We start from the raw sequence: 114,202 nt of genomic DNA on the forward strand, positions 1-114,202 counted from the left end.
CCACCGGATGTCCGGTGGGTCCCCCTTCGCGTCGGGCGGGTGCTCAGTCGAGGTAGTCGCGCAGGACCTGCGAGCGCGACGGGTGACGCAGCTTGCTCATCGTCTTGGACTCGATCTGGCGGATCCGCTCGCGGGTCACGCCGTAGACCTTGCCGATCTCGTCGAGCGTCTTGGGCTGGCCGTCGGTGAGGCCGAAGCGCATCGACACGACGCCCGCCTCGCGCTCGGAGAGCGTGTCGAGGACGCTGTGCAGCTGCTCCTGCAGGAGGGTGAAGGAGACCGCGTCGGAGGGCACGACCGCCTCGGAGTCCTCGATGAGGTCACCGAACTCGGAGTCGCCGTCCTCGCCGAGCGGGGTGTGCAGCGAGATCGGCTCGCGGCCGTACTTCTGCACCTCGACGACCTTCTCGGGGGTCATGTCGAGCTCCTTGGCCAGCTCCTCCGGGGTGGGCTCGCGGCCCAGGTCCTGGAGCATCTGGCGCTGGACGCGCGCGAGCTTGTTGATGACCTCGACCATGTGCACCGGGATGCGGATGGTGCGGGCCTGGTCGGCCATCGCGCGGGTGATCGCCTGGCGGATCCACCACGTCGCGTACGTGGAGAACTTGTAGCCCTTCGTGTAGTCGAACTTCTCGACCGCACGGATGAGGCCCAGGTTGCCCTCCTGGATGAGGTCGAGGAAGAGCATGCCGCGACCGGTGTAGCGCTTGGCGAGCGAGACGACGAGACGCAGGTTGGCCTCGAGGAGGTGGTTCTTGGCGTTCTTGCCGTCCTGCGAGATCCACCACAGCTCGTTCTTGAACTTCGTGTCGATCTTCTCGCCCGAGGCGAGCTTCTCCTCGGCGAAGAGGCCGGCCTCGATCCGCTTGGCGAGCTCGACCTCCTGCTCGGCGTTGAGGAGGGCGACCTTGCCGATCTGCTTGAGGTAGTCCTTGACCGGGTCGGCCGTGGCGCCGGCGGTGACGACCTGCTGGGCCGGGGCGTCGTCCTCGTCCTGGTTGGACAGCACGAAGCCAGCGGCCTCGCTCGTGGGAGCGGTCGTCGCGGGAGCCGGGGTGCCGACGGCGGGCTCGGTGGTCTCCTCGCCGTCCTCGCCGGCCTCCTCGGCGGCGTCGGCGATGTCGGCCGGATCGGGCTCGACGTCGTCGCCGGGACCGGTCGCACCGGCGGTGGCGGCAGCCTTCTTGGCCGTCGTCTTCTTCGCGGTGCTCTTCTTCGCGGCGGTTTTCTTCGCCGGAGCAGCGGCGCCCGCGGCGGCGGCCTTGGTCGTGCCGGCCTTCTTCGCCGCCACCTTCGTCGTCACGGCGCCGTCGGCCGCAGCCTTCTTCGTCGTCGACTTCGTCGCCGCCTTCTTGGCGGGGGACGCTGCCTTCTTGGTGGCGGTCTTCTTGGTGGTGGTCGGTGGCACGTGGACCTCGATTCCCTGTTCCTTCAGCGTCTGAAGCACAACGCGCATCCGAGGGGCGGTAATCCCGGCCTCGCTCACCGCGGCGGCGACGTCCTCTGCCGTGACGTGGCCGGTGGAGCTGCCCTTGCTGAGCAGGGTCTGCACGGCAGGGTGGGCGAAGTCGCGGGGCAGGGAGTCTGACGTGGTCGAGCGGGGCGACAAGGGTCTACCGGCACCTTCCGTGGCGTGTGAGCGGGCTGAGCCCGCGCCACCGAGGATGCATCTGGAGCAGGGTGACTGCCTCCGGAGCAGGTGGCGCCTGGGCGCTCGGCCGCGGGCTTGATCACCATTATAAGTCGAGAGCACGCGAAGGGCCCACGCGACCGTGCGCATGGGCCCTTCGGCGGTGCTGCAGAGCGTCTCGCGTCAGGCGTCGGCCTTCACCGCGAGGACGGGGCACGGGGCGTCGAGGAGCACCCGCTGGGCGTTGGAGCCGAGGATGAGCTTGCCGACGGGGGTGCGGCGGCGCAGCCCGATGACGATGAGCTCGGCATCGGTCTCCTCCGCGACGGCGATGAGGTCCTCGGCCGGCTCCTTGCCGCGCACGAGACCACGCACGTCGACGTCGACGCCGCTGCCGGCGAGGTCGTCGCGCACCCCCTGGAGGGTGGCCTCCTGGGAGGCGGCGTTGTCACCGGTGAAGCCCGAGCCGCCGCGGTCGGAGTGCACGACGACGAGGCGTCGCCCGCGCAGCTTCGCCTCCTCGACCGCACGGTCGAGGGCGGCGCGTCCCTCCTTGGTCGAGACGTAACCAACGACGATCGTCATCTGCGACTCCTTGTCCATGGCTGGTAGTTGCCGCAGACGCTACACCGCGAGCGCGGTGCCGCACGGGCAAGAGGACGGGGCGCGCCGGACGCGTCAGCGGTGCCGGTCGAGGCCGTCGTCGGCGGCTCGGCGTCAACCGTCGAGGGCCTCGCGCACGATCGTCGCGACCTGCTCGATCTCGGTGAGGAAGCCGTCGTGCCCCGACCGGCTCGTGACGAGCCGCTGGACCGTGCCCGGGCGCAGCGCGGCGACCTCGTCGGTGAGCCGTGGGGGGTAGAGCCGGTCGCTGTCGACGGCCGCCACCGTGAGCCGCCCGGGGTAGGCCCGCAGCGCCGACTCGAGACCGCCCCGGTCACGCCCGACGTCGTGGGAGTTCATCGCCTCGGTGAGCACGACGTAGGAGTTGGCGTCGAAGCGACCGGCGAGCTTGGTGCCGTGGTGCTCGAGATAGCTCTCGACGGCGAAGGGGGCGTCGGCCCCCTCGGCCTGCCCGCGCCGCCCGAAGCGGTCGTGCAGCTCGATCTCGCTGCGGTAGGTGACGTGGGCGACCTGGCGCGCGATGCTCAGACCGGCGTCGGGGCCCTCGGGCTGCCCGTAGTAGTCGCCCCCGGCGAAGTGGGGGTCGTTGCGGATCGCCATGACCTGGGCCTGCGACCACCCGATCTGCTCCGCCGTCGCGTACGGGGTGCTCGCGAGCACGACGGCCCGCTCGACCCGCTCGGGCTCCGAGAGCGCCCACTCCAGGGCGCGCATGCCGCCCATCGAGCCGCCGACGACCGCGGCCCACCGGGTGACGCCGAGGGCGTCGGCGAGCAGGACCTCCGCGGCCACCTGGTCGCGGATCGTCACCGCTGGGAAGCGCGAGCCCCACGGGGCGCCGTCCGGGGCCGGCGAGCTCGGGCCGGTGCTGCCCTGGCACCCGCCGAGCACGTTGGGCGCGACGACGAAGTAGCGGTCGGTGTCGACCGGCGCGCCGGGACCGACCATGCCCTCCCACCACCCGGGCGTCGGGTGACCGGGGCCGCTCGGCCCGACGACGTGGCTGTCGCCGGTGAGGGCGTGCTCGACGAGGACGGCGTTGGAGCCGTCCGGGGCGAGCTCGCCCCACGTCTCGTAGGCGATCCGGACCTCGGGCAGCCGTGCGCCGCGCTCGAGGTCGAGCGGTCCGAGGTCGGCGAAGACCCGGCCGCCGGGGTCGTCGCCCTCGCGCCAGGCCGCGCTCGGGCGCGCCGGGCCTGCCGCGCGGGCGGGCACCGAGGTGGGGATGGGGGTGCCCGGTCGATCTGCACCGGGTCGGACGAATGACGTCACGCTCATGACGGATGCGCTCCTGCAGCCTCGCTCTTGCACGCACCGGGTCGGTGCGGCCAGGTCATCACCCGGGGCACCCCATCGCGAGGAGGGTTGCCGCCCAGCAAGCCGGCGCTTGACGCTGGGTCTCATGACCTGCCCGAAGTGTAACGAGGCGCCGTGGGCGGGGCCACGGGCGTCTCACCCTCAGGCGGCGGGCAACCGGATGCCGTGGGTGACGAGCTGGTCGAGCAGCACGGCGAGCCGGTAGCGGGGGTCTGCTCGCAGGGCCGCCTCGAGGGCGATGCCCGCCAGGGCACCGCTGCCCGACCACCAGGCCACCTGCCCGACGACGGTGAGCAGCGGCGCGCTGCGCGGCTCGGGCACCCGGTGCACGACACCGCACAACCGGTCGAGCAGGGCCTCGACGTCGAGCGCCGCCGCGTCGTCGACCTCTCCCCCGCGGCTGCCCGTCGCATCGTGGGTCCACGTGCAGCAGCGCGCCGCCGCGGCGGCGGTGCGCAGGTCCTCGGGGTCGATGCCGGGCACCGCGTCCGGCCCGGGGGTGAGGACGGCGAGGAGGGCGTCGCGCCAGGCCCGGTCGCGCAACGACACGACGAGGTCGGCGACGACGTCGTCGTCGAGGTCGTCGACCGGCTCCCGGGCGCGCAGGACGGCCGTCCAGGCGGCCGTCGCCGCAGCCCGGCCCCGAGGCCCCGTCGGCCGGCGCGCGAGGAGCGTCTCGACGAGCGCGCTGCCCGGGTGGGTGCCAGGGGCGACCTGCTCTGCGAGGTCCGACCGCGTCCGCAGGGGCGCTCGTCCGTGGGCGACCAGCGCGGCGACACCGGGCACCCTGCTCGCCTCGGGGAGCACGACGCCGTCCTCCTCCCACCCCTCGACGTCGCGGTCCGGCGAGTGCCACCGCCCGTCGCGCACGACGACGACCGGGCTGCACCCGATGACGCCTCGGTCGACGAGACCCGCGAGGACTGCGCGCATCCGGGCGGAGGCGCCGGACCGGGTCTCGTAGGCGACGGCGACCACCGCGCGGGCACGGGTCTGCACGACCTGCCCGACCATCTGGCGCACGGCGCGCTCGGCGTGCTCGTCGGGGACGATGTCGCAGCGCTGGATCAGCCCGACGCGTCGCCCGTCGAGGGCGAGCAGGACGAGAGAGTCCTCGGGGTGGAAGCCGAGGAGATAGGGCGCCATGACGGCGATGTCGACAGGGGTGCGGGCTCGGACGGTCTCCATGACCGCACGCTGCCCTGTGGCGCGGGCTCCCGTCAGGACGTCGCGGCGCCCTGTGGACGACGGCTGCGCGGCGCGCCCACCTGTGGACGACGCACGTGGCCGTCAGTCGCGAACGACCTCGGAGGGCACGGTCGTCGACGTCGCGTAGGCGGATGCGGGGCCGGGCGTGGGGCCCGATGCGTAGGCATGGGCACCGGGAGCGGGCGAGCCGGCCTGCTCCCAGGCGATGAAGTCCTCGGTCTCGCGCACGAGCGACACGGCGAGCCAGGACAGGATGACCGCGTCGTCGACGAGGCCGACGACGAGGAGCAGCCCCTCCGGCACGACGTCGATCGGCGAGACGACGTAGCCGAGGCCGAGGAGCATGAGGGTGAGCTGCCCGCTGCTCATCCCCTGGTAGCGCCCGCTGCGCACGGCGCGGACGAGGCGGGGCAGTGCGAGCACCCGCTGGATCAGGCTGGGCGTGCCGGGACGGGTGGCGCTGCGCACGGCGCCGGCGAGGTTCGCGGCGGCGTGCATGCGGTGTCGTCGGGCCATCGGGCTCCCCTTCTCGAGGTCGGGCCGGTCTGGGGCCGGCCGCGAGGAGTAGAACGAGCGGGCGACCCGGAGGATTCCCCCGGGTCGCCCGATGGTCACGAGGCGGGCGGGAACTCCGTGCGCACGTGGTCGGCGAGCTGCTTGAGCAGCCATGTGTCCATGCCCCCTCCGACGGCCCCGCCGACGACCGGCACCGACTTGCCGAAGCGGGAGAAGGACTTGCGCCCCGCCGTCGACAGGATCCGGAAGCCGACGGCCTTGTTGACGACCATGAGGGCCGGCCCCGGGAGGCGCTGCGCGGCGAGGTTGGTCAGGCGCCCGGACGGGGCGGCCATCCCGGCCTTGGCGAGCAGGTCGTTGGCGTCGGCGCCGACGAGCGCGAGGAGGACCGCGCTGCGGATGCGCGGGTCGGCGATGTCGTGGCCGCGCAGACGGGCGGTCGCGGCGGTCATGCGGGTCGCGAGGAGGTAGAAGCCCAGGACGTTCGCCGGGAGCGCCACGGGCAGCGTGATGAAGCCGCCGAGGTTGGTGACGAAGCCGCTCGCCGCGACGAGCTTGAGGTGGTCGCGCATGACCTCGTCGACGGCCTTCTCGGCGTTGCCGCCGTGCTTGGCGAGCGCGGCGTCGGCGACCTGGGCGGCCGAGTCGAAGGGGCCGCGCCCGTCGATGCCGGTGTCGAGGAGGCTCTCGACGACCCGGGAGACGGACGCGTTGAGCGCGCCCTGGTCCTTCGGGTCCTGCGCCTGCTCGAGAGCCGTGCGCGTCTGCTGCACCTGCTCCTTCTCGTCCTTGCCGAAGCCGAGCGCGTCGGAGATGCGTCCCACGGGTCCTCCTGGTCTGTCTGCGCCGGGCCGTGTCGCCCGCCGCGTGGTCATCCTGCCCCATCGTGCGCACGCCGAGGCCCCGCAGCCGCCTACCGTGACCCGGTGAGCACGAGACCCCTCCCCGGCGCCGCGCGCGCCCTGGTCCTCTCGCCCGGCGCGGCGCTCGCCGTCGGCGCGGAGGACCACGTCGTGCTGGGCCCGGACGTCGCCGGCGGGCTCGCGACGCTGAGGCCCACCCGGTGGGTCACCTGGTCGGCTCGCGATCTCGCCCCTCTCCTGGCGGCCGGGGCCGCGCTCCCCCGCACGTGGGACGTCGCCGAGGCCCACCGGATCCTGCACGGCGGGTGGCGTGCCGATCCCGCGACGGCGTGGGCGCACGCCCGGGGCCTCGACCCCGGCGCCCTGCCGGCGCCGGTCGGCGACGACCTCTTCGCCGCTCTGTCCGAGGACGGGGACCCGGACGACCTCGTGCGACCCGACGGCTACCTGCGCGCCGACGCCGGAGCGGTGTGGGCGGGCGACTCCCTGGCCCGCGGTCTGGCCTGGGGGCGCGCGGCCCTGGAGGTGGCCCGCTGGCAGCAGGAGCGTCTCGAGCGGCTCGGCCCGCGAGCGGTCGTCACCGCTCACGCCGAGTCGGCGGCTGCCGTCCTCGCGGTCGAGCTCGAGCGCGACGGGCTGCCCGTCGACCGGGCGGCCCTCGAGGAGCTCGTCCAGCAGGCCGCCGGGCCACGCCTGCTCAGCGAGGCCGACGAGGCTCGCGCCCGTGCCGAGCGTGACGCGCCGGTCCTCGCCAGCGTGCCGGGCATCGGCCGGGTCGACCTGCGCAACCCCGCCGCCGTCCGCAGCCTGCTGGCGACGGCCGGCGTCGACGTCCCGAGCACCCGCAAGTCCGTGCTCGCCGAGCACGTGCATCGCCACCCCGTCGTGCCCGCCCTGCTCGAGTGGCGTCGGCGCGAGCGGATCGCGACGACGTACGGGTGGCGCTGGCTGGCCGAGCACGTCGGCGCGGACGACCGGCTGCGCGGGGCGTGGACGGCGTGCGACGGGGCGGCCGGGCGGATGACGGCTCAGGCCGGGCTCCACAACCTGCCCGCGGAGCTGCGGCCCGGCGTCGCGGCCGCTGCGGGGCACGTCCTCGTGCGGGCCGACCTCGGCCAGGTCGAGCCTCGCGTCCTCGCCGTCGTCTCCGGCGACGAGGCCTTCGCCGCCGCGAGCACGGCCGCGGACCTGTACGAGCCGGTGGCCCAGCGCCTCGGGGTGGAGCGCCCGGTCGCGAAGATCGCCGTGCTCGCCGCGATGTACGGCCAGCGCAGCGGGGCCGCCGGCGAGGCGCTGCGCGGTCTCGAGCGCGCCTACCCGGTCGCCATGGGCCATCTCGACCGCGCGCAGCGCGAGGGCGAAGGGGGACGACCCGTGCGCACCTTCGGCGGGCGGCTCGTGCGCACCGCCTTCGGTGCCGTCGGGCCCGGCGAGGACCCGGGGCCGCTCATCCGCTCACGGGGACGTTTCGCCCGCAACGCCGTCATCCAGGGCTCGGCCGCCGAGCTCTTCAAGGCGTGGGCGGTGACGGTGCGCGAGGCCGTGCGGCCGCTCGGCGGTCAGGTCGTCCTGTGCCTGCACGACGAGCTGCTCGTGCACGTGCCGCACGAGCACGGCGAGGAGGTCGCCCGGCTCGTCGACGAGTCGTTGCGGCTCAGCGCCCGCCGGTGGTGCGGTCACGACCGCGTGCGCTTCGTCTCCGACACCTCCGTCGTACGCCGCTGGTCCGAGGCCAAGTAGGCCCCGGACCAGCGTGGACGGCGTCGCGACGAGCGCTCAGCTGTCGCCGTCGTCGACGGTGCGCAGGAAGTCCTCGAACTCCGCACCGAGCTCGTCGGCCGAGGGCAGCTTGTCGTCCTCACCGGCCAGGAGGCTGGGGCGCTCGATGCCGCGCAGGTGCACGTCGTACTGGCGCTCGAGCCCGTGGACGGCCTCGGCGACCGCGGCGTTCTCACCGATCTCGCGCTCGATCTCGAGGCGGTTCTCGCCGGCCGCCTGGACGAGGGCGTCGTTGGGCAGGTTGAGCCCGGTCGCGTCGACGACCGCGTTGAGCGCGGTGAGCGCGCCGTCGTGGAAGGCCGAGCCCGCGAGGTAGTGCGGCACGTGGATCGCGAAGCCCATGGCGTCGAGACCGGCCTCGCCGAGACGCAGCTCGAGCAGCGAGCCGAGGCTCCCCGGCACCTGCACGGTGCCGAAGACGGGCTTGCGCTCGCCGATGAGGCGCTCGTCGGTGGCGTGCGCCGTCATGCCGATCGGACGGGTGTGCGGCACGGCCATGGGGATGCCGTGCGCCTGCACGACGAGGGTGATGCCGAGCCGGCGCACGAGGTCGGTCACCGCCAGGACGACCGCCTCCCAGCGGTAGTCGGGCTCGGGACCGGTGAGCAGGTAGTACGCCTGGCCCTCGCGGTCGGTCAGCTGGTAGAGCAGCAGGGCCGGGTCGTCGTAGGAGCCGTAGCGGGTCGCCTCGAAGACGATGACGGGTCGGCGGCCGCGGTAGTCGAGCAGGCTGTCGACGTCGAAGGACGCGACGACACGGGCCTCGCCCGCGGCGAGCAGGTGGTCGACGAGGATGCGCTGGGTGCCCCCGGCGTCGATGAAGCCGTCGAAGCCCACGATCATCGGCCCGGGCGTGAGCCGGCTCGGGTCGATGTCGACCTCGAAGCGGTAGAGCTCGGTCGGGTCGGTCACGTCGTCCTCCTGGTGATCGGTACGTACATCATCCCCAACGACACCGGGCCGCACGGGATTCCCCCGTGCGGGTGGCGCGTCGCGGTCAGCCGTGGGGGCGCAGCTCGGCGCGCACGGCGGCGATGGCCGAGCGCACCCGCTTGGCCGAGACCGGCACCGGCACGCCGACGGACTGGGCGAAGAGCGAGACCCGCAGCTCCTCGACGAGCCAGCCGATCGCCCGGACGTCCTCGCGGTCGCGCTCGAGCGGGTCGAGGACGTCGAGCAGGTCGGCGTAGGCACCCTCGACGCCGTCGACGACCTCCTGCTGCGCCTGGTCGCGGTCGGGACGCTCGCCGAGCCGGTCGATGCGCACGGAGACGCCGCGCAGGTAGCGGGCGAGGTCGCGCAGCCGGCCCAGGCCCGCCGCGGTGACGAAGCCGGGCCCGGCGATGCTCTCGACCTGCGCGCGCATGTCGGCGACGGCCGGGGCGAGGGCGGGCGCGGTGATCCGCTCGAGGGTGCCCAGGACCTCGCGGCGCTGCTGCAGGACCGGCTGGACCTCGCGCACGACGAAGAGGGTGCGCGAGCCGAGATGGGTGCGCACGGCACGCAGTGCGTCGTCGAAGGCGGCGCGGTCCCTCACCTCCCCGGGCACGTGCTCGGCGACGACGTCGTCGACGGCGGCGCCGAGGCAGTCCTCGAGCAGGGCGGGGACCGACCCGTGCGGGTTGTCGCCGAGCGCGAGCTTGTCGGCGTTGGAGAGGCCGGCGAGCACGCGCTTCCACGGGGCCGGGGTGCCGAGCACGAGCAGCCGGCGCACACCGCGTCGACGGGCCGCCTCGGCCTGCGCGGCGTCGGGCAGCACCCGGACGGCGACGGTGTCGCCCTCGTCGACGAGCGCCGGGTAGCCGACGACCTGGCGGGAGCCGCGACCGGACGTCACCGTGCGCGGCAGCTCCTCGAGCTCCCACGTCGTCATGCCCGAGCGCTCGACCGACGCACCCGCCTGGCGCACCCGCGCCTGGACGTGGCCGGCGACCTCGGTGCGCAGGGCGTCGAGATCGGTGCCCTCGGCGAGCCGGCGACCGCGCTCCCCTTCGACCCGGAAGGTCATCCGCAGGTGGGCCGGCACCGCCGAGGGGTCCCACTGCTCCAGCGGCACGGCGACCCCCGTGAGGCTGCGCAGGGCGCGCCCGAGGGCGACGACGAAGGGGGTCTGCCCCACCTCCTCGGGCGGGATGGCCCGCAGGGCGCGGGCGGCGTGGTCCGGCGCGGGCGCGAAGCTGCGGCGGGTCGCCTTCGGCAGACCGCGGATGAGCGCGGTCGCGAGCTCCTCGCGCAGCCCGGGGACCTGCCAGTCCAGGCCGGTGCCCTCGATCTGGTTGAGCAGGTGCACCGGGAGGTGGACGGTCACGCCGTCGGCCTCGGTGCCGGGCTCGAACTGGTAGGTGAGGCGCAGGTCGTGCTCGCCGTCGCGCCAGGTCGTCGGGTACTGCGCGTCGTCGACGGCCTCGGCGTCGTCGCGCACGAGGTGCTCGGGGGTGAGGGTGAGCAGGTCGGGCTGCTCGCGGCGCGCGGACTTCCACCACCGGTCGAAGTGGGTCCCGGAGACGACCTCGGCGGGGATCCGCTCGTCGTAGAAGGCGACGAGGTCCTCCTCGTCCGTGGCGATCCGTCGCCGGCTGCGCGCCTCGAGCTCCTCGACGCGGGCGATGGCCCGCGCGTTGTCCCGGAAGACCTGGTGGTGGGTCTCCCACTCCCCCGAGACGATCCCCTCGCGGATGAAGAGCTCGCGGGCGAGCACGGGGTCGACGCGCGAGAGCTGCACGGTGCGACCGGCGACGAGCGGTACCCCGTAGAGGGTCACGCGCTCGGTGGCGATCGCGCTCGCCTGACGCTTGGACCACCGCGGCTCGGAGTAGCTGCGGCGCACGAGGTGCGCCCCGGCCCGCTCGGCCCACTCGGGGTCGATCCGGGCGTTGGTGCGCGCCCACAGCCGGGTCGTCTCGACGAGCTCGCCGGCCATGACGACCGGCGGCTGGCGGCGGTGGAGCGTCGAGCCGGGCTGGATGGAGAAGCGCGCGCCACGGGCGCCGAGATAGTCGCGCTTGTCCTCGTCACGGACACCGACGTGGCTGAGCAGCCCGGCCAGCAGCGCCTGGTGCACGGTGTCCCAGTCCGGGTCGGCCCCCTTCGCCGAGGTCCGCGAGCGCGTGTCGAGACGACGGTCGGTCGCCGCCCGGCGCAGCTGCGCGTGGACGTCCTGCCACTCACGGATGCGCACGTAGTGGAGGTACTCGCGCTTGCACATCCGGCGGAAGGCGCTCGAGGACAGCTCGCGCTGCTGCTCCTTGAGGTAGACCCACAGCTGCCACCACGTCGCGAAGTCGGAGGTCTCGTGACGGAAGCGCGCGTGCTGCTGGTCGGCCTGCGCCTGGCGCTCGAGCGGACGCTCCCGCGGGTCCTGGATGGACAGCGCGGAGACGACGACGAGGACCTCGGTGAGGCAGCCGCGGCGGTCGGCCTCGATGAGCATCCGGCCCAGCCGCGGGTCGACGGGCAGCCGGGCGAGGGTCTTGCCGGTGGGGGTGAGGCGGCGGGCCGACCCCTTCGCCCCCCGCTCGGCCGGGTGGACGGCCTCGAGCTCCTCGAGCAGACGCAGGCCGTCGCTCACCTGGCGGGAGTCCGGCGGCTCGACGAAGGGGAAGCGGCTCACGTCCCCCAGGCCGAGGGCGGTCATCTGGAGGATGACCGCGGCGAGGGAGGTGCGCAGGATCTCGGGGTCGGTGAACTCCGGGCGCGCGTCGTGGTCCTCCTGCGAGTACAGGCGCACGCAGATGCCGTCGGAGAGCCGGCCGCAGCGGCCGGCGCGCTGCGACGCGCTCGCCTGGCTCACCGGCTCGACGGGGAGGCGCTGGACCTTCGTGCGCTGGCTGAAGCGGGAGATGCGCGCCATGCCGGTGTCGATGACGTAGCGGATGCCGGGCACGGTGAGCGAGGTCTCGGCGACGTTCGTGGCGAGCACGATGCGCCGGCCGGAGTGGCGACCGAAGACACGGTGCTGCTCGGCGGAGGAGAGCCGGGCGTAGAGGGGCAGGACCTCGGTGCCCGGCAGGTGTATGCCCTCGAGCGCGTCCGCGGCGTCGCGGATCTCGCGCTCGCCGGAGAGGAAGACGAGGATGTCCCGCGCCCCGCCGGGGTCGGGCTCGGTCCACAGCTCCTCGACCGCCCGGCAGATGCCGGTGATCTGGTCGACGTCCTCGCCGTCCTCGCCCTCGCCGACGAGCGGTCGGTAGCGGACCTCGACGGGGTAGGTGCGCCCGGAGACCTCGATGACCGGGGCGGGGGTGCCGTCGGCGTCGGCGAAGTGGGCGGCGAAGCGGTCGGGGTCGATCGTCGCCGAGGTGATGATGACCTTGAGGTCGGGTCGGCGCGGCAGCAGCTGCTTGAGGTAGCCGAGGATGAAGTCGATGTTGAGGCTGCGCTCGTGCGCCTCGTCGATGATGAGCGTGTCGTAGCGCCGCAGGTCGCGGTCGCGCTGCATCTCGTTGAGGAGGATGCCGTCGGTCATCACCTTGACCGCCGTCGCGTCGCTGCTGTGGTCGGAGAAGCGGACCTGGTAGCCGACGAGGCCGCCGAGCTCGACGTGCAGCTCCTCGGCGATGCGCTCGGCCACGCTGCGGGCGGCGATCCGTCGCGGCTGGGTGTGGCCGATCTGGCCGCCCATCCCCCGGCCGACCTCGAGCGCGATCTTCGGCAGCTGGGTGGTCTTGCCCGAGCCGGTCTCGCCGGCGATGACGACGACCTGGTGCTCACGGATCGCGGCCGCGATCTCGTCCTTGACGGCGACGACGGGCAGCTGCTCCGGGTAGTGCAGCTGCGCCGCCGTCATCGGCGCAGCGAGGGGTCCGGGCATGCGCGCCAGGATACGTCCGGCCCCGTGCTAGGGCGGCGTCGGCTCCTCGACCCGGCGGGCGGCGGCGGCGCGGCGGCGGTCCTCGCGTCGGGCGTCGCGGCGCTCGCGCTCGTGCGCATCGGCGTCGGTCACCGGGCGGAGGCGCTCCCGCGTCGTGCCCGCGGCGTCCGCGGTCCGCCCGACGTGCCGGGCGACCTTCGTGCTCGACGCGACGCCCTGGACGACCTTCACCGGGCGGGAGGCACCCGAGACGGCGCGCCAGTCGGCGGCGAGCTCGTCGGCGAGGGCGAGGCCGCTCCGGTCGCGGGCGAGCTGAGTCCCCTTCGCCACGGCGAGCTCTCGGCTGCGGGCGGCCAGTCGGGTCGTGCTCTGCCGGGCGGTGACGTGCCAGGGCTGGTCGAGCGCCCGTGGGGCACGGGCAGGGCTCGCCGTCCGCGTCGTGCGGGTGACGGAGGTGGCGGCGGTGCTCACGCCCCGCGTCGAGCGCAGGACCCGTCCGCTGCCCTTGATGACGCCGTCGGCGACGAGGTACCTCGAGTCCGACGCGATCCGGCGCCAGCTGCCGTGACCGTAGGCCACCCGCAGGCCGGCCTGGCCGAGCGGGTCGAGCGCGGTCCCGAGGGCGAGCGGCTTGAGCAGGCCCGCCCACGGCCCGGTGAAGAGCGCGCTGCGCCCGAGGTCCCGGGTGCCCTCGAGCGCGTCGTAGCCGGGCGGGTCGGCCAGATCGGTGCACACCTCGTCGAGGTCCGCGGCGAGCAGGGCCTCGTCGCGCCGGGCGTCCTCGCTCGCGGCGGCGTAGGCGCTCTCGTGGGCGAGGACCTCGCGGTGGGCCTCGGCGCGTCGCGCCCGCAGCGCGTCCTCGGCCGGGTGGGGTGCGTAGAGGGCGAGCTGGCGGTCGATCTCGGCGAGGGTGTCGCACGTGCGCTCGTGCGCGGCGGCCGTGCGCGCCATCTCCTCCTGGGTGGTGCGCAAGGTCCGCGAGTAGCAGGTGATCCGCTCGCCCGCGTCGCCCATGCGCGCGGCGACCTGGCGCAGGGTCACCGGGACGTCGCCCACCTCGCGGGCGAAGGTCTCGCCCGACGGCGACTCCCACACCCCGTGGGTGCTCACCTGCCCGAGGAGCTCGGCGACGAGCCTGACGTTGTCCTCGACGGTCGTGAGGTCGCTGCCGAGCGCGGCGACGACGTCGGTGGCGGCGAGGTCGACGCGGTAGGGGTCGAGCGCGAGGATGTCGCGGGCGCTCCAGTCGTAGCCGGTCACAGGGTGCCGACCTTCGTCCCGCGCTCGAAGGTCGGTGTCACCGAGCGGCGCACCATGTCGTCGGTGTCGACGTAGCAGGCACCCGCGGAGCGGGCCAGGCGGGCGAGCGAGGTGAGCTGCGCGCACAGCGTGACCCGTGCGTGCTCGAAGTCGCCGTAGACCCGGTCGACCGCCTCCTCGGCCACCCGGTCGACGAAGCCGTGGTCGACGTCGCCCGCCCCCCGCGTCTGCGCCGACCGCTCCTCCAGGTGGGTCGCGATCTCCTCGAGCCGGTCGCCGAGCGCGGCGATCGCCTCGGCGCTGATGGTCAGCCGTGTCATCCCCGAACGCTAGGTCGACCCGCCACCCCGGCCGGACGAGTTGTCCACAGGCCCTCGTCGGTCGAGGTGCGAGGGCGCCTGCGCCCGAGCCTCGAGACCACCCGAGACGTTCGCACCTGCTCGGGTTACAACCAGCGCTCGCGCCAACATCTCGGGAGACCACCCCAGACGTTCGCACCTGCTCGGGTTACAACCAGCGCTCGCGCCAACATCTTGGGAGACCACCCGAGACGTTCGCACCTGCTCGGGTTGCAACCAGCGCTCGCGTCGACATCTCGGGCGGGCCCAGCCCGCTGACGACGAAGGGGGACCCACCACCGGGTGGGTCCCCCTTCGCCAGGACGTCAGCTCGCGGCGCGCTCCTGCGCCTCGCCCGCGGCCGCGGCGAAGCCCCGCTCGAGGTCGGCGACGATGTCGTCGACGTGCTCGATGCCGACGGCCAGGCGCACGAGGCCCGGCGAGACACCGGCCGCGTAGCGACCCTCGTCGCTGCCCTGGCTGTGCGTCGTCGACCACGGGTGGATCGCCAGGCTGCGCACGTCGCCGATGTTCGCGACGTGGCTGTGCAGGGTCAGCCCCTCGACGAAGCGGCGACCCGCCTCCTCGCCGCCGACGATCTCGAAGGTAAGCACGGCGCCAGCACCCTTCGGCGCGTACTTCTGCGCGAGGGCGTGGTGCTTGTGGTCGGGCAGGGACGCCCAGGTGACGTGCTCGACCTGCGGGTGACCGACGAGGAAGTCGGCGACGGCGCGCGTGTTCTCCAGGTGCCGCTCGATGCGCAGCGAGAGCGTCTCGATGCCCTGCGCGACGAGGAAGGCGTTGAAGGGCGAGACCGCCGAACCGAGGTCGCGCAGCAGCTGCACCCGCGCCTTGAGGATGAAGGACAGGTTGGCCCCGAAGGCGCTGCCGACGCCGAGGTCCGGTCCGTAGCGCAGCCCGTGGTAGCTCTCGTCCGGCTCGTTGTAGGACGGGAAGCGCTGCGGGTGCAGCGCGTAGTCGAAGGTCCCGGCGTCGACGATCGCACCGGCGATCGTCGTGCCGTGCCCGCCGAGGTACTTCGTCGCCGAGTGCACGACGACGTCGGCGCCGTGCTCGATCGGGCGCAGGACGTAGGGCGTCGCGACGGTGTTGTCGACGACGAGCGGCAGCCCGAGCTCGTGGGCGACCCCGGCGACCCCCTCGACGTCGAGGATCTCGCCGCTGGGGTTGGAGATCGTCTCGCCGAAGAAGAGCTTGGTGTTCTCCTTCGCCGCGTCGCGCCACTGCTGGAGGTCCGCCGCGTCCTGCACGAAGGTCACCTCGATGCCGTAACGGGGCAGGGTCGAGCCGAGGAGGTTGTACGTGCCGCCGTACAGCGCCGGGCTGGCCACGACGTGGTCGCCGGCCTCGGCGACGTTGAGGATGGCGAAGGTCGTCGCGGCCTGGCCGGACGCGACGAGGAGGGCGCCGACTCCCCCTTCGAGCGCGGCGATGCGCTGCTCGACGACGTCCGTCGTCGGGTTCATCAGGCGGGTGTAGATGTTGCCGAGCTCCTTGAGCCCGAAGAGGTTCGCGGCGTGCTCGGTGGAGTCGAACTGGTAGCTCGTCGTCTGGTAGATCGGCAGCGCGCGGGCGCCGGTCGTCGGGTCGGGGCTCTGCCCGGCGTGGATCTGCTGCGTCTCGAAGTGCCACGTCGTGGGGTCGGACATGAGGGTTCTCCTGGTGTCATCGCGCTTGACCGTGGGCGGGTGCTCACGGACCAGGTCGTCTCCCGGGGCACCCCACCGCGGATGGAGGGTTGCCGACCAGCGAGCCGGGGCTTGACGCTGGTGCTCTTGACCTGCGGGCAGGCTAGCCCGCGTCCTCGCGGCGCGACAGGGCGCGTCTCAGGATGTGGTGGGCGCGCCCGCCGGGGCCGTGCGGCGCAGCCACCACAGCCCGACGAAGGGGAGGACGAGCGGCAGGAAGCCGTAGCCGGAGCCGAAGTGCGACCAGACCGTCTTGTCCGGGAAGAGGTCCGGTGCGAGGTAGGACAGCGCCCCGACGAGCAGGACGCCGACGGCCTCGACCGTGATCGTCGCGGAGGCGACAGAGCGCCGGTCGGTGAGCAGGGCCCACGTCGCGACGACGTAGACGAGCGCGGCGAGCGCGCTCAGCAGGTAGGCCAGCGGCGCGCGGTCGAAGTACTCGAGGACCTGCAGGGTCGAGCGGCCCGTGGCGGCGAGCGCGAGGGTGCCATAGGCGATGACGAGCAGCAGACCGGGGCCGCTGCGCACCGGACGGCCGGTGCGCTCCCCCGTCGCCTCACGCATGGACGGTCCAGATCTGCTGGATGCGCAGGGTCATCACCGCGACGACGAGGGCGCCCCCGAGGACGGCACCCATCGCCCAGCGCGACTTCTCCTTGATGGCGAGGTAGGCGAGCGCCGGCGGCACGAGCGGCAGGGTGACCGCGTATGCCGCCATCGTCGGCCCCTCGCCGGGGGTACGGACCTGCCCCGCGACGACGCAGGCGACGACGGCCTGGACGACGAGGAGCAGCTCGACGACGGCGGCGACGAGCAGCAGCCGGTCGTCGATGACGCGGTCGAGGGCCGTGTAGGCGCCGGCGACCACGGCGAGGACGAGGGAGGCGACCAGGACGATCGTGGTCAACGGCACAAGCACGAGAGCCAAGGGTAGGGCCTGCTCCTGGGCAGGATCGACCCATGCCCGCCGACCGCGACACCCCTGACCGCGTCGGGGGCCCCGTCACGGTCGAGACGACCCTGCGCTACGAGCCGCCGCTGGACTGGCAGGGGCTGCTCGACTGGTACCGCTACCACTCGCTCGACGGCGTCGAGGTCGTCGACGACGACCGCTACCGGCTCGCGCTGGCGCTCCCCCACGGCTCGGCGCTCGTCGAGCTGCGCGACGACCCGGGCCAGGACCGGCTCGACGCCCGGCTCGAGCTCGCCGATGCCGCCGACCACGACGCGGCCGTCGCCGTCCTGCGGCGGATGCTCGACCTCGACACCGATCCCGCCGAGGTCGACGCGCACCTGCGCACGGTCCCGGTGCTCGCTCCCCTCGTCGCGCGGCGCCCGGGCATCCGGCTGCCGGGCACCCCCACCCCCTTCGAGGCTGTGCTGCGTGCAGTCACCGGTCAGCAGGTGAGCGTGGCCGCCGGGCTGACCCAGCTGCACCGGCTCGTCGCCGAGGTCGGCACGCCGAGCGCGCAGGTCGGCGCGCTGCAGCCCTTCCCCGGGCCCGCGGCGGTGCACCCCTTCGGCACCGGGTGGTACTACGGGACGCGGTCACGACGACGGGCGCTCGAGGGGGTCCTCGACCTGGCTGCGGACGGCGGCCTCGACCCTGGTCTCGACCCCGAGGCGACCGGCGCGGCGCTGCACGCCGTGTGGGGTGTCGGGGCGTGGACGGTCGCGAGCACCCTCATGCGCGGGCACGGCGCCGCGGACGTCGACCTGCGTGGCGACCGGGCGCTCGTCGTCGCCCTCGAGCGGCTCACGCGCGAGGTCGACCTGCCGGGCGTCCTGCGCCCGGCGAGCCCGTGGCGCAGCTATGCCGCGCTGCACCTGTGGACCGCGCGACCGCTGGGCAGCCGCTAGCTCGCGAGCGCCCGCTCGTCCCACCGAGGCAGCAGGCTCACGCCGTCGCGCGTCGCGAGATAGGCGCCGAGCAGCTCGACCCCGCCCTCGCGAGCGGCGCGCAGCGCGCTCTCGTGCCAGGCCCGCACCTCGTCGTCGGGCACGCTGCCGCGCGGGCGCCCCACCGCGACGACGACAGCGGCCAGGCTCGCGCCCAGGTGGCCGAAGAAGGCGTCGAAGAGGGCACGTCGCTCCCCTTCGTCGGTCGTGGGGTCGACGCCGTCGACGGTGACCGGCTGGATCATCCGGCCGTCGGCGTCGCACAGGAGGAGGCTGATGCAGCGCCCCTCCCGCTCGTCGTCGCGGACGACGAGGTCGACGACGTCGGCAGCGAGGCGCTCGTCGCGCAGGGACAGGGCGGGCCACCCAGGTGGCAGGTCGGAGAAGGTCATGACCGCAAGACTTGCGCGGGACGGGCCGATCGCCGCGAGCTTTTCCACAGCGCCCGTTACTGTGACGCACGTGGCACTCAGCGTCTTCGACCTCTTCTCCGTCGGCATCGGGCCGTCCAGCTCGCACACGGTGGGACCGATGCGGGCGGCGGTGCTCTTCGTCGAGGGAGTGCGTGACAGCGGCGACCTGCCCCGCGTGGCGCGGGTCAAGGCCGAGCTCTTCGGCTCGCTCGGCGCGACGGGCCACGGCCACGGCTCGAACACCGCCGTCATGCTCGGCCTGTCCGGCGAGCGGCCCGAGCTGTGCCAGCCCCGCGAGGTCAAGGGCCGTCTCGCCCAGATCCGTGAGAGCGGTCGGCTGAGCCTGCTCGGCGAGCACGAGATCGACTTCGCCGAGGCCGACGACGTCGTCCTGCACCGTCGGGCCACCCTGCCGCTGCACCCCAACGGCATGACCTTCCACGCGTGGGACGCCGCGGGCGAGCTGGTCTCGCAGCGCACGTACTACTCCGTCGGCGGTGGCTTCGTCATCGGCGAGGACGCCTCCGGCTCGACGAAGGTCGTCGAGGACACCACCCCCGTCGCCCACCCCTTCACCACCGGTGACCGCCTGCTGCAGATCTGCGCCGAGACCGGGCTGTCGATCGCCCAGGTCATGCTCGAGAACGAGCTGTCGTGGCGCACCGAGGAGGAGGTGCGCTCCGAGCTGCTCGCGATCTGGCAGGTGATGTCGGAGTGCATCGACAACGGCGCGCGCACCGAGGGCGTGCTCCCCGGGGGACTGAAGGTCCGCCGCCGCGCGCCCGACCTGCACCGCCGGCTCAAGGTCGAGGGCAGCAGCGACGACCCCCTGCGCGGCATGGACTGGCTCACCCTCTACGCGCTCGCCGTCAACGAGGAGAACGCCGCCGGCGGGCGGGTCGTCACCGCCCCGACGAACGGCGCGGCCGGGATCATCCCCGCGGTGCTGCGCTACTACCTCGACTTCGTGCCCGGTGCTGACGACGACGGGGTCGTGCGATTCCTGCTCACCGCGGCCGCCATCGGTGTCATCTACAAGGAGAACGCGTCGATCTCCGGCGCCGAGGTCGGCTGCCAGGGCGAGGTCGGCTCGGCCTGCTCCATGGCGGCCGGGGCGATGGCCGCGGTCCTCGGCGGCACCCCCGCCCAGGTCGAGAACGCCGCCGAGATCGGCATGGAGCACAACCTCGGCCTCACCTGCGACCCCGTCGGCGGGCTCGTGCAGATCCCGTGCATCGAGCGCAACGCGGTCGCCTCCGTCAAGGCGATCACCGCCGCCCGCACCGCCCTGCGCGGCGACGGCAGCCACGTCGTCTCCCTCGACAAGGTCGTCAAGACGATGCGCGACACCGGGCGCGACATGAAGGTCAAGTACAAGGAGACCGCCCGCGGGGGTCTCGCGGTCAACGTCATCGAGTGCTGACCGTCAGCTGCCGGCAGCAGCACGAAGGGGGTGCCCGGACCGATCGGTCCGGGCACCCCCTTCGTCACGGCTGGGTGATCAGCGCGCGGTGATCAGCGCTTGGTGATCTCCCAGTCGCCGCCGTCGGAGTCGACGACAAGGTACTTCGTGCCGGTCTGGACCGTCGAGGTGCCCTCGTAGGTCTTCTTGTACTCGCTGACGAGACGGTCCGGGTAGTCCTCGCCACCGACGGCCTGGATGGAGATGCGGCCGCCGTAGTCGTTGCTCGAGGTGTACTTCACGCGGATGTCGGAGGACTTGCCGTCCCACTTGAAGACCGCGCCGCCGTTGCCCTTCTGCGAGGAGCCGAAGGCGGGGGCCGTCGAGATCCGCTTGAAGGTGATCTTCCACTTGCCCTCGGACTCGACCTTGATGCGGTTGGTCGAGGCGCTGGAGCCGGTGAGGTTGTACGAGCTCGTGCCCTTCGCCTTGTCGTAGTAGGAGAAGATGCTGTAGTCGCCCGAGGACGAGCCGTTCGCGTCCTCGCCCTTGACCCGGAAGCTGGAGAAGCTCGAGTTGGGGTCACCGAGGAAGTCGGCCTCGATGAGACCGGCGCCGTCCCCCGGCGGGACCTGGATGACGGCGTTGCCGCTGCCCTCGTAGGTCTTGCCGTACTCGCCCTTGGTGACGCCGCTGCCGATCTTCGTGCTGCCACCGCCGGTGGAGTCGCTCGTCGGCGAGGCGTCGGTCGTCGGGGAGTCGGTGCTCGTGTCGCTCGTCGAGGAGTCGTCGCTCGTCGGCGAGTCGCTCGAGGTGTCGCTCGAGGTCTCCGAGGTCGAGGACTCGGTGCTCGAGGAGCTCGCAGTCGTCGTCGGGTCGTCGCCACCGCTGAGGGCGCGGACGCCGAAGAAGCCGAGGACGCACAGCAGGAGCACACCGAGCACGCCGCCGCCGATGATGAGCGGGAGCTTGTTGCTCTTCTGCGGGCCGCCGGGCTGACCGGGGTAGCCGCCCTGCTGGCCGTAGCCCTGCTGGTTGTAGCCCGAAGGACCGCCGGGGCCCTGCTGGCCGTAGCCGCCCTGCTGGCCGTAGCCCGGGGCGCCCGCGCCGGCACCGGCGCCGTAGGAGCTCGTGCCGTAGCCGCTGTCGCCCGAGGACCCGTAGGAGCTCGAGCCGTAGCCGCTGTCACCGCTCGCGCCGTAGGAGCTCGACCCGTAGGAGGAGTCACCCGACCCGTAGCCCGAGCCCGCGCTCGGCATGGCCTCGGTCTCCGGCGACTTGTCGGCGCTCGGACGGATCCGGGTCGCCTCGTCGACGTCAGAGGCGTCCTGACCGGCAGCCCCCTGCTGGTCGTTGCCGAAGCCCTCGGGCGTCGGCTGACGGTGATCCGTCCAGCTGCTGCCGTCCCAGTACCGGATCTGGCCGGACTGCTCGGGGTCCGGGTACCAGCCCGCTGCCCACTCGCTCATCGTGCTCCCCTTGTCAGGTGGTGTGTCTTGTGCGGCGAAGGCTACCTGCGCCGGATGGGTGCGAGGCGCACCGATCTCGTGTCGTTTCGGCGACGACCCGCGATCTGCCCCGGTATCTCGGGGTTGTCGTCATGTCGGGGGAGCACTCCCCCGGCGCATGTCTGCGGAAAGCGCGGGGCCCCGGCCGCAGCATCGCTGCGGCCGGGGCCCGTCGTGCGCAACTCGTGATCAGCTGTCGATGTGCGTCGATGTCATCGCGCCAGGCACGCGGTGCCAGTTCTTATCGTTTTTCACTTGCGAGTGAGAAGATGAGAAACATGATCACGGGACCATCTGCTGGGGCCATTGCGCAGCTCGCCGAGGACGTCGGTCAGGCGCTCGTTCGTTTCGCGGAGAGGGTTCGTCGCGAGGAGGCTGTGCCGGTGGCTGACGATGAAGCGGCAGGTCGTCGTCTCGGCAAGACCCAGACTCGGGTGCTTGCACTGCCAGGGCTGGCGACCGAGTCCGGGATGAGCAGTGGTGAGGTCGCTGAGCAGTTGAGCCTCGCGCAGGGCAACGCGCAGAGGACCCTCTCGTCGTTGACGTCGAACGGGCTGCTTCAGCAAGTCAAAGGCGTCAGACCCACTAGGTGGCGAGCTGCGCGAAGGGACAAGGAATGATCGCTCAACCGGACACGTCATCGTTCCGGCTCCCGCGCGCGCTGACTCCCGGGTGGGAGGGTGACGCTGTGGCTCTGCTGCGGGGGTACTTCGACAAGGACGCCCTCTACTCCGGCGCGGGCTTCACGGGTGCGCTCTTCGATACGTGGGATCCCACCAGGACTCGCACCTCCTCGCCTGATCAGTTCACGCCCGACGACCTGCAGGCGGTGGCGTTCCTGTCTGCTGACATCAGCGCCCGTGCCGCGATGAGACTGCTGGACCAGCGCGCCTCGGAGTTCAACGGGCTCCTGGCGGCAGTAGGCGCCGATCGCGAACTGGTGGATGAAGGGGATGCGATCGGTGAGTCATGGCCGGCGACCGTCCTCAACCGCGCCCTGCGAACCCTGCCCGGTGTCGGCGCGACCCGCGCCAGCAAGCTCATCGCCCGCAAGCGGCCGCGGCTGGTCCCGATCTTCGATTCGGTCATCAACGACCACGTCCTTGGTGGTTCAGGAGTTCTCTGGGAGCCGATGCGCCAGGCGCTGCGTCGGGACGACGCGTGGCTGCACCACCACCTGCTTGCTCTGAGGGACGCCGCTGGCCTGGGGCCTGAGGTGTCGGCCCTGCGGGTCTTCGATGTGATCGCGTGGCGCGAGGGCCTCACTGCGGGTTCCGGCAGTTCTCACGGCCCTACCGACCCCGTCGAGCGAGCTCGGCCCTGACTGCTCGCATGAGCGGCGTGCCCTCGAGCCACTCGTCGGGGGTGAGGTCCGTGGTCGAGGGCGCTCCGGCCTCTTGCGCGAGCTCGTGGGCAGAGACCCGACCGATCGCGGCATCGGCGACGCCCTCGATGAGTTCTCGCATGATCGCGCCATGGTGATACCGGGCCGCGTACAGGGTGAGGTGACCGATGACGTTGGACAGGTACTCCGCGCTCATCGTCGTGAGCTTGTGGGGTCGCTGATCGATGTCGACCCAGTAGACGTCCTGGTCGAAGACTCGCAGGTCAACAGTTCCGGCCTTGTGCTGTCCCCATGCGGTGAACGGCAGCTCGCCCGGCCACAGGTCCGAGTCGCCGGGAACGGGACTCGGGTCTGAGGGGCCGATGGTACTCACGGCGCCGAGTGTGCCCTCAAGGCCCGACATGGCAGTCGCAGCAGTGACCGGTCTCGCCCGGGTCTCGTTGTTATAGGTTGTTATAGGTCGCGCGATTTGGCGCGATCTATAAGGGACGAGTCTCATCGGCGCTTGCTGTGCTCGAGGCTCCCTGACCAGGTGTCGTCATCTGCTGGCCCAGGCCTGGGCTCGTACCCGTTCATGCCTCCGGTGTTTCCGGAGTGTCGGTTGCCGTGACGGCGGCGGGCGTGATGGTCGCTACCGTGGAGCTGGCACGCCACTGCTCCATGAGCGGGTCGACGGGGTCGTCGAACCACAGGAAGAAGCGTCTTCCTACCGACGGCCAGATCTCCACCCGCGTGATGGGCATCTCGAGCCGGTCATAGGCCAAGGGTCCGGCGGTGGGGCCGGGGAGCCGGGTGTAGGTCATGACGTCCAGGTCCCACACATGGACCGAGTTGCCGGTGTCGACCTCCCAGTGCCCACCCATCTCAGGACTCAGCTCTGTTGGGGTCTGTGTCTTGTCCTGCGGCGACTGGTCCATGCAGGTGACCGTGCCAGGCCCTACTGACAAGTGGTCAGCGACGTTTGCCGTGCTCGAAGCTGCCCGGGACTCGCCTGTCCATGGCGTCTTCTCTTGAGCGATACAGGACTCTGCCCGACCCGTCGCACTCAACGTCCTCGTCGCCGCGGCGCTTGCTGTGCGGCTGAACCGTCCACCCGTCTTCCTCCAGGTCGACGGCGACCCGGACGAGACACACCGGGCAGGCACGCGAACGCGTTAGTGCCGTGCCCGCGAGATCCTCTGTGCCCGTCTGCCGCAAGCGGGCGTCTTCCTTCTTGTACTTGCACGCGATACAGATGCCTTGCTCGGGGTCGAACCTCCCTGCGGCCTTGGTCTCTCCGCAGGCGCGGCACACGCGGAAGTGCGGCAACTTGCCGGACCCGCGCCCGCATCGAGGTTTCTGCGTGGGCTCCTTCCCCGCCTCGAGTGCCGACAGGTGCTCCTCGCACGTGGCGTGCAGAGCCAGGTACTCCTGGCCGCGCGCAAGCTCCTCAGCGAAGCGCGGCTCGAGCGGCCGTAAGTCAGCCGCATAGGTGAGCTTGTCGACCAGAGACCGTGTGCGTCGAAGCTTCTCCTCGTGCTCGCGCGGCAGGCGGTAGTAGGCACTCACCCCCTCACCGTCCTCTCGGGGTGCGCTGCGAGCCCGGCCCACCGTCAACCGTCCTGGTCGTCGGTGTGCAGATCCTTGTAGATGAGCTCGCCGATGAGCTTGATCATGGTCTGCTCGATCGCGCCCTTCTCGGTGAACAGCTCAGCCATGCGGGACTGGGCGATGTCGGTCTCGGCGACGGCAAGGATCAGCGCGTCGTGGAGATTCTTGGAGGAGAGGAACTGGTCGGCGTTGTTGGCCTCCGCCTGGAGGCGCAGGTCCTCGTCGGCCTTCATCGCCTCGACGAGGGTCAGGACCCAGGACGCGATCTGGTCGTCGCGGAAGTTCTCCCCGGCGAACTGCTCGTTGAGACGGTCGATGAGCTGCTTGAGGAGCACCATCTTCGGGTCGTGGGTCGTCCCGGCACCGGCGGCCGTGATGGGCTGGAGCTCCTTGCCGTCGGTGACGGACAGGGAGTGCTCACCGGTGTGCTTCTGCTTGATGTTGGTCAGGGTCACCGTGGACAGGTCGATGGTGACCGAGGGCTTCTTCCCGCGGATGTGCGGTGCGAGGAGGCGGAAGAAGATGGCGTGCTTCTCCACGTCCGTGTCGCCGAAGTCGACGATCTGAGAGAGGAAGTCGTGGAGCTTGACGTAGGTGGAGATGTCCTTGCGGAAGATGTCCAGCTCGTCGAGGGCTGACTTGTCCCCATCGGCCTGAGCCTTGAGGTACCGGGTGCTGAACCGCTTGGCGACAGGGGTCAGGGCGCCCTTGATCTTGTTGTTGCCCTGCTTCTTGACGTACGCGTCGACGACGGCGTCGATCTCCTCGAAGGTGTACAGGCCGGACTGGTCGAGCTTGCCCTGCAGGTCATGCAGGAGGTTCGGGTCGGTGGTCTCGACGAGCTCGGCCTCACCGAAGTACGGCTTGAACGCCTCGAGGATGTCGTCGGCGGTGTTGACGAAGTCAAGGATCATCGTCGTGTCCTTGCCCGGGTAGGCCCGGTTCAGACGCGAGAGGGTCTGCACGGCCTGAACCCCGGAGAGCTGCCGGTCGACGTACATGGCGCACAGCAGGGGCTCGTCGAACCCGGTCTGGAACTTGTTCGCGACGATCATGACCCGGTACTGGGGCTTGCGGAACGCCATCCGCAGGTCCTTCTCGCCGGGGTTCATCGAGGACTCGGTGAACTTCCCGTCAGCGTTCGTCAACGACGACCCGGGCACCGACTCGTCGTCGGCGACCTCCCCGGAGAACGCCACCAGCGAGGTGTAGTCCTTGTAGCCCTTCTTCGTGATGTAGGCGTCCATCGCGTGCTTGTACCGGACCGCGGCCTGGCGGGAGCTGGTCACGACCATGGCCTTCGCGCGGCCTCCGAGGAGGCCCTTCACGTTGGCCTCGAAGTGCTCGACGATGATCTCGACCTTCTGGGCGATGTTCGTCGGGTGGAGCTTCACCCAGGAGATGAGTGACTTCGTCGCGGCGGCCTCGTCGACGAACTCGCCGTCCTCGTCGCGGGTGGTGATCCGCACCTGACCGTTCTTGGCGGCCTGCCCGAGCTGGTAGGCGGTCTTGTACGTCGTGTACGAGCGCAGCACGTCGAGGATGAAGCCCTCTTCTATGGCCTGAGACATCGTGTACGTGTGGAACGGGTGGGGGATGTCGTCGGCGTCGCGAGTGCCGAACATCTCCATCGTCTTGGTCTTCGGGGTGGCCGTGAACGCCAGGAACGTGATGTTCCCCGTCTCTGCCTTCGCGCGGGCCTCCGACGCCAGGAGCGCCTCGACATCGACCTCTCCCCCATCGTCGAGCGCGTCGGCCTCTTGTGCGGTGAGGACCTGCTTGAGCTTGGTCGCTGACGCGCCGGTCTGCGAGGAGTGCGCCTCGTCAGCGATGACCGCGAAGCGGCGGCCCTTGAGGGACTGGTTCTCCTGCATCGCGGCCAGGACGTACGGGAAGGTCTGCAGGGTGACGACGATGATCAGCTGACCGGAGGTCAGCGCGTCGGTCAGGTACGCCGACTTCGAGGAGAACGACTTCTTCTGCGTCTCGGTCGGGGAGATCGTGGCGACCATCCCGGACTTCGCCTCGATCTGCTTCACGGCGTCCTGGAGCTGGGCGTCCAGGACGGTGCGGTCGGTGACGATGACGACGGTGTCGAACACCTTGGTGTTGTTCTCGTCGTGCAGCGTCGCCAGGCGGTGCGCGGCCCACGCGATCGAGCGGGTCTTGCCCGACCCGGCGGAGTGCTGGACGAGGTACCGCTCCCCCGCGCCGTTGGCCTTGACGTCCTCGACGATCTTGGTGACCGCGTCGAGCTGGTGGAACCGCGGGAAGATCAGGGTGTGGCTGGTGGTGACCTGCTTGGTCTGCGGGTCGGTGGTCTTGGACGTCTCGTAGTGGACGAACTTGCCGAGGATGTCGAGGAACTGGTCGCGCTGCAGCACGTCCCGCCACAGGTACGTCGTCGGTGACCCGCCGTCCTCGTCCAGGCCGTTGCCGGCGTGACCGTCGTCGCCGCGGTTGAACGGGAGGAACACCGTCTTCGGGCCGGCGAGCTTCGTGGTCATCCACACCTCGTCGTTCGATACGGCGAAGTGGACCAGGGCGCGGGTGCCGAACCCGAGGAGAGGCTCACCGGCGGGCTGGCGGTCGTGGACGTACTGGTTCTTCGCGTCGGCGACGTTCTGAGTGAAGTCGGTCTTCAGCTCCAGCGTGGCGACGGGGATGCCGTTGACGAACAGGACCAGGTCGATGCTGTTGTTGTTCTTCGTCGAGTAGTGAACCTGCCGCATCACCCGCAACCGGTTCGCGGCATACCGCTGCGTGACAGTCGGGTTCAGGGTCTGCTCCGGACGCTTCTGCATCATCTCGAACTTCGCCGGGACGTCCTTGAACCCCGACCGAAGGACGTGCAGGGAACCGCCGGCGGGTTGGCCCTTGTCGAGAACCTTCGCCAGCCGCGTCAGGATCCCGTCACGCGACTTCGCCTGCGCCTGCTCCGACGCGCTCGCCTTGACGATCTTCGCGAGCTCGTCCGGCTGGGTTTCCTCCAACCACGCGAACACGTCCTCCGGGAACAGCGCCCGCTGCCGGTCATAGCCAGTGTCGTTCGCGCTGTACAACCACCCGTTCGCGGCCAGGTGCTGACACAGCTCTGCCTCGAACGCGCTCTCCCACGTCTGACTCACCCCCGACGCCAAGATGCCGTGCGATGCCAGCTGGTCCGCGATGGCCTGCTCCATCGGGCTCTCAGGCGAGGGTGTTGTCATTACGCCGCTCCTTTCGTGACGTCGATCTGACCGGTCACCGCGGCGGTGACCAGCGCTGACCGCCGCTCGCGGGCCAGTTCGGTGAATCGTTCGGCTTTCGCGATCAGTGCGTCGATCTTGGCGGTCTCGCGGTCGAGGTGGTCCGCGATCTCGCGCTGCTCGTCCACAGGCGGGCAAGGGATGCGAAGTGCGCCGAGCACTTCCCGCGAGAGCGAAGGGAGTGTCGCTGTCCGGTTGTTGGCCTCGAAGAACCCAGAGAGTCTGCACATCTCTAGTACCGCGCGTATGTACCGAGTGTCGACGTCATCCTTGCGTGCGCGGACTCGCGCCACGTGGTTCTGGAAGGCCCAACCGGGGATTCCCTCCGGCAGGACATGGGATCGCCCGTACCCCGCTCCCCCCTCGACAACCACCACGTCGGCGGCGCGGAGCTCGTACTTGCTGACCTCTCGGGCGGGGACGGCAAGAGTCTTGCTGTCGTCTAAAACCAAGGCATCAGGCTGGATCGAACCGGCGGCTAGGTACGGCAGCTGGACGTCGTCATCGCCGGCTGCGGCCGCGTTGATCATCCTTCCGAGGACAACGGAAGCCTTGTGAGAGAGGCGAGGTGTCGACCAGTGTTCCGGGATGCTGCCGAACCAGTAGTTCGTCGTTTCGCGCGCGGTATGGGAGCGCGCCATTACAAGGTTCCCCCGCAGCTGAGACCGCCGCTCGCGGAGCCGGTCGATCAGCTTGGTCTGCTTCTCAATGAGGGCGTCGATCTTCGCCGTCTCGCGATCCAGGTAGTCGGCGATCGCACGCTGCTCGGGGAGTGATGGGACGGGCAGGTGGATCTTGCCGAAGTCCTGATACCGAATCGACTGTCCGTCACGCAGCTGGTTCACGGTGACGCGAAGCGCCTGGACGTACCTGTCGGACTTCAACAACCAGCGGAAGAACGGCCCGTGCACGAGGGCTCGAGGAGTTAGGACGGTGTACGCAAGGCTCACCTTTCCGGCGACGGCCGATCGTTCGATCCCGCCTTGGAAAGACCGAAGATGGATGACGAAGTCCCCGGGGCGGACGCGCTTCATGGTGTCAGCGCCAGCGAGGTTCAGGACGACTCGCGTCCCGGTGATCTCCATGTACTCCGCCTGGGTCACGACCCCGTACTTCTGCGAAGGAGTGAGGTGCTCGTCTTCCGTGGCGCTCGCCTCACGACGGTCTGAGAACAGCGCCTTCGCCGGCATCATGCTCCACGAGACAGGTACAGCAGGCAACCAGTCATGGCCGGTCCCCTTGAACCCTCCCGACGGCTCCGCAGTCACGACTCGACCGCCTGGAGCAGTTCGATGATCTCGGCTGCGAGCTGGTCGAGCTCGGCGTCGATCTCCTCCAGCGGGCGAGGCGGCACGTACTTGTAGAACGAGCGCGTGAAGGGGATCTCGTAGCCGACCTTCGTCTTGGTCTCGTCGATCCACGCGTCGGGAACGTGGGGCGTCACCTCGCGCTCGAAGTATGCCTCGATGCTGTCTCGGAACGGCACCAGCTCCGTGTCTCGAAGGTCCGTGTCAGGCTCGACGTTGCCCTTGCTGTCCGTGCATGCGTCAGCTGACTCGTCACGATCACCGATCGCCTGCCATAGCGCCTTGACCAACGGGGCCCCGAGGGGCGCGCCCGCGGCCTTGAGCGCCAGCCGCAGTGCCTCGACGAACTCATCCCTGTTCGTCCACGACTTACCCTCCACCGAGGTCAGCGCGGTCCGGATAGTCGCCTGGTCGGACTCGTCCAGCTTCGCGACCGGCTTGGTTGCCATCGCCGCTTCCTCGGTAGCGGGCGTGACCTCGAAGCGGAGGCGTAGGGGCTGTTCGACGGTGATCTCCCAGTAGCCGAAGTCGGCCGGTTCGAGGATCTTGGACTCTTCGGTCTCGGCGAAGTCGTCGTAGAGCGTGACGATCGCGGCGCGGTGGGCCTCGGTGATCTCGCGGTTCTTGCTGCCAAGGTTCTTACGCAGTTTGGCCCAGCGGGCTGTGGCGTCGATGAGCTGGATCTTGCCGCGCCGCTCGATGGGCTTGTGGTTGTCGAGGATCCAGATGTAGGTCGCAATGCCCGTGTTGTAGAACATGTTCGTCGGCAGGGCAACGATGGCATCGACCAGGTCGTTCTCGATGAGGTGGCGCCTGATCTCCGACTCCCCCGACCCCGCGCCGCCGGTGAAAAGGGGCGAGCCGTTGAGGACGATCCCGGCGCGTCCGCCGGAGTTGGCGGTCCCGCTGGTGGCGGGGCGCATCTTGGCAACGAGATGCTGCAGGAAAAGCATCTGGCCATCGCTGATGCGGGGCAGGCCGGCGTCGAAACGGCCACCGCCGTCGTTGTACTCCTTGCGGACGACGGGTTCGGAGGCCTTCCAGTCACCGCCGTACGGGGGGTTGGAGACGCAGTAGTCGAAAGTGGTGCCGTCATGCTGGTCCTTGGCGAGGGTGTCGCCGAGCTTGATGGAGTCGACGTCGTGGCCCTTGCTGATCATGTCGGCCTTGCAGATGGCGTAGGACTCGGGGTTGAGCTCTTGTCCGGCGAGGGTGACCGAGGCGTGCGGATTCATCGCCAGGATGGTGTTCTCGGTGACCGAGAGCATGCCGCCGGTGCCGGCGGTGGGGTCGTAGATGGAGCGGACGGCGCCGGCGGTGGTGAGGAGGTCGCTGTCGGGAGCGAGGAGGAGGTCGACGAGGAGGTGGACGGCGTCGCGGGGGGTGAAGTGCTCGCCGGCGGTCTCGTTGCTGGCGGTGGAGAACTTGAAGATGAGGTGCTCGAAGATCTCGCCCATGTCGGCGTTGGAGACCTTGGAGGGGTGCAGGTCGGTCTTGGCGAAGGCCTCGGTGATGAGCAGGAGCCGGTCGTGCTCGTCGAGGCGGGTCAGGGTCTTGCTGAACTCGAACTTCTCGAAGATGTCGCGGACGTTCGCGCTGAACCCGGCGGCGTAGTCCCGGAGGTTCTCGCGAAGGTTCTCGGGGTCGCCCTTGAGCTTGGCGAGGGTATACGGCTTGGTGTTCCAGAAGTGCAGTCCGCACTTCTTGCGGAGCATCGCCGCGAGGACGGTCTCGTTCTTCTGGGTGGCGATGAGGTCGGTGATCTCGTCGCGGTGCTCGTCGAGGACGCACTCCATGCGCCGGAGGATGACGAACGGCAGCATGGCGGTGCCGTACTGGGCGGGCTTGTACACGCCCCGCATCTGATCGGCGATGCTCCAGATGAACCCGCCCAGCGCCTGTGCTGACATCCACTCTCCTGTGCTTGGTGCCTCCGACTGCTCAGGTCGGTGGCGTGAAGGGTGCTTCGGTGGTCACCGTAGTAGTGCTTGCCGACAACGGTTCTGGCAATGCCGGATCCGGCCAGCATCCCCGACACCACAGGGGCGTGCGGGTGACCGCGACAGCATGTGTCAGTAAGGACCGTCACGCTGCCGCCCATGACCGCACACTTCGACACATCAGACGGCCAGATCATCGCGACGAGCGACGCAGCCCCTGGGCTCCGGGCAGCTCACCCGAACTTCGCCCTGGCGCTCCAAGAGCTGGTCAACGCGATCAAGGAGCGCCACCCCGACCTCGGGGTGACCGACGCTGCGGCCCTGCCGGAGCGGCTCCTGGTCACGACGTCCAGTAGCGCCCGGCATCTCATCGCTTTCGACCGGATCGACCACCGGCACACGGTGACCCGGCTACCAGAGCGCGGCCACAAGGCGGTCGGTGACTTCGACCTCGCCTCGCTGCGGCGCGACAAGGAAGCGGTCGAGCTGGTGGCACTGGAGCACCTCGCCATCGGTGAGAGGGCCGTCCTGGTTCTGCGAGGCGTCAACCCGGACCCGCCGATCGTCACGATCCGGGAGACGACCCCCGTCCTCGACGTCCGTTCCTTGTAGGGCGCACTCCTAGGGCTTGTTGATCGACACGTCCAGGTCGAGAGCGGCGGTGATGCGGATCAGGACGAACAGGTCGACCCAGCCGGTGCCGGCCTCGAGCCGGGTGACGGTGGTCCGGCTGACACCTGCTTCGTCCGCGAGGCGCTCTTGTGACCAGTAGCGGGCGGATCGCTCGCGTCGGACCTCGGTGGCGATGAACGCGGCAGCGTGGACAGCTCGACGCGTTGCAGGGTCCTTCGCTCCGGGGAACGGGCCTTCGGGCCAGTTGTCCGCCGGTCCGAAGCTGGCGGGCCCGGGGCGTCGACTGCTCGAGGTGGACACGACAGCGAACGTAGGTAGTTCACGGAGCCCTCCCACCCTGCCTGACCCATTTAGCGCCCTGCCTGCTACTGAACTGGTCCTGCCTGCGACTGAGGGGGTATCAGGGTGGTCGGACGGTCCTTCCTCGTCAGCCCCACGCAGGGTAGGTCGCTCGGCGGCATCGGACATGTCAGTCCGGTGGTGTTCCCTTCCTGTCACAGCGTGCGGGACCACGTGATGAGTGCAGGAGAGATCGATGTCATCAACCGATAACGACACGAAGACGACGCCGTCAGCCGTACAGGCATCGGCGGCTGTGACGGCCATCAACGAGCTGTGGGAAGGGGCAGGGCCTCCGCTCCCCAGCCCGGTGCCACTTTGGGACACGGAGCAGCTGCTGGCAGCGTGCGGCGCCGCGGTTCGGCGGTACTGCCCTCAGGCTCGCGGCCGGGCTCGCACCCTTGCCACCGCGAAGGTTCTCTCCGCCGTGGTGAGCTACACCCGGGTGTTCCACCCAAGCACGCCCTGGCTGCTCGACCCCACCATCACCTGCCCGGACACGGCCCGCCTGGCCTGGCGCCGAGAGGGCCAGGCGGAAGTGCTCGTCGACCTGGTGCGCAACCCTGGACCAAGGGCCGCGCTCCTGGATGCGTCCACGGAAGCCAGCGCACGCGACGGCATCGCGGGCGGCGCGAGCGCGGTAAGGGCCGTGAACCTCTCCGCCCCGCGAACCTCCCACGTGCTGCTCGCAGGCTCCTCGTCGTGGCAGCCGTGGCAGGCCGGGATCGGTCTCAGCCTCGCCCCGACCAGCTGGGAGGTGGCCTGATGATGGGCTCGAACGAGCGGGCAGCCGCGTTGCAGATGCTTGCTGGGTGCGCGAACGAGAGGGGTGTCCTCGCGAACAGGGACGTCGCTCAGGTAGCCGCTCAGTTCGCGGTGAGCACCCGGACGGTACGCCGCATGTGGGCCGCGCATCTGGATCACTCGCCTGAGGACCTCGACGACGACACCGCTGCTGCCCGGCCGGCACGCCCGGAGAAGTGGTGGCTCGACCGTGACGTCCTGGCCGTGGTCGCCGCCTCTCCCACCTGCCGGGACGCATGGCGCACCCTGCAGGAGGACCCCACGAAGGATGTGCCCGGATACTCGGCCTTCACGCGGACGCTAAAGCGGCACACCCGTGCTGACGTGTACGCGGCGATCAGCGCTGGTGGCTCTCGCGGTGGCCGGCAGGCGTTCCTGCAGCACACCCTCTTCGTCCCCTACGTCCAGGACCGGCGCAACGCCGTCTGGCAGGCCGACGCCCAAGAGATCCCCGTCGACGTCACCACGAACACCGGGGCTCGACGCATCAAGCCCTGGCAGACAACCTTCATCGACGACGCCACCCGCGTGGTCGTCGCAACAGTCATCACCACCGGGCGACCGACGTCCGCGGACGTCCTCGCTGCCCTCGCCGCGGGCGTTCGCGGGCAGGTGCTGCCCAACGGAACACGAATCGGTGCGATCCCTGCGGCGCTCCGGTTCGACAACGGGACAGAGTTCATCAACGACGCGCTGCTGACCGCGTGCGCGCGACTGGGCATCCAGCCCCAGCCGTGCCGACCGCACTCGCCGTGGGAGAAGGGCAAGATCGAACGCTGGCACCGCACCATCCAGAACGAGTGCTACGACAAGCTGCCGGGAGCCACCCACGGTCCCCGGTCCTTCACCGGGACCCAGTACTGGCGCCAGGTCGACGGTGACGTCCTCGACCTACGCTCCCTCACCATTCAGGCCCTGACGTGGATCCAGGAGTACAACTGCGATCGGACCCACTCAGCCCTCGGTGGCACTCCCGCAGACGCCTGGGCCAACGACCCCACCGAGCTCCGCTGGGCCGAACCCGCGGCCCTCTACCAGTTTGCGCTGGCCTTGTCGAAGACCCGGAAGATTACACCTGAGGGCGTCAGCGTCGACGGGGTGAAGTATCTCTCCCCCGAGATGGGCGCCCACGTCGGCCGCACGGTCGAAGTCCGGGTCCTCCCCCACGACCACTCCGCGGTTGCTGTGTACGTCAACGGCGACTACCTCTGCGAGGCACGCCCAGCGGCGAACCTGACCAACGAAGAGCGGCGCGAGATCCTCGTGGGTCGACGCCTTGGGTACGAGCAGGCCATGGCAGCGCACCGCGAGGGCGTCCAGCGACGGTTCGCCGAGGCCGCGAACGCGGATGAGGACCTGGAGGTCGAGGCACTTCTGGCCGCTCACTCCGACGACCCCGACACGGTCTTCACCGACGAGGCCGCGGCCCTGCTGGCCACCACCTACGACGATGGAGATGAGGAGTGAGCACCACCATCCGCACCGTCCAGTTCACCAAGGCCCAGGCGATCCTTCGTGCGGTGACAGCGAGCAACGACATCGCCGCTGTGTACGGGCCGCCCGGGAGCGGTAAGAGTCGTGCCGTCGAGCACTTCCTCACACAGGATCCGTCCATGCACGGTCGTGCTTGGCGCCGGCTGCAGATGCCCTACCGGCCCTCGCCCAAAGAGCTTTCCGTCCGGTTGCTTCGTGACCTGGGGGCGCCGACGACCGGGACTGGGTACGAGCTCTCGGACCGGGTCACTGAAACGCTCAAGGGCAGCAACATGGTAATTACTGTGGACGAGGCGCACCATCTCAACGCCTCCGGGCTGCAGCAGCTGCGCTACCTTCACGACCGCTCGGAGCGGTCCTGGGCACTGGTGCTCGTCGGCTCCGACATCGACAAGGTCCTCGGCACCGCAGCCGAGCTGCGCAGCCGCGTCTCCGGGTGGGCAGACTTCACTCCTCTGACCGGCGCCGAGATGATCGCCACCGCCAAGCAGCTGCACCCGGCCTTGCATGCCCTGAGCAACGACACCATCCGACTCGTAGACAAGCGGTTCGCGCGCGGCAACCTGCGCGACTGGATCCACTTCAGCGAGCAGGTGACCAGACTCGCCGGCCAGTCGGCCATCACCCAGAGGCACATCGACGCTGCCCTCGAGATGCTCACGGTGCGCCGATGACAACCCGAACCCCTGCAGCGCCCGAGGCCAGGATGGAGCTCGCACGAGCCAGCGGCGGCATCATCGCCGTCCACGACACCGCTGGCACCTTGGCGCGCGCCACCTTCGGCGAGCTGCACGACCCCGAGGACGGTCTGGTCATGGTCCAGGTGCGCCCTGGGACACGCAGGCTTGTCACCTTCGCCGCCGACCTTCAGACCGCGCTCGGAGTCGATCAAGAGCTGACCGGCTTCGGTCGTCCCGGCGAGGGCAGCTGGGAGCTGGCCACCGTCGCCGTCCTTGCCGAGAACATCGGTCACGTCATCGTCCTCGACCCGTGGCTGCTCACGCACACCCTGCTGGGCGAGCTCATCGAACGTCTCCAGGCCACCGGAGCGGTCCTCTGGCTGGTCGGGCGAGGCGCATTCAGCGACGACCACCGCGATGTCGTCGACCGGTGGACCACGACGGTGATCGACGCCGACGCCTTCCGCGCGGCGTGGGCCGACCGGCCGAGTGGTCCACGACCGGCGACCGGGACGTCATCGCAAGGCACCGACGACTTCCCGATCCATGTTCCTGACGTGGACTTCACGCTGTTCCGCGCGGCTTGCCGAGACCAGCTCACCGCTGAGGAGTTCAGTGCAGTCGACACCCACTTCCGCACGTGCGCGGCGACCGCGCGGGAGTGGTTCCAGACACACCTCGGGCCTGAGACCCTGGTGAACGAGGAAGCGTTGGCCGCCCGGCTGCACGAGCAGTGGCACCAGTCCCCCACGACTGCGCACTTCATTGTCGCGGTCCGCGCGTTCGAGGTTGCCGCGTTCTCCATCGACTGGCAGCTGCAGGTCGACCTGCCCCAGCTCGTCGGCACTGCCCGGGTCAGCCCGCACGTTGCGGAACGTTCCCCGCAGGTCTGGGCGCGGTTGCGCGGCTACGCCAGCCCGCACCGAGGCGCCGTGTGCGCACTGACCGCAGCAGGTATCGACCTCGCCGACCAGCCGGCCCTGACCGTCGAGTCCATCACCGGACGCGGCCGGGAGGTCGTCACTCCGGATGGTCGCCGCATCGACGTCGAGGACGGCGCAGCACCCTACCTGTTCGCGCAGAAGCTGGCTCGCCTCCTGCAAGGAGCACCCGGCGATGCCCCGCTGCTGATCAACGACACGGGCGCAGCCCTTCGAGAGCGTGCCCTCGCCGACATCCTCACCACTGCCCGCATCGAGCTCGGTCTCAACCTCGTGGGTCTGCGCGCCGAACGACGTCAACCCACCGGCGACCGGTGGCTGACCCGATGGGGCCTCAGCATCCAGGAGCTCCGCCGATGACCACCGTGGCCCTCCACGCCGAGCGGATCCGCGCGCGACGCCTCGAGCTCGCTCTCTCCGAACGGGAGGTCGCCTCCCGGTGGGGCGTCAGCACCGCCGTCCTGCGCAGCGTCGAAGCCCGTCGCGTCGACGCCGACCTCACCCTCGGTCAGGTCGCCAAGCTCGCCGACATTCTCGGCCTCGGCCTCGACGAAGTCATCGGCATCCCCACGGCCCCGATCACAGATGACAGCCTCGCGGCGGACGTCGAACTCCTGGGGTCGGTCCTCGCTGACATCCGTGTGCTCGTGCCCGTGGAAGGCATCGCTGCGGCCCTGTCCTGGGACCTGGACCGGGTCCACCGGGCCCTCGATGAACTCGACCGTCGCCTTGAGCCAATCGGACTGCGCGTCCACCGCCTCGGTCACGACGTGCGCATCGCTAGACGGGTCACCGTGGCCAGCGAGGAGCAGCTTCGCGCGGTGTGGCGTCGGCACTTTGCGGTCCGTAGCCTCGCACCGGTGCAAGCCCGTCTACTCCTGCAGATCCGCGACGGCAAGGTCAAGATCAGCGGCAACAAGGACACCGAGAAGGTCCGCCTCCCCGAGCTCGCAAACGCCGGACTCATCCAGCCTGCGGACGCCAGCACCGGGACGAACGCCAAGTGGGAGCTGACCGATGATGTCCGGTTCAGCGTGCTCCTCGGTGAACTGTGACGTCTTCACGGCCAGCCGTGGGCCGTGTCCACTGGGCACGTCTACTGCGGCCCGACGTCCTTCCGCATCGCCGCCTCGATCCTGCCGCGGGCGGCGTCGCAACGGTTCCGGCGGAGCGCGGTTCCCAGGGGAATCTTGTGGTCTTGACGGATGGGCTTGGCCTTCCAGGCCCTGCTGATGTCGCGGCCTGCCTCCGCCCGTGCCGCTGCTACGTACTCTCGGTAGGCATCGGCCACCTGCGGACTTGCAGAGATGTTGAGCAGGGCTTGGTGATACGCGAGCCGGCTCTGCACATCGTTGATGTGGTTGGTGAGACGTTCCCGTGCGTCGGGACCCCTCTCACGACGGATCACTCGATAGGGCGCTTCGATGTAGTCCTCGACTGCTGACAGGGCATCCGCGTAGATCTTCGACCTTTCGACTCTGCGCTGCTCGCGCTGCTGCCGCCGGTAGCCCTCGACGGCGACGGCGGCGGCGATGAGCGCCGCAAGGATGACTGCGAGGTCCGCGTGATCGAAGCCGCGAATGAAGCAGATGACCTCGTTCATCGCTGCCGTCCGCGCGCCTGCTCGCGTGCTGCCCGGCGCCGGTCCTGGGGAAAGCCGTGACCCTCTTCATCTAGGGGCCACTCGTGACCGGCTCGGACCATGTCTTCCGCGACGACCTGGTTGGTGATGATGTGGGCGAGTGAGATCAGTCCCTTGTCGTGGGTCCACCTGCGCTCGGGGACGTCACGCGGGTACCACAGGCACATGGAGCCGTCGGGGTTTCGGTGGTTGGGCACCACTTCGCTCATGGCCAGATGCATGTGCCTGGGCAGCAATCGCGGCGTGCGGGCAGGCAGCCCGCCGAAGACCCTGGGCGAGTCCATCGCTGGAAGCCCGTAGGTTTCCAGCGTCCCGCTTGGCTCGAATATCGCTACTGCCTCGAATGGCTCAGCCCGGGCGGGCGCCTCAAGGGTCATCCAGAACGCAACCCATGACGGCGCGAGCACCGTCGACACGTCGAGCTGCGGCCAGTCACGCATGCCTGCCAGGAGAGACCTGCGCCACTCCCCATCCCATCCGTACCACGGCCGCGACGGAGTGCTACGCAGGAGCGCTGCGCCGCCCCTGATCACGACTCGAGTCGCCAAGACTTGGTCGGGACGAACGGTGCGGCTCGTCCGACTCCCAAGTTCTGGCGCGCCCTCTTGTCCGCAGCGATCTCGGCGTAGACGTCCTCGGCGAGGGGCGGGGGAAGAGTCTCCGGGTCTCCCAGCCACTTGCTGAGCTCGTCGTGGGCCTGGACCGGGTGTCCATCCTTCTCGTGAGCGATGGCCGACTGGAGGTGCGTGCAGGCTCGCTTGAGGCGCTTGACGACCTCGTCCTTGTCGAGGTTGGTCTTGATAGGTCCGGGTGCTACCCCAGTCGGATCAGGCGTCTCACGATCAACCAGCTCGGCTGCGGCGTACTCGTACCACGCTGCCAGGCCCTCAAGCTCGGTCATCGGTCCGGACAGGCAGCCCAGCGCGAGGGCCTTGATGTTCCATGAGCACAGGGGCTCCTTGTGGTGCTTGTTCCAATGCTTGACCAGACGAACTACACGGGCAAAGACCGAGTCGGTGTCCTTGATGGCACGGAGCACCAGCCGAGTGTGCTCCTCAGGGTGCGACCGGTCCCACGAGTCGTCCTTGGGGATGTACAGACCATCGCCCTGGGGGTAGTCGACCGCGACGATGACGTCAGCCGTGAAGTCCTGGGCTCCGGGAGTGACAGGGTCACGGAACCGCACGAGGATCGAGCGACGGCGGTTCTTGTACTCCACCTGCAGGTCTTCGTACTGCTCCTTGAGCCCCTCCCGGATCGCCTGGGCGGCACGCTCGATCAGTACTCCCGGCCCATCTCCTGCAGGACCGTACTGGCGGTCGGGATCGGGAACGACGACGCCGAGGTCGACGTCTGACAGCGGGCTGAGCGCGTCGCCGTGCGCGACGCTGCCGTTGACGTAGGAGCGAGATCCTGCGAACTCGGACTCCAAGCACTTGATGATGGCGCTTCGGCGTGTACGTGCCTCCACGAGCTCTTCGTCGCTGACCTCGATGGCCGCTCGGGCGTCACGGAGCAACTGCTCCAGGGTGGGCTGATCGGACATGCTCTGCTCTCTTCCTTGCTGGTGGGCCATTCGGCCGGGACTGGTTGACAACCAGAAGAGCGAGCGTGGTCTGATGGATGTGCACCATCCGCGGTTCAGGTTCCACCTGCTCTGCCCTCGTTGCGCCCGGTTGCCCCCGGGCGCTTCGTGGTTTCTGGCGTACTGACGATGTTCAGTTGTACGTCTTGCCACCGACAGCGCCCCGGTCCCCTGCAGTGGGGTCCGGGGCGCTGTGGGTTATCGGCTTGTCACTTCGTCACTGACAAAGTGATCACGAATGTCACCGCGCAACCGATGACACCTCGCGCAACTCCCCGGTGACATTCCGATGCGCGTCGACATCAGCTGCAGCCGCTGGTGGAGCCGCAGCCCTCGCAGACGTAGCAGGAGCCGGCGGGGCGCATCTTCGTCCCGCAGGTCATGCACATCGGCGCGTCGGCGGTCTTGCCCTGGAACTTCTCCAGCAGCTCGGCCGAGCTGTGGATCTGGCCGCTGACCTCACGGGCGGAGGCGGCGCCAGCGCCCGAGGTGACCTCGGCCGCGTGCTCCTCGACCGGGGCGTCGGCCTTCTTCGAGGACGGGGCGGCGGACTGGCTGTAGGTCTCCAGCTCGTCCTCGAGGTCCTCGTCGTCCTCGTTCGGCGCGGCCGCGTAGGACCCCGTCTCGAGCTGGCGGGCGCGCTCCTCGGCGGTGTGGATGCCCATGAAGGAGCGGGTCTCGAAGTCGAGGTAGTCCAGCGCGAGGCGACGGAAGACGTAGTCCATGATCGACTGCGCCATCCGCACGTCCGGGTCGTCGGTCATGCCGGCCGGCTCGAAGCGCAGGTTGGTGAACTTCTCGACGTAGGTCTCGAGCGGCACGCCGTGCTGCAGCGCGATGGAGATCGCGATGGAGAAGGCGTCCATGAGACCGGCGAGGGTCGAGCCCTGCTTGCCGAACTTGAGGAAGATCTCGCCGAGCTCGCCGTCGTCGTACGTGCCCGACGTGAGGTAGCCCTCGGCCCCGCCGACGGCGAAGGACGTGGTCTGCGAGGTGCGGCGCTTGGGCAGACGACGACGCAGCGGGCGGTACTCGACGACCTTCTCCGGCTCCGCGGCCTCGGTCTTCGCGTCCTTGGCGTCCTTCGCGTCCTTGGCGGTCGAGCCGCCGTCGGAGAGCGGCTGGCCGACCTTGCAGTTGTCGCGGTAGACCGCGAGCGCCTTGAGCCCGAGCTTCCAGCCCTGGATGTAGACGTCCTCGATCTCCTCGACGGTCGCGTCCTCCGGCAGGTTGACCGTCTTGCTGATCGCGCCGGAGAGGAAGGGCTGGGTCGCCGCCATCATCCGCACGTGACCCATCGGGCTGATCGAGCGCGCACCCATCGCGGTGTCGAAGACCTCGTAGTGCTCGGTCTTCAGCCCGGGGGCGTCGATGACGTGGCCCTTGTCGGCGATGTACTCGACGATCGCCTCGACGGTTTCCTGCGCGTAGCCGAGCTTCTTCAGCGCGCGCGGGATGGTGAGGTTGACGATCTGCATCGAGCCGCCGCCGACGAGCTTCTTGAACTTCACGAGCGAGAAGTCCGGCTCGATGCCGGTGGTGTCGCAGTCCATCATGAAGCCGATGGTGCCGGTGGGCGCGAGGACCGAGGCCTGCGCGTTGCGGTACCCGTTCTTCTCGCCGAGCGTGATGACGGCGTCCCACGCCTTCGTCGCGGCCGCGTGGATGTCCTTGTCCATCGTGTGCAGCGTGCGGACCTGGTCGTTCGCCGCCTGGTGCTTGCGCATGACGCGCTTGTGGGCGTCGGCGTTGCGGGCGTACCCGGCGTAGGGGCCGACGACCGCGGCGAGCTCGGCGGAGCGCTTGTAGGCGGCACCGGTGAGCAGCGAGGTGATCGACGCGGCGAGGGCGCGGCCGCCGTCGGAGTCGTAGCCGTGGCCGGTCGCCATGAGCAGCGCACCGAGGTTGGCGTAGCCGATGCCCAGCTGACGGTAGTCACGGGTCGTCTCGCCGATCGGCTCGGTCGGGAAGTCCGCGAAGCAGATGGAGATGTCCATCGCGGTGATGACGAGCTCGGCGACCTTCTGGAAGGTCGCGACGTCGAAGGTGTCGTCGTCGCGCAGGAACTTCAGCAGGTTGAGCGAGGCGAGGTTGCAGCTGGAGTTGTCGAGCGACATGTACTCGCTGCACGGGTTGGACGCGGTGATCCGGCCCGTCTCGGGGTTGGTGTGCCAGTCGTTGATCGTGTCGTCGTACTGGATGCCCGGGTCGGCGCACTCCCACGCGGCCTTGGCGATCTTGCCCATGAGCTCACGGGCGTCGACGGTGGAGATGACCGAGCCGTCCTTGCGGGAGGTGAGCCCGAAGTCGGTGCCGTCCTCGACCGCACGCATGAACTCGTCGCTGACGCGCACCGAGTTGTTCGCGTTCTGGTACTGGACCGAGACGATGTCGGCGCCGCCGAGGTCCATGTCGAAGCCCGCGTCGCGCAGGGCCCGGATCTTGTCCTCCTCGCGGGCCTTGGTCTCGACGAACTCCTCGATGTCCGGGTGGTCGACGTCGAGGACGACCATCTTCGCCGCGCGACGCGTGGCGCCACCGGACTTGATGGTGCCCGCCGACGCGTCGGCACCGCGCATGAAGCTCACGGGGCCGGAGGCGGTGCCGCCGGAGGAGAGCAGCTCCTTGCTGGAGCGGATGCGGGAGAGGTTGAGGCCGGCGCCGGAGCCGCCCTTGAAGATGAAGCCCTCTTCCTTGTACCAGTTGAGGATCGAGTCCATCGAGTCGTCGACGGAGAGGATGAAGCACGCCGAGACCTGCTGGGGGCTCTTCGTGCCGACGTTGAACCACACCGGGGAGTTGAAGCTGAAGACCTGGTGGAGCAGGGCGTAGGTCAGCTCGTGCTCGAAGATCTCCGCGTCGGCCGGGGTCGCGAAGTAGCCGTGGTCCTTGCCCGCCTTGACGTAGGTGAGCACGACGCGGTCGATGAGCTGCTTGAGACCCTGCTCGCGCTCGGGCGTGCCGACGGCGCCGCGGAAGTACTTCGTCGTGACGATGGTGCTCGCGTTGGCGGACCAGAAGTCGGGGAACTCGACGCCGCGCTGCTCGAAGATCGTCGCGCCGGTCTTCCAGTTCTGCTGGACGACGTCGCGCTTCTCCCAGGTCACCTCGTCGTAGGGGTGGACGCCCTCGGTGGTGTAGATGCGCTCGACCGTGATCCCGCGGTTCTTCGCGGATCGACGGGTGCTGGGCTTGCCGGCGGTCTCGGTCATGGTCCCTCTCTCGGTGGTGCGGGTCTGCAGGTGGTGCTGCTCATGTGGTGCTGTGTGGTGCGGGCGGCGTGCAAGGGAAGACCTCGCATCAAGCGTGTCACCGGGTACCGACAGCCCGATCGCGTGCCGGTACCCGGGGGTCTAGGGGGCGTCCTGCGCGAGGGCGGCGTGCTCGGCGCGCAGCAGGGTGATGGCGGCCTCGAAGTCCTCGAGCGAGTCGAAGGCCTGGTAGACGCTCGCGAAGCGCAGGTAGGCGACCTCGTCGAGCTCGCGCAGCGGGCCCAGGATCGCCATCCCGATCTCGTGGGCGTCGATCTCGGCGCTGCCCTGCGCCCGTACGGCCTCTTCGACGCGCTGGGCGAGCAGGGCCAGCTGGTCCTCGGTGACCGGTCGGCCCTGGCAGGCCTTGCGGACGCCGACGAGGACCTTGGCCCGGCTGAAGGGCTCCGCCGCGCCCGAGCGCTTCGTCACGCTCAGGCTCGCGCTCTCGAGCGTGGTGAAGCGCCGGTTGCACTCGGGGCACTGCCGACGCCGACGGATCGAGGACCCGTCGTCGGCCGTGCGCGAGTCGATGACGCGAGAGTCGGTGTGACGGCAGAAGGGGCAGTGCACGATGCTCTCCTCTCGGGCACGGTGGCACAGGTCGGGCACCGGCTGACCTGCACGAGGCGGGTCGCCGGCTGTGGACCGGGGTGTGGATCAGGGCGGTTCTGCTGTGGACATCTGTCGACAACCGGTGGACAACTCCGCCTCACATGTGCACTACATGTGGACGAATGACATCGGTGTAACCACTAGATGTAGTGCCATTTCATCACGCCCACCACCACGCACGCAAGACCCGGCGAGCCCCCGGGCGGGGAGGCCCGAGATACCGGGCGACACGCCGGTGCCAGGCCCCGCCGACGGCCGGCGGGGACAGCACGACGGCCGCACCCGGTGGAGGTGCGGCCGTCGCCGTCGCCCGGGTCGGGTCGAGGGACCCGGGTGGTCTGGTGATCCGTCGAGACGGTCAGCGCGTCGGGATGACGAGCTCCTGGCCGGCGTGGACGAAGGGGGTGCTCAGCGCGTTCTCCGAGCGGATGGCCGAGACGGCCGCGCTCGTGGGGACGCCGGGCATCTGGCTGGCGGCGACGTCGCTGAGGGTCTGCCCCTGCTCGACGGTGACGGTCGTGGCCGCAGCGGCCTCGCCGCCCGCGGTCGCGATGCCGGTGCCGAGCGCGAGCAGCGCCGCGACGGCGATCGTCGTGAGCGCGAGGCGACCCCGCCGGGTCACCCGCAGCTCGGTGGGGACGTCGGTCCCCGTCGGCACGGACACGAGGTGGCGCTCGGCCCGGCGCGGGTCGCGCAGCGCCGAGGGCCGGGCAGCGTGCTGCGGGGCCTGGACGGTGAGTGCGCTCATGGTCTCCTCCTGGTCGTCTGGTCGAACCGGTGTTCGACGAGGCGTCTGCACGATGTCTAGCACAGGTGTTCGAGCGAGAACAAGACACGCTCGAACATGTGTTTGATCTAGACCGGGCCGAGCACTACCGTCGGCCACACGGGAGAGACAACCAGCGAGCACCGACAACGCTGTCCTCCCCCGCAGGAGCAGGCCACCAGCCGCCCCCTCACGGGTCGCGGCGCGAGCGAGACAGCGAGGGGCGCGATGAGCGAGGACAACATCCGCACGTTGCCGGTGCGGGACAACGGCGAGGGGCTGACCGCCCGGCAGGTCAAGGTCCTCGAGGTGATCCGCAGCGCGGTCGCGACGCGGGGCTACCCGCCGAGCCTGCGCGAGATCGGCGACGCGGTCGGGCTGACCAGCCCGAGCTCGGTGGCCCACCAGCTGACCGCGCTCGAGCGCAAGGGCTACCTGCGCCGTGACCCCAACCGGCCCCGCGCCATCGAGGTCGTCTCGCCCGAGGCGTCCCGCTCCCCCGAGGGCGACGCGCAGACGCACGACATCGCCGGCTACCGCGGTGGCGCCAGCCCCCAGGACCCCGACGCGACGGGCAGCGGCGACGCCCACCCCGCCGCGACGTACGTGCCGGTGCTCGGCCAGATCGCCGCGGGCGTGCCAATCGTCGCCGAGGAGAGCGTCGAGGAGGTCTTCCCCCTGCCGAAGCAGGTCGTCGGCGAGGGCTCCCTCTTCCTCCTGCGCGTCGTCGGCGACTCGATGATCGAGGCCGCGATCTGCGACGGCGACTGGGTCGTCGTGCGCCAGCAGCCGACGGCCGACAACGGCGACATCGTCGCGGCGATGCTCGACGACGAGGCGACGGTCAAGACCTTCAAGCGACGTGACGGCAAGGTGTGGCTGCTCCCCCACAACCCCGCCTTCGAGCCGATCGACGGCGACCACGCGACGATCCTCGGCAAGGTCACCGCGGTCCTGCGCCGCATCTGAGCCTGGCGCGCCGCCCCGGCCGGACGGGCCCGCCCTGCACGGGGCGGGCCCGTCGCGCGTGACGGGGCCGCTCAGCCGACCTCGGTGCTCGCGCGCACCAGGGCGTCCAGGCTCGTGTCGAGCGAGCCGTCGACCCGGTGGGTCGCGAGGTCGTCACCGCGCGTGCGTCCCCTCGTGATGATGACGACCGGCGTGCCGAGCTTGGCGGCCCGCCGCACGAACCGCAGGCCGGACATCACCTGCAGGCTCGACCCGAGCACGAGCAGGCTCGGCGCCGCCTCCGTGAGCGCGAAGCAGTGCTCGACCAGGGGCTTGTCGACCGACCCGCCGAAGAAGACGACATCGGGCTTGAGCATGTCGGACCCGCACACGAGGCAGAGCGGCGCCTCGAAGGCCTCGACCTCGACCTCCTCGAGGCGCACGTCGCCGTCGGGTCGGATCTCGTCGCTGTCCGCGTCGAAGCCGGGGTTGCGCTGCGCCATCCGCTCGTCGAGCGCGGCCCGGGCCTCCCGGGCGCCGCACGCGAGGCAGACCACCTCGGCCAGGCTCCCGTGCAGCTCGACGACACCGGTGCTGCCGGCCGCCTGGTGCAGGCCGTCGACGTTCTGGGTGATGACGCCGCCCACCTGACCGCGCTCCTGCAGGTGCGTGACGAGCTCGTGGGCGCGGTTGGGCCGGGCCGCGCTGAAGCGGCGCCACCCCACATAGCTGCGCGCCCAGTAGCGCCGCCGGGCGGCGCTGCTGCCGATGAACTCCGACAGGTGCATCGGCGTCACCCGGCGCGTGCCGTCCGGACCGCGGTAGTCGGGGATCCCCGAGTCGGTCGACATCCCCGCGCCGGTGAGGGCCAGCGCCGGCCCGCGGCTCAGCACGTCGGCGATCTCGCGGAAGGTCTCGGGGGTGCTCACCGCACCAGTATCCGCCCCGCGCGGCCGCGGGCGTCGCGCGAGGACCTGACCGTCGCCTGCGGGGCGTCCGCCCAGGTCAGAGCCCCGAGATACCACCCCGAAGGCTGTAGTGCGCTCGCGGACCCGGCTCGCCGGAGGTCACTAGCGTCCACAAGGTCAGGCAGGCCGGTAGCGTCGCCAGCGCCCGGGTCTGCGCCCGTTGCACCACTCACCGAAGAGGGGACTGCAGATGACCGCAGGACCGTACGACCAGGACCGCTCGACCCCGGGCAGTGCAGGCGCCGGCACGGCGTCCGTCGCCAAGGACGAGGCCGCCTCCGTCGCCGGAGACGCCCGAGAGGGCACCCAGCAGGTCGCGGAGACCGCGAAGGACGAGGCCCAGCACGTCGCCCAGGAGACCCAGCAGCAGATCCGAGACCTCTACCACCAGGTGCGCTCCGAGCTGAGCAGCCAGGGGTCGGACCAGCAGAGCCGAGCCGCGGGCGGGCTGCGCACCCTCGCCGACGACCTCGGCGGCATGGCCGATCACGCCGACTCCGGCGTCGGCGGCGACCTCGCCCGGCAGGCGGCTCAGCGCACCCGCACCGCGGCGGACTGGCTCGAGGCCCGCGAGCCCGGTGACGTCGTCGCCGAGCTCACGAGCTACGCACGCCGCCGGCCGGGCGCCTTCCTCGCCGGCGCGGCCGTCCTCGGCCTCGTCGCGGGCCGCCTCACCCGTGGGGTGGTCGCCGAGAAGCAGGACGACGCCACGCCGCAGGAGGAGGGCACCCCCTTCGCCCGACGGCACGCGCAGGCGCCGGTGCAGGCTCCGCCCGTGGTGCCCCCGCCGACCCCCCACGTCGCCACCGGTCCCCCGCCGTCGGCCACGCCCCCGGCGTCCGGCGTCCCGACCGCTGCCCCGATGCCCGGGGAGCAGGCCGGCGCTCATCTCGGCGACCCGACGGCCACCGGCGGGCTGCGGCCATGACCGACCCCGTCTACAGCCCCGCCGCGGGCGGCGGTCCGCCGAGCTCTGGAGCGTCGGCCGCGGGCCCTGCCGCAGGGACGACACCCCCGGCCGAGCCGCTGCACGGAGCGCACGACACCTACCCGAAGGGCGAGATCGGCTCGATCGGCGCCCTCATCTCCGACATCGCGACCGACATGTCGACGCTCGTGCGCCAGGAGCTCGAGCTCGCCAAGGCCGAGGCCAAGGAGTCGGCCACCCAGGCCGGCAAGGGCGCCGGGATGCTCGCCGGGGCGGGGGTGGCCGCGCACGTCATGGCGATCTTCGCGACGGCCTTCCTCATGTTCGTCCTCGCCGAGCTCTTCGACAGCCTCATCTGGGCCGCCCTCGTGGTGACCCTGCTGTGGGCCGTCGCCGCCGCCACGCTCGCGGTGCTGGGGCGCAACCAGCTGAAGAGGGTCCGCGGGCTGCCGCAGACCACGGAGACGGTCAAGGCCGTCCCCGACGCCATCTCACGAGACGAGGACAGGGCATGAGCATGTACGAGGACGACATCGCCGCGACGAGCGGCACCGACCCCTACGCCGGGCAGCCTGCGGTCGCACGCGCGGCGCAGGCCCAGAGCCCGGACGAGATCCGCCGCGAGATCGAGCGCACCCGCGGCGACCTCAGCCGCGACGTCGACGCACTGGGCGAGGCCGTCCAGCCGGGCAACGTCGCCCGCCGTCAGGCCCAGAAGGTCGGCGGGGCGGCCGTCGGCGCGAAGAACTCGCTCAAGGACAAGATCATGGGCTCCGACGACCCGTACGACGACTCGCCGGGTCTGGGCGACCGGGCCGGCCAGGCCGCGCACGCCGTCGGGGACCGCGCGCAGGACGTGCGTCAGCAGACCCGACGCCGCGCCCAGGGCAACCCGCTCGCGGCGGGCGCGATCGCCCTCGCCGCCGGCTGGCTCGTGGGATCGCTGCTCCCGGCGAGCGAGAAGGAGCGCTCGGTGGCCCGCACGGCGATGGACAACGCCGACAAGGCTCAGCCGCTCGTCGACGAGGCGAAGAGCGCGGCGCAGGAGGCCGCGGGCAACCTCAAGGAGCCTGCCCAGCAGACGGCGGCCTCGCTCAAGGAGACCGCCCAGGAGTCCGTCGAGACCGTGCGCTCGGAGGGCGAGCAGCAGGCGCAGCAAGTCAAGGACAGCGCCCAGGACTCGAAGGAGACGGTGCAGGAGCACCAGCAGGGCGCGTGACTCGTCGGCGACCCCGACGGGCGAAGGGGGTGCCCCCACCAGGTGGTGGTGGGCACCCCTTCGTCCGGTCCCGCCCGCCCGTCCTGCGCGCGAGGCTCCCGGCGCCGCTCGGAGCGCGCCGGGGCTGCGGCTATCGTGACCGCATGATCGACGCTGCAGGGCTGCGGGTGATGCGCGCCATCGCTGACGAGGGCAGCTTCACCGCCGCCGCGCTCGCGCTCGGGTACTCCCAGCCGGCGGTCTCGCAGATGGTGCGCCGTCTCGAGCAGCGCACCGGCACGGTGCTCGTCGAGAAGGTCGGTCGCTCGGTGCGCCTCACCGAGGCGGGCGAGGTGCTCGCCCGGCACGCCGGACCGGTCCTCGCCGCGCTCGACGCCGCCGAGGAAGAGGTGGCAGCCATCGCCGGCCTGCGCGCCGGTCGGGTCCGGCTCATGGCCTTCCCGAGCTCGTCGGTCACCCTCGTGCCCCGCGCCCTCGCCGCGGTGCGCCGCGCGCACCCGGACGTCAAGGTCACCTTCACCGAGGCCGAGCCGCCCGAGTCGCTCGCGGCGCTGCGCGGCGGCGACTGCGACCTCGCGGTCGCCTTCAGCTACGACGGCACCGACCTCGGGCGGGACGAGGACCTCGAGGGCTTCGTCGTCCACCCCCTCCTCACCGAGGAGGTGGGCATCGCCCTGCCGAAGGGGCACCGCCTCGCCGAGGAGGAGCGGGTCGACCTCTCCGACCTCTCGGAGGAGGAGTGGATCGCGGGCTGCCCGCGATGTCGCGGTCACCTGCTGCAGATCTCGCACGACGCGGGCTTCGCGCCGCGTGTGGCCTTCGAGACCGAGGACTACGTCGCGGTGCAGGGCTTCGTCGCCGCGGGGCTGGGCGTCGCGCTCATCCCCGACATCATCCGCGAGGCCACGGCCAACGACGACGTCGTCGTGCGCCCGCTCAACCCGCCGACGCGGCGCCACATCCACGTCGTGACGACCGAGGACCTGCAGCGCGTGCCGGCCGTGCAGGCCGCGGTCACCGCTCTCGTCGACGCCGCGGCCCGCTGAGGGCCTAGCTGCTCGCGCCGGCCTCGGCGTGCTGGCCGTCGCACCACTGCTCGGCGGGGACCTGCGCACGGACCTGGTCGACGTGCTCGCCGCAGCCGGCCCACGTCGTCTTGCCGCAGACCTCGCACGGGACGGGTCGGCACATGAGGATCACGCTCCTGCTCGATCGGGACTGATGTCACCGCGAGGGTAGCCCCCGCGGGCCTCGTCCCCCTCACCCACAGGGGCCCCTCGGCGCGGTCCGCCGTCCACAGCCCGCGTGGTGGCCCGCTGCGAGCGTCCCGGCGTTCGTAACGTCGCGCCATGCGCAGACCGGACGAGCCCAGCGAGCGCCTGCGACGCATCCTTGACGGCGTCGAGGACGCCCGCGCCACCGACCCCGCGGACGGCGACCCCGACCTCGACCCCGATCTCCCCGACGAGGGGACGCGAGACGGGCCGGTACCCCCGCCGCCCCGGCCGCTGACCCTGCCGTCGAGCATCGCGACGGCCCGGTGGCAGGTCCGCCCCCGCGCGGTCGTCGGGGTGGCCCTGCTGCTCGCGGTCGCCGTCACGGTGCTCGGGGTCCGGCTGCACCTCGCCCAGCGCGACGCGCTGCCGCAGGCCGCACCGGCCACGTCGGACGGGCCGGCCGTGGTGGCGAGCGGTGACCGCTCCGGCTTCGAGACCGGCGTCGGCACCGAGCCGGCGCCCAGCGGCACCGCACCGGCAGGAGCACCGCCGGCGGCGGAGGTGTACGTGCACGTCATCGGGCGGGTGCGCAGCCCGGGCGTGATCACCGTGCCCGCAGGCGCCCGCGTCGAGGAGGCGATCAAGGGCGCCGGGGGCGTGCGCGAGGGCGCCGACCTCGCCCAGGTCAACCTCGCCCGACCGGTCGTCGACGGCGAGCAGGTGGTCGTCCCTCGCGAAGGGGGCGCCACCCCCGTCGCCGGGGGGGTCCCGGCCCCTGCCGGACCTACGGCGCCGGGTGCTCCCGGCGGACCGTCGGGCACCGCAGGCCCGTCGGCGCCGGTCGACCTCAACACCGCCGACCAGGCGACGCTGGAGACCCTGCCCGGCGTCGGACCCGTCCTCGCCGCACGGATCGTCGAGTGGCGCACGACGAACGGCGGCTTCACCACCGTCGAGGAGCTCGACGAGGTCTCGGGCATCGGCGAGAAGCTCTACGCCCAGATCAGCCCGAAGGTCACCGTGTGAGCCCCGGGCCGGCGCGGCGGGAGCCGACGAGCACCGCGCCGGTGAGGACGCCCGACCGGGTCGACCTGCGTCTGCTCGTGCCCGCTCTCGCCGCCTGGGCCGTCACGGTCGGCGCCCTGGGTGTGCCGGTGCCGGTGCGGGTCGGGTGCGCGCTCGCATGCCTCCTCCTCGGTGGTGTCGTCCTGGTCCTCCGCTCGCCTGCGCACCGCCCGGTCGCACGCCACCCGGCAGCGCGACACCGAGACCCGCGACGCCAGGCCGCGCGCGGCTCGTCCGGTCCACGTGAGGGGTCCTGGCGCTCGGGGGTCGCTGCGATCCTGGGCCTGTCGTGCCTGACGAGCGCGGCCTGCCTGCTCGCCTCCGCGACGCACGACACGCGCTCTCGGGTCGGCGGGGTCGTCCAGCTGGCCGAGCAGCGCGTGTCCGTGACGGGCACGGCCGTCGTCCTCGGCGAGCCGGTGCTCGTGCGGGGCCACGGGTCCGAGGAGCCCGCGGTGATGCTACGCGTGCGGCTGACCCAGACGAGCGTGCGCGGGCAGGTCCGGCGTCTGCACGCCTCCGTCGTCGTGCGCTCGTCGGACCCGGCCTGGCGCGACCTGCGCTGGCACGACGAGATCCGCGTCGCCGGCACGCTCGTGCCCGGCCGCCCCGACGAGCCGACCGTCGCCGTGCTCCGGCCCCGCGGACCGCCCGAGGTCGGCGAGCGAGGGCCGCTGCTCGCCGCCGCCGACCACATGCGCTCACGGCTGCGCGAGGCGACCGACCACCTGCCCGCCGACGCACGCGGGCTCGTGCCCGCTCTCGTCATCGGCGACACGAGCGCCACCCCGCCCGACCTCACCGACGACATGCTCGTCACCGGGATGTCGCACCTGTCGGCCGTGAGCGGGAGCAACGTCGCGATCGTCCTCGCCGCGGTGCTCGGCGCCTGCCGCCTCGCCGGCTGCCCCCGCCGAGCCCGGCCGTGGGTGGCGGCCCTCGCACTGGCGTGGTTCGTCGTGCTGGCCCGGCCGGAGCCCAGCGTCGTGCGTGCCGCGACGATGGGTCTCGTCGCGCTGCTCGGCATGAGCGCGTCGCGCCGTGGCGCGGGCGCGCCGGCGCTGTCCGCCGCGGTCGTCGTCCTCCTTCTGCTCGACCCGTGGCTCGCCCGCAGCTACGGCTTCGCGCTGTCGACGCTCGCGACGCTCGGCCTCCTGCTCTTCGTGCGGCCGTGGGCGCGGGCGATCAACGCCCGGCTCCCCCGGCGCCTGCACGTCGTCGGCCCGGCCGTCGCCATCCCCGTCGCCGCGCATCTCGCGTGCGCCCCGGTCGTCGTCCTCCTCCAGGGCTCGGTGAGCACGGTGAGCGTGCTCGCCAACCTCGTCGCCGCCCCGCTCGTCGCCCCGACGACGGTCGCCGGCGTCCTCACCGCACTCGTCGCGCTGCTCTCCCCGAGCCTCGCGTCGTGGCCCGCCTGGCTGGCCGGCCTGCCGGCGCTGGGCATCGCCCGCGTCGCCCGGGTCAGCGCGGACGTGCCCGGAGGATCCGTCGACTGGCCGGACGGCACCCCGGGGGCGCTCCTGCTCGCCGGCCTCACCGTGCTCGGGCTCCTCGCCGCGCCCTACCTCGGCCACCGGGCCCGCGCGGCGCCGGTGCTCGCGTGCTGCGTCGTCCTCGTCCTCGCCAGCGCCGCCGTCCCCCGGCGGGTGCTCGTCGACGTGCCGGACGACTGGGTGATGGCGGCCTGCGACGTCGGCCAGGGCGACGCGCTGGTCCTCGCCACCGGGCCGGGTCGCGCGGTGCTCGTCGACGTCGGCCCCGACCCCGCCGCGGTCGACAGCTGCCTGTCCCGGCTCGGCGTGCGCCGGCTGGACGCGGTCGTGCTGACCCACCTGCACGCCGACCACGTCGGCGGTCTCACCGGCGCGCTCGACGACCGGCCCACCCAGCGGCTGCTCGTGTCGCCGGTGCGCGACCCCGAGGGCGCGGACCGCGAGGTGCGCACGGAGGCGCGGCGCCGCGGCATCGCCGTGAGCGAGGTCGTCGCCGATGACCGGCTGAGCGTCGGCCCGGTGACCGGCAGCGTGTGGTGGCCGGCCCGCCGGATCACCGAGGGCTCGGTGCCCAACAACGCCTCGCTCGTGCTGCGGCTGCGGATCGGCGAGGTCGACGTGCTGCTGCTCGGCGACATCGAGCGCGAGGCCGGGCACGCGATCCTCCTGGCGCTGCGACGAGACCCCGCGATGTCCGCGGAGGCCGCCGACGTCAATGTCCTCAAGGTCGCCCACCACGGCTCTGCGAACGTCGACGAGGACCTCATGGCGACCGTCGCGGCACCGGACGCCCTCATCAGCGTCGGTGCGGACAACGACTACGGCCACCCCTCCCCGCCCCTGCTCGCGCTGCTCGCCCGCACCGGCACGCGGGTCTGGCGCACCGACGTCGACGGGCTGCTCGTCGTCGTGCCGGACGGCGACGGCGCGGCGGTGGGCTCGCTCCCGTGAGGGCGAGGCGGAGCACCTCGCCCGCCGGCGAGCTCCCGCCCGCGGGTCAGCTCTCGAAGCGGGGGGCGAGGGTCACCGCGATGGTGCCCGGCCCGACGTGCGCGCCGATGACCGCGCCGAGCTCGACGACGCGGGGCTGCTCCTCGAGCGACGCCGCGAGGTGATCGCACAGCGTCTGGGCCCGCTCGTCGGCGTCGAGGTGGTGCACGGCGACGTCGAGCGTCGCCCCGCTCGCCCGGATGCGCCCCGCCCGCTCGAGGCAGATCGCCTCGAGCCGGCCCAGTGCCCGCCCCGCGGTGCGCACGCGCTCCAGCGGCTGGACCGCGCCGTCACGGACCTCGAGGATCGGCTTGATCGCCAGCGCGGACCCGAGCAGCGCCTGGGCGCCCCCGATGCGCCCGCCGCGGCGCAGGTGCTCGAGGGTGTCGACGTAGACGACGACCTCGCTGGCCGCGGTGACCCGGCGGGCCGCCGCCTCGCACGCGTCGAGGTCGGCGCCGGCCGCCGCGAGGACGGCGGCCTCCTCGGCCGCCACCCCCAGCGGACGGGCGATGGTCTGGGTGTCGACGACACGCACGGGCACGGGCGAGTCGACGGCGGCGCTCGCCGCCGCGTCGACGGTCCCCGACAGCGCCGAGGAGAGGTGCACCGACACGATCGCGTCGGCCCCCTGCTCGACGAGCCGCTCGTAGGCCTCGAGGAAGACGTGGGGGGTGGGCCGCGACGTCGAGACCGGCGAGCGCCGGCGCATCGACTGCGCGAGGAGCCCGGGGGCGAGCGTGCCGTCGGTGTGCGACACCCCGTCGAGGACGACCTGGAGCGGCACCGTCGTCACCGACCCACGACCCGCCAGGACGGCGGTGGAGTCGGTGACGACGGCGACCGGGGTCATCGGCTCAGGCCGGCACGACGTTGACGAGCTTCGGGGCGCGCACGACGACGGTACGCACACCCCCTTCGATCAGGCTCGCGACCTTCGGGCTGGCGAGCGCCAGCTCGCGCAGCTCGTCCTCGCCGATGTCGCTGGGCACCTCGAGACGGTCCTTGACCTTGCCGCGCACCTGCACGACGCAGGTGACGGTCTCCTCGACGAGGCGCGACGGGTCGGCCTGCGGGAAGGCCTCGTGGGCGAGCGAGCCCTCGTGACCCAGGCGCGACCACAGCTCCTCGGCGATGTGCGGCGCGAGCGGGGCGACCATGAGCACGATCGCCTCGGCCGCCTCGCGGGGCACACCGCCCTCGATCTTCGTCAGGGCGTTGTTGAGCTCGGTGAGCCGGGCGATCGCGGTGTTGAAGCCCAGCCCCGCGTAGTCGGCGCGCACCGCGTCGATCGTGCGGTGCAGGACGGCCGCGGTCGCGTCGTCGAGCGGGGCGTCGACGACGGTGACCTCGCCGCTCTCCTCGTCGACGACGTTGCGCCACAGCCGCTGCAGGAAGCGCTGCGGGCCGACGACGGCACGGGTGTCCCACGGCTTGCTCTGCTCGAGCGGGCCCAGGCCCATCTCGTAGAGCCGGAAGGTGTCCGCGCCGTAGGTCTCGTACATCTCGTCGGGGCTGACCATGTTCTTCAGCGACTTGCCGATCTTGCCGAACTCGCGGGTCACCGGCTGGCCCTGCCAGGTGAAGGTGCCGTCGGGCCCCTCCTCGACCTCGCGCGCCTCGACCGGCTGGTCCCGGGCGTCGCGGTACGCGGCGGCCTGGATGTAGCCCTGGCTGAAGTACGTGCGGAAGGGCTCCGACGAGCTGACGTGACCGAGGTCGTGGAGCACCTTGTGCCAGAAGCGGGCGTAGAGCAGGTGCAGCACCGCGTGCTCGACGCCGCCGACGTAGAGGTCGACACCACCGGGGTCACGGGTGCCGGCGGGCGCGCCGGCGACCGGCTCGGGCCGCGGGCCCATCCAGTACCGCTCGTTCTCGGGGTCGACGAGGGCCTGGCCGTTCGCCGGGTCGAGGTAGCGCAGGTAGTACCAGCACGAGCCGGCCCACTGCGGCATGACGTTGGTGTCGCGGCGGAAGCGGCGCGGGCCGCGCCCGTCGCCGAGGTCGAGCTCGACGCTCACCCAGTCGGCGTCGCGGGCGAGGGGCGGCTCGGGCTCGCTGCCGGCGTCGTCCGGGTCGTAGGTGCGCGGGCTGTAGTCCGGCACGTCCGGCAGCTCCACGGGCAGCTGGTCCTCGGGCACGCCGTAGGCGATGCCGTCCTCGTCGAAGAGCACGGGGAAGGGCTCGCCCCAGTAGCGCTGACGGGCGAAGAGCCAGTCGCGCAGCTTGTAGGTGACCGCGCCCTCGCCCAGGCCCTTGCCCTCGAGCCAGGTCGTGATGCTCTCCTTGGCCTCGGCGACGCCGAGCCCGTCGAGGGAGATCTCGTCGTTGCTCGAGTTGATGGCCGGGCCGTCGCCGGTGAAGGCGGTCGACTCGACGTGGTCGGCCGGGGGCTGCACGGTGCGCACGACCGGCAGCTCGAAGGCGGTCGCGAAGTCCCAGTCGCGCTCGTCCTGGGCGGGCACGGCCATGATCGCGCCGGTGCCGTAGCCCATGAGGACGTAGTCGGCGACGAAGACGGGCACGCGCGTGCCGGTGACGGGGTTGGTCGCCCAGCCACCGGTGAAGACGCCGGTCTTCTCCTTGCCCTCGGCCTGACGCTCGAGATCGGTCTTCGCCGCGGCCTGGGCGCGGTAGGCGGCCACCGCCTCGCCGGGGCTGCCCGCTCCCCCGGTCCACGCGTCCCGCGTGCCCTCGGGCCAGCCGCCCTCGGGGACGAGCTCGTCGACGAGCGGGTGCTCAGGGGCGAGGACCATGAAGGTCGCGCCGAAGAGGGTGTCGGGCCGGGTCGTGAAGACCTCGATCCCGGTGCCGGCGGCGCCGTCGACGGGGAAGGTCACCCGCGCGCCCTGGCTGCGCCCGATCCAGTTGCGCTGCATGATCTTGACCTTCTCGGGCCAGTCGACCCCGTCGAGGTCGTCGGCGAGCCGGTCGGCGTACTCGGTGATCCGCATGACCCACTGGCGCAGGTTGCGCTTGAAGACCGGGAAGTTGCCGCGGTCCGAGCGGCCCTCGTTCGTGACCTCCTCGTTGGCGAGCACGGTGCCCAGCCCCGGGCACCAGTTGACCTGGGCCTCGACGCTCTGCACGAGACGCCGGGCGTCGAGCAGGTCGGCGCGCTCGACGTGCGAGAGGTCGTCCCAGCCGCGGCCGTCGTCGGCCGGGAGCGGGCGACGCCCGCTGCGGTACTCCTCGACGAGGTCGGCGATCGGCCGGGCCCGCCCGGTGCCGCCGTCCTCGCGCGGGGCGTCGGCGTCGTACCAGGAGTTGAAGATCTGCAGGAAGATCCACTGCGTCCAGCGGTAGTAGTCGGGGTCGATCGTGCGGATCGCCCGACGGTCGTCGTGGCCGAGACCGAGACGGCGCAGCTGGCGCGCCATGATCGCGATGTTCGCCTCGGTCGTCGTGCGCGGGTGCTGACCGGTCTGCACCGCGTACTGCTCGGCCGGCAGCCCGAAGGCGTCGTAGCCCAGGCAGTGCAGGACGTTCTTGCCGAGCATGCGGTTGTAGCGCGCGACGACGTCGGTGGCGATGTAGCCCAGCGGGTGGCCGACGTGCAGCCCCGCCCCGCTGGGGTAGGGGAACATGTCGAGGACGAGCAGATGACCCTCCGGGTGGGCGGCGACGCCCTCCGGGTCGGCCCAGGGGCCGGCGGGGTTGGCCGCGTGGAAGGTGCCCTCGCGCTCCCACCGGTCCTGCCAGGAGAGCTCGATCTGGTCGGCGAGTGCGGCCGTGTAACGGTGCGGGGTCTGGCTCATCGGTCCTTGTCTCTCGCGATCGTCAGCGGGCACGGGAGCCCGACATGTCAGGGTACCGGCCGTGCGCCGGCCCCCTTCGCCGCGCCCACGACGACGAGCGGCGAAGGGGGGTCAGTCCCGCGCCCGCCCGAGGGCGTCGGTGACGCCGGGCTCGACGGGCCCGAGGACCGGGTCGCGCCGGGTGATGACGTCGGCGGCGGCCTTGACGTTCGCGAGCACCTCGCGCTGGCGACCGGCCGACCACGTGCCGCCCCACCGCCGGGCCGTCTCGTCGCCGACGGCGTCGACGGGCAGCCCGACTGCCCGGCAGACCGCGACGACGCGGGGCACGTGGTAGCCCTGCGAGACGACCGTCGCGCTGCTCACCTGGAAGACCCGCTTGGCCCGCACGCACGTGTCGTAGCTGTCCAGCCCCGCGTAGTCGAGGACAACCCGGTCTCGGTCGACCCCGCGGTCGACGAGGTAGTCGCGCATCGCGCTCGGCTCGTCGTAGTCGTGGCTGCGGTTGTCACCGCTGACGAGGACGACCTCGACCTTGTCCTCGCGGACGAGCTCGGCCGCGATGTCGAGCCGCGCCTGGAGGAAGGGGCTCGGCGACCCGTCCGGCGCCAGCCCGGCACCGAGGACGATCGCGACGGGGTGCCGTGGCACGTCCTGCGCGGTGTAGAGGTGCCCGGAGGACGAGCGGGCCACCCAGAGGTTGGGCCCGCCGACGACGAGCGCGACGAGGAGCACGAGCCCGCCGGCGGCGAGCAGCAGCCGTCGCCGGGTCATCGCTGCCCCCGGGCGTGGCGCAGGGCCCCGACGACGACGAGGGTCTGGGCCAGCAGGTACGGGACCATGACGCGGACCCCGGCGGCCGGCACGGGCGCGACGAAGGCGTCGCGCGCGAGCACCGTGTCGCTGAGCACGAAGAGCGACGAGCCGGTGCCGAGCACGACGTCCTGCGTCGACCACGCGGCCAGGCTCGTCGCGCCGATGACCGCCATGTACGCGGCGACCGGTGCGGCTGCGGGCAGCCCGCCCTCTGCTGCGAGCGCCGGCAGCACCTCGCGGCTCGACCACAGGCACCCGGCGAGCACGAGACCGCCCGGCAGGACCCAGGCCGTGCGGTGCAGACCCATCCGGCGGGTCGCGTCGAGGTAGGCGAGGTGGCCGAGCAAGAAGCTCGTCAGCCCGCCGAGGAAGTACCCGCGCTGCTCGCCCCGCAGCAGGGCGACGTCGCCGACGAGGCCGAGCCCCAGCCCGCCGAGCACGCTGCGGCCCCACGGTCGCTCGTGCAGACCGGAGGCGAGGGCCGCCGAGCCGAGCGCCAGCATCGCGCCCGGCTTGGCGACGACCTCGGCGCGGCGGTGCCGGGCGGCGACGGCGACCCAGTCGGCGGCGACGGCTCCCGCGGTGAGCGTCCACAGCGCGGCACGGCGGCTGGGTCGGGTCATGGCGCGCACCCTACGGCGTGCGGAAGATCGTGCGGTGCCACTCCTTGTGCGCCGCCCCGGTGATGTCGGTCATCACGTGCTTGACCTGCGTGTACTCCTCGAAGGAGAAGTGCGACATGTCCTTGCCGAAGCCGGACTGCTGGAAGCCGCCGTGCGGCATCTCGCTGATGATCGGGATGTGGTCGTTGACCCACACGCAGCCCGCCGAGATCTCGCGGGTCGCCCGTCCGGCGCGGTAGACGTCGCGCGTCCACACCGACGCCGCGAGCCCGTAGACCGAGTCGTTGGCCAGCGCGATCGCCTCGTCGTCGTCGGCGGCCGGCAGCACCGCGAGGACCGGCCCGAAGACCTCGTCTCGCACGATCTCGCTGTCCGCCGGGGCCCCGGTGACCAGGGTCGGCCGGTAGTACGCGCCGCGGGCGAGCTCGCCGGACGTCGGGGCCTCTCCCCCGGTGACGACCCGGGCGTACCCCTTCGCCCGCTCGACCATCGCCGCCACCCGGTCGCGGTGCTCCACCGAGACGAGGGATCCGAGGTCGGTCGCCTCGTCCCGGGTCGGCCCGAGGACGACCCGCTCGTAGAGCTCGGCGACCCCGTCGACGAAGGCGTCGTGGAGGCTCTCGTGGACGATCGCCCGCGTCGCGGCCGTGCAGTCCTGCCCGGAGTTGATGAGGGACCCGGCGACGGCGCCGTGGATCGCGGCGTCGAGGTCGGCGTCCTCGAGGACGACGAAGGGGGCCTTGCCCCCGAGCTCGAGGTGGACCCGCTTCGCGGTCGTCGCCGCCGCCTCGAGCACGGTGCGCCCGACCCGGGTCGAGCCGGTGAAGGACACCATGTCGACGTCACGGTGCCGCAGCAGGTGCGAGCCGGCGTCGGCGCCGCGCCCGGTGACGACGTTGACCACCCCGGCGGGCACCCCGGCCTCGAGGAAGGCCTCGGCGAAGAGCAGCGAGGTCGTCGGGGTGAGCTCGGAGGGCTTGAGGACGATGGTGTTGCCGGCCGCGACGGCGGGCAGGACCTTCCACGCGGCCATCTGCAGCGGGTAGTTCCACGGGGCGATCGAGCCGACGACGCCGATCGGCTCGCGGCGGATCGCCGACGTGTGGTCGGGGCTGTACTCGCCGCTCGCCAGGCCCGAGAGGTGACGCGCGGCGCCGGAGAAGAAGGCGACGTTGTCGACGGTGCCCGGCACGTCAAACTCGCGCGAGAGCCGGATCGGCTTGCCGCACTGGGCCGTCTCGGCCTGGGCGAGGTCCTCGGCGCGGTCGTCGAGGACCCGCGCGGTGCGGGCGAGCAGGTCCGAGCGCTCGCCCGGCGTCGTGCGCGACCACGCCTCGAAGGCGCTCCGGGCGGCCGCGACGGCGTCGTCGACGTCCTGCGGCGAGGCGAGGTCGACGACGTCGAGCACCTCGCCGGTCGAGGGGTCGACGAGGTCGATCTGCTCGCCCGAGCCCCGGCGACGGGTGCCGTCGACGATCTGGTGCATGTCTGCTCCTTGCCCGACCTCAGCCCGGTGGGCCGACGGTCAGCTCGTGGTGGTCACCGACCCGGACGAAGCCGAGCCGGTCGTAGTAGGGCTCGACCATGCCCGCGGGCGTGCGCACGAGCCGGTAGCCGTCGGTGCGGAAGGGGCCGTGCGGCCCGAAGACGACCTCGCCCGGGCTGCGGTCGCGGTAGCGCGGGGTGACGTAGTCGAGCAGGACCTGCGCCACGCCGTCGCCCTCGTCGCGCACGACGACGACGCCGACGGTCTCGTCGCCGGTGAGCACGAGGTAGGCGGCGTCGTGGGCGAAGGGGTCGTGGACGAAGCCGGGGGTGAAGCGGCGGATGTCGGCCTCGTGGACGCGCAGGACGTGGCGCAGGTAGGCGTCGTCACCGTCGACCTGGAGCACCTGGTATGCCCGCTCGTCGTGGCGGTCCCGCCAGCCCCGCACGAGGTAGACGACGTTGACGGCGGCCAGGACGACGTTGAGCCCGACCATCGGCCACACGCCGACCGCGGCGTTGTACCCGATGAGCACGAGGCAGCCGAGCAGGTTGATCCAGCGCAGCCGGTGCAGGTTGGTCTGCAGAAGCGAGACGACGAGCACGGCGGAGCCGAGCCAGCCGATGACCTCCAGCGCCGTGCTGCTCATGGGCCGCAGGCTAGCGGGCGCCCGGCCGCGGCCGGGTCAGGTGCGGCGAGGCGTGGCGAAGGGGGGTCACCACGACGACCCCGCCGCGGCCACGACCCGGGCCTGGGTCGCCGAGCCGTCCCAGGTGCGCACGTCGTCGACGTGGCCGGCCCAGCCGGCCTGGCCGTGACCGGCCCCGACGAGGAGGTCGCCGACGTCGCCGAGCACCGGGACGGGCGACGAGCTCGTCCGCAGGGTCGACCCGATCGACCGCTCGTCGCTCTCGTGCATGACGTCGAGCCGCAGCTGGGGGCCACCGGTCGCACCCGGCAGGTAGGTGATGCCGACCGACCACCACCGCCCGGCCCGGGAGGGCTGGTCCGGGGCGGCGTCGACGACCCGGGCGAGCTCCGAGCCGCTGGGTCCGCGCAGCACGGCCTCGTAGCGGTCGGCGGTCGTGTCGCGGCGCACGGAGAGGGTGCCCGCACCCTCTGCGGTCGTCACCGGCACGACCAGGGCCGTCTGGTCGTCGGCACCCGCGGCCCGCAGCCAGGCGGAGACGGTGAAGCCGGTGCTGGCGTCGAGACCGGTCCGGGCCCGCGCCCCCGTCGTCGCGCGCGGGGCGAGGGCGTCGGTGAGCGAGTCGGTGGGCACCCCCCGCGCCGCCCGGACGACCCGCTCCACCGGCGCGCTGCCGTCGCCGCGGGCGGCGGTCGTCAGGGCAGGACCGCCCTCGACCTCGTTGTCGACGCGGTAGCCGGTCGTCGTGCGCACGGGCCGCATGGCGTAGGCGGCGGACACGTCGCTCAGCCGTCCGTGCAGCGCGAACCACGCGGTGTCGGGATGCGTGACGCCGGCGGCGTCGACCGCCCGGGCCTGCAGCTCGACGAGAGAGGCGTCGACAGGACGCGTCAGGGTGATCGGTCGTCCCGGGTAGGGCGTCGTCGTCCACGGGCCGACGATGCCGTTGACGCGCCAGCGGTAGGCGATCTCACGATCGGTGCGAGGCGCGGTGATCGTCCACGTCTGCGAGGAGTGGACGGGCACGACCGAGCCGTGGCGCGCCGACCCGCTGATGCTCGCCGATCGCAGCACGGTGAAGGGGCACTCCGGGGACCAGCCCGACCACGCGCCCGTCGCGTCCTGCACCCGCCATCGCGCGGTGTGCTGGCCGTCGGTGAGCGTCGGCGACAGCCCGGCCGAGACGGTGGACCCGCTGGCGACGTGCGTCGACCCGCCGGGCACCGTCCGGGCGGAGACCCGCTGCCGGGGCCAGGCGTCCCAGATCTTCAGGCGGGCGCGGACGGCTTCGCCGTCGGGGTCGGCCAGGCGCACGGCGACCCGCTGCGCGGAGGACGGTCGCAGGACCTCCTTCCACCGGGTGGCAGCCAGGCAGCTGCGCCCGGCGACGGTCATGCCATCGCCCCATCCCGGCGTCCGCGGGCTCGAGGCGGCGGCCGACGACGACGCGCGGGTCTCGGGCGCGGCCACGGCCGGCGTGGCGAGCGCAGCCGGCACGGCGAGCGCACCGACGAGCAGGAGGGGGACGAGGCGGGGGCTGCGAGCGCGTGCTCGCCGACGTGGCATGCGCACAGTGTCCACGAGGCGACGTCGTCGTGCGGCCGGACGCACGAAGACCCGGACCGATCCGGTCCGGGTCTTCGTCTCACGGGTGGAGCTGAGGGGATTCGAACCCCTGACCCCCTCCATGCCATGGAGGTGCGCTACCAACTGCGCTACAGCCCCGAGCGTGATGCTCGCGCCCCCTGTGGGGACTGCGGAATAGTACCCATGCCTACCCCTTCGCCACCAAATCGAGCGGTCAGGCGATGACGCTCTCGGCCGCGGTCGCGTCCGGCGGGGCCCCGACGTTCCACTCGACGACGCGCCATCCGGCGCGTCCCTCCTCGAGCAGCGCCCAGTGGCAGTTGCGCAGCCCGCCCAGCGCCAGCCAGGCCTGCTGCTGGTCGAGACCGACGAGGTCGACGACGAGGGTGCGGCCGGTGACCCCGTGGGTCGCGAGGACGACGCACTCCCCCGGCGCCATGCTCGCGACGACCTCCGAGACCGCGGCCCGGGAGCGCTCGGCGACGTCGGCGACGCTCTCGCCGTGGCCGCCGCGCACGAAGTCCTCGCCGCTCAGCAGGCGCTCGGCGTCCTCGGGGTAGCGCTCGCGCACCTCGGCCCCGGTGAGGCCCTGCCAGTCGCCGGCGTGGATCTCGCGCAGCCGCTCGTCGAGGGTGATCGGCACGCCGCACGCCTGCGCGACGTCGCGACCGGTCACCTGAGCCCGGAGCAGGTCCGAGGCGACGACCCGCGAGGGGTGCAGCGCGACGAGCGCCTGAGCAGCCGCGCGGGCCTGCGCGTGCCCGCGCTCGGAGAGCTCGTGGTCGAGCTGGCCCTGCCAGATCCCGCGCGCGTTGGAGTCGGTCTCGCCGTGCCGGAGCACGACGAGACGACGCGGCCGGCTCACGAGGGGTCGGTGGTCTCGTCCGGGGCGCCGGCGGCCGGCGACCCCGTCTGCAGGTCGAGGACCGGGCAGTCGCGCCAGAGCCGCTCGAGCTCGTAGTAGGCGCGCTCCTCCTCGTGCTGGACGTGCACGACGACGTCGCCGAAGTCGAGCAGGACCCAGCGCGACTCGCGGGCCCCCTCGCGGCGCAGGCGCTTCGCGCCGACGTCGCGCAGGGCGTCCTCGACGGCGTCGACGATGGAGGCGACCTGGCGCTCGTTGTCCGCGGAGACGATGAGGAAGATGTCGGTCAGGGGCATCTGCCCGCTGACGTCGAGGGCGACGACCGACTCGGCGATCTTGTCCTCGGCGGCACGGGCGGCGACGGTGGCGAGCTCGACGGCTCGGGTGCTGGCAGTCACGAGGTGGTGGGCTCCCCATCAGTGGGTCGGGTGTAGAGGGCGTACTTGTTGATGTACTGGACGACGCCGTCCGGCACGAGGTACCAGACCGGCTCGCCCTCGGCGACGCGGTCACGGCAGTCCGTCGAGGAGATCGACATGGCGGGCACCTCCTGGAGGGTGACCCGGTCCTGCGGCAGCCCCGACTCGCTGAGCTCGTAGCCGGGGCGGGTGACGCCGACGAAGTGCGCGAGCTCGAAGAGCTCGTCGGCATCCTTCCACGACAGGATCTGCGCGAGCGCATCGGCGCCGGTGATGAAGAAGAGCTCGTCGTCCGGTCGTGCTGCACGCAGGTCGCGCAGGGTGTCGATGGTGAAGGTCGGGCCGTCACGGTCGATGTCGACCCGGCTCACGGTGAAGCGCGGGTTGCTCGCGGTGGCGACGACCGTCATGAGGTAGCGGTGCTCGGGCGGGCTGACCGTGCGCTCCGCCTTCTGCCAGGGCTGCCCGGTGGGGACGAAGACGACCTCGTCGAGGTCGAGCAGCGACTGCGCCTCCGAGGCCGCGACGAGGTGCCCGTGGTGGATGGGGTCGAAGGTCCCACCCATGACGCCCAGGCGCATGGTCAGTGCTGGCCCGGGCCCTCGTGGGGGGTGTCGTGGTCGTGCGCACCGGCGGCGTGCTCGGTCGTGTGCGGCACCTTGTTCGCGGTGTTGCGGAAGGACCACAGCGACCCGAGCATGAAGGCGAAGACCGCGAGCGCGATGCCACCGAAGCCCCAGTGGCTGAAGGGCAGCTCGATGTGGTGCTCGGGGGCGGCCTCGGCGGCGTACGAGACGAAGGTGCTCAGCATGGCCCCAGCCTACCGGGCCGCGCGCCCGGCCCTCCCCGCGGCGTCGTCGGCCCCACTTGTCCACCGTCGCCGTGCACAGGGGTGTGCACGGCGACGAGGTCATGGGCCTCTCGCTGGGGACAACCCGGCTCTGCCCGCCGTTCGTCGACTGGGTGCCCGGCGCGGTTGCCCCGTCGCGGTACCCAGGAGTAGACAAGCGGGTGCACCCAAGCCCGGCGCCCCCCTTCGCCCGGGGGCCTGGGCGGCAACGGGTCCCAGGGATAACGCACCTGCACCGGCGCGCGAGCGCGACGGCGGCCTCCGGGCTGCCGGGTGACCGCAGGGACGGACCCCGGGGGCTCGACTCGGATCGCCCGGCGCCCCGCGCCGCCGCACGTCACCGCGGAGCCCACCCGGCCGGCTGGTCCGACGGCGCGAGGGCCCCTTCGAGACGATCGAAGGGGCCCTCGGCGCGTCGTCCGCGCGGGTCAGCGCACGTGGCCCTCGCCCTCGACGACCCACTTCGTCGTCGTCAGCTCGGGCAGCGCCATCGGCCCGCGGGCGTGCAGCTTCTGGGTCGAGATGCCGATCTCGGCACCGAAGCCGAACTCGCCCCCGTCGGTGAAGCGGGTGCTCGCGTTGACGAGCACCGCGGCCGCGTCGACCTCGGCGACCCAGCGGCGCGACGCGCCGCGGTCCTGGGTGACGATCGCCTCGCTGTGACCCGAGCCGAAGCGCCGCACGTGCTCGAGCGCCGCGTCGAGGTCGTCGACGACGGCGACGCTCATCTCGAGGCCGTGGTACTCGGTCGCGTAGTCCTCGTCGGTCGCCGGCTCCGTCGGCACGTCGCTGGCGAGATCCGCGGTGGCGGGGTCGACGTGGAGGCGCACCCCGGCGTCGCACAGCTGTCGAAGGGCGACCGGCAGGAAGTCCGCGGCGACCGCGCGGTGGACGAGGAGCGACTCGGCGGCGTTGCACACGCTCGGCCGGTGGGTCTTGGCGTTGATCGTGATCGCCCGCGCCTGCTCGAGGTCGGCGGCCGCGTCGACGTAGACGTGGCAGTTGCCGATGCCGGTCTCGATGACCGGCACGGTCGAGCCGAGGACGACGGACTGGATGAGGCCCGCTCCCCCGCGCGGGATGAGCAGGTCGACGAGCCCGCGGGCCCGCATGAGCGCCGTGACCGACCCGTGCCCGCCCTCGAGCAGCTGCACGGCGTCGGCGGGCAGCCCGACCGTCGTCAGCGCCGAGCGCATGACGTCGACGAGCACGCGGTTGCTGCTCGCGGCGGCGCTGCCGCCGCGCAGGATGACGGCGTTGCCGGACTTCAGCCCGAGACCGGCGGCGTCGACGGTGACGTTGGGACGGGCCTCGTAGATCATCCCGACGACGCCCATCGGCACGCGGACCTCGCGGATCTGCAGCCCGTTGGCCAGGGTCGATCCGCGCACGACCTCGCCGACCGGGTCGGGCAGCCCCGAGACGTCGCGCAGCGCCTGGGCGACCGCGGCGACCCGCTCGGGGTCGAGGCGCAGGCGGTCCTGCAGGCTCTGCTCCATGCCCTGCGAGCGGCCCCGCTCGACGTCCTCGGAGTTGGCGGCGACGACCTGCTCGCTCGCCGCGTCGAGGGCGTCGGCGAGCGCGTGGAGGGCGGCGTCCTTCTCGGCGCGGGTGAGCAGGGCGAGACGGCGGGCGGCGACGCGAGAGCGGGTGGCGAGCGCGGTGACGAGCTCGACGTCCTCGGGGCTGGCCTGCGCCGGTCCGGCGGTCGTGGCGGTCATGACGACAAATCTAGGCGACGACGGCGCTCAGCCGGTCGGGTCGTCCGACCGGCGACCGGTCGACTCACCTGGGGCGGGTCCCGCCGCGCCCGGGGCGGGTCCCGCCGCGCGCGGCCCCGTCTCGCCTGCTCCCGCCGCACCGGGTCGTGCGGGCGGCTGGTAGCCCGTCGGGAAGCACTCGATGACGCTCGGGTCGAGCGGTCGGTGCTCCTGCTCCGCGCGCCGCCGTGAGCGCACGACGAGGACGACGAGGGCCACGACCGCCACGAGCACGACGAGCAGGCCGGCGAGGAGCGGCAGGACGAGAGCTGCGGACATCGGGGCTCCTCGGGGACGGTCGCACGGGCGGACGGTGTCCATGGTGCGCCCTCGCAGTGCCAAGATGGGCCGGTGAGCACGACAATCCTGTCCATCCAGTCCTCGGTCGCCTACGGCCACGTCGGCAACTCCGCCGCCGTCTTCCCCATGCAGCGCCTCGGTGTCGAGGTGTGGCCGGTCTCGACGGTGGTCTTCAGCAACCACACCGGGTACGGCCAGTGGCGCGGCCCGATGCTGCCGGCCGACGACGTGCGCGAGGTCATCACCGGCGTCGGCGAGCGCGAGGCCTTCCCCGAGGTCGACGCGGTGCTGTCCGGCTACCAGGGCGGCACCCAGATCGGTGACGTCGTCCTCGACGCCGTCGCCCAGGTCAAGGCGGCCAACCCCGACGCGATCTACGCGTGCGACCCGGTCATGGGCAACGCGAAGTCGGGCTGCTTCGTCCACCCCGACATCCCCGTGCTCCTGCGCGAGCGCGTCGTGCCGCAGGCCGACCTCATCACGCCCAACCAGTTCGAGCTCGGCTTCCTCACCGGCACCGAGCCCGACGACATGGAGAGCACGCTCGCCTCCGTCGACGCCGCCCGCGCGATGGGCCCCTCGACGGTGCTCGTCACCTCGGTGCTCCAGCCCGACCGCCCCGACGACACCATCGAGATGCTCGCCGTGCACGGCGACGGGGCCTGGGTCGTGCGCACCGAGCACCTGCCGATCAAGTGCAACGGCTCCGGCGACGTCACCGCCGCCCTCTTCACCACCCACCTGCTGCAGACCGGTGACCCTGCCCTCGCCCTCGGCCGCACCGCCTCGAGCGTGTGGGACCTCGTCAAGACCACCCTCGACTCCGGCCGCCGCGAGCTCCAGCTCGTCCAGGCCCAGGAGCACCTCGCCGCGCCCCGGATGCAGTTCGAGGTCACCCGCGTGCGCTGAGCCGCGAGACGCACCGCAGGACAGCGCGAAGGGGGAGCCGGCCGGCTCCCCCTTCGTCATGGGTCGGGCACGGGCCGCGAGATGCGGCCCGGACCGGGACACCCCGAGCTGACCGGGACACCTCGGGGTGACCGGGACGTGTCCCGGTCACAGCCGGGCGTCCCGGTCGCCGGTCGGTTGCCCGGTCACGACGGGCGAAGGGGGTGCACGCGCCGGTCAGCGGGGGTGGAGGGCCAGGTGGTCGCGGTGGATGACCTCGCGCTCGTACTCGGGCCCGAGGTCGGCGGCGATCTCCTTCGTCGAGCGCCCGAGCATGAGCGGCAGCTCGACCGAGCCGTAGTTGCTCAGGCCGCGACCCAGGACCGTGCCGTCGGGGCCGACGACGTCGACGGGATCGCCGTCGACGAAGCTGCCCCGCACCTCGACGATGCCCGCGGGCAGCAGCGACTTGCCGCGCTGGGTGAGGGCCGTGACGGCACCGGCGTCGACGACGAGCTCGCCGCGCGACGTCGTCGCGTGCTGCAGCCACCACGTGCGCGGGGCCCGGCGCCGCTGCGCGGGCACGAAGACGGTGCCGACGTCCTCGCCGGCCAGGGCCGGTGCGACGTCGGCGGCCGAGGCGAGCATCGCGGTGATGCCGGCCGCGCCCGCGATCGAGGCGGCCTCGACCTTCGTCTGCATGCCGCCGGTGCCGACCCGTGAGCCGCGCGCGCTGACGTCCACCGCCTCGAGCTCCTCGCGGCCGCGCACGACGGGGATGCGGCGGGCACCGGGACGCCCGGGCTTGTCGGTGTAGAGCGCGTCGACGTCGGTGAGCAGGAGCAGCGCGTCGGCGCCGACGAGATGGGCGACGAGGGCGGCGAGCCGGTCGTTGTCGCCGAAGCGGATCTCGCTCGTCGCGACGGTGTCGTTCTCGTTGATGACGGGCAAGATCCCCAGCGTGAGCAGCCGGTCGAGGGTGCGCCGCGCGTTCGTGTAGTGGGTGCGCCGGGTCGTGTCGTCGGCCGTCAGCAGCACCTGGCCGACGGTCAGCCCGTGCCGGCGGAAGGCCTGGTCGTACGCGGCGACGAGCGCCCCCTGGCCGACGCTGGCCGCCGCCTGCTGGGTCGCGAGGTCGCGCGGGCGCGAGGGCAGGCCGAGGGGCCCGAGACCGGCCGCGATCGCCCCGGAGGAGACGAGGACGACCTGCGCACCGAGCGCGACGCGGCCGGCGAGGGCGTCGACGACGCCCCGGAGCCGGTCGAGGTCGAGGTGCCCGCCGTCGGCCGAGGTGAGCGAGGACGAGCCGACCTTGACGACGACCCGTCGCGAGGACGCGACCCGCTCACGGGCCTGCTCGTCGGTGACCTCCAGCGGCGTCACGGTGCTCCTCGGGTCCGGGCGTCGGGGACGCGCCCCAGTGTGCGGCCTGCGGCCGCGTCAGTCCTCGTCGGTCCAGTGACCGGCACGGCGCTCGGCCGCGAGCTCCTCGCGGGCGGCGCTCTGGGCGTCCTTGCGGGCGTGGAACTCCTCGCGTCGCTCGGCGTTGGTGCGCCGGTCGCTGGGGTCGAGACGCGCGTCGGTGCCACGACCGCCGAGCAGCTCGGCACCGCCGACGAGGGTGGGCTCCCAGTCGAAGACGACGGCGTCGTCCTCGGGGCCGATGAGCACGGTCGAGCCGGCGACGGCGCCGGCCTTGACGAGCTGGTCCTCGACACCGGCGCGCGAGAGCCGGTCGGCGAGATAGCCCACCGCCTCCTCGTTGCTGAAGTCGGTCTGGCGCACCCACCGGGTCGGGCGCTCGCCGATGACGCGGAAGACCTCGCCGTCGGAGGTGCGCTCGCGCCGCACGACGAAGCCGGAGTCGTCGACCCCCTTCGGACGCAGGACGACCCGCTGCGGGACGACCTCGCGCTCGATGTCGGCCCGCGCCTGCTGCACGTGGCGGGCCAGTGCGAAGGAGAGCTCCTTGAGGCCGGTGTGGGCGACGGCCGAGACCGTGAAGACCTCGAGCCCGCGCTCCTCGAGCATCGGGGTGACCATCTCGGCGAGCTCGTGGGCCTCGGGCACGTCGGCCTTGTTGAGCACGACGACCCGGGTGCGCTCCGAGAGCGGGATCCCGCCGAGGGCGTCGTCGCCGACGTAGGCGGCGAGCTCGGCCTCGATGAGGTCGAGGTCGCTCATCGGGTCGCGGTCGGGCTCGAGGGTCGCGCAGTCGACGACGTGGACGAGCACCGAGCAGCGCTCGACGTGGCGCAGGAACTCCAGGCCCAGACCCTTGCCCTCGCTCGCGCCGGGGATGAGACCGGGCACGTCGGCGATGGTGTAGCGCATCGAGCCGGCCGTGACGACGCCGAGGTTCGGGACGAGGGTGGTGAAGGGGTAGTCGGCGATCTTCGGTCGCGCCGCCGACAGGACGGACACGAGCGAGGACTTGCCGGCGGAGGGGAAGCCGACGAGCGCGACGTCGGCGAGCGACTTCAGCTCCAGGACGATCTCGGCGCTCTCGCCGGGCTCGCCGAGCAGCGCGAAGCCGGGGGCCTTGCGACGCTGCGAGGCCAGGGCGCGGTTGCCCAGGCCGCCGCGCCCGCCCTGGGCGGCGACGTAGCGGGTGCCCTCGCCGACGAGGTCGGCGAGCACGTCACCGGCGCGGGTCTTGACGACCGTGCCCTCGGGCACGGGCAGGACGAGGTCCTCGCCGGCCGCGCCGTCCTTCTCGTCACCGGCCCCCGGGGCGCCGTTCTTGGCGCGCCGGTGGGGGCTGCGGTGGTAGTCGAGCAGGGTCGTGCTCTGCGTGTCGACGACGAGCACGACGTCACCGCCGTTGCCGCCGTTGCCGCCGTCCGGGCCGCCGAGCGGCTTGAACTTCTCGCGGTGGACCGAGGCCACGCCGTGGCCTCCCTTGCCGGCCTCGACGTGGAGGACGACCCGGTCGACGAAGTTCGTCATCTGCTTCTTCTCCTGGGGGTAGACGAAGGGGGCGGGTCAGCGTGGCGCTGACCCACCCCCTTCGACGTGGTGCCTGCGGGCGATCAGCTGGCGCTGTCCGCGAGGACGATGTTGACGACCTTGCGGCCGCGCTTGGTGCCGAAGTGGACGGTGCCGTCCGCGAGGGCGAACAGCGTGTCGTCGCCACCGCGGCCGACGTTGTCGCCCGGGTGGAAGTGCGTGCCGCGCTGACGGACGATGATCTCGCCGGTGCCGACGACCTGGCCGCCGAAGCGCTTGACGCCGAGGTACTGGGCGTTGGAGTCACGACCGTTGCGGGTCGAGGATGCACCCTTCTTGTGTGCCATGTCAGGAAGTCCTTCGCTACTCGGTGGCGCTCAGGCCGTGATGTCGGTGATCTTGACCTGGGTGAGCGGCTGGCGGTGGCCCTGACGCTTCTTGTACCCGGTCTTGTTCTTGTACTTCATGATCGTGATCTTCGGGCCCTTCGCGGGACCGACGACCTCGGCCTTGATCGTCACCTTCGCGAGCTTGTCGGCATCGCTGGTGATGGTGGAGCCGTCGACGAGGAGCAGCGGCTGGAGGTCGACGGCGTCGCCGGCCTCGCCCTTGACGCGGTTGATGAGGATGGTGTCGCCGACGGAGATCTTCTCCTGGCGGCCACCCGCGCGAACGATCGCGTACATCAGTGGGAACTCTCTTTCGGTGTGCGTGGCGCGCTCTCTCTGTCTGACCGGCCGACAGTCCACCGACCCCGTGAAGGGCCGATGGCGTCCGCTCGGTGGACGCACCAAGGATCAAGACTACCGGCGGGGCTACCACCGGCCAAACCCGCCCCCGGCAGGGGGCGGGCCTGGTCACTGCTGGGTCACTCCCCCGCGGTCGGCGGGCCGGCCTCGGAGGTGACCCGCTTGCGCTTGCGGCGCGGCGCGGGCGTCGAGGTCTGCTCGGCCTCGGGCGAAGGGGTGGGCTCGGCCGCGCCGCCCACGGCACCGGCGACGGCCGTGATCGGCTCGCTCGGCGCGGAGGCGGTGAGGTCGACGGCCTGGAGGGTGACCGGGGCGCCGCTGGAGGCGGCGCGACGGCCGCCACGACGACGCGGCGCCGGGGCGGGCTCGGGCTCGGGCTCGGGCTCGGGCTCGGGAGCAGCCTTCTCGGCCGGCGCGTCCTGCGCGGGGGTCGACGCGTGATCGCGCACCTCGACCGAGGCCACCTCGTCCTCGCCCCCGGTGAGGTCGAGCTCGGCGACGTCGTCCTCGGCGGACTCGCCGGAGACGTTCTTGATCGCGGCGGCGTGGGCGGCCGCGGCGATCTGGGCCGCGGTCCGGCCGTTCTTGTCCTGCGGCTCGCGCTCGGGCTCGGCGGAGGAGCGCTGCTCCTCCCCCTTCGACCCGCGGCCCTTGCCCCGGCGCGACCGGGAGCCGGAGCCGCCCTGGTCGTCGTCCTTGGAGCCGCCGGTGCCGCGCCCGCCGTTGCCGCCGTGACCGTGGTCGTGACCGCCGTCGCCGGAGACCGGCTCGGAGGAGACGATGATGCCGCGGCCGTGGCAGTGCTCGCACTCCTGCGAGAAGACCTCGATGAGGCCCGAGCCGACCCGCTTGCGGGTCATCTGGACCAGGCCGAGCGAGGTGACCTCGGCGACCTGGTGCTTCGTGCGGTCGCGGCCGAGGCACTCGAGCAGGCGGCGCACGACGAGGTCGCGGTTGGCCTCGAGGACCATGTCGATGAAGTCGATGACGATGATGCCGCCGATGTCGCGCAGCCGCAGCTGACGCACGATCTCCTCGGCCGCCTCGATGTTGTTCTTCGTCACCGTCTCCTCGAGGTTGCCCCCGGAGCCGACGAACTTGCCGGTGTTGACGTCGACGACCGTCATCGCCTCGGTGCGGTCGATGACGAGCGAGCCGCCGGAGGGCAGCCACACCTTGCGGTCCATCGCCTTGGCGATCTGCTCGTCGATGCGGTGCCCGGCGAAGACGTCCTGCTGGCCGGTCCAGCGCTCGAGGCGGTCGGAGAGGTCGGGCGCGACGTCGTCGACGTAGCCCTTGATCTCGCGCCACGCGTCCTCGCCGGAGACGACCATCTTCGAGAAGTCCTCGTTGAAGATGTCGCGGATGACGCGGACGGTCATGTCGGGCTCGGCGTGCAGGACCGTCGGGGCGCCGCCCTTCTTGCCCTTCTTCGACTCGGCCTTCTCGCTGATGCGCTCCCACGCCGTGGTGAGCCGCTCGACGTCCTTGGTGAGCTCTTCCTCGCTCGCGCCCTCGGCGGCCGTGCGCACGATGACGCCGGCGCGGTCGGGGACGACCTGCTTGAGGATGGACTTGAGGCGGGCGCGCTCCTTGTCGGGGAGCTTGCGCGAGATGCCGGTCATGCTGCCCTCGGGCACGTACACGAGGTAGCGGCCGGGCAGCGAGATCTGCGAGGTGAGGCGCGCGCCCTTGTGGCCGATCGGGTCCTTCGTCACCTGGACGAGGACGGCGTCGCCGGAGGACAGCGCCTGCTCGATGCGGCGGGGCTGGCCGTTGCCGATGCCGTGGGCGTCCCAGTTGACCTCGCCGGCGTAGAGGACGGCGTTGCGGCCCTTGCCGATGTCGACGAAGGCGGCCTCCATGCTCGGCAGGACGTTCTGCACCCGGCCGAGGTAGACGTTGCCCACCATCGTCGAGGTCGTCTCGCGCGAGACGTAGTGCTCGACGAGCACGTCGTCCTCGAGGACGCCGATCTGCGTGCGCTCGCCAGTGGAGCGCACGACCATGACGCGCTCGACGCTCTCACGACGGGCGAGGAACTCGGCCTCGGTGATGATCGTGCGGCGGCGGCCGGCCTCGCGGCCCTCGCGGCGGCGCTGCTTCTTCGCCTCGAGACGCGTGCTGCCCTTGACGGCCTGCGGCTCGTCGCGCTCCTTGCGGGCCTCGCGGACCTTCGTCACGGTGCCGGGCGGGTCCTCCTGACCCTCGCCCGAGCCGGAGCCGCGGCGGCGACGACGCCGGCGCCGGCTCGAGCCGCCGCCCTCGGAGTCGTCGTCCTCGTGGTCCTGGGCTGCGTCGTCGGCGTCGTCGGAGCCACCGGAGGTCTTGTCCTGCGCGTCCTGGCGGGCCTTGTCGCCCCCGCGACCACCGCGGCCGCCACGGCCGCGGCCGGAGCCACCGCCGGAGCCACCGCCGGAGCCGTTGCCGCTGCCCTTGCCGGAGTCGTCGGCCTCGGCCGCGTCGTCGTCCGAGGAGGCCTGGGCCTCCCCCTTCGTGTCCTCGGTGCCCTCGTCCTCGGACGCGCTGTCCTCGGACTTGTTGCGGCCACGACCGCCGCGCCGGCGGCGGCGCCGGGGCTGGTCGGACTGCTCGTCGTCGTCCGCGGTGTCGGCGGCGCGGTCGTCCTGCGAGCTCTCCGGCTCGACGACGGCCTCGGGCTCGTCGTCCTGCGGGCGGGGCTCGGGCGCGGCCTGTGGGGCAGAGGCCGCGCGGCGGGCGCGGCGGGGAGCGACGGGCTCGGGGGCCTGGAAGAGCAGACCGAAGCTCGGCACGCTGGCGGCCGGCTCCTCGGGCTCGTCCTGCTCGTCCTCCGCCTCGGTGTCGTCCTCGGCGGTGTCGGCCTGCTCGGTGTCGTCGGCGAGGAGCTCGTCCTGGACCGCCTCGGGGGCGGGGTCCTGGGGGGTCTGGCTCGTCGCGACGCCTTCTTCGGGGGTCTCGTCGGTCGTGCTGGTCTCGTCGGTCGCCATGATGGCACCTCCTGCGGCACCGCCGGACGCCACGACCAACCCCGATGAGGGGCCGTCCGGCCGCGTGTCGCGGCTCGGCGTGGCGGTCGTGCCACGCCCGGGAAGTCAGTGCTGCCCGGTGAAGGCTCGCGCCGAGCGCGTCACCCCATCGGGCCGACGGTGTCCTCGTCGGTCATCAGCGGATCGATGACCGTCGCGTCCGCCTCGTCCCAGACCCCCTGCTCCAGCCGGGTGACCATCGGTGGCCTCGGCGGTGCGAAGGGCGTGACGAGCGACAGCGCGGTGAGCACGTCGTCGGGGCGCACGGCCGGTGTGGTGTGCCGTACGACCATCGTCAGTATCGCACAGGGAGCATCGGGACCGGCCTCGACACGGGTCTCGCGGACGGGCTCGCGGGCGTCGAAGCTCTTGCGACCGCGCTTGAACATGCGCGACACCTCGACCCGCTCCTGCGCGAGGAAGGCGTCGACGACGCGCTGGAGCTCCTCGACCTCTACCCCGGCGAAGACCATCCGCCAGCGGCTCGCCTGCAGCCGGTCGGCGAGCGCCCCGGGCGTGGCGTCGACGACCTGGATGACGTCGATGCCCTCCGGCAGCGCCTCGTCGAGGGCGACTCGTACCGACTCCGGGTCGACGTGCTCGGTCACCGAGATCTCGAAGTACTCGGCCTCGCTGGCCATGCCCGTCGGGGCGCCGTTGGCGTAGGAGATCTTCGGGTGCGGGTGGAAGCCGGCGGAGAAGGCCATCGGCACCCCCGAGCGACGCAGCGCCCGCTCGAGCGCCCGGGCGAAGTCACGCGTCGAGGAGAAGCGCAGCCGCCCGCGCCGGGCGTACTGCACCCGCAGCTTCTGGACCGGTGGGGGCGGGGGCGGTCCGTCCGGGGTGCGCTGCGGTGACATGACCACCAAGGGTACGGGGCGCTCCGGGCGCGCCCCACCAGCCACAGGTTTCTCGGGTCACCCGATAAGCCCCCGCTCAGCACGAGTAAGAAACCCGTGCGAAGCCGGGGGAAGTCTTGCTCAGCGGGCGAAGGGGGCCCACCACGGGCCCGCGAGCCCCGATCCCCGGGGTGGGGCGCCACACCAGCCACAGGTTTCTCGGGTCACCCGATAAACCCCCGCTCAGCACGAGTATGAAACTCGTGCTGAGCCGGGGGAAGTCATGCTCAGCGGGCGAAGGGGGCGGCCGTCACCCCTCGAGGTGCCCCTCGCGGTGGAGGAAGTCGGTGATCGTCTGCCGCGGCCGGTCGCGCAGCTCGGGCCCGTGGGTGAAGGCCGCGAGCGCGTAGTCGACCTCGACGAGGCGGTGCGCCGTCGCCTTCGTCATCGCGTAGCTCGTGCAGAAGGACGCGACCGGCCACCGCACCCCGCGCACGTTGAAGATCGCGTCGCCGGTGACGAGCGTCCCGGTCGGCTCGTGGAGGAAGGACGCGTGCCCCGGCGAGTGCCCCGGGGTGTGGATGACCCGCAGCCCGCCCGCGACGTCGAGGACCTCGCCGTCGACGAGGCCCCGCTCGACCGGGACCGGCTCGAAGGACCCCTTCGCGAGACGGTCGAGCAGCCGCCCGAGACGCAGCGTCCGGTCCCGCGGCGGCGAGGTGCCGGTGCGGGCGTGCTCGACGTCGTCCTCGTGGATCTCGAAGGAGCGCCCCGTCTCGCGCGCGACGTGCGCCGCACCCCCGGCGTGGTCCGGGTGCGCGTGGGTGAGGAGCAGCCGGGTGACGTCCGAGGGGCCCGCGCCGATCGCCCCGAGCGCCGCCATGACCTTCGGCCCCGACCGCGCCACCCCCATGTCGAGCACGGTCACCTGGCCGTCGTCGTCGCGCAGCACGAAGCCGTTGACGAAGTCGCCGAGCAGCGGGATGCGCCACACGCCGGGGGCGAGAGGGACGACGAGGTCGCGCGCCATCGCACCAGCCTGGCACGACCGACCTGACGAAGGGGGCCGCGCGCCCCCTTCGCTGCTCCTACGGTGTGCTCATGACACCCGTCGACCGCACCCGGCTGCGCCAGCTGCTGCAGACCGAGACTGCCGCCTACGCCGCCGCCAACCCCCGCAGCCGCGCGCTGCACGAGGAGGGGACGAACCTCTTCGGGCAGGTCCCGATGACGTGGATGCGGATGTGGGCCGGCGGCTTCCCGCTCGGTTTCGAGGCGGCGAAGGGGAACCGCGTCACCGATCTCGACGGTCACGAGCTCGTCGACCTCGCGCTCGGCGACACGGGCGCGATGGCCGGGCACTCCCCCGACCCGACGCTCGCGGCGATCCGGCGCCGCGCCCAGGACCTCGGCGGGCTGACGACGATGCTGCCGACCGCCGACGCGCAGTGGGTCGCCGCCGAGCTGACCCGGCGCTTCACGGTGCCGCGCTGGAGCTTCACCCTCTCCGCCACCGACGCCAACCGGTGGGCGGTGCGCCTCGCCCGCCTCGTCACCGGCCGCAGCAAGATCCTCGTCTTCGGGCACTGCTACCACGGCAGCGTCGACGAGACCTTCGCCCTGCCCGGTCCTGACGGCACGACCGTGAGCCGGCCCGGCAACGTCGCTCCTCCGGTGCCGCTCGACCTCACGACGCGCGCGGCGACGTGGAACGACCTGGCGAGCGTCGAGGAGCAGCTGCGCCACGGCGACGTCGCCGCGGTGCTCACCGAGCCGGCGTTGACGAACATCGGCATCGTCCTGCCCGAGGACGGCTTCATGAGCGGGCTGCGCGAGCTCGCGACCCGCTACGGCGCCCTGCTGATGATCGACGAGACCCACACCTTCTCCGCCGGGTGGGGCGGGGCGACGACCGCGTGGGGGCTGCAGCCCGACGTCGTCGTCATCGGCAAGTCCATCGGCGGCGGGGTGCCGATCGGCGCGTACGGGCTGAGCGAGGAGCTCGCCGCGGACGTCATGCGGCGCACCGAGAGCGGCGACGCCGACATCGTCGACGTCGGCGGGGTCGGCGGCACGCTCGCGGGCAACGCGCTGAGCCTCGCCGCGGCGCGAGCCACCCTCGGCGAGGTCCTCACGCGGGAGGCTTTCGAGCGGATGGAGCGGCTCGCGACCGACTTCACCGCCGGGGTGCAGGACGCCATCGACGCCCACGACCTGCCGTGGTCGGTGAGCCGGCTCGGGGCGCGCGCCGAGTACCGCTTCGCCTCCCCCGCCCCGCGCACGGGCGCGGAGTCGGCCGCTGCGGCGGACGACGAGCTCGACGCCTACCTCCACCTCGCGCTCGTCAACCGCGGCTACCTCATGACGCCCTTCCACAACATGGCGCTCATGTGCCCGACGACGAGCGAGGCCGACGTCGCCGGCCACACCGCGGTCTTCGCGGAGGTGACTGCCGCCCTGCGCGGCTGATTCCCCCTTCGCCCTGGCTCCCCCCTCGCCGAGGTATGGCGATCGGTCGTGATCGCGACCGCATGGCGACCGATCGCCATACCTCGGCGAAGGGGGGGGCAGCGGGTCAGGGGGCAGCGGGGTCAGCGGGTGAGGAGCTCCACGAGGTGGATCGCCTCGCGGTCGGAGAGGTCGGCGACCTGGGTCTGGCAGGAGAAGCCGTCGGCGAGGACGACCGCGTCGGGCGCGGCCTCCATCGCCGGCAGCAGCTGCTGGCGCGCCACCTCGACGGACACCTCGTAGTGGCCGAGCTCGACCCCGAAGTTGCCCGCGAGCCCGCAGCACCCGCCGAGCCGTTGCACGGTCGCGCCGGTCCTGGCGAGCAGCGCCTCGTCGGCCTGCCACGTCATCACGGCGTGGTGGTGGCAGTGCGGCTGCGCGACGACGGTCGTGCCGGTGAGGTCGGGCACGCTCCAGCGGCCCTCGTCCTGCGCCACGACGAGCAGCTCGGCGACGGTGCGCACGCCCTCGGCGACCGAGCGCGCCGTGTCGGTGTCGACCAGACGCGGCAGGTCGTGACGCAGCGCGGCGGTGCAGCTCGGCTCGAGACCGACGACCGGGACCCCGGCCGCGACCGCCGGCGCCAGCGCCTCGCTCGCCTGCGCGAGGGTGCTCGCCGCCCGGTCGAGCTGACCGGTGGAGATGAGGGTGAGCCCGCAGCAGCCCCGCTCCGCCGGGACGTAGGGGGTGTACCCCGCCTGCCGCAGCAACGTCACCGCGGCCTGGCCGACCCGTGGCGAGAAGTGGTCGGTGAAGGAGTCGACGAAGATCGCGACGGGGTGCTCGAGCCCGGCGACGTCGCCGGCCGGACGGACGAGGCCCTCGCCGTCGGCCCAGGCCCGGAAGGTCTGGCGCGCGAAGGTCGGCAGGTTGCGGCGGGGGTCGACGCCCGCGAGCGGCAGGGTGAGCCGCTTGGCCCCGGGCAGCGAGGTGAGGGCGTTGACGACCCGGGGCATGCGGGAGGCGATCCGCGAGAGCTCCGGCAGCCGGCCCAGCGAGTAGTGCGAGCGCGGGCGCAGCCGCCCGCGGTAGGTCTGGTGGAGCACCTCGGCCTTGTACGTCGCCATGTCGACGCCGGTCGGGCAGTCGCTCGCGCAGCCCTTGCACGACAGGCACAGGTCGAGGGTCTCGTGCACGGCCGGGTCGCGCCAGCCGCCGCTGATCGTGCCGCCGTCGAGCATCTCCTGCAGCGCGCGGGCGCGGCCGCGGGTCGAGTCCTTCTCCTCGCGGGTGGCCAGGTAGCTCGGGCACATGACGGTGCTCGACGTGCCGGCGGCCCGGCACTTGCCGACCCCGGTGCAGCGGTGCAGCGCCTGGCTGAGGTCGCCGTCGTCCTCGGGGTAGGCGAAGGCGAGCCCGTCGCGCGACCGGGTCACCGGGCGGGCGCGCGGGATGCGCAGCGAGGCCTCGGCCGGGTCGGGGTCGACGAGGACACCGGGGTTGAGCAGCCCGTGCTCGTCGAAGGCGTGCTTGACCGCGCCGAAGAGCGAGATGACCTCGGGCGAGTACATCCGCGGCAGCAGGGCGCTGCGGGCGCGCCCGTCGCCGTGCTCGCCGGACAGCGAGCCCCCGAGCGAGGCGACGAGGTCCGCGGCGTCCTCGACGAGCGAGCGGTAGCGGGCCGGGGCGCCCGGCGAGGCGAGGTCGACGTCGAGGCGGATGTGCAGGCAGCCGTCGCCGAAGTGGCCGTACGGCAGCCCGGTGACGTCGTGCTCGGCGAGCAGCGCGTCGAGCCGGCGCAGGTACTCGCCCATGCGCTCGGGCGGCACCGCGGCGTCCTCCCACCCGGCGTGCGCCGGCAGGTCGCGCGGCGAGCGGCTCGACAGCCCGGCGCCGTCCTCGCGGATGCGCCACAGCGCCCGCACCTCGGCCGGGTCGGTGACCACCCGTGCCTCGACGGCCGGGATCTCGGCGACGACGCGGCGGGCCGCGGCCATCGCCTCTCCCTCGTCGGCCCCGGTGACCTCGACGAAGAGCCAGGCGGCCCCCTTCGGCAGGTCGGGGACGGCGGCCGGCCCGCGACGGCGGGCGGTGACCTCGACGATGCGGCGGTCGATGCCCTCGGCGGCCACGGCGCCGAGCCCGCGCAGCAGGTGGGCGACGTCGCCGGCGGCGTAGATGTCCTCGAAGCCGAGCGCGACGAGGCAGGTCGCCGGCGGGTCGGTGACGAGGCGGACCCGGGCCTGGGTGACGACGGCGAGGGTCCCCTCGGAGCCGACGAGCATCCGCCCGACGTCGCGGCCGTGCTCGGGCAGGAGGTGCTCCAGGGCGTACCCGCTCACCTGCCGGCCGAAGCGGCCGAGCTCGGTGCGGATCGTCGCGAGGTGGTCGTCGGTGAGAGCGGTGAGGCGGGAGACGAGGTCGTCGGCGCCGGTGAGCGAAGGGGTGCCCCCCACCCCCGTCGTCGTCTCGACGGCGCGGCCGTCGGCGAGGAGCAGGCTCATCGCGGCGATGTTGTCGGACGTGCGCCCGTAGCCGAGCGCGCGGTTGCCGCAGGCGTTGTTGCCGATCATCCCGCCGATGACGCAGCGGGTGTGGCTGCTCGGGTCCGGGCCGAAGCGCAGGCCGTGCCGGCGGGCGCTCGCCTGCAGCGTGGCGTGCACGGTGCCGGGCTCGACGAGCGCGGTCCGGCTCTCCGGGTCGACCTCGAGCACCCGCCCGAGGTGACGGCTGGTGTCGACGACGATGCCCGGGCCGATCGCGTTGCCGGCGCACGAGGTGCCCGCACCGCGTGCCGTGAGGGGCACGCCGGTGCTGCGGGCGACGGCGAGCGCCGCGGCGACCTCGTCGGTGTCGCGGGGCAGCACCACCGCGCGCGGGGGCACGCGGTAGATCGAGGCGTCCGCCGCGTACATGCCGATCGACAGCGGGTCGGTCCGCACGTCGGTGATGCCGGCACGGCGCAGCTCGGCCCCGAGGTCGTCCAGGCTCACGCTCATGCGCGCCATCCTCTCCCGGACCGCGGGGCCGGCCCCAGCCGGTCCCGCAGCGTGGTCACGCCCCGCGGACCATCGACTCCTTGCCCGAGCCGAGGACGGTGAGCGGCAGGAGGGTCTTGCCGGTCGGGCCGACCTCGATGTCGGTGCCCATCTGCGGGCACACGCCGCAGTCGAAGCACGGGGTCCAGCGGCAGTCCTCGACCTCGGTCTCGTCGACCGCGTCGAGCCAGTCCTGCCACAGCCACTCCTTGTCGAGCCCGGAGTCGATGTGGTCCCAGGGCAGGACCTCGCTCTCGCCGCGCTCGCGGGTGGTGTACCAGTCGACGTCGACGCCCGTGCCGGCCAGGCCGCGCTCGGCGCCTGCCATCCACCGCTCGTAGGAGAAGTGCTCGCTCCAGCCGTCGAAACGACCGCCGTCGCGCCACACCTCCTCGATGACCCGGCCGATGCGGCGGTCGCCGCGGCTCAGCAGGCCTTCGACGATGCCGGGCTTGCCGTCGTGGTAGCGGAAGCCGATGGAGCGCCCGTAGCGCTTGTCCGAGCGGATCGCCTCGCGCAGCTTGGCCAGGCGGGCGTCGGTCTCCTCGGCGGAGAGCTGGCTGGCCCACTGGAAGGGGGTGTGCGGCTTGGGCACGAAGCCCCCGATGGAGACGGTGCACCGGATGTCGTTGTGCCCGGCGACCTGACGACCGGTCTCGATGACGCGCTTGGCGACCTCGGCGATCTGCAGGACGTCCTCGTCGGTCTCCGTCGGCAGGCCGCACATGAAGTACAGCTTCACCTGGCGCCAGCCGGCGCCGTAGGCGGCGGAGACGGTCTTGATGAGGTCGTCCTCGGTGACCATCTTGTTGATGACCTTGCGGATCCGCTCGGACCCCCCTTCGGGCGCGAAGGTGAGCCCGGAGCGACGACCGTTGCGGGTCAGCTCGTTGGCGAGGTCGATGTTGAAGGCGTCGACGCGGGTCGACGGCAGCGACAGGCCGGTGTTCGTGCCCTCGTAGCGGTCGGCCAGGCCCTTGGTCACCTCGGCGATCTCGGAGTGGTCGGCCGAGCTCAGCGAGAGCAGGCCCACCTCCTCGAAGCCGGTGGCCTGCAGACCCGCCTCGACCATCTCGCCGATGCCGGTGATGGAGCGCTCGCGCACCGGGCGGGTGATCATCCCCGCCTGGCAGAAGCGGCAGCCGCGGGTGCAGCCGCGGAAGATCTCGACCGACATCCGCTCGTGGACCGACTCGGCGAGCGGGACGAGGGGCTTCTTCGGGTAGGGCCACTCGTCGAGGTCCATGACCGTGTGCTTGGCGACCCGCCACGGGATGCCGCTCTCGGCGGGCGCGACGCGCTGGATGCGCCCGTCGGGCAGGTAGGACACGTCGTAGAAGGCCGGCACGTACACGCCACCGGTCTCGGCGAGACGGCGCAGCAGCTCCAGACGGCCGCCGGGCGAGCCCTGGGCCTTCCACGCGCCGATGATGTCGGTCGCCGCGAGCACCGCCTCCTCGCCGTCGCCGACGATGGCGGCGTCGATGAAGTCCGCGACGGGCTCGGGGTTGAAGGACGCGTGACCGCCGATGAGGACGATCGGGTCGTCGTCGGTGCGGTCGGCCGCGTGCAGCGGGATGCCCGCGAGGTCGAGCGCAGTGAGCATGTTCGTGTAGCCGAGCTCGGTCGAGAAGGACAGCCCGAAGACGTCGAAGTCGCGCACCGCGCGGTGGCCGTCGACGCTCAGCTGGGGCACCTCGTGCTCGCGCATGAGGGCCTCCATGTCCGGCCACACCGCGTAGGTGCGCTCGGCGAGGGCGTCGTCGCGCTCGTTGAGCACCTCGTAGAGGATCATGACGCCCTGGTTGGGCACGCCCACCTCGTAGGCGTCGGGGTACATGAGGCACCACCGGGTCGTGAGGTCCTCGCCGCCGGGGCCGCGTCCGCCGCAGTCCCAGTCCTTGACCGTGGAGTTCAGCTCGCCCCCGACGTACTGGATGGGCTTGCTGACCCGCTCGAGCAGCGGCTCGAGGTCGGCGAAACGAGACTGTCCAGACATGGGTTCCAGGGTAGGTCCCGCCCGCCACCAGCCCAAACGGCCGCCGACGAAGGGGTGTCGGCCCCCCTTCGCGCGGCGGGGAGCGGGGAGGGTGGCGCGGTGCCTCCCGCCCCGTGAGTCGAAGAAGGATCGTCACCTCGAGGTGACGATCCTTCTTCGAACGAGCGAGGGCGGCGGTCAGCCGGCGTACATGCCGTCGATGTCGCCCTTGAACTTGTCGGCGACGACGCGGCGGCGCAGCTTCAGGCTCGGGGTGAGCTCGCCCTCCTCGACGGAGAGGTCGCGGCCGAGGATGGTGAACTTGCCGATCCGCTCCCACTTGTTGAGACCAGAGTTCAGCTCGTCGACGTACCCCTGGACCATGTCGCGGGCCTGGGCCGAGGAGACGATCTCCTCGTACGACGCGTCGCCGAGGCCGTTGGCCTGCGCCCACGGCTTGATCGCCTCCTCGTCGAGCGTGACGAGCGCGGTGACGAAGTGACGTCCCTCGCCGTGCACGAGCAGCTGTCCGACGTAGGGGCACAGGCCCTTGAAGGTCGACTCGACCTGCGAGGGGGCGACGTACTTGCCGTTGCTCGTCTTGAAGAGGTCCTTCTTGCGGTCGGTGATCCGCACGAAACCCCGCTCGTCGATCTCGCCGATGTCACCGCTGTGCAGCCAGCCGTCGGCGTCGAGCGTCTCGGCGGTCGCCTCGGGGTTGTCGTGGTAGCCCTGCATGACGCCCGGGCCGCGCATGAGCACCTCGCCGTCCTCGGCGATGCGCACCTCGGTGCCGATGAGCGGCCAGCCGACGGTGCCGGTGCGCTGGGCGTACGGGCGGTTGACCGTGGCCGCAGAGCTCGTCTCCGTCATGCCGTAGCCCTCGAGGATGGTCAGGCCGGCGCCGTTGAACCACTGCGCGATGTCGGTGTTGAGCGCCGCCGAACCGGAGATGAAGAAGCGGATGCGCCCGCCGAAGCGGTCGCGCACCTTCGACAGCACGAGCTTGTCGGCCAGGGCCATCTGAGCCTTCTGGACCGGGCTGAGCGAGCGCCCCTCCTGCTCGGCGTCGGCGCGGGCCCGGCCGAGGTCGGAGGCCCAGCGGAAGAGCTTGAGCTTCGCTCCGCCCTCGGCCTCCATGCCCAGGCTCACCCGGGCGTAGACCTTCTCGAAGATGCGAGGGGCGGCGGCCATGAAGGTCGGCCGGACGACCGCGAGGTTGTCGACGATCTTGTCGATCCGCCCGTCGACGGCGGTCGACATGCCGGTGGCAAGCGTGAGCATGAGCAGCTGCTTGCCGAAGACGTGGGCGAGCGGCAGCCACAGGTACTGCACGTCGTCCTGCGTCATCATCCCCGTCGCGGTCGTCGCCGCACCCTGGTAGGTCCACGCCGAGTGCAGCAGGCGCACGCCCTTCGGCCGGCCGGTCGTGCCGGAGGTGTAGATGATCGTCGCCAGCGAGTCCGGGCCGGTGCCCTCGATGCGCTCGTCGACGACACCGGGGCTGCTCTCGAGCACCGCCTGGCCGCGCTCCTCGAGCTCGTCGAGGGTGACGACCCAGTCGTCGCGCTCGACGCCCTCGGGGTCGACGACGACGACGGTGCGCACGTCGGGGATGACCTCGCGGACCTCGCGCAGCTTGGCCACCTGCTCGGCGTCCTCGGCGATGACGACGGCGGAGCCGGAGTTGTCGAGGATGTACGCGACGTCGTCGGCGATCGTCGTCGGGTAGATCGTCGTCGTCGCCGCACCGGCGGCCATGATCGCGAGGTCGCCGAGCACCCACTCGATGCGGGTGCTGCACGCGATCGCGACCCTCTCCTCGGCCTCGACCCCGAGGTCGACGAGACCGGCGGCGAGGCGCCAGACCCGGTCGCCGAGCTGGGCCCATGTCATCTCGCCCCAGGCGACCCCCTCGGGGTAGCTGTAGGCGGCACGGTCGGGGGTGGCGGCGATCCGCTCGCGCAGCAGGTGGCCCACGCTCGGGGCCGGGTTCGCCAGTACAGCGGCGTCGTACGTCTCGTCACTGGGCAGGTTGACGTGGGTCGCGCTCAACGGGGGGCTCCTCGATAGCAGTCGGCCCCCGGCGCCGTCGACGGGGGTCTGTGGTGCACGACCTTCGCATCTGGAGGCGCCCCTGTCACGGGTTCGGGGTCGAAAGTTGTCGCGAGGTGACCCGATCCGCCTCCGGGACAGCCAAATCGGGGCTCAGCGCTCGCGCGGTGCGGCCGACACGACGAGCGCGACCGCGAGCCAGCAGGCGAACATCGAGCTGCCCCCGTAGCTGAGGAAGGGCAGCGGCAGCCCGGTGACCGGCATCACCCCGAGGTTCATCCCGACGTTCTCGACGACCTGCACGCCGAACCACGTCGCGACGCCGACGCACACGAGCCGCCCGAAGTGGTCGGCCCGCGCGGCGGCGAGCCCGATCCGCGCGACGAGCAGGCCGTAGAGGGCGATGATCACCGCCCCGCCGAGGAAGCCGAGCTCCTCCCCCGCGACGGAGAAGACGAAGTCGGTCTCCTGGAAGGGGATCCGGCCCGACTGCGTGAGCTCGCCCGCCCCCAGGCCCGACCCGAGCAGCCCGCCCGAGCCGATCGCCTCGCGCACCTGCTGGGTCTGGTAGCCGATGCCGAGCGGGTCCGCGCTCGGGTCGAGGAAGGTCGTGAGGCGGTCGCGCTGGTAGCCGCTGAGCACCGGCGTGGTGAAGGCCGCGAGCACGGCCCCGCCGGCGACGAGCGCGAGACCGGCGAGCCAGGGCCACCTCGCCCCCGAGGCGACGAGCACCCCGACGGACAGCGCGAGCAGGACGAGGGCGGAGCCGAGGTCGGGCTGGGCGAGGACGAGCAGGACCGGCACGCCGACGACGGCACCGGAGACGAGGACGTCGCGCGTCGTCGGCGCCCGGCCGCGCTCGGCGGCGTCGGCGAGGACCATCGGCAGGGCGACGCACAGCGCCACCTTCGCCAGCTCGGAGGGCTGGACGGACAGACCCACCGGCAGCTCGACCCAGGACCGCGAGCCGTTGACCGTCGAGCCGAGCGGGCCGAGGACGACGACGAGCGCGGCGACGCTCAGCAGGTAGAGCACCGGCGCCAGCGCGCGCAGCGTGTGCCGGTCGAGCCGCAGGAGGGCCCCGGCCATGACGAGCCCGACGGCGAGGTTGACGAGGTGCTTGACGAAGACGGTGGAGCCCGCGTCGGCGCGCGTCGCCGAGCCCACGAGCAGGGCGCCGACGAGGCTGAGCACGAGCGCGGTGACGACGAGGACGACATCGCCGCGCAGGAGCAGCTCGCGCACCCGCCCGCCCGGGCGCCGGTCGGTCGCGGTCGGGCTCATCACGCGGCCGCGACGATCAGGGCGCGGTGACGCCGAGGACGGCGCGGGTGCGCTCGACGTCGGTGCTCATCGCGTCGAGCAGCTCGTCGACGGACGAGAAGCGCAGCGTCGGGCGGATCCGCTCGACGAGCTCGACGCCGACCTGCTCGCCGTAGAGGTCGAGGTCGGTGCGGTCGAGGACGTAGGACTCGAGGACACGACGGACCCCGTCGAAGGTGGGGTTGGTGCCGACCGAGACGGCAGCGGGCAGGCGCCGGTCGGGGTGCCCCTCGGGCAGCCCACGACGCACCAGCCAGCCGGCGTAGACGCCGTCGGCGGGCAGGATGCCCAGGCTGTCCTGGCTCATGTTCGCCGTGGGGTAGCCCAGCTCGCGCCCCCGGTGCTCGCCGTGGACGACCTCGCCGACGACCCGGTGCGGGCGGCCGAGGATCTCGCCGGCCGCCGCGACGTCGCCCTCGGCGAGGAGCCGGCGCACCGCGGAGGAGCTCCATCGCTCGCCGTCGCCGACGTCCTCGATGACGACGACCTCGAAGCCGTGCTGCTCGCCCAGGGTGCGCAGCAGGTCGACGTCGCCGGTGTAGCCCCGGCCGTACCCCTTCGTGTCCGCGCCGACGACGAGGCAGGTGGCCCCGAGGCCCTCGACGAAGGTGGAGACGACGAAGTCCTCGGCGGTGGTCTGGGCGTACTCCCAGGTGAAGGGCACGACGAGGACGCCGTCGACGCCCAGCTCGCCGAGCAGCTCGTCGCGCAGCGCCCCGGGGGCGATGAGCTCGGGCGCCCGCTCGGGGTGGAGGACCTCGACGGGGTGGGGGTCGAAGGTCACCGTGACGGTCGGCAGACCGCGCTCACGTCCCTCCGCGAGGAGCCGGTCGAGGATCGCGCGGTGGCCGCGGTGGACGCCGTCGAAGTTGCCGAAGGTCGCCACGCACGGACGCAGGGCGTCCGGGGTGGCCTCGGGAGTGGTCCATCGCTGCACAGCAGCACACTCTACGAAGTCGGGGGGCAGCACGCCGCGCCCGCCCGCCCTCAGCTGCCGGCCGGGGCGAGGACGACGTGCGCCCGCACCCTCGCGCCGGACTCGTCGAGGACCGCGACGAGGGTGCCGTCGGGCCCGATGGCCGCGACCGGCTCGGTGCGGCCGGGCTGCTCGGAGTCGATCCGCTGGCCGTACCCGAGGGCCCGGGCCTGGGCCTCGTCGAGCCGCCGCACGGCGAGCGAGGCGGCCGCCGCGTCGGCGAGCGGGACGAGCGGCATGCTCGCCTCGAGGTCCTCGGCGCGCGCGGTGAGCTCGGCGAGGTCCTCCGCGTCGTCGAGGTGGTAGCCGCCGACGCGGGTGCGGGTGAGGGCGGTGAGGTGGCCCCCGACCCCGAGCGCCTCGCCGAGGTCGCGGGCCAGCGCGCGGATGTACGTGCCCGAGGAGACGACGGCGCGCACGTCGAGGTCGACGACGGCGGTGCCGTCGTCGGCGGTCACAGCACGGCGGTCGAGGACGACGAGCTCGGAGACCGTCACCGGGCGGGCGGGCAGGTCGACCTGCTCGCCGGAGCGCACGCGGGCGTAGGACCGCTCGCCGTCGACCTTGATCGCGCTCACGGCGCTCGGGACCTGCTCGATGTCACCGGTGAGGGCCGCCACCGCCTGCGCGACCGCGTCGTCGGTCACCGCGGCGGCGTCGACGCTCGCGGTGACCTCGCCCTCGGCGTCGTCGGTGACCGTGCGCTGCCCGAGCCGGATCGTCGCCGTGTACTCCTTGTCGCACCCGACGAGGAAGGTCAGCAGCTTCGTCCCGCGCCCGACGCCGATGACGAGCACGCCGGTGGCCATGGGGTCGAGCGTGCCGGCATGACCGACCTTGCGGGTGCCGTACAGCCCGCGGCAGCGGGCGACGACGTCATGGCTGGTCCAGCCCGCCGGCTTGTCGAGGACGACGAGACCGTCGCCGGCGAAGGGGCGACGCGGGCGCGAGGCGGGGCGGCTCACCCTTCGCTCTGGTCCGCGTCCTCGCGAGGCTTCTTGTACGGGTCGGCCTCGCCCGCGTACTGCGCACCGGTCGCGCTCTGCGCGAGCTGCTCGTCGCGCTCGCGGGTCTGGCGCAGCACGTCGTCGAGGTGCGACGCGGTCTCGGGCAGCGCATCGGGGATGAGCTCGAGGGTCGGGGTGAGCCGGATGCCCAGCTGGCGGCCGACGAAGGAGCGCAGCTTGCCCTGGTTGGCCTCGAGGACGCGCCCGCTGCGCTCACGCTGGGCGTCGTCGCCGAAGACGGTGTAGAAGACCGAGGCGTGCTGGAGGTCGCCGGTGACACGGACGTCAGTGATCGTCACGAAGCCGAGGTCGGGGTCCTTGACGATCGACTCGAGGTTGCCGGCGATGACCTCCTTGATGCGGTCGGCGATCTTGCGGGCGCGGGCCGGGTCAGCCATGAGGGCACCTCCGTGAGTCGGGACAGGACGAGGACACGGTATGCGATCCCGCGTCCCGCGCGGGCACCGGTCAGTAGTCGCCCGGGACGTCGTACAGGCCCGGGATCGTGCCGAGCAGGCCGGCGACGAAGGCGGCCGCGACGAGGAGCAGCCCGGTGCCGCCGAGCACGGCCCCCGCGATGAGGAGCGGGCGGTGGCGCGAGTCCTCGGCCCCGCGTGCCTGGGTGAGGCCGACGACGGCGGCGACGAGCGCCGCGACGGGGAAGATCCAGCCGATGAACCAGCAGCAGCAGGACGCGGGGATGCCGACGATGCCGAAGACGATCGAGACGATGCCGAGGATCTGCGGGGCAGGGGTGCCCGGGCTCTGCGCGCCGCCGGTCTGGGCGTAGGGGGTGCCGGGCACGTGCTGCGCCCCGTGCGGGACCGGTGGGTGGGCCGCACGGGGAGGCACCTCCGGGTACGGCACGTCCGGGCGCGCCGGTCGCCCGTCGCCCGGGACCCCGCCGGGCTCTCCCGGCCCGGGCGGTGGCGACGGTGTCACCCGCTCACGAGCCGGTAGCCCAGGCTGCGACGCTGCGGGCGTGATTGACGGTGTTGTTCGCCCACGCCAGTGTCTGCGGACCCGCCGCGGGGACTTGGGTCACGTGGTAGTGGTTGCCTTGGCGCACCTCAACCTCGACGTACCCGGTGACCCGAGTTTCCTTCACAGCGAGGAAGAGGAGTCCGAGAAAGCAGACGAAGAAGAGCAGGATCGCGCAGATGATCGCCCAGGAAGGCATGTACTGCTCCGTCCGCGAGTTGTCCCGCACGGTCCATACAGAGCCGGCCATCGGGAATGACCGACCTGGCACGTAGACCGTCGTCGAGTCGTACGAGATATCGCCGATCGTCCCGAGGATGTCACCTCCCCCATGCCGACCGGGCACCAGCTCCTGTCCGAAACGGCCGAGCTCGTGGTCGCCGTAACCTGCTGACATTCCATCGCCTTTCCCTGGTTGCCGTTCCGCGCCATGTGTACCAAGAGCGGGGCGTGGACGCATGCGCGCCTACGCCCCGCTCAGGTGGCTCAGGGTCGTGTCACCCCTGCTCACGTCCCATCTAGGAGTTCATATCCCACGTCGCGTTGAAACCCCCATTGCTGAGGGACCACACGATGCCCACAAGCGACAGGATTGTCGCGAGCGCTCCCAGCACGATGCCGACGATCGCGAAGGTCTTGCTGTTCCCGGTGCTCGGCTGGGTCTTGAGCTTGCTGAGGCCGAGCCCGCCAGTGATGACTGCTCCCAGACCCAGGACGAGCCCGAGGCAGCACCAGCAGAAGATGAAGGAGGCGATGCCGAGAATCATCGACGTCAACGACAGCGTCTCAGCCTGCGACCGACCGCCGCTCGGCGCGCCGTACTGGTTCGGTGCGTTCCCATACGGGCTCGCCTGCGGGGCGCCGGGACCGGAGCTGCCGTAGGAGGCGCCCGGGGCGCTCGGGTAGGACGAGCCGGAGGGGCCGGACGGGGGCGGCGTGGAGCCAGAGCCGGGGGTGGAGCCGGAGCCGGGGGTGGAGCCGGAGCCGGGGGTGGAGCCGGAGCCGGGGGTGGAGCCGGAGCCGGGGGTGGAGCCGGAGCCGGGCGTCGAGCCCGAGCCCGAGGGGTACGGCGACGAGCCGGTCGGGTCGTAGGGCTGGTTGCCGCCGCTGCCGGGCGGAGGAGGAGGCGTGGTCACGAGGATCCCCTGAGAGGTGTTGACGGACACGGTCGGTCGTGCTGCCCGGAGTCTAGGTGGGCCCACCTGGCCCGGATCGGCGAAGGGGCGTGGGCGGCGCGTCCCCCCCGCAGCCGGACCACCTAGCCTGGGGGCCATGACCACCGGACGGCTCCCCGTCGTGAGGACCGTGCGCAGCCTGGCCCTCACGACGAGCGCCGTGGGTGCCGGGCTCCTCGCCCACTGGCACGCCGGCGGGACCACACCCCACCCGGTCGCGCTGCTCGTCCTGCTCCTCGTGCTCACCGTGCCGGTGGCGCGGCTCAGCGCACGGCAGGTCTCCCCGGCCGTCGCGACCGTGGTGCTCGGCGCGGGCCAGGGGGCGATCCATCTGCTCGGCGCCCTGGGGGGCACCACCTCCTCGCACGCGTCGTCGCACGGCGGCCACGAGGTCGTCCACCTTGGGCCGATGCCTGCCGGCTCGCCCGACGGCGGCGGGCTGACCATGCTCGGGCTGCACCTCGTCGTCACGCTCGCCCTCGCTGCCCTCTGGTCGCGCGGCGAGCGGGCCCTCTTCGCCGTCGTGCGCCGGCTGCGCCCGCCGGCGCTCCCCCGCTGGTCGGTGCCAGGAGCACCGGCGGTGCTCGTCGCGGTCGTCGCGCTGCGAGCGCGCAGCCTGACCCGGTGGCACCCGAGCCGGGCCCCACCTCTCCCTGTGAGCTGATCCCCCTTCGCGCCTCCCGGCGCACCACCGGACGCACCCCGTGCACCCGGCCTTGCCCGCATGCCGCGGGCCCCATCGCTCACAGGAGAAGACACCCATGCGCACCACCCACTGCCGCGCCCTGCGCGCGCTCGTCGGCCTCGCCGCCGTCACCACCCTCGCCGCCTGCGGGTCCGGCGAGACGACCTCGACCACGACGGCCTCGTCCTCCTCGGCCGCCTCGACGTCCACCCCGTCCCTCACCGTCACCGATGGCTGGGTCAAGGCCGTCGACGCCTCGCAGGACATGACGGCCGCCTTCGGCACGCTGACGAACACCGGTGACGAGGACGTCGTCATCACCGGCGGTCGCTCCGACCTCGCCGGGATGGTCGAGGCCCACGTCATGAGCAAGGACGAGAACGGCGCCATGGTCATGGAGGAGGCGAAGGACGGGGACACCGTCCCCGCCGGGGGTGAGCTCGAGCTCACCCCCGGGGGCGCCCACCTCATGCTCATGGACCTCTCGAGCGACGTCGTCGCCGGTGAGGACTACGTCGTCACCGTGACGACGGCGGACGGCCAGGAGGTCGACCTCACCTTCGCCGGCCGGGAGTTCTCCGGCGCCGAGGAGGAGTACGCGCCCGACATGCCCGGCATGTCGCACGACGGGCACGGCGAGACCCCGGCGACGTCGAGCTCGAGCCGATGACCCCCGGCTCCTCCGGGGGCCACGGGCTGCGTCGTCGGACCCTGCTCGGGTCCGGCGTCGGCGCCGCTCTCGCCGGCTCGGCGGCCGTGCTCACGGCCGCCGGCCCGGCGGGGCCGGTCGCAGCCGCGGCCGAGCAGACGTCACCCGGATCGCGGACCGTCGCCTTCTACGGCGACCGGCAGGCCGGGGTGACGACGCCCCCGCAGACCCACACCCGGTGGGTCGCGCTCGACCTCGCCCGCGGCAGCGACCTCGCCGACCTGCGCCGCGTGCTGCGGATGTGGACGCAGGACCTCGCCCGGATCACGCAGGGCGTGCCGCCGCTGGCCGACCACACCCCGGAGCTGACCCTCGACCCCGCTCACCTCAGCGTGACCGTGGGTCTCGGGCGCAGCGCCTTCGCCCGGCTCGGGCGGCTCGACCTCGCGCCGCCGTGGCTGCGCGAGCTCCCCTCCTTCGCGACCGACGCGCTGCAGGACCGCTGGAGCGGGGGCGACGTGGTGCTCCAGATCGGGTCGAGCTCGCTCGAGGCCACGGCCCGCGTCCAGCGGGCTCTCGTGCGGGCGGCCGGCTCGACGACGACCCCGCGGTGGACCCAGGCCGGGCACCGCGGCCCGTCGCCCGAGCCGTCGTGGGCCACGCAGCGCAATGCCTTCGGCCAGGTCGACGGCACCGTGCAGCCGGCCGTCGACGGGCTCGACGACGACCTGCTGTGGCGCGACGCGAGCAGCGGGGCGTGGGAGCACGCGAGCACGCTCGTCCTGCGCCGGGTCGCGATGAACCTCGACACCTGGGAGCAGCTCGACCCGGTGGCGAAGGAGGCGGCGATCGGCCGCCGCCTCGCCGACGGCGCCCCGCTCACCGGTGGCGGGGAGCGCACTCCCCCGGACCTGCCCGCGACGGACGCCGACGGCCTCACCGTCATCGACCCGTCGTCGCACATGGCCCGCGCGATGCCCCGCGAGCCGTGGGAGCGCTTCCTGCGCCGGCCGTACTCCTTCGAGGTGCCCGGTGCCGACGACGTCGGCACGCTCACCCGTGCGCAGACCGCGCGCTCGGCCCACGGCCTGCTCTTCGCGGCCTACTGCGCCGACGCCCACCGCCAGTACGTGCCCGTCCAGCGCCGCCTCGCCGAGGCCGACCTGCTGAACATCTGGACGGTCACCACCGGCTCGACGCTCGTCGCGGTCCTGCCGGGCGTGCACCCGGGCGAGGCCCTCGGCGAGCGGGTTCTCGACGGCTGAGCCGGCCCGGGCACGACGAAGGGGTGACCCTCCCGCGTGGGAGGGTCACCCCTTCGTCGTGGTGAGCCGGGCGCGTCAGGCGCGCGGCTTCTCGCGCATCTCGTAGGTGGCGATGAGGTCATCGATCTGCAGGTCGTTGTACGACCCGAGGTTGATGCCGCACTCGAAGCCCTCGCGGACCTCGGTGACGTCGTCCTTGAAGCGCCGCAGACCGGCGATCTCGACGTTCTCCGCCACGACGACACCCTGGCGCGTGATGCGCGCCTTCGTGCCGCGCTTGATCTCGCCGCTGCGCACGATGGAGCCGGCGATGTTGCCGAACTTGCTCGAGCGGAAGATCTCGCGGATCTCGGCGGTGCCGAGCTCGACCTCCTCGTACTCCGGCTTGAGCATGCCCTTCAGAGCCTGCTCGATCTCCTCGATCGCGTTGTAGATGACCGAGTAGTACCGGATCTCGACGCCCTCGCGCTCGGCGACCTCGGCGTTCTGACCCTCGGCCCGCACGTTGAAGCCGATGATGATCGCGTCGGACGCCATCGCGAGGTTGATGTTGTTCAGCGTGATCGCGCCGACGCCGCGGTCGATGATCCGCAGGTCCACGTCGTCGCCGACGTCGATCTGCAGCAGCGCGTCCTCGAGCGCCTCGACCGAGCCGGACACGTCGCCCTTGAGGATGAGGTTGAGCGTGTCGATCTTGCCGGCGGCGATGACCTTGTCGAGGTCCTCGAGGCTGATCCGCTTGCGCGCCTTGGCCAGCGAGGCCTGACGGTCCGCGGCCTCGCGCTTCTCGGCGATCTGGCGCGCGGTGCGGTCGTCCGGCGCGACGACGAAGGTGTCGCCGGCGCGGGGGACGCTCGACAGGCCGAGCACCTGGACCGGACGGGACGGGCCCGCCTCGTCGAGGGTGTTGCCGTGCTCGTCGAGCAGCGCACGGACGCGGCCGTAGGCGCTGCCGGCGACGATCGCGTCACCGACGTGCAGGGTGCCGGCCTGGACGAGGACGGTGGCGGTGGCGCCGCGGCCCTTGTCGAGGTTGGCCTCGATCGCGACACCGCGGGCGTCACGGTCGGAGTTGGCCCGCATGTCGAGCGCCGCGTCGGCGGTGAGCAGGACGGCCTCGAGGAGGCTGTCGATGTTCTGCCCCTGACGGGCGGAGACGTCGACGAACATCGTGTCGCCGCCGTACTCCTCGGCGATGAGGTTGTACTCGGTCAGCTGACCGCGCACCTTCATCGGGTCGGCGCCCTCGACGTCGATCTTGTTGACGGCGACGACGATCGGCACGTCCGCGGCCTGGGCGTGGTTGAGCGCCTCGATGGTCTGCGGCATGACGCCGTCGTCGGCGGCCACGACGAGGATCGCGATGTCGGTGACCTTCGCACCACGGGCACGCATGGCCGTGAAGGCCTCGTGACCCGGGGTGTCGATGAAGGTCAGCGCACGGTCGACGCCCTCGTGCTCGCGGTGGATCTGGTAGGCACCGATGTGCTGCGTGATGCCACCGGCCTCGCCGCCCTGGACGTCCGCGTTGCGGATCGCGTCCAGGAGACGCGTCTTGCCGTGGTCGACGTGACCCATGACGGTGACGACCGGCGGACGCGGCGAGAGGTTCTCGTCCTCCTCGTCGGCGATGCCCGTCTCCAGGTCGATGTTGAAGGAGTCGAAGAGCTCGCGCTCCTCCTCCTCCGGCGAGACGATCTGGATGTCGTAGCCGAGCTCTGCGCCGACCAGCTCGAAGGTCTCCTGGTCCAGCGACTGCGTGGCCGTGGCCATCTCGCCGAGGTTGAAGAGCACCGTGACGAGCGACGCCGGGTTGGCGTTGATCTTGTCGGCGAAGTCGGTCAGGGACGCCCCCTGACGCACGCGGACGACCGTCGTGCCGTCGCCCCGGGGGACGATGACGCCGCCGATCGACGGCGCCTGCATCTGCTCGAACTCCTGGCGCTTCGCACGACGGCTCTTGCGCTGCTTGTTGCGACCGCCACCGCGACCGAAAGCACCCTGGGTGCCGCCACGACCGCCGGGACCACCGCGGTAGCCACCGGGGCCACCGCCGCCGGGACGACCGGGACCACCCGGGCCACGACCGGCGGCGCCACCACGGGCACCGGAACCGCCGCGGGGGCGCTCACCGGGACGCGCGACCGAGCTGCTCGCCGGCATCATGCCGGGCGTCGGGGCACCCGGACGGGGGCCGCCCGGACGCGGGCCGGCCGCACCGGCGCCGGCACCCGCCGCACCACCGGGGCGAGGAGGACGCTGGCCCGGACGGGGCATGCCCTGGGCGGGGGCGAAGGGGTTGTTGCCGGGACGGGGGCCGCCGGAGCCGCCACCGCCGTCACGACGGGTCCCCATGCCCTGCGAGGAGGCGAAGGGGTTGTTGCCGGGGCGCGGCGCACCGCCACCACGGGTGCTGCCCGAGCGCGGAGCGGCGCCGGGGCGACCGCCACGGTCACGGGCGGCAGGCGCCTCAGGACGGCTGGGGCGCGGACCCGGCGTCGGACCGCCGGCGGCGGGACGGGCCGGGGCCTCGGGCTGGCTGGGGGCCGGGCGCGGGCCGGGCGTGGCGCTCGGCTTGTCCGCGGGCGCGGCCTGGGGCGTCGGGCTCGGCGCGGGGGCCGGGCTCGGGGCAGGGGCCGGAGCGGCGGGTGCCGACTCGGCGGGCTTCGGGGCAGCGGGGGCCTCGGCGGGCTTGGGGGCCGCCGGGGCGGGAGCTGCGGGGGCAGGGGCCGCCGGGGCCTTCGGACCCGGACGGGGGCCGGGCGAGGGGGCAGCACCGGACGCGGGCTTCGCGGCGGGGGCGGACTCCTTGGCGGCGGACTTCTTGCCGGCCGGGGCGGCCGGGGGGTTCTCCTGGACCCGGCGCACGACCGGGGCCTCGATGGTCGAGCTCGCGGACTTCACGAACTCGCCCATCTCCTTCAGATGCGCCAGCAGGTCTTTGCTGGACACGCCGAGCTCCTTGGCGAGCTCGTGGACACGGACCTTAGCCACGTTTCTCCTTCTCCTGGTCCGCGTCGATTAGAAGAAGGCGCGGACCGTCGTCAGTGCAGGGGGATGCTCATCGCTGAGTACTCATCGGGTGCTCATCAGCGTCAAACCCGCTCTCGGTGTCTGTTCGGACGGTTCATCGCTGCGCGTGGTCTGCGACCCAGGACCGCAGGTCGTCGATCCCCCCGGGGCTGCAGCGCAGCGCCCGGGCGAAGGCCCGGCGACGTACGGCGAGGTCGAAGCACCGGAGGTCGGGGTGGAGCCATGCCCCACGTCCCGGCGCCCGGCGGCGCGGGTCCGGCACGAGGACGGTCAGACCGTCCGGGTGCGTCTCCGCGACAACTCGCAGCAAGATCGACCGGCTATCCGTGCCGCGGCACCCGATGCAGGTCCGCAAGGGACCCGAAGGGGCAGCCGGAGCCCGGAGTCCAGTCCGGTCGGTCTCCTCAAGTCTAGCGCGTCCGCCCGCGGCGTCAGGCACGCCCCGCCTCGGGCGCCCCGGAGGGGGCGGTGTCGGGACGGATGTCGATGCGCCAGCCGGTGAGCTTGGCGGCGAGGCGGGCGTTCTGCCCCTCCTTGCCGATCGCCAGGCTCAGCTGGTAGTCGGGCACGATGACGCGCGCCGAGCGCAGCGTGGGGTCGACGACCTCGACGGACTGGACCTTCGCCGGCGACAGCGCGGCGGCGATGAAGTCCTGGGGACGCTCGGAGTAGTCGACGATGTCGATCTTCTCGCCCTGGAGGTGGTCCATGACCGCCCGGACGCGCTGACCCATCGGGCCGATGCACGCCCCCTTCGCGTTGAGACCGGGCACCTTGGAGCGCACGGCGATCTTCGTGCGGTGGCCGGCCTCGCGGGCCAGGGCCGCGATCTCGACGCTGCCGTCGGCGATCTCGGGGACCTCGAGGGCGAAGAGCTTGCGCACGAGGTTGGGGTGGGTGCGCGACAGGCCGATCTCCGGGCCGCGCATGCCACGACGCACGGAGACGACGTAGGTGCGGATCCGCTCGCCGTGGACGTAGCGCTCCCCCGGCACCTGCTCGGCGAGGGGGAGGATGCCCTCGACGGTGCCGAAGTCGACGGTGACGTGGCGCGGGTTGGGGCTCTGCTGGATGACGCCGGCGACGATGTCGCCCTCGCGGCCGCGGAAGTCGCCGAGGACCGCCTCGTCCTCGACGTCGCGCATGCGCTGGACGATGACCTGGCGGGCGGTCGCGGCGGCCACCCGGCCGAAGTCGGAGGGGGTGTGCTCGAACTCGGGACCGACCTCGCGGCGCAGCCGCGGCCGGACGGGCTCGCCGTCCTCGCCGACCTCGCCCTCGGGGGCGGGCTCCTCGACGACGGTCTCCTCGCGCGCCCACACGACGACGTGGCCGTGCTTGCGGTCGAGCTCGACCCGGGCGTGCTTGTAGGCGCCCGGGGTGTGGTGGTAGGCGCCGAGGAGCGCGGCCTCGATCGCCTCGACGAGCACGTCGAAGGGGATGTCGCGCTCGCGCTCGACCGCCCTCAGGGCGTGGATGTCGATGTCCATGGGTGTCCTACCTGCTCTCGTCGGGCTGCTCGGGCTGGTCGCTGGGCGACCCGGTCTCGTCCGCGTCCGGACGGCTGAACTCGACCTGGACCCGTCCGCGGGTGATGTCTGGGAGGGGGATCTCGACCTCGCTCGCCGGCGTCTTGCGCTCGGCGGGGATCTGCAGGCGAAGGGTGCTCGGCGTCACCTCGAGGACGCGGCCGGTGACCGGTCCCCCGTCGGTGCGCTCGACCTCGACGAGCCGGCCGAGGTTGCGGCGCAGGTGCTCGGGGGTCGTCAGCGGGCGGCTCACCCCGGGTGTGCTCACCTCGAGGGTGTAGGGCTGCGACCCGAGCGCGTCGCCGGCGTCGAGGACGTCGCTCACGGCGCGGGTGGCGTCGGCCACCTCGTCGAGAGAGAGCGGCTCCACCGGGTCTGTCCCGCCGAGCCCGTCGAGGGCGCGGTCGACGGTGACCCGGACGACGCGACGGCGCCCGGCCGGCGTCACGGTGACGTCGTCGACGACGACGTCCGCCCCCAGGGCGGGCGCGACCAGCTCGCGCAGATCGTGCTCAAGGCTCATGGGTGGGCCTTCCGTGTGAAGTTGAGGGGCCGGGCTGGCTGGTCACTCTAGCCCGGGAGCAGGGCGCCGCGCACGCCGCGACGGCGCGCTGGCGGTCCGGGAGCGACCCACCGGCCGTGGCAGCATGGCCCGGTGCCCGTGACCCCTTCGCCCTCCCGCCGAGCCCTCCTGCTCGGGACGGTCGCGGCGGTCTCGCTCGGCGGCTGCGGTGTCCGGCTCGAGGACGACGCCCCCGACCTCCCGCTCCTGCCCCGGCGCACCCCGGTGCCCGGCGAGGTCCCCCTGCTCGCCCTGCTCAGCTCGTTGTCTCACGAGAGCGCCGACGACAGCGTGCCGCAGGGCGCGGCCCCCGCGCGGGCGCAGGTGCTGCGCGCCTCGCTCGTCGAGCTCGAGGTGCCGGCGCGCAAGCTCGACGACGCCGAGGCGCGCGTCCCGACGTGGGGCGAGGGCGAGGACGTCGCCGTCTACGAGAGCGCCCTGCGCGAGTGCCCGCCCGGGCTCGTCCAGCAGGTCGGCAGCATGGCCGTCGGCCGCGTCCTGCGCGGTCCCGCGCGGCTGTGGGGCCGCGACGGCGCGGCGGCGTGGTCGAGCACCGACGCGGCCGTCTCGGCCGCCGCCGACACCCGGGCCGCGACGTGGGTGCTCACCGTCGCCGCGGCGAAGGCTTCCGGCACGGAGCAGACCCGGATCACCGACCTCGTCGACGACCTCGAGGACCTCCTCGCCCGCCAGGTGAGCGCCGGCGAGGACGACGGCAGCCGCGCCCCGCTCGGCTACGACCTCGAGGCGAGCACGCGCACCCCGCAGGCTCGCCGCGAGCTCGCGGCGACGGTCCTCGACCGGATGGCCGGCCGACTCGTCGCCCTCCTGCCCGATCTCGCGCAGGACCGGGACGCCGCGCACGAGGTCGTCACGTGGGCCGCCCGGGTCTACCGCCTCGGTCGGCCCTGGGGGGTCACGGTCGACGAGCTGCCGGGCTTCGGGTCCTGAGCCGGGTGGAGCTGCCCCCGGCCCTCGTCGAGGGTGTGCGCGGGCTCGAGCCCGACGGCGGCCCGAGCGGCGCCGACTGGGTGGACGCCCTGCCTGCCCTCCTCACCGCGGTGCTCGAGGACTGGGGCCTCGCGCCCGACGGCCCCGCGCGTCACGGACGGACGGCGCTCGTCGTGCCCGTCGCGGGCGCGGACCTCCCGCGCGGCGCCGCGCTCAAGCTCGTGTGGCCCCACGCCGAGGCGGCGACCGAGCACCTCGCGCTGCGCCGCTGGGACGGCGACGGCGCCGTCCGGTTGCTGCGAGCCGACCCCTCGCGCGGCGCGCTGCTCCTCGAGCGGCTGCGCGACGAGGACCTCACCCAGATGTGGGACGAGCAGGCCTGCGAGGTCGTCGCCGAGCTCTACGGCAGGCTGCACGTCGCGCCCTACCCGCAGGCCCCGCGGCTGTCGACGTGGCTCGCGCACCAGTCCGAGGCGCTCGCCGCGTCCGGCGACGTGCTCCCCCGGCGGCTCGTCGCCCGGGCCCGCTCGCTCATGACGCAGATCGCGCAGGACCCCGCCTGCGACGCGACCCTCGTGCACACGGACCTCCACTTCGAGAACGTGCTGTCCGACGGCACCGACTGGGTGGCGATCGACACCAAGCCGATGGCCGGGCACCCGGCCTTCGAGATCGCGCCGATGCTGGGCAACCGCACCGACGAGATGGGCACGGGGTCCTCCCTTCGCTACCTCGTCCGGCGCCGCGCCGAGGTGCTCTGCGAGCGCTCCGGGATCGCGTGGGAGCAGGCCCGCGACCACACCGTCGTGCGCGAGTGCGTCACCGCGATGTGGGCCGCGCAGGCGGGCGACCGCGCCCGCGTCTCGCTCGCGATGTCGCTTGTCAAGGCGCTCGAGGACTGACCCGCGCCTCACGGACCCGTGGCGGTCCCCCTTCGCCCGCTGAGCAAGACTTCCCCCGGCTCGGCACGAGTCTCGAACTCATGCTCACCGAGGGTTTATCGGGTGACCCGAGAAACCTGTGGCTGGTGGGGCGCCCCGGAGCGGCCCGCACCCTTGGTCATCGTTCTGGACCGATCACCTGACCTCGTGCGTCGTCACCGAACCCGGCGGGACGGGCTCGTCCCAGTCGACGTCGCGGTGCGACGTCGAGCGCAGCCACGCCAGGGCCGCGCGGATCGTGTGCTCGTGGCTGACGACGACGAGGTGCTCGGGCTGCTCGAGCAGCGCCGGCGCCAACCAGGCCCCCACCCGCTCGAAGACGTCGTGCATCGACTCGCCCCCGCCCCAGCGCACCTCGCTGACGTGCTCTCCCTCGGGCACCGGCTCGGCGCGCAGCGTGCGCGCCTCGCGTCCCTCGAGGTCGCCGAGCGACTGCTCGCGCAGCCCCGGCTCGTGGCGCACCGAGGCCGTCCAGCCGGAGGGGCGGAGGGCGACGGCGAGGACCTGCGCGGTCTCGAGCGCGCGGCGCAGGTCGCTCGACCACAGCCACAGCGAGCGCTCCCCGCGCGGCACCCCGATCCGGGAGCCGAGGGTGAGCCCGGCTCGCGCGGCGTCGGCCCGACCGGTCGCGGTGAGCTCGGCCTGGTCGGTGCCGCAGTAGGCCCCCTGGACCCGCCCGTCGCGGTTCCACGTCGACTCCCCGTGGCGGACGAGGTGCACGTGCGTCGGGCTCACGCGGGTCACGCTAGCCGCGGACCGTAGGGTGGCGCCTCGTGAGCGGGCTGCTGGTCACCGGGACCTCGTCGGACGCGGGCAAGTCGCTCGTCGTGACGGGGCTGTGCCGCGTGCTCGCGCGCCGGGGCCTGTCGGTCGCGCCCTACAAGGCGCAGAACATGTCGAACCACTCGATGGTGTGCCGCGACGGCTCGGAGATCGGACGGGCCCAGCACCTTCAGGCCCAGGCGGCCGGGGTCGAGGCCACCTCCGCGATGAACCCCGTGCTGCTCAAGCCGGGCAGCGACCGCCGCGCCCACGTCGTCGTCCGGGGCCGCCCCGCGGGCGAGCTGCGCGCCGGCGAGTACGCGACCGGTCGGGCCCATCTCGCACAGGCGGCCTTCGCCGCCTTCGAGGAGCTCGCGCAGACCTACGACGTCGTCGTGTGCGAGGGCGCGGGCTCGCCCGCCGAGATCAACCTGCGCGCCGGCGACTACGTCAACCTCGGCCTGGCCCAGCGCTTCGGGCTGCCGACGGTCCTCGTCGGCGACATCGACCGCGGCGGCGTCCTCGCCGCCCTCTACGGCACGTGGGCGCTCGTCTCCGACGACGACCGGCCCCTGCTCGCCGCCTACCTCATCAACAAGTTCCGCGGCGACGCCTCCGTCCTGCAGCCCGGCCTCGAGGAGATCACCCGCCGGACCGGCATGCCCTCGCTCGGGGTGCTCCCGTGGCTGCACGACGTGTGGCTCGACTCCGAGGACTCGCTGTCGATGGGCGCGTGGGGCGATGCCGACGACGGCGTGCCCGACGACGCCCGCCTGTCGGTCGCGGTCGTGCGCCTGCCGCGCACCTCCAACGGCACCGACGTCGACTCCCTCGCCGCGGAGCCCGGCGTCGACGTGCGCGTCACGGTCGACGCCGACCTCGCCCGCGAGGCCGACCTGCTCGTCCTGCCGGGCTCGCGAGCCACGACCTCCGACCTCGCCTGGCTGCGCCGCACCGGTCTGGCCGACGTCGTGCGCGACCGAGCCGCTCGCGGCGCCCCGGTGCTCGGCATCTGCGGCGGCTACCAGATGCTCCTCGACGAGATCGTCGACGACGGGGTCGAGGGCGACGGGACGGCGGGCGAAGGGGGTGCCCCGACCGGGTCCGTGGCAGGCCTGGGTCTGCTGCCCGGTCGCGTCGTCTTCTTCGAGGACAAGGTGCTCGCCCGCCCCACCGGCCGCTGGCGCGGTCACGACGTCGAGGGCTACGAGATCCACCACGGCGTCGTCACCCCCGAGGGCGGCGAGGACTTCCCCGGCGGTCACGCCGTCGGGCCGGTCATCGGCACGATCTGGCACGGCACCCTCGAGTGCGACGGCTTCCGCCGCGAGCTGCTGCGCGAGGTCGCCGCGACGACGGGGTCCCGGTGGGCCCCGCAGGCGGGGGCCTCCCCCTTCGCCGCCCGACGCGAGCAGATGATCGACGTGCTCGCCGACGCGATCGAGACCCACGTCGACGTCGACGCCGTCCTCGCCCTCGCCCAGGAGATCCGATGAGCACCCGCCGCATCCACGTCATCGGCATCGGGGCCGGCTCGCCCGAGCACGTCACCGCCGAGGCGGCCGCCGCGCTCGCCGAGGTCGACGTCTTCCTCGTCGCCGACAAGGGCGAGACCAAGGACGAGCTCGTCGCGCTCCGCCGCTCGATCTGCGAGCGCTTCGTGCCCGCTGACCACCCCTACGAGGTCGTCGCGGTGCCCGACCCGCAGCGCGGTCCCGACGCCGCCCGCGACGGCGCGCAGTACGCGAAGGGGGTGGCCGACTGGCACGCCGCGCGCACCGAGGCGTACGTCCGGGTCGTCGAGGGGCTGCCGCCCGAGGCGGTCGTCGGCTTCCTCGTGTGGGGCGACCCGGCCTTCTACGACAGCACGATCCGGGTGGTCGACGCGATCGGCGAGCGGCTCGCGACGACGGTGCGGGTCATCCCGGGGATCTCGGCCTTCCAGGCGCTGGCCGCCGCGCACGGCGTCGTCCTGCACCGGGTCGGCGAGCCCGTGCACATCACGACGGGGCGTCGGCTCGTCGACGACTGGACCCGCGCGGGCGAGGCCGGGCTCGACCTCGGCACCGTCGTCGTCATGCTCGACGGGCACCTGCGCTGCCGCGAGCTCCTCGCGACCGCGCCGGCGACGACGATCCACTGGGGCGCCTACGTCGGCATGCCCCAGCAGGAGCTGCGCTCCGGGCGTCTCGACGAGGTGATCGACGAGGTGGTCGAGCTGCGGGCCCGGCTGCGCGAGCAGCACGGCTGGGTGATGGACGTCTACGCGCTGACGCCGGCTCGGTCGTAGGTCTCGAGGCTCCTCGCTGCGCTCGTCGCACCTCGACCAGCGAGTCGGTGCAGGGTCAGCGGGTGCGGGCGGCGACGCGGCGCACGGCGAGTCCCTGGAGGACGAGCGACGCGGCGAGGCAGGCGCCGACCCCTTCGCCCGAGCGCAGCCGCAGCGCGAGCAACGGCTCGAGACCGAGCTCGCGCAGGACGAGCGCGTGGGCGCGCTCGCGGCTCACGTGCCCCGCGAGCAGGTAGGCCTGCGCCGCCGGCTCGAGGCGTGACGCGACCAGCCCCGGCAGCGACCCGGCGAGGCCGTCGAGCACGACGGGCGCGCCTGCCGCGGCCGCACCGAGGGTGACCCCGGTGAGCAGCGCGATCTCCGGTCCGCCGAGGGCGGCGAGGAGGCGAAGGGGGTCGCGCTCCCCTGCGGTGCGGGCGAGAGCGGACGCGACGACCTCGCGCTTGCGCGCGACCATCGCGGCGTCCGAGCCGGAGCCCAGGCCGACGGCGTCCTGCGGCTCGAGGTCGAGCAGGGCGCAGGCGAGGGCGGCGGCCACCGTCGTGTTGCCGACGCCGACCTCGCCGAGGCACACCAGACCCCTCGAGCCCGCGGACCGCCCGATCTCACGGCCGGCGGCGAGCAGGTCCGCGACGTCGGTGTCGCTCATCGCGTCGGCCGTCGCGAGGTCACCGCGCACCCCGGCCGGGCGGGCGTCGTGGGCGCCGCGCACCGGCGCGGCGACCCCGGCGTCGACGGCGACCACGGCGAGCCCGGCACCCGCAGCGGTCGCGGCGCCGAGCGAGCTGCCGGCCACCGTCGCCGAGAGGACGTCGTGCGTCGTCTCGGACGGGTAGGCGCTCACGCCGAGCGAGGTCACCGGGTGGTCGGCCCCGGCGAGCACGAGAGTGCCGCCGACGACGTCGCCCGCCCCGACCGCGAGCACCCGGCTCAGGGCGCGGTCGAGCACGCCGAGCGACTCCGGCGGCGAGAGCAGCTCGTCGGCGGCGTCGGTCGCGCCGACGAGACGCTCGGGCTGCGGGCCGCGCAGGTGAGAGACGGGTCGGGTGGGCTCGCCCTCGTCGGCGGGCCAGCGCTCGCGCACCACCACCTCCTCGAGCGGCGTCCGACGCGACCACGCCGCGCGCTCCAGCCCCGGCGACGGGGGACGCTCGTCGGGCCAGCCGAGGCACAGCCAGCCGAGGGTGACGACGCCCTCGGGCAGACCGAGCAGGTCGGCGAGCTCGTCGGGCTCGAAGAGGGTCACCCAGCCCATCCCGAGCCCGTGCGCGCGGGCGGTGAGCCACATGTTCTCCACCGCGGTCGCGCACGACCACAGGTCGGCGTCGGGGTAGGTCGCCCGGCCGAGGACTCCCCCGGCCGGGACGCGCCGGTCACACGCGACGACGACGCCGACCGGCGCCTCGCGCAGGCCCTCGAGCTTGAGGTCGAGCATGCGCGCCGCCCGCTCCGAGGACAGGTGGGCGGCCTGCTGCGCCCGGCACCGGTCGGCCATCGCCGCGGCCCGGTCCCGGGTGGCGGGGTCGGTGACGACGACGAAGCGCCAGGGCTGCGAGTGCCCGACGCTCGGCGCCCGGTGGCCGGCCTCAAGGACCGCGGTGAGCAGCTCCTCGGGCACCAGGTCGGGTCGGAAGCGACGGATGTCGCGGCGCCCGGCGACGACCGCGGCGAGCGCCTCGGTGACGTCCTCGCCCATCGCCCAGCCGGCGGGGTCCTCGCGCCGCTGCGCCGCGCTGCTGGTGTCGCCGATCGTCGGGACCGGTCGGGCGTAGCGCCCGGTCCCCCCTTCGCGACCCGTCACCGCGTCGCGCTCGGACACCCCTTCGCCCTCGGTCACGCCCGGGCGTCCACCGCGCCGCCGACGCCCACGACGTCGTCCGCGTCGTCCTCGAGGTCGCCCTCGACGTCGAGGTAGACCTGCTGCATCTGGGTGATGACCTCGGGGTCGGGCTCCTGCCACAGACCGCGCTCGACGGCCTCGGTGAGCTTCTCGACGATGCCGCGCAGCGCCCACGGGTTGGCCCGGCGCATGAAGTCCTGCGTCGTCTCGTCGAGGACGTAGTCCTTGGCGATCCGGTCGTACATCCAGTCGTGCACGACCCCGGCGGTGGCGTCGAAGCCGAAGAGGTAGTCGACCGTCGCCGCGAGCTCGAAGGCGCCCTTGTACCCGTGGCGCTGCATCGCCGAGATCCACCGCGGGTTGACGACGCGGGAGCGGAAGACGCGGTTGGTCTCCTCCTGCAGCGTGCGGGTGCGCACGGCGTCCGGCGAGGTGGAGTCGCCGACGTAGGCCTTCGGCTCGGCGCCGGTGAGCGCACGGACGGTCGCGACCATGCCGCCGTGGTACTGGAAGTAGTCGTCGCTGTCGAGGATGTCGGACTCGCGGTTGTCGACGTTCTTCGCCGCGACCTGGATGCGCCGGTAGGTGCGCTCCATGTCCTCCGCGGCCGGCGCGCCGTCGAGGTCGCGGCCGTACGCGTAGCCGCCCCACGCCGTGTAGACCTGCGCGAGGTCGTCGTCGCTGCGCCACGTGCCCGACTCGACGACCTGGAGGATCCCCGCGCCGTACGACCCGGGCTGCGAGCCGAAGATGCGGGTGCGCGCGCGCCGCTCGTCGCCGTGGTCGGCGAGGTCGGCGGCGGCGTGGGCCCGCACGTGGTTGTCCTCCTCGCGCTCGTCGAGCCCGGCGACGAGTGCGACGGCGTCGTCGATGAGCGCGATGACGTGCGGGAAGGCGTCGCGGAAGAATCCGGAGATGCGCACGGTGACGTCGACGCGCGGTCGGCCGAGCTCCTCGAGCGGGATGGGGGCGAGCCCGGTGACCCGGCGCGACTGCTCGTCCCACACCGGCGTGACGCCGAGCAGGGCGAGGACCTCGCCGATGTCGTCACCGGAGGTGCGCATCGCGGAGGTGCCCCACATCGACAGGCCCACGCTGCGCGGCAGCTCGCCGGTGTCCTCGAGGTAGCGCGCGAGGAGCGAGTCGGCCATCGCGGTGCCGGTCTGGTAGGCCAGGCGCGAGGGGATGGCCTTGGGGTCGACCGAGTAGAAGTTGCGCCCGGTCGGGAGCACATTGATCAGCCCCCGAAGGGGGGACCCGCTCGGCCCGGCGGGGACGTAGCCGCCGTCGAGGGCGTGCAGGACCATGGCGAGCTCGCGCTCGGTGCCGGCGAGGCGCGGCACGACCTGGGTCGCGGCGAACTCGAGGCCGGCGACGACCCCGGACGCGGCGTCCTCGTCGAGGTCGGGCTCGGTCCGCGCGACGACGTCACGCGCGGCGTCGGGCCGCCAGTCGGCGGCCGCCAGGCCCTCGACGAGGCGACGGGCTCGCCCTTCGACCGCGTCGGTCTCGACGGTGCCCGCGTCCTCGGAGAGACCGAGCGCGGCCCGAAGGCCGGGGACCGATCCGACCTGGCCGGAGAAGACCTGGGCGGCGCGCAGGACCGCGAGGACGAGGTTGACGAGCTCGTCGCCCTGGGGCGCCTGGCCGAGGACGTGGAGGCCGTCGCGGATCTGGACGTCCTTGATCTCGCACAGCCAGCCGTCGACGTGCATGACGAGCTCGTCGAAGCCGTCGGCGTCGTCGAGGTCGACGTCCTCGAGCCCGAGGTCGACGTGCATCTGCGCCGCGTGGATGAGCTGCCAGATCTCGCCGCGCAGGGCCGGCGCCTTCGCCGGGTCCATGACCGAGACGTTGCCGTACTCGTCGAGGAGCTGCTCGAGGCGGGCGATGTCGCCGTAGGACTCGGCGCGCGCCATCGGCGGCACGAGGTGGTCGACGATCGTCGCGTGCGCCCGGCGCTTGGCCTGGGTGCCCTCGCCGGGGTCGTTGACGAGGAAGGGGTAGACGAGCGGCAGGCTGCCGAGCGCGGCGTCGGTGCCGCACGACGCGGACATCGCGAGGTTCTTGCCCGAGAGCCACTCGAGGTTGCCGTGCTTGCCGACGTGGACGACGGCGTGGGCGCCGAACTCCTCCTCGACCCAGCGGTAGGTCGCGAGGTAGTGGTGCGTCGGCGGCAGGTCGGGGTCGTGGTAGATCGCGATGGGGTTCTCGCCGAAGCCGCGCGGCGGCTGCACGAGGAGCGCGACGTTGCCCCGGACGATGGCGGCGGTGACGATCTCCCCCGTCGCGTCGCGGGTCGTGTCGACGAAGACCTCGCCGGGCGCGTCGCCCCAGTGCTCGGTCATCGCCTCGCGCAGGTCGGCGGGGAGCGTGTCGAACCAACCGCAATAGCGCTCGGCCGGGATGCGTACCTGGGCGCCCTCGACCTGCTCCTGGGTGAGCCACTCCTCGTCCTGGCCGCCGGCGGCGATGAGCTCGTGGATGAGCGCGTTGCCGCACGTCGTGTCGGGGGCCTCGCCCTCGACCTCGGGCAGCGGGTCCATGCCGACGAAGCCCTCGCCGAGGTCGTACCCGGCCTCGCGCATGAGACGCAGCAGGCGGATCGTCGACACCGGGGTGTCGAGGCCGACGGCGTTGCCCAGGCGCGAGTGCTTCGTCGGGTAGGCGGACAGCACGACGGCGATCTTGCGCTCGGCGACGGGGGTCGAGCGCAGCCGGGCGTGGTTGACCGCGATACCGGCGACGCGGGCGGCCCGCTCGGGGTCGGCGACGTAGTGCGGCAGGCCCTCGTCGTCGATCTCCTTGAAGGAGAAGGCGACCGTGATGAGCCGTCCGTCGAACTCGGGGACGGCGACCTGGGTCGCGACGTCGAGCGGGCTCATGCCGTCCCCAGAGGCCTGCCAGTCGGCCCGGCTCCACGTGAGGCACAGGCCCTGGAGGATCGGGATGTCGAGCGCGGCGAGACGCTCGACGTCCCACGCCTCGTCGTCCTCGCCGGCGGAGGCGGTCGCCGGCTTCGTGCCGCCTGCGGCGAGCACGGTCGTCACGAGCGCGTCGAGGGTGCCGAGGTGCTCGAGCAGGCCGTCGGGGGCGTCGCGCAGCGACGCGGAGTGCACGACGACGCCGTGCCCGCCGGCGGCGTCGATCGCGTCGGCGAGCGCGTGCGCGTAGGCGGTGTTGCCCGCCGCGTACTGGGCCCGGTAGATGAGCACCCCGACCCGCGGTCGCACCGCGCCGTCGGGCAGCGGCTCAGGCTCCGGGCGCTCGAGGACGCCCCACCGGGGCAGCGCCTTCGGGGCCTCGAAGCCCTCGCCGGTGAGGAGCAGGGTGTCGCCGAGGAAGGCGTGCAGCTGCGCGACGTTGTCGGGGCCGCCCTCGGCGAGGTAGCGGTGGGCCTCGGCGACGACGCCGGCCGGCACGGTCGACATCTCCATGAGGGCCGCGTCCGGCTCCTGGGTGCCGCCGACGACGACGAGCCGCGCTCCCTGCTCGGCGAGCCGGCGGAAGCCGCTGCACAGGTCGTCCGGGGTGCCGAGGATGCGGGCGACGACGACGTCCGCGGAGGCGATGAGCTCGCCCATGTCGGTGTGGCCGGGACGGGCGGGGTTGGCCAGCACCACGTCGATCCCGTGCGTGCGAGCGGCCTCTCGGGCGCTCAGCAGGTCGGTGTCGGAGGTGGACAGCAGGGCGAGCGTGGTCACGTCGGTGACTCCTCTGGCAGGGTTCCGCGCCCCGCAGTCGAAGGGAGGGACCCAGACGTGTCGTCCGGGCCGGCCGACCAGGCGTGTCTGACTCGCGAAGGGGATTCGCTCACAGTGGCGGGACCGTCCCGGAGTCGCACCGGGTTCCGCGCAGATCGACCGAGACGCACCCTACCGGGGTCGCCCGGGGACCCCGCGAGGCGCGTCGGCGAGGGCCCTCGGGCCGCCCCCGGGGCGTCGGCGCGAGGTCGGCGCGACGCGTAGGCTGCACCGCCGTGACCACCCGATCGCCCGCTCGCGACGGCGCCGACCGGTGCCCGGGGCTGCTCTCGCCCTTCGTCTCGGCGGACGGCGCAATGGTCCGGCTGCGGGTGCCCGGCGGACGCACCAGCGCTGCCGATCTCGTCGAGATCTCCTCTCTCGCAGGCAGATTCGGTGATCCCGATGTCACGCTCACCTCGCGCGGCAGCCTCCAGCTGCGCGGCCTGCCGAGCCCGCTCCCCCGCGAGCTCGTCACCGCGATCGGCGCGCTCGGGCTCGTCCCATCGGCGGCGCACGACAAGGCACGCAACGTCGTCGCCGACCCGGCGCTCGCCCTCGACGACCTCGTCCGTGCGCTCGACGAGGCCCTGCTCGCCGACGACGCGCTCGCCGCCCTGCCCGGGCGCTTCCTGCTCGCCGTCGCCGTGCCCGGGGGCGCCGTGCTCGGCGAGCCGTGGGACGTCGCGGTCGTCGACGAGGGGGCGAGCGCGCGCGTGCTCGTCGACGGTCGCGCCCTCGTCGTGCCCCGCGCGGACGCCGCGACGACCGTCCTCGACGTCGCGCGCCGCTTCCTCTCCGTCCGCGGGCGCGAGCGGGTCTGGAACGTCCGCGACCTGCCCGCCGAGGACCGGGCGACCCTGCTGCCGGGGGGCTCCCCCTTCGCCGTCGACGTCGCGCCGCCCCCGGCCGCCGGCCCGCTCGGCGAGGACCTCGTCGCGCTCGTGCCGCTGGGCCTGCTCACCCCCGACACGGCCGCCGCGCTCGCGGGGACGGCGACCTCGGCCGCGAGCGGCCTCACACCTCCCCTGCGGATCACCCCGTGGCGCTCGGTCCTCGTCCCGGGGGGCGCTGCGCGCGCCGGTGAGCTCGCCGCCGCCGGCCTCGTCGTCTCCGCCGGCTCGCCGTGGGCGGTGCTCACCGCCTGCGCCGGGGCCCCCGCCTGCGCCCGCACGACGACGCCGACCCGCGAGCTGGCTCACGCGGCGGCGACCCTCGTCGACCCCTTCGGCCCGCCCGTCCACGTCATCGGCTGCGACCGGGCGTGCGGGCACCCCGCTCGTCCGCACACGACCGCGCTCGACCCGACCTGCGCCGACGACGTCGTCCGCGCGCAGCGCCGCACCCCTGAGGAGCCCACGTGACCACCCTTCGCCGACCGACCCGGCGTCACGACTACGTGACCGACGGCCAGGAGATCTACCGGCGCTCCTTCGCGATGATCCGCGAGGAGACCGACGTCTCCGGGCTGCCGGCGAGCCTGCACGGCGCGGCCGTGCGCATCGTCCACGCCGCCGGCGACGTCGAGATCACCCGTGACATCGCCGCGCACCCCGAGGTCGCGACGGCGACGCTCGCCGCGCTCGTCGCCGGGGCGCCCGTGCTCACCGACAGCAACATGCTCGCCTCGGGCGTCACCCGCCGGCGGCTGCCCGCCGACAACGACGTCGTGTGCACGCTGCGCGACGAGCGCGTGCCGGGGCTCGCCGCGGCCTGGGAGACCACCCGCGCCGCCGCCGCCGTCTCGTTGTGGGAGGACCGGCTCGAGGGCGCTGTTGTCGCGATCGGCAACGCCCCGACCGCGCTCTTCCACCTGCTCGAGATGCTCGCCGACGGCGCGCCCCGGCCGGCGGCGATCATCGGGATGCCCGTGGGCTTCGTCGGCTCCGCCGAGTCGAAGGTCGCGCTCGCCGAGCACGGCCTGCCCGGCGGGCCGGTGCCGTGGCTCGTCGTCCACGGGCGTCGCGGCGGCTCGGCCATGGCGGCCGCGGCCCTCAACGCGCTCGCCAACCCGGACGAGCTCGCATGAGCGAGGAGGCGCGGGGGCGCTTCTACGGCGTGGGGATCGGGCCCGGCGACCCCGAGCTCGTCACTCTCAAGGCCGCCCGGGTCATCGCCGAGGCCGACGTCGTGGCGTACCACGCGGGCACCGGCAAGCAGTCGATGGCGCGCTCCATCGCCGCCGACCTCATCCCCGAGGGGGTGCTCGAGGAAGAGCTGCGCTACCCCGTGACGACGGGCTTCACCGATCACCCGCGGGGCTACTACGGCGCGCTCTCGGACTTCTACGACGAGTGCGCCGACCGCCTCGAGGCGCACCTGGCCGCCGGGCGCTCGGTCGTCGTCCTCGCCGTCGGCGACCCCCTCTTCTTCGGGTCCTTCATGTACGTCCACGACCGGCTCAGCCCGCGCTACCCGACCGAGGTCGTGCCCGGGATCACCGCGCTGTCGGCGGCCACCGCCGCGGTCGCGACCGGTCTGTGCCGGCACGAAGACACCCTCACGGTGCTGCCCGGCACGCTCGCCGTGCCCGAGCTCGCCCGTCGGCTCGCGGACACCGACGCGGCGATCATCATGAAGCTCGGGCGGACCTTCGCCGGGGTGCGCGAGGCGCTGCGCCAGGCGGGGGTGCTCGAGCGCGCTGTCTACGTCGAGCGCGCGTCCGGCCCGGGCCAGGTCGTCCTGCCCGCGGCGGAGGTCGACGAGGGCCGGGTGCCGTACATGTCGCTCGTCGTCGTGCCCGGCGAGGGGCTGCGCGACGACGCGGCCGGTCGGGCCGCGGACTTCGCCCGGCTGACAGCCGGGTCGCCCGAGGTGGCGGACACCCCTTCGTCGCCGGGCACGGTCCACGTCGTCGGGCTCGGCCCCGGCCCGGACCACTGGCTCACCCCGCAGGCCTCGCAGGTGCTCGCCGAGGTCGACCACGTCGTCGGCTACGCGCCCTACGTCGCGCGGGTGCCGCAGCGCGAGGGCCTGACCCGTCACCCGTCGGGCAACTCCGTCGAGGTCGACCGCGGGCGGCTGTGCCTCGACCTCGCCCGACGCGGCGAGCACGTGGCGCTCGTGTCCGGCGGCGACGCTGGTGTCTTCGGCATGGCGACGGCGCTCTTCGAGGCGCGGGAGGCGGCGCTGCTCGAGGACGAGGGCTTCGGGCACGTGCCGGTGCACGTCGTGCCCGGGGTCACCGCCGCGCACGCCGCGAGCGCGCTCGTCGGCGCGGTGCTCGGCGGCGACCACGCCCTGGTCAACCTCAGCGACAACCTCAAGCCGTGGGAGATCCTCGCCGACCGGCTCACCGCGCTCGTCACGCGCGACATCAGCGTCGCGCTCTACAACCCGCGCTCGCGCTCGCGCCCCGACACCCTCGGCGCCGCGCGCGACCTGCTCGTCGACGCCGTCGGCCCGGACCGGGTCGTCGTCGTCGCCCGCCACGTGGGTCGCGAGGAGGAGTCGGTGACGGTGACGACCCTCGGCGGTCTCGACGTCGACGCCGTCGACATGGGATGCCTCGTCGTCGTCGGGGCCTCGACGACCCGGGTGGCCGACGACGGGCGGGTCTGGACCCCGCGCTCGATCGGCTGAGCCCTCAGGCCCAGAAGGGCGGAGGTCCTGCCGGTGCGTCCGCGCGGGGCGAGGGCAGCCGCGCGCCGTCTCCCCACCCCTTCGCCCAGGTCGGCAGGGCCGAGGGCGGCGGCTCGACCCTCAGGAGGGACCAGAGGCGGTCGGTGTCGACCCCGCGGCCGCGCCGGAGGAATCGCATCCGCAAGAGCGCCTGCGCGCACACCTGGCCGTCGACGACGAAGCGCTGCTCGAAGGTCACGCTCACGCGGTCCCACCCCGCCACCGCGCTGTGCAGCTCGAAGGCCTGGAGCGGGCGCAGCGACGTGCGGAAGGTGATCGTCTCCTGCATGACGACCGGCGAGAGGCGGTGCCGCAGCTGCGCGCGCGCCCACCCCGAGCGCACGGCGAGGTCGAGCCGGCCGAGGTCGGCGATCGAGAGGTAGACGCCGTTGTTCATGTGCCCGGCGAGGTCGATGTCGTTGAGCAGCACCCGCAGCGGCAGGACGGCGTGCTCCCCCGGGCCGACGGGTCCGCGACGCCGGGCGGTCGTGACGGTCCAGGCGGTGCGCAGCAGGCGGTTCAACTCACGGTCCTCGGGTGGGTGGCGGGGCGGGGGTCATCCTGCCCCGAGCCGATCCCGAGCCCGTGGGCGGGGCGCTGAGCAAGACTTACCCCTGGTCAGCAGGAGTTTCGTACTCATGCTCAGCGGGGGTTTATCGGGTCACCCGAGAAACTTGGGGCGGGTGGGGCGAGGGCTGGGGGGCGAAGGGGTCAGCGGAGGCCGCCGTCCTCGGCCGCCCGGGCCGCGGCCGAGGGGCCGGCCGCGCGCAGCCGCGAGTAGAGGTGCGACTCGACGAAGCCCTCGGCCCGCAGGGCCCACCCGACGAGGACGACCGCGGCCTGGCGGATGTCGTGGGCCTCGACCTGGTCGGCGATGTCGACGAGGGTCCCGTGCAGCACGAGCTCCTCGGGCTGCTCGACGCGGTAGGCGACGACGACGGGGCAGTCCTCGCCGTAGTGCACCGCGCAGCGCTGCGCGAGCTCGCGCACCCGTCGCACGGCGAGGTGGAGCGCGAGGGTCGCGCCGGTCGCGGCGAAGGCCTCGAGGCTCTCCCCCGTCGGCATCGCCGTCGAGTCGCGCTGGGCGCGGGTGAGCACGACCGACTGCGCGACCTCGGGCACCGTGAGCTCGCGCCCGATCCGGGCGGCGGTCGCCGCGTAGGCCGCGACCCCGGGCGTGACGTCCCACGGCACGCCCGCGGCGTCGAGGCGGCGGGTCTGCTCGGCGAGCGCGGAGTAGACGGACGGGTCGCCGGAGCACAGCCGGGCGACGTCCTCGCCGCGCCCGTGCGCCGCGACGACCTCGGCGACGATCGCGTCGAGGTCGAGGTCCTGGGTGTCGACGAGACGGGCGTCGTCGGGGCAGTGCTCGAGCACGGCGGCGTCGAGATAGCTGCCCGCGTAGAGGCACAGCCGGCTCTGCGCGAGGAGCCGGGTCGCCCGCAGCGTGAGCAGGTCGGCGGCGCCGGGTCCGGCGCCGATGAAGTGGACGGTCATGACGCTCCGTGGGGTCGGGTGACGGCGAGCTGGACGACGGCGCGGGCGGGCGTCCACGACAGGTAGCGACCGAGCGGGACCGCCCGCTCGACGCTCACCCGGGTGAGCTCGCCGCCGGTACGGCCGTGGGTGGCGACGAGCGAGCCCTCGCCCTCGAGGGTCACGGCGTGCGCGACGAGCCGCCCGCCGGCGGGCAGCGCCTGCCAGGCCCGCGCGAGCAGGTCCTCGTCGAGCCCGCCGCCGACGAAGACGGCGTCGGGGGTGGCGAAGGGGATGAGGTCGGTCGTCGTCGTGTCACCGACGACGACCTCGACGCGCCCGGCGAGCCCGAGGGCGGCGGCGTTGTCGCGGATGCGCTGGGCTCGGGTGGGGTCGCGCTCGACGCAGGTCGCGCTCGTCCGCTCCGCGGCGAGGCACCACTCGAGGGCGACCGAGCCGTTGCCGGCGCCGAGGTCCCACAGGTGGGCACCGGCGGTGGGGCGCAGGCGGGCCAGGGCCGAGGCCCGCACGTCGCGCTTGGTCAGCTGGCCGTCGTGGGCGATGAAGTCCTCGGGGCGACCGGGCACGGGTCCCGCGGTCGGCGAGACCGCGGCGGGGTCCTCGGCGCGCACCTCGACGCAGCAGAGCACGAGGTCGGCGGTCCCACCGGCGAAGGCGTCGGCCCGCTCGCTGCGGGCTCCCTCGTCCGGCCCGCCGAGGTGCCAACGCGCGGTGAGCGTGCTCGCGCCCCAGCCACGCTCCGCGAGCAGGGCGCCGAGGCGCGCGGGGTCGGCGCCGTCGGAGCAGAGGACGACGAGCCGGGCGGCGGGGGCGAGATGGGGCAGGACCGCGCGCAGGTCGCGCCCGACCGCCGTGACGACCGTCGCGCTCTCCGCCGACCAGCCCTGGCGCGCCCGCGCGAGGGCGTCGCTGCCCACCGCCGGGTGGACCCGCACGGCGTCGGCCCCGAGCAGGTCGACCAGCGTCGTCGCGATGCCGGAGCGCAGCGGGTCGCCGCTCGCGAGGGCGACGGCGTCGCCCGTCGCCCGCAGCAGCTCGGGCAGACCGGCGCGAAGGGGGCTCGGCCAGGGCACGAGCTCGGCGCCGGGTGCGTGGGGACCCAGGAGGTCGAGGTGGCGGCGCCCGCCGATGAGGGTCGACGCACCCGCGACGAGGCGGCGACGCGCCCCGTCCAGGCCGTCCCACCCGTCGTCACCGACACCCACGACCTCGATCACGGTCGCCCACCCTAGGCCCCTTCGCGGTTGTGAGAGGATCGCGCCCGGCGCAGCCAACCGAGGAATCCGGTGCGAATCCGGAGCGGTCCCGCCACTGTCACGGCCCCCTGGGCCCGAGCCAGACACTCGGTCTGCACCCGTCACCGTCACCCGCGGCGACGTCATCGACCGGCGAGCGTGGACACTCGCCAGGAGGCAGCCGTGACGGCTCTTGGCCAGCGCACCCCGACCTACCCCTTCACCGCCATCGTCGGCGCCGACGAGCTGACGACCGCCCTGCTCCTCAGCGCGATCTCCCCGGAGATCGGAGGGGTGCTCGTGCGCGGGGAGAAGGGCACCGCGAAGTCGACCGCCGTCCGCGCCCTCGCGGCCGTCCTGCCCGAGCAGCACGTCGCGCTCGGCTGCCGCTTCGGGTGCGACCCCGACCGTGCCGAGGACTGCCCGGACGGCCCCCACGACGGACCCGGCACGACCCGACCCGCCCGTCTCGTCGAGCTCCCCGTCGGCGCCACCGAGGACCGCGTCGTCGGCTCGCTGGACCTGCGTCGCGCGCTCGGAGAGGGCGAGGCCGCCTACCAGCCCGGTCTGCTCGCCGAGGCGCACCGCGGGATCCTCTACGTCGACGAGGTCAACCTCCTGCACGACCACCTCGTCGACGTCCTGCTCGACGCCGCCGCGATGGGCCGCAACACCGTCGAGCGCGACGGGGTCTCGATCTCCCACCCCGCCCGGATCACCCTCGTCGGCACGATGAACCCCGAGGAGGGCGAGCTGCGCCCGCAGCTGCTCGATCGCTTCGGGCTCA

Annotated in this window: 101 protein-coding genes, 1 tRNA gene and 4 riboswitches (1 of these 106 only partly in view); of the genes, 31 read left to right on the plus strand and 71 right to left on the minus strand. The window is 72.7% G+C overall.

Annotated elements, in window-relative coordinates; all coding sequences use genetic code 11:
• Positions 1-43: 43 nt before the first annotated feature.
• The 6 genes from L6241_RS02905 to L6241_RS02930 all read right to left on the minus strand — a co-directional run bounded on the left by L6241_RS02905 (position 44) and on the right by L6241_RS02930 (position 6,120).
• Positions 44-1,609 (minus strand): RNA polymerase sigma factor, encoded by a 1,566-nt coding sequence (locus tag L6241_RS02905; protein ID WP_368244739.1) that lies wholly within the window; start codon positions 1,607-1,609, stop codon positions 44-46.
• A 204-nt stretch (positions 1,610-1,813) separates the two neighbouring features.
• Positions 1,814-2,215: a universal stress protein gene (locus L6241_RS02910; protein ID WP_123093801.1), complete on the minus strand. Its 402-nt coding sequence runs from the start codon at positions 2,213-2,215 to the stop codon at positions 1,814-1,816.
• Positions 2,216-2,347: 132 nt separating this feature from the next.
• A complete protein-coding gene (locus L6241_RS02915; protein ID WP_368244740.1) occupies positions 2,348-3,532 on the minus strand; it encodes a homoserine O-acetyltransferase in 1,185 nt (394 codons plus the stop codon).
• Positions 3,533-3,550: 18 nt separating this feature from the next.
• Positions 3,551-3,662: riboswitch (SAM riboswitch) on the minus strand.
• A gap of 50 nt (positions 3,663-3,712) precedes the next feature.
• Positions 3,713-4,759 carry a DUF4192 domain-containing protein gene (locus L6241_RS02920; RefSeq protein WP_251719782.1) on the minus strand — a complete coding sequence of 349 codons (1,047 nt, stop codon included), beginning with the start codon at positions 4,757-4,759 and terminating at the stop codon, positions 3,713-3,715.
• A gap of 102 nt (positions 4,760-4,861) precedes the next feature.
• On the minus strand, positions 4,862-5,296 hold the full coding sequence (locus L6241_RS02925; RefSeq protein ID WP_368244741.1) for a YkvA family protein: 435 nt from the start codon (positions 5,294-5,296) through the stop codon (positions 4,862-4,864).
• Between the two features lie 95 nt (positions 5,297-5,391).
• Positions 5,392-6,120, minus strand: a complete 729-nt coding sequence (locus L6241_RS02930) for an EcsC family protein (protein WP_368244743.1) — start codon at positions 6,118-6,120, stop codon at positions 5,392-5,394.
• Positions 6,121-6,222: 102 nt separating this feature from the next.
• Here L6241_RS02930 and L6241_RS02935 point away from each other — a divergent pair, with 102 nt between their 5' ends.
• Positions 6,223-7,899 (plus strand): DNA polymerase, encoded by a 1,677-nt coding sequence (locus L6241_RS02935; RefSeq protein ID WP_368244745.1) that lies wholly within the window; start codon positions 6,223-6,225, stop codon positions 7,897-7,899.
• 36 nt (positions 7,900-7,935) lie between these two features.
• Here the strand turns inward: L6241_RS02935 and L6241_RS02940 are convergent, their stop codons facing one another.
• The 7 genes from L6241_RS02940 to L6241_RS02970 all read right to left on the minus strand — a co-directional run bounded on the left by L6241_RS02940 (position 7,936) and on the right by L6241_RS02970 (position 16,962).
• Entirely contained in the window at positions 7,936-8,850 is a 915-nt protein-coding gene (locus tag L6241_RS02940) for a PAC2 family protein (protein ID WP_368244747.1), read from the minus strand.
• Between the two features lie 85 nt (positions 8,851-8,935).
• Entirely contained in the window at positions 8,936-12,748 is a 3,813-nt protein-coding gene (gene hrpA, locus L6241_RS02945) for an ATP-dependent RNA helicase HrpA (protein WP_368244748.1), read from the minus strand.
• A gap of 27 nt (positions 12,749-12,775) precedes the next feature.
• Positions 12,776-14,008, minus strand: coding sequence for a hypothetical protein (locus L6241_RS02950; RefSeq protein ID WP_368244749.1), 1,233 nt, complete (start codon positions 14,006-14,008; stop codon positions 12,776-12,778).
• Positions 14,005-14,328, minus strand: coding sequence for a hypothetical protein (locus L6241_RS02955; RefSeq protein WP_123092861.1), 324 nt, complete (start codon positions 14,326-14,328; stop codon positions 14,005-14,007). Before L6241_RS02955 ends, L6241_RS02950 begins: the two co-directional genes overlap by 4 nt.
• 344 nt (positions 14,329-14,672) lie before the next feature.
• The gene (locus L6241_RS02960; RefSeq protein WP_354586797.1) at positions 14,673-16,016 is read right to left on the minus strand and encodes a bifunctional o-acetylhomoserine/o-acetylserine sulfhydrylase; all 1,344 of its coding nucleotides are present in this window, start codon (positions 16,014-16,016) and stop codon (positions 14,673-14,675) included.
• Positions 16,017-16,032: 16 nt separating this feature from the next.
• Positions 16,033-16,148: riboswitch (SAM riboswitch) on the minus strand.
• A gap of 45 nt (positions 16,149-16,193) precedes the next feature.
• The gene (locus L6241_RS02965; RefSeq protein ID WP_201467252.1) at positions 16,194-16,619 is read right to left on the minus strand and encodes a hypothetical protein; all 426 of its coding nucleotides are present in this window, start codon (positions 16,617-16,619) and stop codon (positions 16,194-16,196) included.
• Positions 16,612-16,962: a hypothetical protein gene (locus tag L6241_RS02970; RefSeq protein WP_123092855.1), complete on the minus strand. Its 351-nt coding sequence runs from the start codon at positions 16,960-16,962 to the stop codon at positions 16,612-16,614. Before L6241_RS02970 ends, L6241_RS02965 begins: the two co-directional genes overlap by 8 nt.
• Positions 16,963-17,015: 53 nt before the next feature.
• Between L6241_RS02970 and L6241_RS02975 the strand changes: the two genes are divergently transcribed.
• Positions 17,016-17,915: a DNA-3-methyladenine glycosylase gene (locus tag L6241_RS02975; RefSeq protein ID WP_368244752.1), complete on the plus strand. Its 900-nt coding sequence runs from the start codon at positions 17,016-17,018 to the stop codon at positions 17,913-17,915.
• On the opposite strand, the gene L6241_RS02980 is transcribed toward L6241_RS02975, so the two are convergent.
• A complete protein-coding gene (locus L6241_RS02980; protein WP_368244753.1) occupies positions 17,912-18,346 on the minus strand; it encodes a hypothetical protein in 435 nt (144 codons plus the stop codon). The two genes, L6241_RS02975 and L6241_RS02980, sit on opposite strands and share 4 nt — an antisense overlap.
• A gap of 70 nt (positions 18,347-18,416) precedes the next feature.
• Between L6241_RS02980 and L6241_RS02985 the strand changes: the two genes are divergently transcribed.
• Entirely contained in the window at positions 18,417-19,790 is a 1,374-nt protein-coding gene (locus tag L6241_RS02985; RefSeq protein ID WP_368244754.1) for an L-serine ammonia-lyase, read from the plus strand.
• Positions 19,791-19,882: 92 nt separating this feature from the next.
• Here L6241_RS02985 and L6241_RS02990 read toward each other — a convergent pair whose 3' ends face one another.
• The gene (locus tag L6241_RS02990) at positions 19,883-21,238 is read right to left on the minus strand and encodes a DUF2510 domain-containing protein (RefSeq protein WP_123092847.1); all 1,356 of its coding nucleotides are present in this window, start codon (positions 21,236-21,238) and stop codon (positions 19,883-19,885) included.
• A 317-nt stretch (positions 21,239-21,555) separates the two neighbouring features.
• On the opposite strand from L6241_RS02990, the gene L6241_RS02995 reads away from it, so the two are divergent.
• On the plus strand, positions 21,556-21,897 hold the full coding sequence (locus L6241_RS02995) for a helix-turn-helix domain-containing protein (protein ID WP_368244756.1): 342 nt from the start codon (positions 21,556-21,558) through the stop codon (positions 21,895-21,897).
• A gap of 68 nt (positions 21,898-21,965) precedes the next feature.
• Entirely contained in the window at positions 21,966-22,601 is a 636-nt protein-coding gene (locus L6241_RS03000) for a DUF6308 family protein (RefSeq protein ID WP_368244757.1), read from the plus strand.
• On the opposite strand, the gene L6241_RS03005 is transcribed toward L6241_RS03000, so the two are convergent.
• The 6 genes from L6241_RS03005 to L6241_RS03030 form a co-directional block, all read right to left on the minus strand.
• Positions 22,570-22,818, minus strand: a complete 249-nt coding sequence (locus L6241_RS03005; protein WP_368244758.1) for a hypothetical protein — start codon at positions 22,816-22,818, stop codon at positions 22,570-22,572. The genes L6241_RS03000 and L6241_RS03005 overlap by 32 nt on opposite strands.
• Before the next feature lie 376 nt (positions 22,819-23,194).
• Positions 23,195-23,539 (minus strand): hypothetical protein, encoded by a 345-nt coding sequence (locus L6241_RS03010; RefSeq protein ID WP_368244759.1) that lies wholly within the window; start codon positions 23,537-23,539, stop codon positions 23,195-23,197.
• 34 nt (positions 23,540-23,573) lie between these two features.
• Entirely contained in the window at positions 23,574-24,170 is a 597-nt protein-coding gene (locus L6241_RS03015; RefSeq protein WP_368244761.1) for a hypothetical protein, read from the minus strand.
• 44 nt (positions 24,171-24,214) lie between these two features.
• Positions 24,215-27,421 carry a type I restriction endonuclease subunit R gene (locus L6241_RS03020; RefSeq protein WP_368245141.1) on the minus strand — a complete coding sequence of 1,069 codons (3,207 nt, stop codon included), beginning with the start codon at positions 27,419-27,421 and terminating at the stop codon, positions 24,215-24,217.
• Positions 27,421-28,728 (minus strand): restriction endonuclease subunit S, encoded by a 1,308-nt coding sequence (locus tag L6241_RS03025; RefSeq protein WP_368244762.1) that lies wholly within the window; start codon positions 28,726-28,728, stop codon positions 27,421-27,423. The genes L6241_RS03020 and L6241_RS03025 overlap by 1 nt, the downstream gene beginning before the upstream one ends.
• Positions 28,725-30,677, minus strand: coding sequence for an N-6 DNA methylase (locus L6241_RS03030; RefSeq protein WP_368244764.1), 1,953 nt, complete (start codon positions 30,675-30,677; stop codon positions 28,725-28,727). The genes L6241_RS03025 and L6241_RS03030 overlap by 4 nt, the downstream gene beginning before the upstream one ends.
• 189 nt (positions 30,678-30,866) lie before the next feature.
• Between L6241_RS03030 and L6241_RS03035 the strand changes: the two genes are divergently transcribed.
• Positions 30,867-31,319, plus strand: a complete 453-nt coding sequence (locus L6241_RS03035; RefSeq protein WP_368244765.1) for a hypothetical protein — start codon at positions 30,867-30,869, stop codon at positions 31,317-31,319.
• A 9-nt stretch (positions 31,320-31,328) separates the two neighbouring features.
• On the opposite strand, the gene L6241_RS03040 is transcribed toward L6241_RS03035, so the two are convergent.
• Positions 31,329-31,640 carry a helix-turn-helix domain-containing protein gene (locus L6241_RS03040; protein WP_368244766.1) on the minus strand — a complete coding sequence of 104 codons (312 nt, stop codon included), beginning with the start codon at positions 31,638-31,640 and terminating at the stop codon, positions 31,329-31,331.
• A 466-nt stretch (positions 31,641-32,106) separates the two neighbouring features.
• On the opposite strand from L6241_RS03040, the gene L6241_RS03045 reads away from it, so the two are divergent.
• From L6241_RS03045 to L6241_RS03065, 5 genes are read left to right on the plus strand one after another with little or no spacing between them, the layout of a single operon-like run.
• Positions 32,107-32,445, plus strand: a complete 339-nt coding sequence (locus L6241_RS03045) for a hypothetical protein (protein WP_368244767.1) — start codon at positions 32,107-32,109, stop codon at positions 32,443-32,445.
• The gene (locus tag L6241_RS03050) at positions 32,445-33,950 is read left to right on the plus strand and encodes a DDE-type integrase/transposase/recombinase (RefSeq protein WP_368244768.1); all 1,506 of its coding nucleotides are present in this window, start codon (positions 32,445-32,447) and stop codon (positions 33,948-33,950) included. The genes L6241_RS03045 and L6241_RS03050 overlap by 1 nt, the downstream gene beginning before the upstream one ends.
• Positions 33,947-34,651: an AAA family ATPase gene (locus tag L6241_RS03055; protein WP_368244770.1), complete on the plus strand. Its 705-nt coding sequence runs from the start codon at positions 33,947-33,949 to the stop codon at positions 34,649-34,651. The genes L6241_RS03050 and L6241_RS03055 overlap by 4 nt, the downstream gene beginning before the upstream one ends.
• Positions 34,648-35,958, plus strand: a complete 1,311-nt coding sequence (locus L6241_RS03060; RefSeq protein WP_368244771.1) for a hypothetical protein — start codon at positions 34,648-34,650, stop codon at positions 35,956-35,958. The genes L6241_RS03055 and L6241_RS03060 overlap by 4 nt, the downstream gene beginning before the upstream one ends.
• Positions 35,955-36,653 carry a helix-turn-helix domain-containing protein gene (locus L6241_RS03065; RefSeq protein WP_368244773.1) on the plus strand — a complete coding sequence of 233 codons (699 nt, stop codon included), beginning with the start codon at positions 35,955-35,957 and terminating at the stop codon, positions 36,651-36,653. Before L6241_RS03060 ends, L6241_RS03065 begins: the two co-directional genes overlap by 4 nt.
• Before the next feature lie 41 nt (positions 36,654-36,694).
• Here the strand turns inward: L6241_RS03065 and L6241_RS03070 are convergent, their stop codons facing one another.
• The 6 genes from L6241_RS03070 to L6241_RS03095 form a co-directional block, all read right to left on the minus strand.
• Complete coding sequence (locus L6241_RS03070) at positions 36,695-37,201, minus strand: hypothetical protein (protein WP_368244776.1); 507 nt, start codon at positions 37,199-37,201, stop codon at positions 36,695-36,697.
• On the minus strand, positions 37,198-37,680 hold the full coding sequence (locus L6241_RS03075; RefSeq protein ID WP_368244778.1) for a hypothetical protein: 483 nt from the start codon (positions 37,678-37,680) through the stop codon (positions 37,198-37,200). Before L6241_RS03075 ends, L6241_RS03070 begins: the two co-directional genes overlap by 4 nt.
• Before the next feature lie 89 nt (positions 37,681-37,769).
• Positions 37,770-38,786 carry a nucleotidyltransferase domain-containing protein gene (locus tag L6241_RS03080; RefSeq protein ID WP_368244780.1) on the minus strand — a complete coding sequence of 339 codons (1,017 nt, stop codon included), beginning with the start codon at positions 38,784-38,786 and terminating at the stop codon, positions 37,770-37,772.
• 341 nt (positions 38,787-39,127) lie between these two features.
• Complete coding sequence (locus L6241_RS03085) at positions 39,128-42,037, minus strand: vitamin B12-dependent ribonucleotide reductase (protein ID WP_123092845.1); 2,910 nt, start codon at positions 42,035-42,037, stop codon at positions 39,128-39,130.
• Positions 42,038-42,178: 141 nt separating this feature from the next.
• Positions 42,179-42,649, minus strand: coding sequence for a transcriptional regulator NrdR (nrdR, locus tag L6241_RS03090; protein WP_201468342.1), 471 nt, complete (start codon positions 42,647-42,649; stop codon positions 42,179-42,181).
• A gap of 400 nt (positions 42,650-43,049) precedes the next feature.
• The gene (locus tag L6241_RS03095) at positions 43,050-43,439 is read right to left on the minus strand and encodes a LysM peptidoglycan-binding domain-containing protein (RefSeq protein ID WP_083968765.1); all 390 of its coding nucleotides are present in this window, start codon (positions 43,437-43,439) and stop codon (positions 43,050-43,052) included.
• A 246-nt stretch (positions 43,440-43,685) separates the two neighbouring features.
• On the opposite strand from L6241_RS03095, the gene lexA reads away from it, so the two are divergent.
• Positions 43,686-44,426 carry a transcriptional repressor LexA gene (gene lexA, locus L6241_RS03100; protein ID WP_368244782.1) on the plus strand — a complete coding sequence of 247 codons (741 nt, stop codon included), beginning with the start codon at positions 43,686-43,688 and terminating at the stop codon, positions 44,424-44,426.
• A gap of 71 nt (positions 44,427-44,497) precedes the next feature.
• Here lexA and L6241_RS03105 read toward each other — a convergent pair whose 3' ends face one another.
• Positions 44,498-45,334, minus strand: a complete 837-nt coding sequence (locus L6241_RS03105) for an NAD-dependent protein deacetylase (RefSeq protein ID WP_368244783.1) — start codon at positions 45,332-45,334, stop codon at positions 44,498-44,500.
• 229 nt (positions 45,335-45,563) lie between these two features.
• Between L6241_RS03105 and L6241_RS03110 the strand changes: the two genes are divergently transcribed.
• The 4 genes from L6241_RS03110 to L6241_RS03125 all read left to right on the plus strand — a co-directional run bounded on the left by L6241_RS03110 (position 45,564) and on the right by L6241_RS03125 (position 48,566).
• On the plus strand, positions 45,564-46,301 hold the full coding sequence (locus tag L6241_RS03110) for a hypothetical protein (RefSeq protein ID WP_368244784.1): 738 nt from the start codon (positions 45,564-45,566) through the stop codon (positions 46,299-46,301).
• Entirely contained in the window at positions 46,298-46,816 is a 519-nt protein-coding gene (locus tag L6241_RS03115) for a phage holin family protein (protein WP_368244785.1), read from the plus strand. The genes L6241_RS03110 and L6241_RS03115 overlap by 4 nt, the downstream gene beginning before the upstream one ends.
• Positions 46,813-47,520 carry a DUF3618 domain-containing protein gene (locus L6241_RS03120; RefSeq protein ID WP_368244786.1) on the plus strand — a complete coding sequence of 236 codons (708 nt, stop codon included), beginning with the start codon at positions 46,813-46,815 and terminating at the stop codon, positions 47,518-47,520. The genes L6241_RS03115 and L6241_RS03120 overlap by 4 nt, the downstream gene beginning before the upstream one ends.
• Positions 47,521-47,663: 143 nt before the next feature.
• Positions 47,664-48,566, plus strand: a complete 903-nt coding sequence (locus tag L6241_RS03125; protein ID WP_368244787.1) for a LysR family transcriptional regulator — start codon at positions 47,664-47,666, stop codon at positions 48,564-48,566.
• A gap of 4 nt (positions 48,567-48,570) precedes the next feature.
• Here the strand turns inward: L6241_RS03125 and L6241_RS03130 are convergent, their stop codons facing one another.
• Positions 48,571-48,711, minus strand: coding sequence for a hypothetical protein (locus L6241_RS03130; protein ID WP_201467259.1), 141 nt, complete (start codon positions 48,709-48,711; stop codon positions 48,571-48,573).
• Between the two features lie 158 nt (positions 48,712-48,869).
• On the opposite strand from L6241_RS03130, the gene L6241_RS03135 reads away from it, so the two are divergent.
• Positions 48,870-49,763 (plus strand): helix-hairpin-helix domain-containing protein, encoded by an 894-nt coding sequence (locus L6241_RS03135; RefSeq protein WP_368244788.1) that lies wholly within the window; start codon positions 48,870-48,872, stop codon positions 49,761-49,763.
• Complete coding sequence (locus L6241_RS03140; RefSeq protein WP_368244789.1) at positions 49,760-52,246, plus strand: ComEC/Rec2 family competence protein; 2,487 nt, start codon at positions 49,760-49,762, stop codon at positions 52,244-52,246. The genes L6241_RS03135 and L6241_RS03140 overlap by 4 nt, the downstream gene beginning before the upstream one ends.
• Positions 52,247-52,292: 46 nt before the next feature.
• Here L6241_RS03140 and L6241_RS03145 read toward each other — a convergent pair whose 3' ends face one another.
• The 14 genes from L6241_RS03145 to L6241_RS03210 form a co-directional block, all read right to left on the minus strand.
• A complete protein-coding gene (locus L6241_RS03145; protein ID WP_368244790.1) occupies positions 52,293-53,138 on the minus strand; it encodes a DegV family protein in 846 nt (281 codons plus the stop codon).
• 4 nt (positions 53,139-53,142) lie between these two features.
• Positions 53,143-56,043 carry a leucine--tRNA ligase gene (gene leuS, locus L6241_RS03150; RefSeq protein WP_368244791.1) on the minus strand — a complete coding sequence of 967 codons (2,901 nt, stop codon included), beginning with the start codon at positions 56,041-56,043 and terminating at the stop codon, positions 53,143-53,145.
• A 111-nt stretch (positions 56,044-56,154) separates the two neighbouring features.
• Positions 56,155-56,817 carry a vancomycin high temperature exclusion protein gene (locus tag L6241_RS03155; protein WP_368244792.1) on the minus strand — a complete coding sequence of 221 codons (663 nt, stop codon included), beginning with the start codon at positions 56,815-56,817 and terminating at the stop codon, positions 56,155-56,157.
• Entirely contained in the window at positions 56,814-57,482 is a 669-nt protein-coding gene (locus L6241_RS03160; RefSeq protein ID WP_148041603.1) for a lysoplasmalogenase family protein, read from the minus strand. The genes L6241_RS03155 and L6241_RS03160 overlap by 4 nt, the downstream gene beginning before the upstream one ends.
• 10 nt (positions 57,483-57,492) lie before the next feature.
• Complete coding sequence (locus tag L6241_RS03165) at positions 57,493-58,968, minus strand: gamma-aminobutyraldehyde dehydrogenase (protein WP_368244794.1); 1,476 nt, start codon at positions 58,966-58,968, stop codon at positions 57,493-57,495.
• A 19-nt stretch (positions 58,969-58,987) separates the two neighbouring features.
• Positions 58,988-59,617, minus strand: a complete 630-nt coding sequence (locus L6241_RS03170) for a hypothetical protein (protein ID WP_251719748.1) — start codon at positions 59,615-59,617, stop codon at positions 58,988-58,990.
• 66 nt (positions 59,618-59,683) lie between these two features.
• On the minus strand, positions 59,684-61,183 hold the full coding sequence (locus tag L6241_RS03175) for a LamG-like jellyroll fold domain-containing protein (protein WP_368244795.1): 1,500 nt from the start codon (positions 61,181-61,183) through the stop codon (positions 59,684-59,686).
• 86 nt (positions 61,184-61,269) lie between these two features.
• Positions 61,270-61,342, minus strand: a tRNA-Ala gene (locus tag L6241_RS03180).
• A 76-nt stretch (positions 61,343-61,418) separates the two neighbouring features.
• Positions 61,419-62,069, minus strand: a complete 651-nt coding sequence (locus L6241_RS03185) for a histidine phosphatase family protein (RefSeq protein WP_201467266.1) — start codon at positions 62,067-62,069, stop codon at positions 61,419-61,421.
• Entirely contained in the window at positions 62,066-62,467 is a 402-nt protein-coding gene (gene rsfS / locus L6241_RS03190) for a ribosome silencing factor (RefSeq protein ID WP_123092824.1), read from the minus strand. Before rsfS ends, L6241_RS03185 begins: the two co-directional genes overlap by 4 nt.
• Entirely contained in the window at positions 62,464-63,069 is a 606-nt protein-coding gene (gene nadD / locus L6241_RS03195; protein WP_264156490.1) for a nicotinate-nucleotide adenylyltransferase, read from the minus strand. The genes rsfS and nadD overlap by 4 nt, the downstream gene beginning before the upstream one ends.
• A 2-nt stretch (positions 63,070-63,071) precedes the next feature.
• A complete protein-coding gene (locus tag L6241_RS03200) occupies positions 63,072-63,299 on the minus strand; it encodes a hypothetical protein (protein ID WP_368244797.1) in 228 nt (75 codons plus the stop codon).
• A 467-nt stretch (positions 63,300-63,766) separates the two neighbouring features.
• Positions 63,767-65,059, minus strand: coding sequence for a glutamate-5-semialdehyde dehydrogenase (locus L6241_RS03205; RefSeq protein WP_368244799.1), 1,293 nt, complete (start codon positions 65,057-65,059; stop codon positions 63,767-63,769).
• A 27-nt stretch (positions 65,060-65,086) separates the two neighbouring features.
• The gene (locus L6241_RS03210; RefSeq protein ID WP_368244800.1) at positions 65,087-65,377 is read right to left on the minus strand and encodes a hypothetical protein; all 291 of its coding nucleotides are present in this window, start codon (positions 65,375-65,377) and stop codon (positions 65,087-65,089) included.
• 72 nt (positions 65,378-65,449) lie between these two features.
• On the opposite strand from L6241_RS03210, the gene pdxY reads away from it, so the two are divergent.
• Positions 65,450-66,307, plus strand: coding sequence for a pyridoxal kinase PdxY (pdxY, locus tag L6241_RS03215; RefSeq protein WP_191680908.1), 858 nt, complete (start codon positions 65,450-65,452; stop codon positions 66,305-66,307).
• 216 nt (positions 66,308-66,523) lie between these two features.
• On the opposite strand, the gene proB is transcribed toward pdxY, so the two are convergent.
• The 7 genes from proB to L6241_RS03250 form a co-directional block, all read right to left on the minus strand.
• A complete protein-coding gene (proB, locus tag L6241_RS03220; RefSeq protein WP_368244803.1) occupies positions 66,524-67,669 on the minus strand; it encodes a glutamate 5-kinase in 1,146 nt (381 codons plus the stop codon).
• 57 nt (positions 67,670-67,726) lie between these two features.
• Positions 67,727-69,235 (minus strand): GTPase ObgE, encoded by a 1,509-nt coding sequence (gene obgE / locus L6241_RS03225; RefSeq protein ID WP_191680906.1) that lies wholly within the window; start codon positions 69,233-69,235, stop codon positions 67,727-67,729.
• An 83-nt stretch (positions 69,236-69,318) separates the two neighbouring features.
• Positions 69,319-69,582 (minus strand): 50S ribosomal protein L27, encoded by a 264-nt coding sequence (gene rpmA / locus L6241_RS03230; protein WP_068274920.1) that lies wholly within the window; start codon positions 69,580-69,582, stop codon positions 69,319-69,321.
• A 30-nt stretch (positions 69,583-69,612) separates the two neighbouring features.
• A complete protein-coding gene (gene rplU, locus L6241_RS03235; RefSeq protein WP_068274917.1) occupies positions 69,613-69,921 on the minus strand; it encodes a 50S ribosomal protein L21 in 309 nt (102 codons plus the stop codon).
• A 182-nt stretch (positions 69,922-70,103) separates the two neighbouring features.
• Positions 70,104-72,953, minus strand: coding sequence for an Rne/Rng family ribonuclease (locus L6241_RS03240; RefSeq protein WP_368244804.1), 2,850 nt, complete (start codon positions 72,951-72,953; stop codon positions 70,104-70,106).
• 140 nt (positions 72,954-73,093) lie between these two features.
• The gene (locus tag L6241_RS03245; RefSeq protein ID WP_191563357.1) at positions 73,094-73,852 is read right to left on the minus strand and encodes a TIGR03936 family radical SAM-associated protein; all 759 of its coding nucleotides are present in this window, start codon (positions 73,850-73,852) and stop codon (positions 73,094-73,096) included.
• 289 nt (positions 73,853-74,141) lie between these two features.
• The gene (locus L6241_RS03250; RefSeq protein WP_368244805.1) at positions 74,142-74,861 is read right to left on the minus strand and encodes an MBL fold metallo-hydrolase; all 720 of its coding nucleotides are present in this window, start codon (positions 74,859-74,861) and stop codon (positions 74,142-74,144) included.
• 71 nt (positions 74,862-74,932) lie between these two features.
• On the opposite strand from L6241_RS03250, the gene L6241_RS03255 reads away from it, so the two are divergent.
• Entirely contained in the window at positions 74,933-76,300 is a 1,368-nt protein-coding gene (locus L6241_RS03255) for a transaminase (RefSeq protein ID WP_368244806.1), read from the plus strand.
• Between the two features lie 122 nt (positions 76,301-76,422).
• On the opposite strand, the gene L6241_RS03260 is transcribed toward L6241_RS03255, so the two are convergent.
• The 10 genes from L6241_RS03260 to L6241_RS03305 all read right to left on the minus strand — a co-directional run bounded on the left by L6241_RS03260 (position 76,423) and on the right by L6241_RS03305 (position 88,803).
• Positions 76,423-79,278: an FAD-binding and (Fe-S)-binding domain-containing protein gene (locus tag L6241_RS03260; RefSeq protein ID WP_368244807.1), complete on the minus strand. Its 2,856-nt coding sequence runs from the start codon at positions 79,276-79,278 to the stop codon at positions 76,423-76,425.
• Between the two features lie 55 nt (positions 79,279-79,333).
• The gene (locus L6241_RS03265; protein ID WP_368244808.1) at positions 79,334-81,316 is read right to left on the minus strand and encodes a TIGR03960 family B12-binding radical SAM protein; all 1,983 of its coding nucleotides are present in this window, start codon (positions 81,314-81,316) and stop codon (positions 79,334-79,336) included.
• A 177-nt stretch (positions 81,317-81,493) separates the two neighbouring features.
• Positions 81,494-83,350: a long-chain fatty acid--CoA ligase gene (locus L6241_RS03270; protein WP_368244809.1), complete on the minus strand. Its 1,857-nt coding sequence runs from the start codon at positions 83,348-83,350 to the stop codon at positions 81,494-81,496.
• A gap of 153 nt (positions 83,351-83,503) precedes the next feature.
• Positions 83,504-84,634 (minus strand): FtsW/RodA/SpoVE family cell cycle protein, encoded by a 1,131-nt coding sequence (locus tag L6241_RS03275; protein WP_229299142.1) that lies wholly within the window; start codon positions 84,632-84,634, stop codon positions 83,504-83,506.
• A gap of 16 nt (positions 84,635-84,650) precedes the next feature.
• Positions 84,651-85,610, minus strand: a complete 960-nt coding sequence (locus L6241_RS03280; RefSeq protein ID WP_368244810.1) for a bifunctional riboflavin kinase/FAD synthetase — start codon at positions 85,608-85,610, stop codon at positions 84,651-84,653.
• Between the two features lie 50 nt (positions 85,611-85,660).
• A complete protein-coding gene (gene truB / locus L6241_RS03285; protein ID WP_368244811.1) occupies positions 85,661-86,614 on the minus strand; it encodes a tRNA pseudouridine(55) synthase TruB in 954 nt (317 codons plus the stop codon).
• Entirely contained in the window at positions 86,611-87,054 is a 444-nt protein-coding gene (gene rbfA / locus L6241_RS03290; protein WP_251719736.1) for a 30S ribosome-binding factor RbfA, read from the minus strand. The genes truB and rbfA overlap by 4 nt, the downstream gene beginning before the upstream one ends.
• A 70-nt stretch (positions 87,055-87,124) precedes the next feature.
• Complete coding sequence (locus L6241_RS03295) at positions 87,125-87,460, minus strand: hypothetical protein (RefSeq protein WP_368244813.1); 336 nt, start codon at positions 87,458-87,460, stop codon at positions 87,125-87,127.
• Positions 87,461-87,602: 142 nt separating this feature from the next.
• Positions 87,603-88,034 (minus strand): hypothetical protein, encoded by a 432-nt coding sequence (locus L6241_RS03300; RefSeq protein ID WP_251719734.1) that lies wholly within the window; start codon positions 88,032-88,034, stop codon positions 87,603-87,605.
• A gap of 121 nt (positions 88,035-88,155) precedes the next feature.
• On the minus strand, positions 88,156-88,803 hold the full coding sequence (locus tag L6241_RS03305; protein WP_368244815.1) for a hypothetical protein: 648 nt from the start codon (positions 88,801-88,803) through the stop codon (positions 88,156-88,158).
• Between the two features lie 106 nt (positions 88,804-88,909).
• Here L6241_RS03305 and L6241_RS03310 point away from each other — a divergent pair, with 106 nt between their 5' ends.
• The 3 genes from L6241_RS03310 (at position 88,910) to L6241_RS03320 (ending at position 91,411) form a co-directional block, all read left to right on the plus strand.
• Positions 88,910-89,476 (plus strand): hypothetical protein, encoded by a 567-nt coding sequence (locus L6241_RS03310; RefSeq protein WP_251720905.1) that lies wholly within the window; start codon positions 88,910-88,912, stop codon positions 89,474-89,476.
• Between the two features lie 97 nt (positions 89,477-89,573).
• Positions 89,574-90,167 carry a copper chaperone PCu(A)C gene (locus tag L6241_RS03315; RefSeq protein WP_368244817.1) on the plus strand — a complete coding sequence of 198 codons (594 nt, stop codon included), beginning with the start codon at positions 89,574-89,576 and terminating at the stop codon, positions 90,165-90,167.
• On the plus strand, positions 90,164-91,411 hold the full coding sequence (locus L6241_RS03320) for a Dyp-type peroxidase (protein WP_368244818.1): 1,248 nt from the start codon (positions 90,164-90,166) through the stop codon (positions 91,409-91,411). The genes L6241_RS03315 and L6241_RS03320 overlap by 4 nt, the downstream gene beginning before the upstream one ends.
• A 75-nt stretch (positions 91,412-91,486) precedes the next feature.
• Here L6241_RS03320 and infB read toward each other — a convergent pair whose 3' ends face one another.
• From infB to rimP, 4 genes are all read right to left on the minus strand, one after another.
• Entirely contained in the window at positions 91,487-94,405 is a 2,919-nt protein-coding gene (infB, locus tag L6241_RS03325) for a translation initiation factor IF-2 (protein WP_368244819.1), read from the minus strand.
• A 133-nt stretch (positions 94,406-94,538) separates the two neighbouring features.
• On the minus strand, positions 94,539-94,883 hold the full coding sequence (locus L6241_RS03330; RefSeq protein ID WP_083968753.1) for a YlxR family protein: 345 nt from the start codon (positions 94,881-94,883) through the stop codon (positions 94,539-94,541).
• A complete protein-coding gene (gene nusA / locus L6241_RS03335) occupies positions 94,876-95,934 on the minus strand; it encodes a transcription termination factor NusA (RefSeq protein WP_123092806.1) in 1,059 nt (352 codons plus the stop codon). Before nusA ends, L6241_RS03330 begins: the two co-directional genes overlap by 8 nt.
• Positions 95,935-95,941: 7 nt before the next feature.
• On the minus strand, positions 95,942-96,496 hold the full coding sequence (gene rimP / locus L6241_RS03340; protein ID WP_251720909.1) for a ribosome maturation factor RimP: 555 nt from the start codon (positions 96,494-96,496) through the stop codon (positions 95,942-95,944).
• Between the two features lie 132 nt (positions 96,497-96,628).
• On the opposite strand from rimP, the gene L6241_RS03345 reads away from it, so the two are divergent.
• Together L6241_RS03345 and L6241_RS03350 are read left to right on the plus strand one after the other, a co-directional pair.
• Entirely contained in the window at positions 96,629-97,486 is an 858-nt protein-coding gene (locus tag L6241_RS03345) for a hypothetical protein (RefSeq protein WP_368244820.1), read from the plus strand.
• A gap of 5 nt (positions 97,487-97,491) precedes the next feature.
• Complete coding sequence (locus L6241_RS03350; RefSeq protein WP_368244822.1) at positions 97,492-98,388, plus strand: aminoglycoside phosphotransferase family protein; 897 nt, start codon at positions 97,492-97,494, stop codon at positions 98,386-98,388.
• A gap of 174 nt (positions 98,389-98,562) precedes the next feature.
• Here the strand turns inward: L6241_RS03350 and L6241_RS03355 are convergent, their stop codons facing one another.
• Positions 98,563-99,162, minus strand: coding sequence for a histidine phosphatase family protein (locus L6241_RS03355; RefSeq protein WP_368244823.1), 600 nt, complete (start codon positions 99,160-99,162; stop codon positions 98,563-98,565).
• 38 nt (positions 99,163-99,200) lie between these two features.
• Between L6241_RS03355 and L6241_RS03360 the strand changes: the two genes are divergently transcribed.
• Together L6241_RS03360 and cobF are read left to right on the plus strand one after the other, a co-directional pair.
• Positions 99,201-100,685 (plus strand): cobyric acid synthase, encoded by a 1,485-nt coding sequence (locus L6241_RS03360; RefSeq protein WP_368244824.1) that lies wholly within the window; start codon positions 99,201-99,203, stop codon positions 100,683-100,685.
• Complete coding sequence (gene cobF, locus L6241_RS03365; protein ID WP_368244825.1) at positions 100,682-101,479, plus strand: precorrin-6A synthase (deacetylating); 798 nt, start codon at positions 100,682-100,684, stop codon at positions 101,477-101,479. The genes L6241_RS03360 and cobF overlap by 4 nt, the downstream gene beginning before the upstream one ends.
• A 55-nt stretch (positions 101,480-101,534) precedes the next feature.
• Here cobF and bluB read toward each other — a convergent pair whose 3' ends face one another.
• Together bluB and cobN are read right to left on the minus strand one after the other, a co-directional pair.
• A complete protein-coding gene (bluB, locus tag L6241_RS03370; RefSeq protein WP_368244826.1) occupies positions 101,535-103,316 on the minus strand; it encodes a 5,6-dimethylbenzimidazole synthase in 1,782 nt (593 codons plus the stop codon).
• On the minus strand, positions 103,313-107,023 hold the full coding sequence (cobN, locus tag L6241_RS03375; protein WP_368244827.1) for a cobaltochelatase subunit CobN: 3,711 nt from the start codon (positions 107,021-107,023) through the stop codon (positions 103,313-103,315). Before cobN ends, bluB begins: the two co-directional genes overlap by 4 nt.
• A 62-nt stretch (positions 107,024-107,085) precedes the next feature.
• Positions 107,086-107,212: riboswitch (cobalamin riboswitch) on the minus strand.
• Positions 107,213-107,298: 86 nt separating this feature from the next.
• Between cobN and L6241_RS03380 the strand changes: the two genes are divergently transcribed.
• The 3 genes from L6241_RS03380 to L6241_RS03390 are packed head-to-tail and all read left to right on the plus strand — an operon-like array spanning position 107,299 to position 110,644.
• Positions 107,299-108,426: a cobalamin biosynthesis protein CobG gene (locus L6241_RS03380; protein ID WP_368244828.1), complete on the plus strand. Its 1,128-nt coding sequence runs from the start codon at positions 107,299-107,301 to the stop codon at positions 108,424-108,426.
• Complete coding sequence (locus L6241_RS03385; protein WP_368244829.1) at positions 108,423-109,091, plus strand: precorrin-8X methylmutase; 669 nt, start codon at positions 108,423-108,425, stop codon at positions 109,089-109,091. Before L6241_RS03380 ends, L6241_RS03385 begins: the two co-directional genes overlap by 4 nt.
• A complete protein-coding gene (locus L6241_RS03390; RefSeq protein ID WP_368244830.1) occupies positions 109,088-110,644 on the plus strand; it encodes a precorrin-2 C(20)-methyltransferase in 1,557 nt (518 codons plus the stop codon). Before L6241_RS03385 ends, L6241_RS03390 begins: the two co-directional genes overlap by 4 nt.
• A gap of 4 nt (positions 110,645-110,648) precedes the next feature.
• Here L6241_RS03390 and L6241_RS03395 read toward each other — a convergent pair whose 3' ends face one another.
• From L6241_RS03395 to cbiE, 3 genes are all read right to left on the minus strand, one after another.
• A complete protein-coding gene (locus tag L6241_RS03395; RefSeq protein WP_368244831.1) occupies positions 110,649-111,206 on the minus strand; it encodes a thioesterase family protein in 558 nt (185 codons plus the stop codon).
• Positions 111,207-111,394: 188 nt separating this feature from the next.
• Entirely contained in the window at positions 111,395-112,180 is a 786-nt protein-coding gene (locus L6241_RS03400; protein WP_368244832.1) for a cobalt-precorrin-4/precorrin-4 C(11)-methyltransferase, read from the minus strand.
• Entirely contained in the window at positions 112,177-113,397 is a 1,221-nt protein-coding gene (gene cbiE / locus L6241_RS03405; RefSeq protein ID WP_368244833.1) for a precorrin-6y C5,15-methyltransferase (decarboxylating) subunit CbiE, read from the minus strand. Before cbiE ends, L6241_RS03400 begins: the two co-directional genes overlap by 4 nt.
• A gap of 18 nt (positions 113,398-113,415) precedes the next feature.
• Positions 113,416-113,547: riboswitch (cobalamin riboswitch) on the plus strand.
• Between the two features lie 51 nt (positions 113,548-113,598).
• Between cbiE and L6241_RS03410 the strand changes: the two genes are divergently transcribed.
• Positions 113,599-114,202: the 5' end (the start) of a magnesium chelatase subunit D family protein gene (locus L6241_RS03410; protein ID WP_368244835.1), read on the plus strand. The gene runs 1,529 nt beyond the window's last position; 604 of the gene's 2,133 nt are visible here — the first part of the coding sequence; the start codon lies at positions 113,599-113,601; its stop codon lies beyond the right edge, outside the window.

It is taken from the genome of Janibacter sp. Y6 (assembly GCF_040900765.1).
GTDB lineage: Bacteria > Actinomycetota > Actinomycetes > Actinomycetales > Dermatophilaceae > Marihabitans > Marihabitans melonis.

Bases quoted from the DNA above. Each gene is read 5' to 3' on its own strand.
- L6241_RS02980 (WP_368244753.1), bottom strand. From the start codon at position 18,346: ATGACCTTCTCCGACCTGCCACCTGGGTGGCCCGCCCTGTCCCTGCGC.
- leuS (WP_368244791.1), bottom strand. From the start codon at position 56,043: ATGAGCCAGACCCCGCACCGTTACACGGCCGCACTCGCCGACCAGATC.
- L6241_RS03130 (WP_201467259.1), bottom strand. From the start codon at position 48,711: ATGTGCCGACCCGTCCCGTGCGAGGTCTGCGGCAAGACGACGTGGGCC.
- L6241_RS02920 (WP_251719782.1), bottom strand. From the start codon at position 4,759: ATGGAGACCGTCCGAGCCCGCACCCCTGTCGACATCGCCGTCATGGCG.
- L6241_RS03020 (WP_368245141.1), bottom strand. From the start codon at position 27,421: ATGACAACACCCTCGCCTGAGAGCCCGATGGAGCAGGCCATCGCGGAC.
- L6241_RS03125 (WP_368244787.1), top strand. From the start codon at position 47,664: ATGATCGACGCTGCAGGGCTGCGGGTGATGCGCGCCATCGCTGACGAG.
- L6241_RS03320 (WP_368244818.1), top strand. From the start codon at position 90,164: ATGACCCCCGGCTCCTCCGGGGGCCACGGGCTGCGTCGTCGGACCCTG.
- L6241_RS03240 (WP_368244804.1), bottom strand. From the start codon at position 72,953: ATGGCGACCGACGAGACCAGCACGACCGACGAGACCCCCGAAGAAGGC.
- rpmA (WP_068274920.1), bottom strand. From the start codon at position 69,582: ATGGCACACAAGAAGGGTGCATCCTCGACCCGCAACGGTCGTGACTCC.
- L6241_RS03390 (WP_368244830.1), top strand. From the start codon at position 109,088: ATGAGCGAGGAGGCGCGGGGGCGCTTCTACGGCGTGGGGATCGGGCCC.
- L6241_RS02955 (WP_123092861.1), bottom strand. From the start codon at position 14,328: ATGACACGGCTGACCATCAGCGCCGAGGCGATCGCCGCGCTCGGCGAC.
- L6241_RS03245 (WP_191563357.1), bottom strand. From the start codon at position 73,852: ATGTCACCGCAGCGCACCCCGGACGGACCGCCCCCGCCCCCACCGGTC.
- L6241_RS03265 (WP_368244808.1), bottom strand. From the start codon at position 81,316: ATGTCTGGACAGTCTCGTTTCGCCGACCTCGAGCCGCTGCTCGAGCGG.
- L6241_RS03115 (WP_368244785.1), top strand. From the start codon at position 46,298: ATGACCGACCCCGTCTACAGCCCCGCCGCGGGCGGCGGTCCGCCGAGC.
- L6241_RS03210 (WP_368244800.1), bottom strand. From the start codon at position 65,377: ATGTCCGCAGCTCTCGTCCTGCCGCTCCTCGCCGGCCTGCTCGTCGTG.
- L6241_RS03250 (WP_368244805.1), bottom strand. From the start codon at position 74,861: ATGGCGCGCGACCTCGTCGTCCCTCTCGCCCCCGGCGTGTGGCGCATC.
- L6241_RS03315 (WP_368244817.1), top strand. From the start codon at position 89,574: ATGCGCACCACCCACTGCCGCGCCCTGCGCGCGCTCGTCGGCCTCGCC.
- lexA (WP_368244782.1), top strand. From the start codon at position 43,686: ATGAGCGAGGACAACATCCGCACGTTGCCGGTGCGGGACAACGGCGAG.
- obgE (WP_191680906.1), bottom strand. From the start codon at position 69,235: ATGACGAACTTCGTCGACCGGGTCGTCCTCCACGTCGAGGCCGGCAAG.
- L6241_RS02915 (WP_368244740.1), bottom strand. From the start codon at position 3,532: ATGAGCGTGACGTCATTCGTCCGACCCGGTGCAGATCGACCGGGCACC.
- L6241_RS03135 (WP_368244788.1), top strand. From the start codon at position 48,870: ATGCGCAGACCGGACGAGCCCAGCGAGCGCCTGCGACGCATCCTTGAC.
- L6241_RS03010 (WP_368244759.1), bottom strand. From the start codon at position 23,539: ATGGACCAGTCGCCGCAGGACAAGACACAGACCCCAACAGAGCTGAGT.
- L6241_RS02925 (WP_368244741.1), bottom strand. From the start codon at position 5,296: ATGGCCCGACGACACCGCATGCACGCCGCCGCGAACCTCGCCGGCGCC.
- L6241_RS03310 (WP_251720905.1), top strand. From the start codon at position 88,910: ATGACCACCGGACGGCTCCCCGTCGTGAGGACCGTGCGCAGCCTGGCC.
- L6241_RS02995 (WP_368244756.1), top strand. From the start codon at position 21,556: ATGATCACGGGACCATCTGCTGGGGCCATTGCGCAGCTCGCCGAGGAC.
- L6241_RS03160 (WP_148041603.1), bottom strand. From the start codon at position 57,482: ATGACCCGACCCAGCCGCCGTGCCGCGCTGTGGACGCTCACCGCGGGA.
- L6241_RS03155 (WP_368244792.1), bottom strand. From the start codon at position 56,817: ATGACCCGGCGACGGCTGCTGCTCGCCGCCGGCGGGCTCGTGCTCCTC.
- L6241_RS03070 (WP_368244776.1), bottom strand. From the start codon at position 37,201: ATGAACGAGGTCATCTGCTTCATTCGCGGCTTCGATCACGCGGACCTC.
- L6241_RS03175 (WP_368244795.1), bottom strand. From the start codon at position 61,183: ATGCCACGTCGGCGAGCACGCGCTCGCAGCCCCCGCCTCGTCCCCCTC.
- L6241_RS03205 (WP_368244799.1), bottom strand. From the start codon at position 65,059: ATGACCGCCACGACCGCCGGACCGGCGCAGGCCAGCCCCGAGGACGTC.
- L6241_RS02910 (WP_123093801.1), bottom strand. From the start codon at position 2,215: ATGACGATCGTCGTTGGTTACGTCTCGACCAAGGAGGGACGCGCCGCC.
- hrpA (WP_368244748.1), bottom strand. From the start codon at position 12,748: ATGCCCGGACCCCTCGCTGCGCCGATGACGGCGGCGCAGCTGCACTAC.
- L6241_RS03170 (WP_251719748.1), bottom strand. From the start codon at position 59,617: ATGAGCAGCACGGCGCTGGAGGTCATCGGCTGGCTCGGCTCCGCCGTG.
- L6241_RS03300 (WP_251719734.1), bottom strand. From the start codon at position 88,034: ATGTCAGCAGGTTACGGCGACCACGAGCTCGGCCGTTTCGGACAGGAG.
- L6241_RS02960 (WP_354586797.1), bottom strand. From the start codon at position 16,016: ATGTCCGACCCCACGACGTGGCACTTCGAGACGCAGCAGATCCACGCC.
- rbfA (WP_251719736.1), bottom strand. From the start codon at position 87,054: ATGGCTGACCCGGCCCGCGCCCGCAAGATCGCCGACCGCATCAAGGAG.
- nusA (WP_123092806.1), bottom strand. From the start codon at position 95,934: ATGGACATCGACATCCACGCCCTGAGGGCGGTCGAGCGCGAGCGCGAC.
- L6241_RS03400 (WP_368244832.1), bottom strand. From the start codon at position 112,180: ATGACCGTCCACTTCATCGGCGCCGGACCCGGCGCCGCCGACCTGCTC.
- L6241_RS02975 (WP_368244752.1), top strand. From the start codon at position 17,016: ATGCCCGCCGACCGCGACACCCCTGACCGCGTCGGGGGCCCCGTCACG.
- L6241_RS03255 (WP_368244806.1), top strand. From the start codon at position 74,933: ATGACACCCGTCGACCGCACCCGGCTGCGCCAGCTGCTGCAGACCGAG.
- L6241_RS03275 (WP_229299142.1), bottom strand. From the start codon at position 84,634: ATGAGCCCGACCGCGACCGACCGGCGCCCGGGCGGGCGGGTGCGCGAG.
- L6241_RS03260 (WP_368244807.1), bottom strand. From the start codon at position 79,278: ATGAGCGTGAGCCTGGACGACCTCGGGGCCGAGCTGCGCCGTGCCGGC.
- L6241_RS02965 (WP_201467252.1), bottom strand. From the start codon at position 16,619: ATGCGTGAGGCGACGGGGGAGCGCACCGGCCGTCCGGTGCGCAGCGGC.
- rimP (WP_251720909.1), bottom strand. From the start codon at position 96,496: ATGAGCCTTGAGCACGATCTGCGCGAGCTGGTCGCGCCCGCCCTGGGG.
- L6241_RS02990 (WP_123092847.1), bottom strand. From the start codon at position 21,238: ATGAGCGAGTGGGCAGCGGGCTGGTACCCGGACCCCGAGCAGTCCGGC.
- L6241_RS03030 (WP_368244764.1), bottom strand. From the start codon at position 30,677: ATGTCAGCACAGGCGCTGGGCGGGTTCATCTGGAGCATCGCCGATCAG.
- L6241_RS03005 (WP_368244758.1), bottom strand. From the start codon at position 22,818: ATGAGCGCGGAGTACCTGTCCAACGTCATCGGTCACCTCACCCTGTAC.
- L6241_RS03145 (WP_368244790.1), bottom strand. From the start codon at position 53,138: ATGACCCCGGTCGCCGTCGTCACCGACTCCACCGCCGTCCTGGCGGGT.
- L6241_RS03110 (WP_368244784.1), top strand. From the start codon at position 45,564: ATGACCGCAGGACCGTACGACCAGGACCGCTCGACCCCGGGCAGTGCA.
- L6241_RS03050 (WP_368244768.1), top strand. From the start codon at position 32,445: ATGATGGGCTCGAACGAGCGGGCAGCCGCGTTGCAGATGCTTGCTGGG.
- L6241_RS03085 (WP_123092845.1), bottom strand. From the start codon at position 42,037: ATGACCGAGACCGCCGGCAAGCCCAGCACCCGTCGATCCGCGAAGAAC.
- cobF (WP_368244825.1), top strand. From the start codon at position 100,682: ATGAGCACCCGCCGCATCCACGTCATCGGCATCGGGGCCGGCTCGCCC.
- L6241_RS03120 (WP_368244786.1), top strand. From the start codon at position 46,813: ATGAGCATGTACGAGGACGACATCGCCGCGACGAGCGGCACCGACCCC.
- L6241_RS03095 (WP_083968765.1), bottom strand. From the start codon at position 43,439: ATGAGCGCACTCACCGTCCAGGCCCCGCAGCACGCTGCCCGGCCCTCG.
- L6241_RS03075 (WP_368244778.1), bottom strand. From the start codon at position 37,680: ATGCGTGACTGGCCGCAGCTCGACGTGTCGACGGTGCTCGCGCCGTCA.
- L6241_RS03080 (WP_368244780.1), bottom strand. From the start codon at position 38,786: ATGTCCGATCAGCCCACCCTGGAGCAGTTGCTCCGTGACGCCCGAGCG.
- L6241_RS03060 (WP_368244771.1), top strand. From the start codon at position 34,648: ATGACAACCCGAACCCCTGCAGCGCCCGAGGCCAGGATGGAGCTCGCA.
- L6241_RS03035 (WP_368244765.1), top strand. From the start codon at position 30,867: ATGACCGCACACTTCGACACATCAGACGGCCAGATCATCGCGACGAGC.
- L6241_RS03065 (WP_368244773.1), top strand. From the start codon at position 35,955: ATGACCACCGTGGCCCTCCACGCCGAGCGGATCCGCGCGCGACGCCTC.
- L6241_RS03200 (WP_368244797.1), bottom strand. From the start codon at position 63,299: ATGCTGAGCACCTTCGTCTCGTACGCCGCCGAGGCCGCCCCCGAGCAC.
- L6241_RS03165 (WP_368244794.1), bottom strand. From the start codon at position 58,968: ATGCACCAGATCGTCGACGGCACCCGTCGCCGGGGCTCGGGCGAGCAG.
- rplU (WP_068274917.1), bottom strand. From the start codon at position 69,921: ATGTACGCGATCGTTCGCGCGGGTGGCCGCCAGGAGAAGATCTCCGTC.
- nadD (WP_264156490.1), bottom strand. From the start codon at position 63,069: ATGCGCCTGGGCGTCATGGGTGGGACCTTCGACCCCATCCACCACGGG.